The sequence below is a fragment of the Pedobacter frigoris genome, from assembly GCF_005116445.1.
Lineage (GTDB): Bacteria > Bacteroidota > Bacteroidia > Sphingobacteriales > Sphingobacteriaceae > Pedobacter > Pedobacter frigoris.
Genome location: NZ_SWBQ01000004.1, coordinates 230687 through 346029 on the forward strand (window position 1 = coordinate 230687; position 115343 = coordinate 346029).

Below are 115343 nucleotides of genomic sequence, written 5' to 3' on the forward strand. Positions count from 1 at the left end.
TGAATGGTACAACGGTAGAACATATTCGTGAAGCTGCGGCTGTTATGGGGCAGTACTGCGATATTCTTGGTTTGCGCTCTTTTCCGAAGCTGGTAAACCGCGACGAGGATTATAATGAAGATTTCTTCAATAAATTCATAAAATATTGCAACGTGCCCGTGGTGAGTTTGGAAAGTGCGGCCCGGCACCCATTACAAAGTCTGGCTGATCTGATCACCATCAGGGAAACCTGGAAAGGAGCTGCAAAACCTAAAGTTGTACTTGCCTGGGCTCCGCACATTAAGGCATTGCCACAGGCTGTTCCAAATTCATTTGCAGAGTGGATGAGTAAGGCGCAATCTTTAGGTATGCTTGATTTTACGATTTCGCAGCCCAAAGGTTATGAACTGAGCGAAGAATTTACTCCTGGAGCGCATATTACCCATGATCTGGATGAAGCTTTGACCGGAGCAGATTATATTTATGTAAAAAACTGGTCCAGCTATAAGGAATACGGCAAAGTATTGACTTATCCTGAAGGTTGGATGTTAAATAATGAGAAGCTGAAAATAACGAATGATGCGAAAGTAATGCATTGCCTCCCTGTACGCCGGGACCTGGAACTTTCTTCTGAAATATTAGACGGGCCAAATTCGCTTGTGATACATGAAGCCGGAAACAGGTTATGGGCAGCGCAAGCAGTGTTGAAACAGATGTTGGAGCAGCTATGAACAAACTTAGTGTCATCAAAATCGGCGGCAACGTCATAGATAACTCAGAAAAACTACATCAGTTTCTACTTGATTTTACTGCGCTTCCCGGTGATAAGATCCTAATTCATGGAGGTGGTAAGATCGCTACTGAGCTTGGGACTTCATTGGGAATAGAAGCTAAAATGGTGGATGGCAGACGTATCACAGATATTGAAACATTGCGGGTAGTAACCATGGTGTATGCGGGACTCATCAATAAAAATATGGTGGCTCAGTTGCAGAATAAAGGTTGCAATGCGATTGGTCTGACCGGTGCTGATGGAAACATCATCAAAGCAGCGAAGCGCCCTGTGAAAGAAATTGATTACGGATTTGTAGGCGACCTGAATGAGACTTCTGTGTCTTCAGAGATGATCAATAACCTTTTAAAAGCGGGATTAGTGCCTGTATTGTGTGCCATTACCCACGACGGGGACGGACAGCTTTTGAATACAAATGCGGATACGATTGCTTCTGCAGTAGCTGTGGCGATGTCTGATAGATATGATACTTCATTGATCTATTGCTTTGAAAAAAGAGGGGTGATGCGGGATATAGAGGATGACAATTCGCTGGTTGCGGAAATAAAAATGGCTGAGTTTGAAGGCTTAAAGAATGAGGGTGTTGTTTCCGGAGGAATGATCCCTAAATTGCACAATGCTTTTGAGGCTATAAAAAGTGGGGTAACAGCAGTATACATAGGAAAGGCAGATGAGCTGCCATTAATAGATCAACAGAATTTTGGAACGAGATTAATCAAATAAACATGAACCAGTTTAAAGGCAGTATTGCCATCTTAGGAAGCGGAAACATAGGTGTATCTTTAGCTAAAGGCCTGATTAAGGCTGACTACGCGCTACCCAGTCAGATCACACTTACCCGTCGTAATATATCGAACCTAAGTGTGCTGGCCGAACAAGGTTTTGTGATTAGTGCGGACAATTCTGCTGTTGTTGGAAATGCTGATATTGTTGTGTTAGCAGTGCTTCCTCAGCAATTGAACCAGTTGCTGGAACAAATACGCCCTTCAGTTGATGCAAAAAAACAAGTCTTCATTTCAGTTGCATCCGGTGTTAGCTGTGCCGACATCAGGAGTAAACTTGGAGAAGATGTGCAGGTAATCAGGGCTATGCCCAATACTGCAATTGCGATAGGGCAGTCTATGACTTGTGTAGCTACTGATCATGCTACAAAAGATAATGTTGAGGAAGTGATCAGGATGTTTGAGACGGTAGGATCTGTAGTAAAGATCAATGAAGACCTGATGACCTCTGCAACGGCGTTGTGCGCTTGTGGTATTGCCTTTTTCTTAAGGGCTATCAGGGCAGCTTCTCAGGGCGGGGTGGAAATTGGATTTCATGCGGATGAAGCGTTAAAAATGGCTGTTCAGACTGCAAAAGGAGCTGCGGATCTATTGCTGCAAATGCAATCGCACCCTGAACAGGAGATCGACAAGGTGACATCACCTAAAGGCTGTACCATTGCAGGACTAAATGAAATGGAACATAATGGCTTTAGTTCATCATTGATCAAAGGCATTAAACTTTCGGCAGTAAAAGCCGGGGCATTATATACAAAAGAATAATATTTATGATAGAACAACTGCAAAAGGATAGTTTAGAATTGTTAAAACAGTTGATCAGCATCCAGTCATTCAGCAAGGAGGAAGATAGGACCGCAAATGAAATTGAACAATTTTTGCAGCAAAGAAATATAAAAACACACCGTAAGCTTAATAACATCTGGGCTTATAACAAATATTTTGATGCAACTAAACCGACCTTGCTTTTAAATTCTCATCATGATACGGTAAAGCCAAATTCGGGATATACGCGCGATCCTTATGATGCTGCTGTGGAAGATAGTAAATTATATGGGTTGGGCAGCAATGATGCAGGAGGATGTCTCGTATCGATTATAGCAACCTTTTTGTACTTCTATGATCAGGAAGGATTGAGTTATAACATTTGTCTGGCTACTACAGCCGAGGAAGAAATTTCAGGAAATGACGGGTTGGAATGTGTGCTTCCGGACCTAGGCGACTTGGAATTTGCCATAGTAGGAGAGCCAACTCAAATGAACCTTGCAATTGCTGAGAGGGGTTTGCTGGTATTGGACTGTACTTCAACAGGAAAGGCAGGACATGCCGCAAGGGAAGAAGGGGATAATGCGATTTATAAGGCGCTTAAGGATATTGAGTGGTTCAGGAATTATCGCTTTTCAAAGGTTTCGGATGTTTTTGGCCCTTTAAAGATGACGGTTACTATAATCAATGCGGGTTCTCAGCATAATGTGGTGCCGGCTACCTGTACGTTTACGGTTGATGTACGCGTTACAGATGCTTACACAAATGAAGAGGTACTGAAAATCATTCGTACAAATGTAGATTGTGAAGTAAAACCCCGGTCGATCAGGTTGAAGCCTTCTTCTATCGACAAGGAACACCCGCTCGTACAGGCTGGAATCAAACTCGGCAGAACTACTTATGGATCTCCCACGACTTCCGATCAGGCTTTGCTGAGCATCCCTTCGGTAAAAGTAGGCCCGGGTGATTCTGCGAGGTCTCATATGGCAGATGAGTATGTGTTTGTAGATGAGATCGCTGAAGGTATAGAATTATACATCGCAATGCTAAAGCCGGTAATTAAGGGTAAATAGTTTGAAAATAATTATTTAACATTGGGAACTATTTCCGGGTTTAAAAATCTGAGGGGGAAATGGACCAGCGCATGGCAATACAGCAAATAGATAATGAAAAGTTATTACTGAAGCAAATCTCTGAAGGAGATGAGCAAGCTTTTGGTGTACTTTTCTACCACTACTTGCCCGTATTGAAGCAGTTTTCATTAAAATTTACGAAGTCTGAGCACGCTGCTGAAGAGATTATTCAGGATACTTTTTTGCGAATCTGGCTAAACCGTGAAAAGCTGGAAGGAATAGAAAATGCAAAGGCGTATTTGTATAAATATGCCTCAAATGAGTGCCTGAATTACCTTAGAAAGGAATTAAAAAAAACTAAGGCAATTGATCAACTCAAAGCAGATTATCCGGAGCAAAGTAATGTGACCATAGATACATTAAATCTGAATGAGATCAACATGCTTATTGGAAATGCTGTAGAACGCCTGACCGATCAGAGGAGGAAGATCTTTAAGATGAGCAGGACGGAGGGGATGACCATTCCTGATATTGCTGAAAGTCTGCAGTTATCTCCAAATACGGTAAAAAATGCTTTAGTGATTTCTTTGAAATCTGTTAGAGAACATCTGAATAAACACGGTATAGCACTCTCTGTACTGGCTTACATAGCCTTATTGAAATAAATCGTAAACATTTTTGAATGAGCGATAGTCCTAAATTGCTTTTGGGGTTTCTTAGTATTGAATCTTATGAAGAACAGAACTGTTTATTTATTACAACAATTTGAATTGCGGAAGCTTACCTCGGCCGAGACAGCTGAGCTTTTAGACCTGACGACAACTGACGAAGACGGTATAACAGCTGCTATTGTGGACATGATGGAAGCAGAGCTTACTGCTGAGGTCGTGGATCATCAGAAATGGGCTCCCGTGCTCAACAGGATTATTGCCGTAGATAAACCTCGCGCTAAGAAAATAAATAAGATGCTTCTGTTTCGCTGGACTGCCGCAGCTATTTTACTGGTTGCATTGTCTTTTGCATTACTTTTTAACCGCAGTGCTGAGCCGGAAAGAAAGCACCCTAGGTTTGCAAATGATGTAAAACCAGGCGGGGATAAGGCAATCCTTACATTGGCAGATGGATCTAACATCTCTCTTACAGATGCTAAGAATGGGGCGATCGCAGGTGGACAAGGCATTGAGATCGTAAAAACCAAGGACGGGCAGTTGATCTATAATGTTTCCGGGAATTCAAAAGTTGCTCCCGGAGCAGTGAATGTCATTACCACTCCGAGAGGTGGGCAGTATCAGCTTATTATGCCTGATGGAACTAAGGTTTGGCTGAATGCAGAAAGCGCCATTAAGTTCTCTCCTGCTATTGCCAGTGCAGATTTAAGAGAAGTTGAACTTAGCGGAGAAGCTTATTTTGAAGTAGCAAAGACACACCGGCCTTTTGTGGTAAAAACGAGCAGGCAGACGGTAAATGTTTTAGGAACCCATTTTAATATTAATAATTATAACGATGAACCTGCGGTTCAAACTACCTTGTTTGAAGGGTCCGTGCTTGTTACAGCCAGTAATAAAGCGGTTTCAGAACAGCAGTTAAAAAAAGTCTATTTAGTTCCCGGGCAGCAATCTGTCGTACGTAATCATGCGCTCACCGTAGTGCCTGCGAATATGGAGGAGGCGCTGGCCTGGAAAAATGGCAATTTTGTGTTTGCCAATGAGAGGATTGAAAGCATCATGCGGAAGGTTGCCAGATGGTATGATATAGAAGTGATATACCAGGGAAAAATTACCGAAAATGATTTTGTGGGAAGTATTTCACGGTTTAAGAAGGTTTCAGAGGTATTGAATCTGTTGGAACTTACTCAGGCTGTTCACTTTAAAGTTGAAGGAAGGAGGATTACTGTTATGCCATAATGATACCAGAACAGTAATCTAAAAAAAGCAAGTCCCGACGGCCATCGGGACTTGAATATAGTTTGGGTTACTAAAAATAATTTGCAGAAAACAATCTATTATAAAACCAAACCTAACAAATATAATGATATTTTATGATCTATTTGGGGCGGGGCTACGTGCTTGCAGTTCCAAACAAATATTGCGTATAATGAAGCTGACCTTTTTATTAATCACCACTTTATTGGTTCAGATCAGTGCCGCAAGCTTAGCCCAGAAAATTACTATTAACCAGCGAAATGTAGCTATGGATAAGGTTCTGGCAGAGTTGCGAAATCAGAGCGGGTACGACTTTTTGTACACGACTCAGACCCTTAAAGGCATAAAACCTGTTTCGATAACGCTACAGGGAGCTTCCTTGCAGGAGGCATTGGATGCCTGTTTCAAGAATCAGCCGATTACGTATGTGATACAACAGAATACGGTGGTGATACAGCGAAAAACAGAGTTTTTTAAGAACACGTTTGTCCCACCGATTGACGTAAAAGGAAAGGTGCTGGATGAAAACGGACTTCCTTTACTCGGCGCAACCATTCAGGTGAAAGGCGCAAGGACAACTGTACTGACTAACGGAGAAGGTATTTTTGAACTGAAAGGAATAGATGAAAAAGCCATACTGCTGATCTCTTTCGTCGGTTATAAACCAAAAGAGATTCAAGTGGGATCATCAACCAACTTAACGATCAGTCTTGAGCTAAATCCGGCTTTACTATCAGAGATTGCCGTTGTTTCTACAGGATATCAGAATATTCCTAAGGAACGCGCTGCAGGTTCAATAGACGTCATCAATGCAGATAAGGATCTCCAGGGCAAATTGCAGCTCAATATATTGGATAGAATAGAGGGCATGTCTGCCGGTTTAACCAGTTATAAAGTGGCAGGGAATACTCAAATCCGAATCCGTGGAATTTCTACAATCAGCGGAAACAGTAATCCTTTGTATGTAGTAGATGGAGCACCATTTGAGGGCGACATTCAATCCATTAACCCCTCTGATGTGGAAAATATTTCAATTCTCAAGGATGCTACAGCTGCCTCTATTTACGGTGCAAGATCTGCAAATGGAGTTATTGTGATCAACACACGTAAAGGCAAAAAAGGCCCGCTAAGAGTTAATTACAGTGCAACGGTGAAATTTACTCCACTGCCTGATCGCGGTTACACGAATAAAATGACCAGCGCGGAATTGGTTGATTTTCAGCGGGAGATGTTTAATTACAGATCAGGTTCATATTCGGCAATAGATCCGCGTAAGGCGATGAATGAGGTCTACAGGTTGTTTTATGAACAGCGTGAAGGTAATATTACAGAAGCTCAGCTTCAGACGGCACTTGATGTTTACAGAAATAGCGACAGGTACGACCAGGTACTCAAGGAATACATCCGTAAAACAGCGATGGACCAGCAACATAACCTGTCTTTTTCAGGCGGCTCTGATTTTTATAGTTACAACCTGAGTGGTAACTATCTGGGTTCAAATCCTTATGAGCGTGAGCAAACCAGAAACCGTATCGGATTTAACCTGAACAATACGTTTAATTTTACAAAGTGGATGAAGTTCGATGTGGGTGTGCTGGGCAGCAATGTAAAAGAAGATTACGACAATGGTGTGAGCGGTGTAGGAATGCTCAATACAGGTAAAGCATCTTATTTTATGTTGAGGGATGAAAGTGGTAATCCGATTAAATGGTTGAATTCAAAATCTCAGTTTGAAATTGACAGACTAAACGGCTTGCGTTTACTGGATGAGAACTACGCCCCGGTTAATGAGATGAATAAAAAGCACTATACTTTTAACAGTAACTACCTGAACCTTAATATTGGAGCCAATTTTAAAATCATAGATGGATTATCGTTAAACCTGCTTTTTCAGAAGGAAAGAACAGAAGAGTATAGAAAACAGTTCTCTAATAAAGATGCATATGCTGTAAAGACGCAAATCAACAACGCAACAATTGTAAAGTCAGATGGTAAAATTGAGCGTTTGATTCCAATTGGAGGACAATTGAATGAAACAAGAGGTGATCAGAATTCACATACTTTGCGTGCACAGTTTAACTACAACAAGCTTTTTGGTGAAAAACATAGAGTGGACATCATAGCCGGAACTGAACAACGAAAAATTGTCAGCTCGTCGACAGATGTTTACAAATATGGTTACGACGACTATAGTCTGAGCTATAAACCTATTAATGAGCTGGCCCTTTCGCAGGCAACTCTTGGTACAGAAGATTTATTTGGGCGTTTCCAATTGAGCAGAGCAGAAAGAGGATTCCTGTATGGAGAAAATAGGTATGTTTCATTTTATGGGAACGGATCCTATACTTTCGATCGCAAAATTACAGCAACCGCGAGTATCAGAATGGATCAGTCGAATCTTTTTGGAACAGACCCAAAATACCAGTATAAGCCGCTTTGGTCTGCCGGACTATTGTATGTGATCTCTGAAAATCAAAACGACTGGCTTGATCGCCTTGCTGTAAGAACTACTTACGGAATCAACGGAAATATTCCAAAGGATAGCGGTCCATATATGATTTCTATGGACAGTACAAGCCCTAATTATTACACAAATGAGGCCCAGTCGTCGGTTTATAGTCCGCCAAACTCAGGTTTAAGGTGGGAGAAAACGAAGGTGACCAATTTGGCTGTAGATTTTAGCGTGTTGAAAAGCAGGCTTACAGGTTCAATAGAATTCTACAATAAATCTACAACTGACTTGTTGGGGAGGCTGAACTCAGATCCTACTATAGGCTGGAGCGATATCATTGTGAACTATGGCAGCATGAGAAACCGTGGAGTAGACATTTCACTCAATAGTGTAAATATGGTGACCACAGATTTTAAATGGGGCACGACGGTCAATTTTAATTACAATAAAAACAAGCTAACCAGATTAGAAAATTCCGGAAATACTATTTTCTCTTATGTTGACAGAGGTCAGAACCGAGTTGGAGTACCAATGAATTCATTATATAGCATCAATTATAAAGGTTTGGATAATGCAGGACGCCCTATTGCACTGACTAAAGATGGCAGGGAAGTAAAAGGAACGGATCAGCTGGTGGTAGATGACCTAATTTATGGGGGAACTGCTACGCCACCTTATGCTGCATCAATGATGAATAACCTGAGCTATAAGAATTTTGACCTTTTCTTTATGTTCATTTACTATGGCGGTCATGTAATGCGTGATGTGTCGGCTCCGTACCTGACAAAATATGCTGAGCTGAACTATACCAGCAACATAGAAAGAAACGCGCTAAACTATTGGAAGAAGCCTGGAGACGAGCAGATAGATGGAATAGCTCCGGGATTTTACACGGCGGCAAGCAGTACCATTACTCAATTGTGGGAAGCGGCAGACAGACACATTCAAAAAGCGGATTACATCAAACTAAGAGACATTACTTTGGGATACAGCCTGGCTAATGATAAGCTCAGAAGAAACTATATCCAGAAACTGCGGTTCAGTTTCCAGGTTCAGAATGCATGGAGATGGTCGGCAAACAAACAGAACCTTGATCCGGAAGTATGGTCTGGTACGACACTGACACCTTCAAGAGGTGCTTTGTTACCCCTAACATACACCTTTGGTTTATCTGCTAACTTTTAATTTGAATTTTATGAAAAAGATATTCAGCCTTTTATTTATTGTTGGTGTGATGCTTTCAACCGGGTGTAAAAAATACCTGGACATCAAGCCAAAGGGATATACCATTCCTGAATTTTATGAAGATTACGCAAAATTACTCAACAATGCCTCCTTATACAGGGTATCGTCTGCTTATCCAAACTATCTGACAGATGATGTTCAGGCCGGAGAAGTGAAAGACCCGAATAAGGCGGCCGACTACCCGTTGTACGCCTTGTTTAAACGCAATATGTATGAGTTCAAAGGAGGAGCAATTTTTGAACCGGGTGAGTCTGACCGTTTTTATGAGCCGGCTTATGAGCACATTTATGTGTATAATACAGTGATCAATAACATCGAAAAAGTGCCGGATGGTTCTGCTGCAGATAAAAAACAATTAAAGGCAGAGGCACAGATCGGTAGGGCATTCGAGTACCTGACACTGGTAAATGCTTATGCGGAGCATTATGATCCTGCAACAGCAACGACAGCGCTGGGAGTTCCCCTGGTGTCAAGTGAAGATATCAACGTAAAGTATAAACGGAATACAATTGCCGAAGTATATGAGTTTATCAAAAAGGATCTTGATGAGGCTTTACCTAATTTGGGAAATACCGCAGCGCATAGTTTCAGGCCAACCAAAAGTGTCGGATATGCTTTTTTAAGTAAAATGTACCTCTATATGGGTAAGTATGATGAAGCACTAAAAAATGCAAATGAGGCTTTGAAATTAAACAATGCACTGATAGATTATAGCATTTATACCAACAAAAAAGGTACGTGGGGCAGGGTTTGTACGATTGCAGACCAGTCGGTGCTTTTCCCTGATGCAGATAAAAGCAAAGAAAGCGTTTGGACAAGGCTGACAGCATCGAGTTACGGACATGTCTTTGCTGAGGTGTATGCAAGTACAGATTTGCTGGATGTATATCGGAAAAGTATCCCAGCAGGGGCAACAGATCAGAGGTTAAAACTTTTCTTCTGTGACGGACAAGCTAATTTTGGCGCCGCCATGACTCTTTTCCCCGGTAGATTTTTATGGGCACCTTATATCGAATTTAATATGGGTTTTAGCACTCCGGAACTCTATCTGATTGCGGCAGAGTGTGAAGCAAGGGTTGGCAGCAAAGAATTGGCATTAGAACACATCGATAAATTGCGTAATATGCGTATTGTTGGAAATAAACCTTTGGTAGCATCAACAAATAATGAGGCATTGGAGCTGGTTCTTGATGAGCGCAGAAGAGAAATGCCATATATGGGAATCACGAGACTTGTGGACCTGAAGCGTTTGAATAAAGATAGCAGATTTGCCAAGACTATTACTCATAAAAATGGCACGCAGACATACACATTGGCGCCTAATGACAAACGTTATATTCTACCGTTGCCGCCGAAGGTGCTTGAATATAATCCATCAATACCTGTGTACGAGAGATAATGATTAACAAATTGAAAAAACAAATGAAAAATATATGCATAGTGATCCTTCTGCTTTTTGCCAATATGGTTAAAGGGCAGGAAGGAATTAAATTTAACCAGGTGAATGGCTGGGCTGCAATGGCTCAAAAAGCTTCTGCGGAGCAAAAACTCATCTTCATTGACTGTTATACTTCCTGGTGTGCGCCATGTAAATGGATGGATAAAAATGTATTTATTGAACCTTCCGTTGCTGATTTCTACAATAAAAACTTTATCAACGCAAAGATTGATATGGAAAAGGGAGCAGGAATCGAATTGCGCAAGAAATATAACGTACAATCATTTCCTACTTTCCTTTTTGTAAATGATAAAGGAGAGGTTATACATAGAACCGGTTCTAAAATGTCAGTCGCTGAATTTCTTGAAGAAGGAAAGATGGCTGCAGATCCTAAAAGAAACTTTGCTTTTCTCAACAAGAGATATGAGAGCGGACAAAAGGATTTACCATTTCTGCTGAATTATTACATGGCTTTGCAGAAATCTGACAGAGCAAAGGCTGATAAGGTAGGAAAAGACATTACTTCGTTAATTTCTGATGAAGAGCTGAGTTCGGCTTTTGGCTGGAAGGTAATCAATGCACTTGCACGTACTGAGAAAGATCGTGCAGGAGCGTACTTTATGGCGAATAAGTCAAAGTTTAACTCCCTGAGCACCCAGCAAGAAAGAGATCAGTTGACGGACCGTCTGATCACCAGCACCATGTATGGTTATATGAGCGCTAAAGACGAGTCTTCTTTTATGAAAGCGCTTGCTCATTTTAAGAATTCAGATCAGACAGATCGTAAGAAACAAGGGATGATGTTGGAAGCAGATTTTTACCTGGAACAAGGAAGGTTTGAAGAGTATAAAAATATCACCAATCTGGCTTTAAAGAGTTATTTAAAGGATGAGGCAGAGAAATTGAGCTTCCTGGCAAGAAGAGCGGATTATAAAGGTGCATCAAGTGCTGTTGCACTTAATCAGGCTTACCTGATGGCCAAAAGAGCCGTGCAGCTGGAACCAGAAGAATATTCTATTCAAAGCACTTTCGCAAAAGTGTGCTTGTCCTTAAAGAAGAAAGACGAAGCATTACAGGCTGCAAAAAAATCAAGGTCGCTCGCAGATGCTGAGACTTCAAAAATTCAGAAGCTTGCTCAGGATTTACTGGACAAAATCGAATTGTTGTAGAATAAAGAAGCCTGCTAAATGTAGTTTAGCAGGCTTCTTTAATTTTAAAGGTTATTCTTCAGCTTCAAATGCCCTTTCGTCCAGGTGTTTTTCCATATCTAAGCGGTTCACACCCTTAGCCCACCAGTCTGGTGCCAGTTTATCTTTAAGCATGTAATCAAAATATTCCATCATTCTTACAGCATAATCTTTACGGTTTGGTAACTTGGCAATGCCATGATTTTCTCCTCTGTAGGTGATCATGACGACAGGTTTGTTGAGCCTCCTCAAGCCGTTGTAATATTCGATGCCCTGCGTGTAATCAACAGCGCCATCTTTATCATTGTGCAGCAACAGCAGTGGTGTCTGCACTTTTTTAATGTGGTAGACCGGAGAGTTACGAGCGAAAGCATCCCAGTTGTCCCAGTATCCCGGAGTAAGTCTGCCCTGGCTGGATTCAAAAATTGCCTGATTTGTTCCTCCGCTGTTCCAATAAATCAGGCTGTACATACTGATCATATTGGTAAGAGGGGCTCCAGCGGCTGCGGCTTTAAAGATGTTGGTTTGTGTGATCAGGAAGGACGTCTGATAGCCACCCCATGAGTGACCATGAATCGCAACGCGCTTTTCATCAACTATTCCGGTAGCTATCGCAGCTTTTACAGCCGGAACTACACAGGCTACCGACGACATTCCCGGATCATTCAGTTTGTATTTAATATCCGGCATCAGTACAGCGTAACCGTTGCTGTTGTACATCGCCTTATTGAACCCGCCACCAGGGAATCCAGGCATTGTATAGGCATTTAGCTCATCAGTAAGACGCTCATATATGTACGTGATAGTTGGGTAGCTTTTTCCTTCCTGATAGTTTGCAGGAAGATACAATGCAGCTTGAAGAGAATCACCGTTTGCACTTACATAGTTAATTAATTTCACACCAGATGACCATGCGTATTTTTCCTGATCAGGAGTGTTGGTGGTGATCTGTTTTGCAGGTGAGATTGTGGTTGAGCTGGTAACGTAGACCTCCGGTGATTTTTGATTGTTTTGTTTCACATAGGCGAAAACCTTTGCATCTGAGGCTTTTGAGAAGCCTACATAGCTGTTGTCGTCTAAAAATAATGGTTTTAAATTGGTTTTCCCCGCTTCCAGAATTGCTATGCCGCTTTTTTTGTTTTCTGTATTGAATATTCCAAAATACTGATCCTTACTTAAATCTATTCCCTTTTCATCAGGATAGATCCTGTATTTATTCTGAACAGCAATTTTTTTAGATTTCCAGTTGTCACTAACAGCCGCGACATTCTTTCCGTCTGCACTTATTTTCCATAAGTCGTAATTGTCCCTTATGAAGATATATTTGGAGTCTGCAGACCATCCAAAATTAGGCGTAGCAGGCTTTGATACATTATGGTCATCCAGCTGATCAATAAAAGAAGATTTGATTTTTCCCGTCAGGTTGTATTGCTGTTGAGTGGCAAGGTTCATGCTATAGAATACACCGTCATTATAATAACTGGCCCAGGTTCCGGATGGAGATACATTTAGCCCGCCTCTTCCAGAGGAATAGTATTTTTCAAAAATACGCTTCTTCATTCCTGTTTTAAGATCAATAAGGTAGATGTCGGTATAGCTTTGTCCATCCAGATTGCTCATTAGCTCATAGCTGGAATTGTCATAACCGATGGCGTATAACTGTTTTGGAGCAACCATTACCGATCTCATGTTGCTGTCTGCCAACTGGCTGAATTTTTTATCTGCAATGCTATAAGAACTCAGGAAGCTATAATTTTTATCACGGATTTCCTGGGTTTGCTGAGCCGACTGCAAACGCTTGTCCTGCCAGTTCCAGATGATCATGTCTGGCTTTTCAATATCTGCTTTATTTACAGGAGTAGCGAGCTTTACATCGGTCTTGGTTTTGGCCACTGTATCTGCTTTGGCAGGGGTGCCCTTAGCTTTAGCGGGGTCTGTTTTTACCTTGGCAATACTATCGGTCTTTTTTTCCTCTTTTTTTTCAAGGCTGCTGATGCCAAAGAAAAGAGTAGACTGGTCATCTGACCAGAAAGGGTTGCTGTTTGAACTTACGCCCATATTTTTAGGAAAACCGGCCTGATCAATACCTGAGTAAGAGACTTTGTGCGGCTTGTTCTCTGCAAGCTTGTGAACGCCTATGACCGTAAAAACATCTTCCTTATACTTCTCATTTTTATTAGATTTTAAAAGCGCAAATGCATCACCTTTCTCATTCCAGTTGATTCCTTTGTAGCTGGCTTTGTCATTTTCAATGGCTGTTGTTAAGCCGGTTTTCATATCCCTGATGAAGATCCCGTTTCCATTTTGCCCATTCGCATCAATGATATAAGCCAGTTTTGTGCCTGCTTTATTGAATGAAAATTCAGAAACATTTCCAATGTTGTAGCTCGCTTTTGTGGCCAGGTGATAAAGCAGTATATCAGTGCCTTTGGGAGCATCTTTATCGCGGGAAGCATTTTCCGGTCCGGCAAACTGGATGACGATCCATTCCGGTGATTCTCCTGAAAAGCTGAAATTTCTTACTTTTTCAAAGGTGGTCTTTTCGTTTCCAGGCAGAGAAACCAGCATCAACTTATCATAAGTCGGCCGCATTGTTTTCCTCGCTGCTTTTGCTTCCGCATCTTTAGGCGAGACCTTAAACGCTGCAAACTTAGTGTCTTTTGTAAAACTCGCGCCGGTTGGGGTTGCCCCAATCGGATATTTAAAGCTGGTAGTATCCAATGTTTTACGGATAATCAACTGTAGGTCGCCCTCTGTAGGCCCGTCTGCCCAGGCCATCCACCGCCCGTTTGGCGACATAGAGTTTGTATTGCTCCTGATGTAATTCCATTTCGATAAATCTTTCCAGCTTAATGCCGGCTTTTGTTGTGCATGGAGACTTGCCGCAAATGGCAATAGCAACAACAACAGTGGTAACTTATACTTAATCATCTTGTTTGAATTAATTTTTGCTAAAATATCACATTGTCTTTAGAGTTTCACTGTATAACAAGAATATTATGCAACAACATTGCGTTTACCTGCCCTGGCTGTGTTTTGATCTTGTGTGCCCGATACTATTAGTAATTATTGTATTTTTGCTGAAATACTTTTACCTCATTTCATGAGGATTATACTTGAAATAAATGAAGATCTGGCAAAAAAACGTAAACGTAAATAAGGATATAGAGACTTTCACTGTTGGTAAAGACAGGGAACTGGATTTGCAGATGGCGGCTTTCGATGTACTGGGTTCGCTTGCCCATGTAGAGATGCTGGAAAGCATAGGACTACTTGAAGCATCGGAACTGAAAGACATTCAAAAGGAACTTAAGAATATTTATGCTGAAATAGAAGCAGGTGATTTTACTATTGAGGATACGGTAGAGGATGTGCATTCGCAGGTCGAATGGCTGCTGACCCAAAGAATTGGTGATGCCGGTAAAAAGATTCATAGCGGAAGATCACGTAATGACCAGGTCCTGGTTGATCTAAAACTGTTCTTCAGGAACTGTATAGAAGAAATTGTGGGCAATACCTCTGTTTTATTTGAACAGCTGATTGCATTGAGTAATACACACAAGGATAAATTGCTTCCGGGTTATACGCATCTTCAGATCGCTATGCCCTCATCTTTTGGCTTGTGGTTTGGCGCTTATGCAGAAAGCCTGGTCGACGATATGGAGATGATGCTGGCGGCATGGAAGGTCTGCAATAAAAACCCATTGGGCTCTGCAGCTGGATATGGCTCTTCATTTCCACTTAACAGAACTATGACTACTGAACTTTTAGGCTTTGAAAGATTAAACTACAATGTGGTGTATGCCCAAATGGGAAGGGGTAAGACGGAACGTATTTTGGCCCAGGCGATGTCTTCTGTAGCGGCGTCACTCGCTAAAATGGCAATGGATGTATGCTTGTTTATCAACCAGAATTTTGGCTTTATCAGCTTTCCGGATGAATTGACCACCGGTTCCAGCATTATGCCGCATAAAAAGAACCCGGATGTATTTGAGCTGATCCGCTCACGCTGTAACAAGATCCAGGCATTGCCTAATGAAATCGCAATGATGATCACTAACCTGCCTTCAGGTTATCATAGAGATTTGCAATTGCTGAAAGAAAACCTTTTTCCTGCGATAATTTCACTGAACGAATGTCTTGAAATGACAACCTTTATGCTGCAAAATATCAGTATCAAGGATAATATCCTGGCAGATAAAAAATACGCCTATCTTTTTAGCGTTGAAGTAGTAAATGAGCTTGCGCTAAAAGGAACCCCTTTCAGGGAGGCTTATAAAATTGTAGGTGATTCTATTGAAAAAGGAACATTTGAACCGGGTAAAGAAATACACCATACGCATGAAGGCAGTATCGGCAACCTCTGCAATGCCGAAATAGAAGGCATGATGAACGAAATACTCTCCCAGTTTAACTTTGAAAAATCGAAAAATGCCATCTTAAAATTGCTGGCCTAATCTCTTTATAGCAACAAAATGAATGTATCAGTATTAGCAAACACGCTTATCGGCTCGGAAATCATTAAAATAGGTAATGAAGTTAATGATATGAAGCGAAAGGGTGCACAGATTGCAAACCTGACTATCGGAGATTTTGATCCTTCAATTTTCCCAATCCCTGAAGCACTTAAAACAGAAATAGTTGAAGCATATCATCAAAACCAAACCAATTACCCTCCTGCTGACGGGATATTGGCTTTGAGAGAGACGATAGTTGATGTTTTAAAGGATAGGTATTCATTGGGTTACAGTATTTCAGATGTTTTGGTAGCTGGAGGTTCCCGTCCACTAATCTATGCTACTTACCTGGCTTTAATCGATCCTGGAGATAAGGTCGTTTATCCGGCTCCTTCCTGGAACAACAATCATTACTGCCATCTTTCTTCTGCCAAAGGTATTGCAGTGGAAACGACATTAGAAAACAACTTTATGCCTACGGCAGCACAATTGAGGCCTCATTTAAAGGGAGCAACGCTGCTTGCACTGTGTTCTCCGTTAAACCCGACAGGAACAATGTTTACCCAGGAGCAGCTTGTGGAAATATGTGACCTGGTCATCGAGGAAAATGAGTCGAGGGATGTAGACGAAAAGCCGTTATACATTCTTTACGATCAGATTTATTCCTTGCTGACATTCGGAAAAGAACATGTAAACCCTGTAAGCCTTCGCCCGGAATTGAAGGATTATGTGATCTATATAGATGGAATTTCAAAATGCCTGGCCTCAACAGGTGTGCGGGTGGGATGGGCTTTCGGACCTGAAGGCATTATTAATAAAATGAAAGCCTTGCTGGGACATATCGGAGCATGGGCGCCAAAGGCAGAGCAAGTTGCCGTAGCTAAATATTTTAAAAATTCTGAGCAGGTAGACCAGTTTCTGGATTCTTTTAAGACGCAGGTACGGTTAAGTCTTGATGAATTGTATAATGGCTTTCAGCGGCTTAGGAAAGAAGGGTTCCATGTTGATGCGGTAGTTCCCATGGGAGCGATCTACCTTACGCTTAAGATAGATTGTATTGGAAAAACCACACCAGCAGGCGATGTGCTTAAAAACAGTGCGGATGTAAATTTCTATTTAATCAAAGAAGCTCAAACCGCATTGGTGCCATTTTCGGCGTTCGGAAATAAAGAGTCGATGGCATGGTTCAGAGCTTCTGTAGGAGGCTGTTCACTACAAGATATTAAGGAAATGATGCCGAGGATCGCTGCGGCGCTAAGTAAACTATCATAAAAACGAAGGCGGGTCAATTTGATCCACCTTCGTTTTTATTACTTGAATTCTGAAGTTTTATGGAATTCAATATTAGGATAATCCCTCATTGTCATATTGATCATAAATTCATTGTCGGCCAAGTATACAGGATTCCCGTCCTTATCTTCGCCTATGTGCTGCTGCTTACGTTTTAAGAACTCTTCGAGTTTTTTCGGATCCTTAGACGTTACCCAGTTCGAGCGGGTATAGCTCAGCATCCTGAAATGGGCCTTCGCGCCATATTCATGCTCTAAACGGAATGCGATTACCTCGAACTGCAAATCGCCCACTGCACCGATCACTTTACGGTTTCCGGGCTGCATCACAAACAATTGTGCTACCCCTTCCTCTGTGAGTTGCTGCAGGCCTTTTTCCAGCTGTTTGGTTTTCAGCGGATCTCTGTTCTCTACCTCTTTAAATATCTCAGGAGAGAAGCTGGGAATGCCTTTAAACTGGAGTTTTTCTCCTTCAGTAAGTGTATCGCCAATTTTAAATGTTCCGCTATCATAAAGCCCTACAACATCTCCTGGCCAGGCCTCTTCTACAATGCTTTTCTCATTGGCCATAAAGTCCATCGGGTTCGAAAATTTGATTTTCTTATTGTTACGTGTATGGAAGTAGAATTTATTGCGTTCAAACTTCCCCGAACAGATCCTTAAAAACGCAATCCTGTCGCGGTGATTAGGGTCAAGGTTGGCATGGATTTTAAATACAAAGCCGGTAAAGTTTTTCTCTGTAGCCAGCACCTCACGCTCTTCCGCATCCCTGCTTTTCGGACTAGGAGCTATATTTACGAAGGTATCCAGCAGTTCTTTGATCCCGAAGTTATTAATCGCACTGCCGAAAAATACCGGCGCAAGCAATCCTTCCAAGTACATCTCTTTATCTACAGTTCCATACACACCTTCCACGAGTTCAAGGTCACTTTTTAAACCATTCAGTTCTTTTTCTTTTAAGAAGTTACTCAGGTTCTCATCATTTAGGTCATTGACTTCAATAACAGGATCACTGATCTTGGTTTTGTCTGCTTCGAATAGATTCAGGTGCTTGTTGTAGATGCTATAAACACCTTTAAAAGTATGTCCCTGACCGATTGGCCATGAAAGCGGACAAAGACTGATATTCAGCTTGGTCTCAATTTCATCAAGCAGATCAAATGCATCTTTACCCTCACGGTCCATTTTATTGATAAAAATGATTACCGGAGTGTTTCGCATGCGACAGACAGCCATCAGTTTCTCGGTTTGTTCTTCGACCCCTTTTACACAGTCTACGACAAGAATTACACTATCGACAGCAGAAAGGGTTCTGTAAGTGTCCTCGGCAAAGTCTTTGTGTCCGGGCGTATCTAATATATTAATGCGTTTTCCGCTATATTCAAATCCCATTACGGAAGTAGCGACAGAAATACCGCGTTGCTTTTCAATCTCCATAAAATCGGAGGTACTGCTCTGGTTGGCTTTGTTGCGCTTAACAGCACCAGCAGTATTGATGGCGCCACCAAACAGCAGGAATTTTTCCGTTAAGGTCGTCTTTCCGGCATCGGGGTGACTAATGATAGCAAATGTTTTTCGTTTCTCTATTTCCGGGTGAATCATAAACAATTAAGCCTGTGCTTGATAAAAGGCTGCAAAGATAAATAAAAAACCGGCGTTATAGCCGGTTTTCATTTATTGTGTCCAATTAAGTATTGAAGGATGGTGTGATTAACCCCTTCCCGATCTTGTAGGCCTTGAAGACGAACTCTCTCTCCCGCCTCCCTCGTTGCCTCTGCTTTCAGCGCCGCTGCTTCTGGAAGGCCTGCTTTGCTCTACACGCTGAGGCTGAGACTGCTGCTGTTGCACTGGTCTTTCCTGGCGTTGTGGTGCTTGTTGCCTTGGAGCCTCTTGTCTTACCTGGGGTTGCACTTGTCTCGGTTGTTCCTGTCTTGTCTCAGGTTGTGCCTGCCTTACTTCCGGCTGTAATTGTCTTTGCGGACGGCCATTGTTCTGCTGATCCACCGGACGGTTCTCACGCTGTGAAGGAACTGACTGATTCTGCTGCGGACGATCTCCTCTTGTCTCTCTTTCTCTTGAAGGAAGTGTGCCCTGAGTCCTGTCAGGTCTGCCATTGCTGTTGTTTCCTCTAAAATCACCGTTATTTGTTCCTTGATCTCCTCTTGAGGATCTATCTGAAGGATTTCTTACTGAACCTGAGTTGCCGCCGTCACGCTCAGGTCTTGCACTGGCATAACCCTCACCACGGACTACATTTCTTGGAGCAGCAGCTCTGTCATTATTTCCTCTGCTTGATCTCGGTGGAGAATAGATGTCCAGTTTATTTCCGCTGATTCCGCTTCTGCTGGGCCTGCTCACCCTGTTTACATCATAAACCTGTACCGCCTGTCTCGTATCACGTCTGATGTCGTCTACTCTAGGGCCGGTATAGTAATTACGTCTGTCTCTTGAATAAACATTGTTAATAATGGTTGTATTGTGAATAATGGTCACATTTCTACGTGAATAGTAACGCGGGAAACTATTGTAATAAATATTTCTCTGCGGAACAAATACCCACCAAAGATCTGGAATGTTAAAGTTGACATTGATATGCATACCAGGCCCCATAGGTGCCCAGCCATAGTAACCACCTCCGGTTCTCCAGCTTACCCATGCCGGTCCCCAAACAGTATCTGGAATCCATACCCATTGATTATACCTGTTGTACACCCATCTTCCATAGTGGAATGGTGCCCAACCCCAGTCGTAGTTCGATACCCATGTATTTCCATACTCTGTCATCGCCCAGCGGCCATTGGTATAATAAGGTCTAAAATCTCCCTGATCGGCATCCGGCCTCCATACGTATCCGTACTGAGGATCCTGAATCCATGTTCCGTAAGGGGATAACTCGTCATAAAATGACTGTAAGGAAATATCCTCGTCTTGTGCCATAACCTTTTGAGTGGTCCCGGTTAGAAGGAGCATGAGCCCCAGCACAATAGCCGGTAATTTGATCATGTGTTTCATTTTGTGTGTGTGTTTAATTTACCTAACGCTCTTTATATATCAATTTGAGTTCCAATTCCACTCAAAAGTTTAATGTGTCTAAGAAATATTACATTATGATTATAAGCTATAACGTAATTATATTGGTTTAAGTGCTGGAATGGCAGATGTATAATCTGTCTCAGCTTTAAACAATTTACAAATAATATATCAACATATTACCTGTTAATCAGGAATAAGATGCTGAAATGATAATAATTCCATAAGCGAGATACATTCTGATAAATTATTTCTTCTTTTGTACACAAATCAAAATTTATGGAAAAAGGCACTTTATTTCTCATTCCGGTTCCTCTAGCGGATAATGCATCTCAAAAATCTTTTACGGCATTTCTTGGTGATACCATCAATTCTTTGAGTACTTACATTGTAGAAAATGAGAAAACTGCCCGTAAATTTTTAAAAGAAGCAGGTATAAAAATCCCACAAAGCGAGTTGGTGATCCATGATTATGGTAAACATAAGCGCAATGATTCCATGGTTCCTTACTTTAAAGAACTGATGACTGGAAAAGATGTAGGACTGATGAGTGAAGCGGGATGTCCCGGGGTAGCGGATCCTGGTGCAGAGGTTGTTTTAGAAGCACATAAGCGCGGCATCAAGGTAGTACCCCTGGTAGGCCCCAGTTCGATTCTACTGGCACTGATGGCATCCGGATTTAATGGGCAGAGTTTTACATTTCATGGGTATTTGCCTATTGATAAAGTGGAGAGAGGGAAGAAGATTAAGGAATTGGAGCAACTGGCACAGACAAAGAAACAAACTCAGCTGTTTATTGAAACTCCTTTTAGAAATAACCATTTATTTGAAGACATCCTCAAAAATACAGCAGGTCAAACTTTGCTTTGTGTAGCCTGTAACCTGACGGGAGAAGAGGAATTTGTAAAAACGATGTCGATCGGACAATGGCGCCAGGAGAGAATAGACCTGCATAAAAAGCCAACGATCTTCCTGATGTATAGAAACTAACGGTACATATTTTTACCGTCAATAAACGAAAGTACATTGTCAGGAACAAAATATTGAACGTTTTTGCCCTCTTTTATGGCTTTGCGGATAAACGTTGATGAAATGTCCATTTGCGGAGTTTCAGTGATGATAACTGAAGGGTGATCTTTCCATTCGGACAGATCAATATGTGGTCTTGGGTATATATAGAGTTGATAATTCTTCAGCAGAATCTCATAATTCTTCCATTTTTTAAATGAAGAAAGATTATCAGCACCCATGATCAGCACAAATTCTTTACCGGGATACTTTTCCTGCAGATAGGTCAGCGTATCTATTGTATAAGAAGGTTGTGGTAGTCCAAATTCGATGTCGCTAACTTTAATGTGACCAGCATTTTCAGTAGCAAGTCTGGCCATTTCCAGCCTGTCGTACATATTACTGAGGCTATTCTTGTTCTTTAGCGGGTTGTGTGGTGACACAACCAGCCAAACCTCTTTTAATCCTGTAAAGCTGGCCATGTAATTTGCTATAATTAGATGACCGGTATGGATTGGATTAAAAGAACCAAAGAATAACCCTGTTTTCATATATGCGATGACTTAGCTCTCAATAAAATCTCCAACAAGTTTTTCTGCCTTTGCACATGCAGTATCAAGATCGAAATTTTTAAGGATCACATCAAATTTACTTGCGTAATTCAGTTCTTTTTCGGCCTTAATGAAACGCTCAGCAAGTTTCTCCTTACTATCTGTGCCACGGCCTGTCAAACGTTCTTTGAGCACTTCCAAAGATGGGGGCTGAACAAAAATTGCCAGGGCATGCTCTTCATATTTACGTTTCAAACGTAATCCGCCTTCAACGTCGATATCAAAAATCACGTGCTGGTCATTGTTCCAGATGCGCTCTATCTCAGATCTTAAAGTCCCGTAGAAAGTTCCGTTGTATACCTCTTCAAATTCAACGAATTCCTGATGGGCCACTTTATGTAGAAATGCCTCTTTAGAAATGAAGTAATAATCTTTTTCATTTTGCTCGTCGCCGCGCGATTCGCGGGTTGTAGCGGATATAGAAAAGCTAAGTGATGGGAATTTTTTAAGCAGGTGTTTTACGATGGTAGTTTTTCCTGCTCCGGAAGGTGCCGAAAATATGATGAGTTTACCTTGTTTCATTTGTATGTTCTTGTCGTTCAGCCCAGGGCTTACAAAACATTTAATAATTGTTCTTTAATTTTTTCAAGCTCTTCTTTCATGCCGACAACCAATTGTTGCATTTGCGCATCATTTGCTTTTGCTCCCATTGTATTGATCTCACGACCGATTTCCTGAGAAATGAAACCTAGCTTTTTGCCATTGGCATCTTTGTTTTTTAAGGTTTCGATGAAATAATCACAATGGCTCCTTAAACGGATTTTCTCTTCTGTAATGTCTAGTTTATCAATGTAATAAATCAGTTCCTGCTCTAAACGGTTTTGGTCTACATTTATCTTTCCGGCATTTTCTTCCAGAAACAACAGTAATCTATTCTTAATCAATGGAATCCTTAAAGGTTCTAAGATCTCTATTTCAGAAAAGAACTGAAGAATGTTTTTTATCCTCAACTCTAAGTCGGCTTTTAAAACTAGTCCTTCTGTAATTCTGAACTGGTTAAAGTTGTCCAGCGCCTTATTGAAAGTTTGATTTAGAATTTCCCAGTCTTTCTCATCAACATCTTCATCTGTGTAGCTGATGACATCAGGAAAATTAAGTACTGCCTGCAAAAGATTGTTAGAATTGGCACAGAGATTAATATTGATTTCCTCCAGTTGTTTGTAATACTTGCTTAAAAGAGCGGCATTGATGGTCGCCCCCTTTAAGTTTTCTTCACTGCGCTCAATATTGATGGAAACATTTACTTTACCACGTTCAATTTCTTTACTGCAGATGTTGCGCAATAATAATTCCTTGTCTGAAAAGGCACGGGGAAGTTTCAAATTAAGTTCCAGGAACTTACTGTTTAAAGATTTAATCTCTACCGCAAACTTTACATTTTCGTGATCAGCAGAGGCCAGGCCGAATCCTGTCATTGATTTTATCATGTGCAAAGATATAATTTATTGCCTTTTCAAACTCATTTAACTTTTTTTAACTTAGGTGAATGGCAAACATTGGTTAAGTTTACAAAAATATTCGGTAGATCATGAGGCCCAATTGTTTATATATATTCGTAATTGTACTGCTTTTTCTTTCTTCAGTCAGCGTTTCTTTTGGCCAGACCTATTTGATTGGCGGTGTAGTTAAAGAGAAAGATGCAAACCTGAGAATAGCTGAAGCACAAATTATTAACCAGAGGACGGGTCTTTCGGTAAGCAGCAGTAGCTTCGGACTTTTTCAAATCAAGGCAGCCATTGGGGATACACTTTTAATTATCAAAAGAGAATATTCTGATTTTACAGCAGCTGTTGCCTCAACAAAGGATATGATCATTTACCTGAGTAGGGATCGAAACCTTAAAGAGGTGAAGATTTATGGACAGTCTAAAAAGGCCGAGTTAGATGATATAAAGAGAGAATACAAAAATAAAGGCTCTTTTTACCAGGGAAAACCACCTTTTTTAGCATTTATTTTCAAGCCGCTGACAGCTGTTTACGAACTGTTTGGACGTACGCCAAGAAACGCAAGGAGATTCGGGCGTTATTATGAAAACGAAATGCAGCAAACATTGATCGATCGCTTTTTTAATGAAGATATCATTCAGCGCAATACTGATTTGAGAGAGAAGGACCTTGAAGGATTCATGTTGAATTACAGGCCTGAATATGAGAACGCAAAAAAATGGGCCGATTACGACGCCTTAAAATACATTAAGGATTCTTATAAAAAGTATACAGACACCTTGAGGAAAAAATAGAGGTTATTAGATGGAAAGCATTTCACAAGCTTTTTCTGCAGCAAGTTTTTCTGCATTCTTCTTGTTGTAGTCGCGGCCTATCCCACAGCTTTCACCTTCTATTACAGCTTGTATCGTAAAGAGTTTAGTGCTTTCACCCTCGCCATTTTGTACCATATCAAAAGAAATATCCTTACCGTGGCGCTGGCACCATTCAATCAATTTACTTTTAAAGTTGGTCTCAGTTAGCTCCAGCGTATGGATATCGATATAAGGCTTTACAATTCTTTTTAATAAGAAGTCTTTGGTGAAATTATACCCTTTGTCGAGGTATATAGCTCCAATAAGCGCTTCAAATGCATCACCAAGCATAGAATGGTGCTTAGTCTGTACGTTTACAGTTTTTTGATCGAATACGATCAGCTGATCAAATCCCATTTTTCGGGCCAGCTGATTCAAATTGGCCCTGTTTACAATTTTAGAACGCATTTCGGTTAAAAAACCTTCTTCCTTATAAGGATAGCTTTTGAACAGTAATTCGGCGATTACCGAGCCCAGGATCGCATCCCCAAGAAATTCTAAACGTTCATTGCTGCTCCGACTGCCATTTTTGAGGATTTTTGCTACAGACCTATGCCTGAACGCCATTTTGTATAAAACGGTATTTCCCGGCACAAAGCCTAAAATATTGTTCAACTTTTTTATAAAGTCTTTATCTGCTGACAGGTAAAGCTTATATAGGTCAAGTATTGACATTAATTGTAGCAAAAATTAAAGGGAAGCCGACATAGCCTCCGCAAAGCATTTTATTCTTCGTATTTTTTGAATATCACAGATGCATTATGACCACCAAAGCCAAAAGTATTGCTTAGTGCTGCACGGATATTGCGCTTTTCTGCCTTATTGAAAGTGAAGTTTAATTTCGGATCAAAGTCAGGATCATCAGTAAAATGATTAATTGTAGGAGGTACAATATCATTTTTAACAGCCAGGATAGATGCGATTGCCTCAATGGCGCCCGCAGCTCCCAATAGGTGACCTGTCATTGATTTTGTGGAACTAATATTCAGTTTGTAAGCATCTTCGCCGAAAAGATCAACGATGGCCTTACTTTCAGAAACATCACCAAGTGGGGTAGACGTACCATGAACATTGATGTAATCAATATCTGCAGTAGTTAATCCAGCATCATTAAGGGCATTCGTCATCACCATTCTGGCGCCTAATCCCTGGGGATGTGGAGCAGTAATGTGATTGGCATCTGCGCTCATTCCGCCGCCTACCAATTCGGCATAAATCTTGGCCCCACGCTTTTTGGCGTGCTCCAGTTCTTCCAGAATGATTGTCCCTGCGCCTTCTCCTGCTACAAAGCCATCACGGTCTTTGTCGAAAGGTCTGGATGCAGTTTTAGGATCATCATTACGGGTTGACAGTGCATGCATTGCGTTGAATCCACCAATGCCAGCTTCATTAATAATGGCTTCAGAACCGCCGCTGATGATCACATCGCACATATTCAGACGAATATAGTTGTATGCATCAATCATTGCATTAGTAGAAGAAGCACAAGCAGAAACTGTAGCAAAGTTTGGTCCCCGGAGTCCATATTTTATAGAAATATGCCCAGGAACAATGTCAATGATTACTTTTGGAATAAAGAACGGATTTATGCGTGGAGTTCCATCGCCTAAAAAGAAGCCCTTCATTTCATCCTGAAACGTTTTAAAACCGCCAATACCCGAACCCCAGATAACGCCTACACGGTTGGTGTCCATTTGAGAAAAATCAAATTGACCATCCTTTACGGCTTCATCTGTGGATACCAGGGCGTATTGAACAAATGGATCTAATTTGCGCGCCTCTTTTTTATCCAGAAAATCTTCCGGATTGAAATTTTTAAGCTCACATGCAAATTTGGTTTTGAATTTTGACGTATCAAAACCGGTAATAGGGCCGGCGCCGCTCACACCGTTCAACAAACCATTCCAGAACTCAGGAATGGTATTGCCGATAGGAGTGAGCGCACCTAACCCTGTAACTACTACTCTTTTTAATTCCATTTATACGGATTATACGGAGACCGTATTTTTACTTAACGTTTTTCTCTAAGTAAGCAATTGCTTGACCAACTGTACCAATGGTCTCAGCCTGATCATCAGGGATTGCTACATTGAATTCTTTTTCAAACTCCATAATAAGTTCTACTGTATCTAAAGAATCCGCACCCAAGTCGTTAGTGAAAGAAGCTTCCGGGGTAACTTCGCTTTCGTCCACACCTAATTTTTCAACGATAATAGCCTTAACTCTTGAAGCAATATCAGACATAATGATTATAATTTAATGGTTAAATAATTCAGTGCAAAGAAAAATAAATTCTGACACTTTTCAAATGTTTTTATTTCTCTACCAATTTTAATGTTTTTATTTGGAACATTAAAGTAAAATTAGTTTTATAATTTCGTATTCCCGTAAAATTATTCTGTTTTGAACAAAACTTACTTAAAACTATCATTAGACCTGGATTTTGTATTAATTGCCGTGACTGCATCTTTGAAGGATTACATGCTTTGTCATAAAATCAATACCAGCCTTAATTTTAATTTTGAGAAGATTGATGATCACGAAGTTTACTTTAATATTGATGAAGAACCACTTGCGTTTTCCAGGTATTATTTCTTTGTCGAACAGGGTGAAGTCGAATATTATATTCTCAGCAACAGGAATGCGGAAGGATTTTTAATTCCTGAAATGAATAAGGTTGATTTTTTCATGATCATTCACCAGTACATTGATAAAGAAGATCTCAATTTTATCCTAACCGGATTAAATAAACTATCTGATATACAGGTAGCTGCACAGATTGATCCTTATAAATTGAAATCAAATCAAAATTTGGTAATGTAAATTTTATATAGAAGGTGTATTAAATACACTATATTTGAATTTACAAGACTAGATAAATAACATTAATAATCCGATTGGCATCGGTTTTTTGTGTAAAAAAACTTTCATTTTGCCAATCAGTAATAAATTTAAGTAACTAATGAAACCATTTCATTCCAGAACAAAAATCGTGGCCACGTTAGGTCCTGCGTCCGCTAAACCTGAAGTTTTATATAGCATGTTCAATGCGGGATTAGACGTTTGCCGTCTGAATTTCTCACACGGTTCTCAGGCGGATCACCAGGAAGTATTGGATACCATCCGTGGTATCAATGAAAAATACAGCTACAACGTAGGTATACTCGCTGATTTACAAGGTCCTAAAATAAGGATCGGTATGGTTAAGGATGGTGGTATACAATTGGTTAACGGAGCCAGAACGGTTATCACCACTCAGAAATGTGTGGGTGATGAGGAGCGTATTTATATCACATATGATGCTTTTCCAAGAGATGTAAAACCAAATGAAATCATTCTTTTGGATGATGGTAAGCTGCAGATGCGTGTAATCGAAACCAATCTTGTAGATGAGGTGGTTTGCGAGGTAGTTCACGGAGGTATACTGACTTCAAGAAAAGGTGTCAACCTGCCAAATACTAAGGTTTCCATCCCATCACTAACTCCTGAAGATCGTGAAAACCTCGAATTCGTTCTAAAAAATGATGTAGAATGGATCGGATTGTCTTTCGTGCGTAATGCAGAAGATATCATTGAGCTAAAGGAGATCATTAAAGCAAGAGGAAAAACTGCGCGTGTAATTGCCAAAATAGAAAAACCAGAAGCGATCGCTAATATTGACGAAATCATTGCAGTATCAGATGGTATCATGGTGGCCCGTGGTGACCTGGGAGTGGAGATGCCAATGGAAGAAGTTCCTTTGCTACAAAAGATGATCGTTCAGAAATGCCGTGCCGCATCTAAACCTGTAATCGTTGCTACGCAGATGCTGGAAAGTATGATTACTACACCAAGACCAACGCGTGCAGAAGTAAATGACGTGGCGAACTCGGTACTTGACGGAGCTGATGCAGTAATGTTAAGTGGAGAAACATCAGTAGGGGAGTTTCCACTAATCGTTATCGAGACCATGCAAAAGATCATTCAAAATATCGAAACCAACAATTATCCATTCCATCCGGAGAAATTCCTTAAGCCAAAAGCTAGTACTTTCTTAAGTGATGCGGTTTGTGATTCAGCATGTTTCTTATCAAAACAAACCAATGCAGTCGGTATCGTTTCTATGACTTTGAGCGGATATACTGCGTTTGAAATTTCGAGTCACAGGCCGAAAGCACATACTTATATCTTCACCAGCAATAGAAGTTTGTTAAACAGTTTAAGTTTATTGTGGGGAGTTCAGGGCTTCTATTACGATAAGTTTGAAAGTACTGATGAGACCATTACGGACGTAAATGACTTGCTGAAATCAAAGAAACTGATTAAAAGTGGAGATGTGATCATCAATACCGCAGCCATTCCAATGGAACAAAAAGGTAAAACCAATATGTTAAAGATCACTGTTATCGATTAATATTCCTTAGCATTCGAAAATTTTTCTACTTTTGCAATCCGCAAAAAGGAGAGGTGTCCGAGTGGTTGAAGGAGCACGCCTGGAAAGTGTGTATACCTCAAAAGGGTATCGCGGGTTCGAATCCCGCCCTCTCCGCATAAACCAGTAAAGCCCGGCATTGCCGGGCTTTACTGGTTTATGCCCCTGGTATTTTGCGATATTTACCTAACTCCTAAGTAATTTATAAGGGGCTAAAAAGAGCGTTGTAAGGGTAAGGTACCTGTTTGCCTTAAAATTCCTTATATGAGTCTTCTATTCTTCTTTATTGATTGCATCCTGGTTTTGAAGGTCAGGAACTATATGATATACGTGAATGCTGCGGGCGATCTGGTAAGTACTACACTCTATTTAGGGGCTATACAGTATGATCCGGATGAAAAGCGTAATTTTAAAACCGCAAGTTTCGGATTTTATGGCGACTAATTCTGCCCGATCTTTGTTGTAAATAAATGATCATGAAAGTTCAGGAAAAAATAAACTATCATCGCATTGCTGAAGCAATAGATTATATCAGGCAGAACTTTAAACGGCAGCCTAATCTGGATGAGGTTGCAGAGAAAGTTCACTTAAGTCCGTTTCATTTTCAAAAGATGTTTACTAAATGGGCTGGTACAACACCTAAGAAATTTCTTCAGTATACCAGTATTGAGTATGCAAAAAGATTGTTAAAAGAGCAGCAGGCAACACTGTCTAAAGCGGCATACGAAACGGGTTTGTCCGGCACCAGCCGATTGCATGATCTGTTTGTGAATATAGAGGGAATGACACCTGCAGAATATAAAAATGGGGGAAAAGATCTGCTGATTAACTATAGTTTTGCGGAAAGTCCTTTTGGTAATCTGGTTATTGCAAGCACAACAAAGGGGGTGTGTCATATTGCTTTTGAAGAAGACGAAACTATCGCGCTAGATGCGTTAATTAGAAAATTCCCTAATGCCTCTTTTCATCGAAGATTGGATTTAATGCAGCAGAATGCGCTTTTTGTATTTCAAAATGACTGGGAGAAGTTGCCCGAAATAAAACTACACCTTAAGGGGACTGAGTTTCAGCTAAAAGTATGGGAAGCTCTTTTGAAAATCCCTATGGGTAAACTTAGTACTTATGGTGACATTGCGAAAAATATAGAAAAACCGAAGGCATCGCGGGCTGTTGGTACAGCGATAGGGAGTAACCCTGTGGCTTTTCTGATCCCATGTCATCGTGTGATACAATCTACAGGAGATCTTGGTGGGTATATGTGGGGCGTTACCCGAAAAACAGCTATTATAGGATGGGAAGGAGGAAAGTGTGAATCTTTTGCCTTATGATGGTACCGTAAATTATTATGGTCGTATTATGCCTGATGCGGCGGCTGATAGGTATCTGGAGATCCTGCTTACAGAGATTGAATGGAAGAATGATGAAGCTGTTATTTTCGGGAGGCACATTTTTACCAAACGGAAAGTAGCCTGGTATGGAGAGCTGGATTTTGAATACACTTACTCTAATCGTACTAAACGTGCATTACCCTGGACAAAAACGCTTCTTGAATTAAAGGATATTGCCGAAAAGGTAACGGGAGAGACTTATAATTCCTGTTTGCTTAATCTTTATCATAACGGAGATGAAGGAATGGCCTGGCATAGTGATGGGGAAAAGGACCTGAAAAAGAATGGTGCAATTGGCTCTATGAGTTTTGGTGCCGAACGCAAATTTATGTTTAAGCATAAAGAGAGTAAGGCAAAGGTTTCGACGGTGCTATCACATGGTAGCCTGCTTGTTATGAAAGACACTACTCAGACGCATTGGCTGCATAGATTGCCGCCTACTAAAACCGTATCTACGCCACGTGTGAATTTGACATTTAGAACGATTGTAAAATAAAAAGAGGCTAACCTTTTCGGCTAGCCTCTAATCAAAATGTTATTTGCTGATTTCGGTCGGAGCTACTGCTTTCCAGCTACCGAATGCTTTCTTAGCTAGAATTTTGGCCTGTCCGGTTGTAATGTTCCCTGCAATGGTCAGGTATGATTTCGAAGGAATAGACATTGCATCATAAAGCGTCTTTACATCATTCAAAGTCAAACCGGCCAGCGTTTCTTCTGTAAAGGTTTCCGGATAGAAGCGGTCTCTTGCTTTTACGCTATGTATCAGTTCAGTCTTGTATTTATCAAACAGCTCCTGTTCCATCATAGGTTCCTGTACAGAAACGGATAAAGCCTGCAAGGCCATCTCAAAATCTGATGTCACGGCATTGATGTTGCCTCCTTTTTCAGTAAAGCTAACCTGATTTGCTTGTGATGCAGCAGTGCTGTTTAGCATTGCAGTTAATATTTCTTTAGCGCCTGTTTTATTAATTTGATCTATAAGATCAGCCTCATAAGTAAAACTGGAGAAAACTTTTGCAGCCTCATTATTTTCGGCTACGACTACTGTAAGTCCATTTTTTAGTTTAAAGCTCACAGGATCTTTCATGTGTCCTGACTGCGCGTTTACAAATTGAGAATAAAGGATCGTTAATGTTAGTGTTAAAAGGATTTTGTTCATTTTTTATAGGTTTTAACTTTTATAACATTACCAAAATTACGCGCTACCTGAGCCTAATGGAATGAGGGATAGGCAGAAAGGCATAACTTCCCGACGAATAACGGAAATTTCCTGTTCATTTTGTTCATTTTTAAAATTATTCGTTATTATCTCTATTTTTAGTTACTTATCCTTAGCCCTCATGAAGTGTTTAGTTGTAGACGATGATATTCTTGCCAGAACAGTATTAAAGCAGATGATCAGCACGGATTCTTCTCTTACACTGATTGGAGAGTGCGATGATGCTATTCAGGCTTACAGGGAGATTATTGCCAGCCAGATAGATATATTGTTTCTGGATATTGAGATGCCGGGCATGACAGGAATAGAGTTGGTGAAGAGCCTGGAAGGAAAAAGGCCAATGATTATTTTTACAACTTCAACCGTTAATTATGCGGCCGAGGCATTCGACTTGAATGTTGTTGATTTTCTAATAAAACCGATTGTACCTGGGCGTTTTTTACAGTCAGTAGAGAAAGCGAGAGAAATATTGAAAACCAAAAACCTGTCTGTAAGTAATAGGGAAGATGAGTTTGTGTTCATCAGAGATTCCAATGTGGTGAGAAGAATTAAAGTCGGTGAAATCTTATATATGGAAGCGATGGGTGACTATGTTAAGATATATATTGAAGGACGTGTTTACAGTATCCATTCTTCCCTGAAATCGGTAGAGCAAAAGCTTTCACAAGCTGTTTTTTTGAGGGTGCATCGCTCGTTTATCATTAATGTAAGCAAGATAGATACATTAGAAGGCGGAACGCTGATCATCAACAAGATGCTTGTCCCTGTTTCAGATGCTTATCGTTCCGCCTTAAATAAGCGAATGCAAATTCTTTAAATCTTAATGTAAGAATGCAATAGCGCAGCAAGCGCACAACCGATTAGCGGCCCTGCTACCGGAATCCACGCATATCCCCAGTTGTTACCGCCTTTGCCAGCTATTGGCAATATGGCATGCATAATTCTTGGGCCAAGATCCCTTGCCGGATTAATGGCATATCCGGTGGTTCCTCCTAATGATAAGCCTATTACCCATACTAAAAAGGTTACAGGCAAAGCACCGATAGAGCCAAGACCGATGGGTGTTTTCTCTGTGCCCATCGCTGCATCAGTGAAATGGAAGATCACAAAGATCAGTACAAAAGTGCCAAGAATCTCGCTGAACAAGTTTGAGATTGTATTTGGCATGGCTGGAGCGGTACAAAAAGTAGCCTGTTTTGCTCCCTGATCTGCGGTTCCTTTATAAAAGTCTTTATAAAGAAGCCACACAAATAGTGAGCCTGCCATAGCGCCAATAAATTGCGCAGCAATGTATTCCGGAGCTAGTGCCCAACTGAATTTTCCGGCCAAAGCAAGCCCGATTGTAACGGCAGGGTTTAGGTGTGCCCCGCTATACGGTCCGGCGATGACAACGCCTACAAATACGGCAAAAGCCCAGGCTGTAGTAATTACTATCCATCCACCATTATTGCCTTTGGTTCCATTTAAAACTACGTTGGCAACGACCCCGTTGCCTAAAAGTATCATAAACATGGTGCCGAGTATTTCGGCTGAAAATGCTGACATCTTATTTTCTTTTATATTGTAAATAATTAATTTTCTGCATTAGCTTTGGCTGCTTTCACCGCTCTGTTCCAGCCTTTGATTCTGTCTTCGATATCATCTGCTTTCCCGGATTTGAAGCTGGTGTCTATCTTCCATTGTCCGCTGATGTCATCCATGTTGTTCCAGTATCCTACCGCCAATCCAGCGAGATATGCCGCACCTAAGGCGGTAACTTCTGTCACCTGCGGGCGTATTACAGTGGTATCCAGGATGTCGGCTTGAAACTGCATAAGCATGTCATTGGATGTTGCGCCTCCGTCTACACGTAATTCTTTGATGTTCAGTCCTGAGTCTGCTTCCATGGCTTTCAAGACTTCCATCGTTTGAAAAGCAATACTTTCTACGGCTGCCCTGGCCAGATGTGCCTTTGTTGTGCCTCTTGTAATGCCTGTAATAGTACCCCTTGCGTCCTGATTCCAGTGCGGAGCCCCTAAGCCGGCAAAAGCCGGTACCAGGTAAACCCCGCCTGTGTCTTGCACCTGCATTGCAAGTGCCTCCACTTCAGCAGAAGTATTGATGATACCCAGCCCATCTCTCAGCCATTGTACTACTGCGCCTCCAATAAAAATACTTCCTTCAAGCGCATATTGTACTTTGCCGTTTATTTTCCAGGCAATTGTGGTTACAAGGTTATTTTGTGATACAATTGGCTTATCGCCAATATTCATCAGCATGAAACATCCGGTACCGTAAGTGTTTTTCACCATTCCTTTTTCAGTACACATCTGTCCAAACAAGGCGGCCTGCTGATCACCGGCAATACCTGCTATCGGAATTTTTGCAGCAAAAACATTCCCTGTTGTTTCTCCATATACTTCACTTGATGATTTCACTTCAGGCAGTATATTTCTTGGGATGTCAAAAAGCCGGAGTAGCTCTTCGTCCCAATCCATAGTATGGATGTTGTAGATCATCGTTCTCGATGCATTGCTCACATCTGTCACGTGCACCCTTCCATCTGTCAATTTCCAGATTAACCACGAGTCTATAGTGCCAAATGCAAGATCTCCGGCAGCGGCTTGTTCTCTGGCTCCCGCCATATTGTCTAAAATCCATTTGATCTTTGTCGCAGAGAAGTAGGCATCCAGTACCAAGCCTGTTTTTTCCTGTATCTCCTTTGCTTTTCCCTGTGCTTTGAGTTCATCACAAAATCCCGAGGTGCGCCTGTCTTGCCATACTATTGCGTTGTATAAAGGTTCTCCTGTTTTCTTATCCCATATCACGGTGGTTTCACGCTGATTTGTTATACCAATAGCCGCGATGTCTGTTGGTGTTAGCCCACCTTTTACTATGGCTTCAGCAGCCACGCTTACCTGAGTAGACCATATTTCAGCAGCATTGTGTTCTACCCATCCTGGTTTCGGATAAATTTGTTCAAATTCTTTTTGCGCTATCGAAACAATACTACCTTCTTTATTAAATACAATCGCCCTTGAACTTGTTGTTCCCTGATCAAAGGATAAAATATATTCGCTCATACGTATGTTTGGAATAATGTGTAATTAAACGTAAGTATAAACAATCATTTTCGAAAGTAAAAGGAAACAATGTGAAATATTTAGCTACATAGCTAAAAATGTTTTGACGCTTCATAATTTAATAGATTGTATCAAATTCGATACAACATGCTGTTGCTTACTGTATGTGAAACAGATGGTCATTTTTCAATTTAAAGTGTTGGTTTGTAAGTCATAAATAAACTTTACTGGTGTTTTGGAAAGGTTTTTTAATGTGAGGGTTAATGTTTGGCACATTTCTTTCATCATCCGGTTAAAAACTATAACACATGAAAAAGATTATTATTCTGGCCTTAGGCCTTTTCGCAGCAGGTGCAGTAAATGCACAAAGTCCAATTAGATTGGGTGTTAAAGCAGGTGTAAATCTACCGAACATCATCAAGGATGATGGCAACAACGATTTTAAAACTAAAGTGAACACGGGATTTAATGCTGGTGTTACACTAGATATCAACTTGATTAAAGGATTAGCCTTTACTCCGGAACTTTTATACGCCACAAAAGGGTATAAAGCTGAAACGGCTTTTGGTGATTTTACCCAAACTACACATTTTATTGATATCCCAATTCTTGCAAGTATCAATCTTGGGGGAAGTGGATTGAACCTGGTAGCGGGTCCGCAAGTTTCATTTTTAGTATCAACAAAAAATAAGTTTGAGAACGGTTTTGGAACAGCAGAGCAGGAAATCATTGAGGATAAATCAGACAGATTCAAAAAAAGTCTTGTAGGCGGATTGATTGGATTTAGATATGACATCAATGACAAGTTTGATATACACGGTCGTTATGCACTTGATTTCCAAAAAAATAACGAAGACGGTACAAAGGAAACACCTGAATTTAAAAACCAGGTATTTTCTCTTGGGCTAGGTGTTAAATTCTAAAATAAAACCCTAAATTTTAATTGAGAAGCCGCCTGATCAGCGGCTTTTTTTGTGCTTTTGTATTTCATTTAAGACACTCTTCGCTTTGTATACAGACTTAATGTATGTTGCTGTTTATTTTTGCTGTGATTGTGTTCTAATTAATTGTTTTACAGTGCTTTGCACTCTTTATTTCCTCAGTTTCAGGGGTTGTTTTCAGATGTTTGGCATGGTTATTACACTGCATTCATCAAAAATAAAACAGAAATTATGAAAAAATTATTCATTATAGGACTAGGATTAACTGTAAGCAGTTTAGCCTTTCAAGCAAAAGCGCAGACATCACAAGCAGCAGCAAATGATAAGATGAAATTTGGTATTCGTGCAGGTGCTAACCTCATGAAAATGGGTAAATTCCAATTTGCAGATCAATACTATTCAACAGATTCTAAAGTGGGATTTCAGGCAGGTATATATGCTGATCTTCCAATGGGTGGCGGTTTTGCATTTCTTCCAGAAATCTCTTATGTTCAAAAAGGAGCAAAACTGGAAGCGACAGTAGCTGGTAATACAGGTACATTTGATGCTACAGTTTCTTACCTGGACATTCCGGTACTGATTGGATACAAAGCCACGCCGGAACTGACAGTTTTTGCAGGACCACAGGTTTCATTCCTGCTTGCTCAAAAATCGACCATTAAAGCAAATAATGATCCTCAGACAGAAACGACCAGCACCGAGAATTTCAGTAAATCCCTGGCAGGTGGTGCAATAGGTCTTGGATATAGCATTACGCCGAATATCAATATCAACGGAAGATATAGTATGGATTTTCAAAAAGCGCTGAAAGATAATGTAAATCAGGACAAGATTAAAAACAGTGGATTCGCACTGTCGCTTGGGTATACATTTTAATAAAAATAGGATTAGAGGAAACAAAAATATCTCTGGTTCGTTATTATGTCAAGAGTAAGTATTAAAGTAATCGTTTTTTAAAATAAAATCATCTGATTATGAAAAATCAACAAGACGTAAAGCATACCGGTAATGAGCAGGGAAAGTCTACTTCTGACCGTATGTATCATAATGCGAAACAAGATAAGAAACAACAAGGCATAACAAATGGAGGCGGTCAGAGATCTGATCAGACATCTAACAAAGACAATGAACGGAAGCGCGAAAGAAATTGATCCCTTATTGTATACATGAGGATAATATTCCTATTAATCCTGAAAGTGGCCCCAAAAGGGCCACTTTTTTAATGGCATTGCGAACCAGGTTCACCATATACAAAGCTTTTATCACAATTGAATTTCATTAACTTTGGATTTTAACCAACATATTTAGAATGACCATTAAACATTACTTAGCAGTTGCCCTGTTTTTTTATACGGTGATATTTACCGGAATCCATGTACAAGCACAGCAAAAAGAATATTTGCAAATATTAGAAGAACAGAACGAGTGGGTAGATTCAGTTTTCAATAGATTGAGCAGACGCCAGAAAATAGCTCAGATGTTTTTTGTCAGGGCGCATACCAATATGGGTAAGGCGTATGAAGATTCTATCGGAATGGTCATTAAAAAGGAAAGAATCGGAGGTCTTGTATTTTTTCAGGGAGGCCCCGGCAGGCAAGCTATTTTGACCAATACCTATCAATCTTTATCAAGGGTTCCTCTGCTTATTGCTTCTGATGGAGAATGGGGGCTGGGCATGCGTTTGGACAGTACCATTTCATATCCTTATCAGATGGCGCTTGGAGCCATTCAAAATAAAGAGTTGCTTTATAAAATGGGTTTGGAAGTCGCTAAAGATTATAAGCGTATCGGTATGCATATGAATCTCGCACCTGATGTTGACGTAAATAATAATGCACAGAATCCAGTAATTAACTTCAGGTCCTTCGGTGAGAATAAGTACAATGTGACCGAGAAGGCAGGGGCTTATATGAAGGGAATGCAGGATGGCGGACTGTTGGTTAGTCTTAAACATTTTCCCGGTCATGGGGATACGGATGTAGATTCTCATTATGACCTTCCTCAATTGAAGTTTACTAAAGCACGTCTTGATAGCCTGGAAATTTATCCCTTCAGGGAACTGATTAAGCAAGGCGCAGCCGGAGTGATGATCGCACACATGAACATACCTGCTCTGGATAATGCACCGAATATGCCTTCTACATTGTCTAAGCCAATTGTGACTGGGATCCTGAAAGAAGAGCTGGGATTTAAGGGCCTGATCATTTCAGACGCAATGGGAATGAAGGGCGTGGTCAAGTACTTCAAGGATGGAGAAGCAGATGTGATGGGCGTTATTGCCGGGAATGATATACTTGAACTTTCTGAGAATAGCGACAGGGCAATCAAATTGGTCCGCAGAGCTGTAAGACAGGACAGGATCAGCATGGAGAGAATAGATGAAAGTGTGAAAAAAATCCTCGCGGCAAAATATTGGACCGGTTTAAACCGTAAAGACACTGTTGATGAAAACAATGTACTTCAGGGAGTGACAAGGCCTGAAAGTCTGGCTTTGCTCCGGCAATTGGCTGATGCATCGATGACGATGTTGAGAGGTAAATCTGCTATCCAAAGCCTATCTATAGACAAGCGTACAGTAATCATCAGTATTGGTACTCCTAATGTAACTACATTTCAGCGAGAACTTGGCGCCTACTATAAAAATGCAATTTTCTATACATTGGACAAAAATGCAACGGCCAATGAAATTGCAAAGGTTTTACGGGAACTTAAGGCATTTGATCAGATCATCATCGGAATTCATGATACACGTACGCGTCCTGGTAATGGCATGGTTTTAAGCGCCGATCTGAAAATGTTTATTAAGGATATGTCATTGAGTAGTGCGGTATTTGCATTATTTGCAAACCCTTATAACCTGTCGGCATTGCCTGGACTGGAAAATAGCAAGGCCTTGCTGGTAGCTTATCAGAAGGAAGATTTTATGCAACAGGCAGCTGCAGCTGTGTTTAAGAACCAATTGATCCCTACAGGTAAACTGCCTGTTACTGTGAATGGGGTTTTTAAATACGGCGACGGTCAGTAAGCATTGTTCTCCGGCTTAATCGCCGCTACTGTCCAGCCTTTGAGGAAGTCCATTACTTTTTTTACACTATGGCCTTTGCCTTCTTCAAGATAGGCAGAATTTTGGATGTGGATGGCTTTGCCATTCCCATCCAGAATTACAAATACAGGAAAGCCAAAGCGTCCAGGGTAACCTAAGCTAGCCAAAACAGCGGCATTTTTATTTTCCTGACTGTAGTTTACCAATACTGTTTCGTAATTCGAGTTGAGATAAGTCTTTAGTTCCGGAGTTTCTTCTACCAGTTTATGAAATGCAATACACCAGCCGCACCAGTTGCCGCCAACCTGTAAAAACACATGCTTACCGGCCTTTTTTGCTTTAGCAACAGCAGCATCGATATCTGCACGGGCATTTGCCTGCGGATTGTAAAGGTTAACTGCCTGCTTTTTTTCCTGAGCAAATCCTGCTGTTGAGAGGAATATTGCTATAAATAATATGAGAATCCTTTTCATCTGTATATATTTAATTTTAATGGTGAATTTATAAATTACTTGTCAACTATCTATGCAATTTTTTAATATCCACACACATCATTCAGGGAAGAGCGAAAATGTACTGAGCATTCAAAGCTTTTCACTCACAGATTATTCGTTGGTATTGCCTCCGTATGACCCGATATCTGTGGGTCTCCATCCCTGGTATGCTGGTAAGGAGCGGTTTGATGTAGATTTTGAAAGACTGGGTGAGGCAGCGCAACGACCAAATGTAAAGATGATCGGCGAATGTGGCCTGGACAGGTTGAAGGGAGAACCGTTGCCGGATCAGATCCTAATGCTTGAAAAGCATATTGGTTTGGCTGAAAGCATAAAAAAACCTCTGATTTTGCATTGCGTAAGGGCTTTCCCGGAATTAATGGCTGTTAAGGATAAAATGAAAGTAACAGTTCCAATGGTGATACATGGGTTTAATAAGCATGAAAATCTTGGCAGAAAGCTATTGGAAAAGGGCTTTGTATTGTCTTTTGGGGCGGCTATTTTAAAAGCGGATTCAGGCGCTTCGAAATTGATTCAAAGTACTGACAACTTTTTCCTGGAGACTGATGATTCGGAAGTTACGATTGAAGAAATCTATGAAACAGCTGCCAATTTGAAAAAATGTTACGTGGAAGATCTTAAAGCACGTATTTTTGCCGACTGGAAAAAATTAACATATGTCTGACGTTACTTGGCTTTCTCGTTCTGCTTTACTGTTAGGCGATGATGGTATCGCAAAATTAAAAAGTAAGCATGTTTTGGTGATTGGATTGGGGGGAGTAGGTTCTTTTGCCGCCGAATTCATTTGTCGATCTGGGATAGGAGAGATGACCATTGTTGATGGTGACGTCGTTGATCCCAGTAATCGGAACAGGCAGTTGCCGGCACTGGCTACCAACCATGGAGTAGCTAAGTCATCTATTATGGAGGAGCGTTTGCTATCCATTAATCCCGATTTGAAACTACATGTAGTCAGCGCTTTTCTTACACCTGAGAAGTGCCGTGAATTGCTGGAGAATAAATATGATTATGTGATGGATTGCATTGATAGTGTGATGCCTAAGATCACTTTGTTAAATACGGCGCTTGAAAAAAACCTGCCAATCGTAAGCTCTATGGGTGCGGGGGGTAAAATGGATCCGACAAAGTTACAAGTGACGTATCTGCCGGATACCTATCAGTGTGTATTTGCAAGTTATATCCGTAAGCGCTTACGCAAAGCGCCAAATACAGAAAAGGTCAAAGCAGTATTCTCAACTGAAGAAACGAACAGGGATTCATTGATCCTGACTGACGGGAGTAATTTTAAGCGTTCGGCTTATGGGACCGTCTCTTATTTGCCGGCAGCTTTTGGTGGTGTCTGTGCTTCTGTCGTAATCCGTGATTTACTTGGGCATCCAATAGAAATGGCAGAGCGTCCATTACGGATCAGAAGGAAAGTTGTGGTAAAAAAGAAGAAATCCAAACCCTGATTTTTCAACGTTTTTAGCAATTGGCCTATTATTATTTTAACTTTAGCTAATGGCCATTAAACCACTCAAAATTCTGCAGGCATCTGCCGGATCAGGAAAAACATTTAGCCTTACTGCGCATTACCTGACACTATTATTGTCAGGCGAAACGAAATACAGGGAGATTCTTGCTGTAACTTTTACCAACAAAGCTACGGAGGAAATGAAGACCCGGATCATGGAGGTGTTAAAAGGTTTTGCTGAAGGCGACCCGTCTAAAAAGATCAATGATTATCGGGAAATTGTATTGAGATCACATCCAGATCTTGATCCCGAGCTGTTGAAAAGCAAATCGGATAGGATTTACAGAAAAATATTACATGATTACAGCCGCTTCTCCGTAAGCACTATAGATGGGTTTGTGCAAAAAGTAATCCGTGGCTTTGCTTTTGAACTGGGCCTGGATACAGGCTATGGCCTGGAGATGAACTACGATAAAGTAAAAAACGAACTCGCTGAACGTCTGGACAAAGCGCTCGATAAAAATCCTGTTTTGCTGCAATGGATTATAGATCTGGCGCTGGACAGGATTAATAACAACCTTAGCTGGAACTATAAGCGGGAGTTGATAGAATTGACTAATGAAATCTTTAAGGAACGTTACCAGCCCTTTGAAAACGCGATAAAAGGTTTGGGTGATGCCGCTGATCTGGATACACTTTTTAAAGACTATAATAAGGTTACCCGCCTGGGAATTGAGACCTTTGAAAATTCAATTACCTCGCTTGCAGCCGAAGCTATGGAGCTATTTCATGTGGAAGGTTTAACGGTAGACGATCTGAAGGGTAAGTCGCGTTCTCCCCTGATGGCGTTACCAAAAATTATTGAAGGTGACTTGAGCAAGGTAAGTAGTCTGGAAAAACTCGTAGATGAACCGGAACAATGGTTTCAGAAAGGAGCGGATACTTCGGCCTATTTTGAGTTGAACCCTATTATCTCCAGGTTAGTGACGACTTATAAGACAGGTTTGTCCGGTTACTTGTTAGCCATTGCTTTCAATAAGAACCTGTATTACCTACGGCTCATGCAGGAGATGGCTGTGTTGTTAAAAGAATATAGAAATGAAAGTCCGAACTTGCTGATCAGTGATGCGCAGACCTTACTTAAGGGAATTACCGATGATGCTGATGATAATCCTTCATTCATCTGGGAGAAAATGGGCAACAGGTTTCGTAATTTCCTGTTCGACGAGTTTCAGGATACCTCCTCGAACCAGTGGGGAAGTTTTAAATCATTATTGACTAACGCGCTTGCCTCTCCAGGGGGTAAGTTGACCGACCATTTGATCGTTGGTGATACCAAGCAGTCTATTTACAGGTGGCGTAATGGCGATTGGAATATCCTGCATCAGCAGGCAAAACAAGATGTAAAGATTCATAATGTAGTAGAAGAAAGTCTGGAGGAAAACTATCGCAGTACCAAAAATATCATTGAATTTAATAACAACCTCTTTAAAAAGCTGCCGCAGTTCATGCAGACTCATTTAAATGGGACCATCGCAGAGCAGAACCAGCCGGAAGTCCTAAACTGGTGGAATGACCGGCATTTTGACCGGATTGTAACAGATGTGTATGCGGAGGCTGAACAAAAGACCACGCCTTTTACATTAGAAGGCGGTACGATAAATTTAAATGTCTTTAAAAATGACCTGGAAGGGAATGCCCTGACAAAAGTTAGTTTCAGGACACTGGCCCTTGATAAAATTGTTGTTGAGTTGAAGAAAATGTTCGGTGTCAGAAATTACAAACCTAAAGACGTATGTGTATTGGTTCGTTCAAATTCTGAGGCAATTGCTGCGGTAGAAACTTTAATGCAAAATGGCATAGATGTGATTTCCGGTGAAGCTTTATTGCTGACTAACAATACCGCTGTAAAACTCATCACGAATACCTTACAGGCGATGGTGGGATTGGCTGAAAATACAGCCTTGTACAAAGCAAACTGCATAAGCCTATATGCTCAGCTCCGACAAAGAACAGTTAATCCAGCTGATTTTTTTTCTCTTAAGTTTAAAACACTGGACCAGTTATCCGATCTTTTGCCGTCGGATTTATGTGAACACTGGCAAAGCTGGATGCAGCAGCCACTTCCGGCATTGTTGGAGAAGATCATTACCGCTTATGCTTTAAATGAAGAACACAACAACTCACATCTGCCATACCTGCTTGCCCTGCGTGATCTGGCTGGAAGTTTTGCTTTGCATGGCGAAAAGGGCATTGCGGCTTTCCTGAACTATTGGGAAGAAGAAGGCTTAAGAAAAACACTGCCGTCTTCTGACAATACAGATGCTGTTCAGGTCATCACCATTCATAAATCAAAAGGCCTTGCATTTAAGGCTGTCATGGTTCCATTCTGCAATTGGGATATTAACGGGAAACCCAACGGGATTTTTTGGGTGCCTGCAGCTGATACGCCTTATCACCATTTGCACAGCATTCCACTAAAGTATAGTAAGGATCTTGGCAGTTCCAGTGTTGCGAAGCCCTATTTTGAAGAATTGCTATATAACAATATGGATGCGCTGAATATGTTGTACGTAGCAACTACGAGAGCAAAAGAGTATTTGTATATCAGTACTATGGGTAAGAAAACTGCTACAATCACGAATATCGGTGATCTGCTCTCAAAAGTTTTTGAAGGGCAGCTTTCTGAAGAAGGTAATTACAAGATTGATGATATGGTTCCGGTTCAGCTTGAAAAACAATCACCTCTGAATGAGATTGAACTGGATAATTACCCGGTTTCTAATCGTTTGAGTCAGGTGTTTGATGCAAGTTTAAAACGCAGGGAAATTGATCTGCTGACAGGAGAGAGTCCTGGAAGGACCGGTACAATTCTTCATGAGGTGCTGGCAATAGCCAATGATGAAAAACAGGCAGAAGAGGTTCTGCAAAACCTGATGCTGGAAGGGGTTTTCAAAGTAGCCGAACTACCTTTCTTAAAAACCCAGGCAGTCTCGGTGCTGCAGCATAAGGGGTTACAGGAGATACTGAAGAGAAGCGAACAAAGCCTGAATGAAAGAAGTATTATAGATGCTGAAGGAAAAACATACAGGCCTGATAAAGTACTTGTAAATGGAGATGAGGTTACTGTAATAGATTATAAATTCACACAACAGGAAAGCAATAGTCATATTGTACAGGTAGATCATTACAAAAGCCTGCTCCTTGCAATGGGCTATACGAAGGTAAATACTTATTTGTTTTATGCGTCCAGCGGACAGTTAAAATTAGTGTAATGATGAATGAGGAGCGAGAATTAAAACCATTTTTGAAAGAAGTTGCAGAAGATCTGGTCGCCAGATTAGGAGGAGACCTTCAGGATGCCGCAATTGTGTTCAATAATAAAAGGCCTGTTGCTTACCTGCAGCATTACCTGGCGCAGGAGATTGGAAAGCCATTTTGGAGTCCTTCTTTTTTTACTATCCAGGAATTTTTTGCATTGTCTTCCGAACGTAAGGTTGCGGACTCATTTACCCAATTCTTTATATTGCACCAGAAATACAATGAGATTGCCTTACAAGATGGAGAAGCGGCAATAGAGCCTGCTAAGTTTTACCCCATAGCAAGGGTGATATTGAGTGACTTTGCGCAGATTGACAATGATCTGGTAAATGCTGAAAAGATCTTTGAACAGCTGGAAGAATTTGCAACCGTAGATTACCAGTTTGACTATTTAAGTGAGGAGCAGCAGGAGTTTCTGAAAGGTTTCTGGAGTTCTTACTCTGAAGGTAAGCATAAAAAGCAGCAGGAGCAGTTTATAAAAATGTGGCAACGCATGCCGAAACTCTATAAGGCTTATCATCAGGGACTTAAAGAAAAGGGACTAACGACTATGGGGCAAATCTACCGTCAGCTTGCAGAAGGAAAGGCTGAATTACCTGAGTTTATAGCGCCTTTTCTGAAAAGTAAATTGGCGTTTGTTGGATTCAATGCATTAAGCAAAGCAGAAGCTGTAATATTTAAACGCTGGCAGGATCAGCAACACACGTTATTTTATTTTGATACTGATGCTTATTACCTGAAGGACAGCATTCAGGAAGCAGGTCTTTTTTTAAGAAGGAATTTTGAAACCACAGGATTGATCAATGTCTTAAACAACAACAGGGAATTGATCAGGGCAAATCAGAAAGTCATCAATGTTTATAAGACACAGGGACAGGTTGCCCAGGCAAAAATATTAAATACCGCATTACAAAAAGATTACCCATTACTTAAAGAAAGTGATCATGCCGGGAAGATTGCACTTATTCTTGCGGACGAAAGTTTGCTGATGCCTGTTTTGCAAACTATACCAACACATTATCAGATAGATGGGGTGCAGTTTCCGATCAATATCAATGTTACCATGGGGTATCCGCTGGTCGCCTCATCTATATTCGGATTAGCAGATTTATGGCTCAGTGTACAGGCTCAGCTCATTCAGGGTGAAAAAGAAACGGTGTACCATAGAGAAGTAGAAGCTTTTTTATCCCATCCGCTGACAGGTATCAATGAAAAGCTACGCAGTAAGATCCAGCAAAAGTTACTTGCCGAACAACTTGCAGAGGTCCCTCTGGCAAGGCTTCAAAGTCAGAAGGGCCTGTTGGCTATGTTTTTTACTAAAATCGAAAATGGAACAGCTGCAACAAATACCTTACAGAAGATATTTAAAAAGGTCTTTGAACAGCAATTGGCAGATAAGAGTCTGAGGCAAACTGAAGCTGATCTTTTTATAGCAGCAATTAAGGAGCTCAATCGCCTGCATGATGCCCTTGCTGATTACCTGCCGAAGCTGACAACCTCCAAAGAATTGTCTTTTGTATTGTCTCTGATCCAGAAGGCTGTACAAGGGATTTCTGTGCCGCTCACCGGAGAGCCCCTTCAGGGTATTCAGGTAATGGGTTTGCTGGAGAGCAGAAGTCTTGACTTTGAGCATATTTACATATTGGGCGTAAACGAAGGCCTTTTGCCGCAGACAAGTGTTTCTCCAAGTTTTATTCCTGACAGTATCCGCAGGGCATATGGTTTGCCTGTGCTGGAAAATCAGGATGCCATCTCTGCTTATATGTTTTATCGCCTGCTTCAGCGCGCTAAGCAGGTAAGTATGGTGTATAATGCGCAGGCAGACGATACCAATACCGGTGAGCCAACCCGGTTTCTGAAGCAGCTGGAGTATGAAAGTGGCTATACATTTAATTATCTGGAACATAAGCAAAGGATCAGTATTGAGAAAAAACAACCAATCGTAATTCCTAAGGATGAAAAGGTGATGGCGGTATTGAATAGATATTTAAATGGCGAGATTGGGCTTTCTGCCTCGGCATTGACGACCTACATCAATTGTCCATTACAGTTTTTTTACCGTTACATCGCTAAAATTGAGGAGCCCAAAGAGATCTCTGAAAACCTGGAAGCCAATTATATCGGATCCATGCTACATTTTGTGCTGGAAACCTTTTATCAGGATTTGAGAAGTACGGATATCAATATCACCAGGGAAAGGATTGCAGAATATCGTAAAAAAGTCCCGGAATTAGCCTTAAGGGCTTTTTCACAGGTGATGTTTGAAAATGAAAATTACCAGGTTCTGCACAACGGCATGCAAAAGGTCGTGCTGGCAATAGTTGAGGAGTACGCAAACCTCATATTGGATTATGATGAAAATGAAGCTCCTTTTGAAATTCTTTCATTGGAACAGAAAGATCAGGTGTCCTTCGGTTTTAAATTAAATGGAGCAGATAAAAAGATCATGCTTCATGGAATCATAGATCGCATAGACCGTAAGAATGGCGTCACAAGGATCGTTGACTATAAAACAGGTAGCGACATCTTGCGATATAGTAATCTCGAAGATGTTTTTGATACCAATGGGAATAAGCAAAACAAAGCATTAGTGCAAACGCTGTTTTATACCTATGTCTTTGAACAGGCAAACGGTCATCAGCTGGTTGAGCCTAACTTATATAGTATCCGGAATATGCGAAAGGAAGGCACCTTTTTTATAGAAGGAAGGGATAAGGTGAAGTTAAGCGGGGCTTACCTGGAGACCGTAAAAGACGAATTCGTCGGCTTTATGCAGGCAAAGCTTGCTGAACTATTTGACCAACAGGTACCTTTTGTCCGGAGTGAAAATGAAGCTGCCTTTGCCTTCTCTCCATATTTAACTTTGTGTGGATTGTAAATTGCCAAATTATTTTGGCCGTTTGCAGGGTTCCAAAGTGTAATTAAAACACTACTTTATAATTAAATTACAATAACTATATTTGCTCCCGTTAATATTTGAATATACAATGAGAGAGATTCAATTTAGAGAAGCTTTGCGTGAAGCTTTAAGCGAAGAAATGCGCAAGAATGAAAACGTCTTCTTAATGGGCGAGGAAGTTGCGCAGTACAATGGTGCTTATAAAGTTAGCCAGGGTATGCTTGATGAGTTTGGAGACAAACGTGTAATTGACACACCTATCGCTGAGCTTGGTTTTACAGGTATCGGTATTGGAGCTGCTATGAACGGATTGATTCCCGTTATAGAATTTATGACCTTCAACTTCTCTTTGGTTGCTATTGATCAGATCATTAACGGAGCAGCAAAAATGCTTTCAATGAGCGGCGGACAGTTTTCTGTGCCAATCGTATTCCGTGGGCCAACTGGTAATGCGGGTCAACTAGGTGCTCAGCACTCTCAGAATTTCGAGAACTGGTATGCCAACTGTCCTGGACTAAAAGTAGTAATTCCTTCTACACCCTACGAGGCCAAAGGTTTGCTTAAACAAGCAATCCTTGATCCGGATCCAGTGATCTTCATGGAATCTGAAGTAATGTATGGAGACAAAGGAGAAGTTCCGGAAGAAGAATATTATCTGCCTATTGGCAAAGCCAATGTGGTAAAAGAAGGTACTGATGTAACCATCGTTACTTTTGGTAAAATGCTTACCCGCGTGGTAAACCCTGCAGTAGAAGAATTAACCAAAGATGGTGTTAGTGTTGAAGTTATTGATTTACGTACAGTACGTCCTATCGATTATGCAACCATCATCGAGTCTGTTAAGAAAACAAACCGTCTGGTAGTGGTAGAAGAAGCATGGCCTTTGGCTTCAATTTCTTCTGAAATTGCGTTTAATGTTCAAAAGAATGCTTTTGACTACTTAGACGCCCCGGTATTGCGTATCACTTGCGCAGATGTACCACTTCCATACGCACCTACCCTGATCGCAGCAAGTTTGCCTAATGCAGAGAAAGTAATTAAAGCCGTAAAAGAAGTACTTTACGTAGCTAAATAAAGGAATAAAAAGACAATAAAATCATAATGAAAATATAATCCCGCTGGTTAATACCCTGCGGGATTTTTTATTTAATTTTGCCCGAATTGTACTTAAAATATCAATCAAATAGAGATTAAAATGAGTAATCACTCGACAATAATTGCTGCTGAACTGTCTGTAGCGGAAAAGCAGGTTATCGCTACTATTGAGCTATTGGATGAAGGGGCGACAGTTCCTTTTATTTCACGTTACCGGAAAGAAATGACCGGCAGTCTGGATGAAGTGCAAGTCGCGTCTATCCGCGATCGTTTCCAGCAGCTTAGAGAGCTGGATAAACGTAGAGAAGCTATTTTAAAAGCATTGGGCGCATTAGATAAACTGACTCCTGAACTGGAGGGACAAATCAATGCTGCAACAAATATTGCAACCATAGAGGATATTTATCTTCCATATAAACCCAAGCGGAAAACCAGGGCTTCAGAAGCCCGTAAAAAAGGTTTGGAGCCCTTAGCTCTTGCCTTACTCGAACAGTCTAAGCTTGACCCCGAAACTGAAGCAGATAAATTTTTAAATACAGAGCTGGGGGTGAATTCTACTGATGAAGCTTTGGCTGGTGCAAGGGATATCATTGCTGAGATTATAAATGAAAATGTTGAAGCAAGGACAGCTATGCGTAAATATTTTCAACAAAATGCCGCTTTTAAAGCTACTGTGGTAAAAGGTAAGGAAGAAGAAGGTATTAAGTATAAAGATTATTTCGAGTGGACTGAGCCATTAAAATCCAGCCCTTCTCACCGTGTGCTTGCCATTAGAAGAGGTGAAAATGAAGGTGTCCTGAAATTGGAAACCATGCCTGCCGAAGATGGAGCGATTGAGTTATTAGAAAAGCAGTTCGTTACTGCTAATAATAAAAGTTCCAGACAGGTAAAACTGGCTGTCCATGATAGTTATAGACGCTTACTCGGCCCCGCGATGGAGACTGAAATCAGGGGGCTCTCCAAGGAGAAGGCCGATGAAGAAGCGATTAGGGTATTTGCAGAAAATGCCAGGCAATTGCTGCTGGCGGCTCCAATGGGCGAAAAGAATGTACTGGCAATCGATCCGGGATTCCGAACGGGATGTAAGGTGGTTTGCCTGGACAGACAAGGTAAGTTACTGGAAAATACTGCTATCTATCCTCATAACGGGCAAAGAGGGATTGTAGAAGCGGCGGCGGTGCTTAAGCAGCTTTGTGACAAACATGCAATAGAGGCCATTGCAATTGGCAACGGAACAGCAGGACGTGAAACAGAAGTCTTTGTTAGAGGTCTGGGGCTGGATGGCGTATTAATTGTAATGGTTAATGAAAACGGTGCCTCCGTTTATTCAGCATCAGATGTAGCCAGAGAAGAGTTTCCTAACCATGATATTACAGTAAGAGGAGCAGTGTCTATTGGAAGAAGATTGATGGATCCATTGGCGGAACTGGTTAAGATTGATCCTAAATCTATCGGCGTCGGACAATATCAGCATGATGTGGACCAGAACAAACTTCAGCAATCATTGGATGATACTGTAATGAGTTGTGTAAATGCTGTAGGGGTGGAGCTGAATACAGCATCTAAACAGGTACTGGCTTACGTTTCTGGTCTTGGACCACAATTGGCACAGAATATTGTGAATTACCGCAATGAACATGGCGCTTTTAAAAATAGAGAAAGCCTGAAAAAAGTTCCCCGTTTGGGAGATAAGGCTTTTGAGCAGGCTGCCGGATTTTTAAGGATCAGAAATGCAGAACATGCGCTGGATACCAGTGCCGTGCATCCCGAGCGCTATGCTTTGGTCAATAAAATGGCGAGAGATCTGAACTGTAGTGTAGCTCAGCTGATGAAGGATGCAGAATTGAGAAAACAGATCAAGTTGCAGCAATACGTAAATGATGAGATTGGCTTGCCGACTCTAAATGACATCATGAATGAGCTTGCCAAGCCAGGAAGAGATCCGCGTGAGCAGTTTGAGGCATTCAGCTTTACAGACGGTGTAAATGAAATTGCTGATCTTAAGATTGGTATGAAGCTTCCGGGTATAGTAACCAACATTACCAATTTTGGGGCTTTTGTAGATATAGGCGTTCATCAGGACGGATTGGTACATACCAGTCAGTTGTCTGATAAGTTTGTAGCCAATGCAAATGAGGTGGTAAAGGTGCATCAGAAGGTAGAAGTTACTGTTGTCGAAGTTGATGTAGCAAGAAAGCGTATTTCCTTGTCTATGAAGGATGGATCGCAGAAGCCTAAACAAGATAATAAAAACAGGAATGACAAGCAGAATAAGTCATTCAGAGCTGTTGCTAAGCCTGATCAGCATCGAAAACCATCAAAACCTCAGTCAAATCAGAAAGGTGGACAAAAGGAAAAGCCACTGCCTGATGGGGATTTACAGATGAAATTGGAAGCATTGAAAAATATGTTTAAATAACAAAAGAGGGGCTCTAAAGGCTCCTCTTTTGTTTATATGCATTGTATCTCTGCTTGGTATGCGTTCGCATACATAACGCCTAACTGAAATACTTATTTAAGTCCTGGATAGCCGCACGAAGGACTGTGGTCCTAGCAATGCCCTACCAACCCCCTAGGAGGACTTGTGAAAAGGTTATGGGGATGCGCACGCATACCGAAGGCATGAAGAAAGGAGAATGAGGCTAAATGTCAGCTACTAAAGCTCAATCTGCCTTCTGATGCTCTCTTCAAGTGAAATCAGTGTTTCTGTTCTTTGAATGCCAGGTACAGCCTGAATCTCTTCATTCAATACATGTCTCAGGTGACTGGTATCTCTGCAAATGATCTTCGCAAACATGCTGTAGGCACCTGTCGTATAATGAAGCTCTACTACTTCTTTGATTTTACTCAATTGTGCTACTGCATCTTTATATTGTATTCCCTTTTCCAGATAAATACCAAGAAATGCGGTTACGTCATAACCTGCTTTTTGAGGATCGATGATAAGATGGGAACCTTTAATGATGCCCATTTCCTGCAATTTTTTCATGCGAACATGAATTGTTCCGCCTGAAACAATCAGATCTTTTGCGATTTCTGTATAGGGTTTCGTGGCATCCTGCATCAGTTGCTTTAAGATGTCAATATCAAGGTTATCAATTTCTAAATTTTGGCTTTCTTTTTTAAGCATGATTTTGATATTTGTTAACGATAATCAAATTTAATTATAAATATTATAAAAATAAAATTAAATGTTTAAAATATTTGCAACGTATCGAGGTTGTCATTACATTTGTATCAAGCAAGTAACAAAAAATATAGTTCTTTAACATTTGCTTATACTCTGTAGGGTGGTGAAATTGGCAGACGCACCTCCTTGTCTCGGTGGTGGAGAATATGGAAAACCCGTAAGGGCTAACTACTCCTTGAAGGTTCGACTCCTTCCCCTACAGCTATTATCGGTAAGTTAATCAACCTAAACCAAACTTACTGATAAAAAAGATAGTACTTTAAATAATGTTGGGTGGTGAAATTGGCAGACACACCTCCTTGTCTCGGTGGCGGGGATAAATGGATAAACGCAGTTTATGGGTTGACCACAAATTAATTTTTGAACTGTAGCTAACTACCCCTTGAAGGTTCGACTCCTTCCCCAACAGCCAGTTTTTTTATGAATAATAAGTTAGTTGAAAATGAGTGACCTTGGATGGGGCCACTCTTTTTTTTATTCCTTATTTTTTGCCTGCCTCATATTTTTCACTGAATTTTCTATCCAGTTGTTTATGCAGATTATCAAGGTTGATGTCACGGCCTTGAATAAAAGCTCGTTCTACTTTATTCGTTTTCATATCTAGTGCATCTCCGGCTGAAATAAAGAAAGTAGCATCCTTGCCAATTTCTAGGCTGCCGGTCGTCTTGTCAATGCCCAAAACTTTAGCAGTGTTTAATGTAATGGTCTGAAGCGCCTTCTCTTTGTCCAGTCCCCATGCAGCTACAGTTCCTGCCATAAAAGGAAGGTTTCTCTGCTGCCAGTAACCGTCTATGCTAACGACTACAGTAACGCCTGCATTTGCCAGTACACCTGCGTTTTTATAAGGCATGTTTACATCGTCATCTGTAGAATTGGGCAAGGCGTGAGGTTGCTTTACAATAACAGGGATGTTATTTTCCTTTAAAAAAGGAATGATTAAATAAGCCTCGTCGCCGCCAACAATAACCGGAGAAACTCCGTGCTTTTTTGCGAAGTTGACAGCTGCAATAATATCTTTTTGTGCATTGACCGTAATGAATAATTTTTGCTTTCCATCAAACAAATGGTTCATTGCAGCCAGTCTGGCGTTAACAACCGCAGGTTTCTCTATTTCTACATAAGCCTTTGCTTCTGTAAAAAGCTGTTCGAGCTCATTGATCTGAGCTTGTGTACGCTCCTGCAGTGCATCTGAAGAAAGAGGGTTCCTGCCGCCTGGTCCTCTGAGTTTAGGTGTTGCAGGCCAGTTTAAATGCTGTGCATCATCGGTTCTGATGGCTGCGTCTTCCCAATTCCATGCATCCAGCTGCACTACAGAAGAGCTGCCCGACATGGTTCCACCTTGTGGTGTAATCTGGGCCATCAAAACGCCGTTGCTTCTTAAGGTAGCAGGAACTTTTGAATCTGTATTATAAGCTATAATAGATCTGATATGAGTATTGATATTCCCAATTTCAGTAAAGTCTAAAGTAGCCTTTACCGATTCAAACTCTGTGAGGCCCAGATTGGTGATAGGAGCGATGAACCCGGGATAAATATGTTTGTTGTTGCCGTCAATCACTGTAGCATCAGTCAGGCTCAGGCGTACTAATGTCGCATCTCCAACGCCTATGATTTTTCCCTGATCAAAGATCAGGTATCCGTTTTCTATGATTTTACCATTGCCAAGGTGCAGTTTAGCGCCCATAATGGCGGTCTTTTTACTTTGAGGTTTTGCAGGTGAGATATTGGCTTGCGCAAAGCAGGCAAGGCCAAATGATGAAAGCAATAGTGTAAATATATATTTATTCATGTGTGTGTGCTCCTTCCGTTTCTGTGATCCCTTTAGAGTAGTCGCCAACAGTTTCACAGTGGTATAGTTTAGGTGTTTCTGCTTGTGGTCGTTGTGTTTTTCCGCCTTTGTTTTTACTGTCTAACATCTTTTTAATCAATCGTGCACGTTCTGTATTTTGTGCCTGTCTAACCTGTGCATCACGGTTGATGTCCCAATAAGGTATGCCGTCAACAAAAGTTTGCTCCGCTTTGGCATAGATAGAGAGAGGGTGGTCTGACCATACTACCACATCAGCGTCCTTTCCTGGTTTAAGGCTGCCGACTTTATCATCTATGTGCAGCATTTTGGCAGGGTTAAGGGTCACAAATTTCAAAGCATCTTCTTCCGGTACACCACCATATAAGACGGCTTTTCCGGCTTCCTGATTTAATCTGCGTGCCATCTCCGCGTCATCGGAGTTAAATGCCGTGGTGATTCCGATATTGTGCATGATCTTTCCGTTATATGGAATGGCTTCAGCTACTTCTATTTTATATGCCCACCAGTCGGAGAAGGTTGAAGCATTGATGCCCCTTGCCTTCATTTTGTCGGCTACTTTATAGCCCTCTAAGATATGCGTGAAAGTATTGATCTTAAATCCGAGGCTGTCCGCAACATGCATTAGCATATTAATTTCAGATTGTACATATGAATGGCAGGTAATGAACCTTTTATTCTCCAGGATTTCAACAATGGCATCCAGCTCCAGGTCACGGCGCACCATATTTCCTTTTTTAGAAAGGGCGGCCTTATATTCTTTTGCTCGTGTAAATTCATCAATGAAAGCTTGTTCTACACCCATTCTGGTTACAGGAAATCTTGCTCCTGTACCAAAATTACTTTGCTTTACGTTCTCTCCCAATGCAAATTTGATAAAGGTATCGCCACCCGCTAATTTCATTTCTTCAGGCAATTTTCCCCAGCGTAATTTGATCATCTGTGCCTGTCCGCCTACAGGATTGGCAGATCCATGAAGGATTTGCGAAGTGGTTACGCCACCAGCCAGTTGCCTGTAGATATTTACATCTTCAGAGTTGATGATATCGGCGATACGTACCTCTGCGGAAGAAGACTGTGCGCCTTCATTGATCCCGCCGGTTCCTGCAATGTGGGAATGTTCGTCTATCAATCCGGCAGTAATGTGTTTGCCGGTCGCATCAATTGTCTTTGCATTTCCAGCATTCAGATTTTTACCTACAGCCTTAATCTTTCCATTCTCCAGCAGTACATCGGCATTTTGTAAAATGCCATCTTTTTCGTTGGTCCATACGGTACCGTTCTTCAGCAAAACAGTTTCTTGTTTTAGCATTGAGGCATTGCCAAAAGCAGTGAAAGGATAAATTAATGAGCCTTTTACAGGACTTTCCTTTATCGCATCTGCTTTTTTAGCCAGTACCTTATTTACGCTGTCCTTTTGTTCTTTGGTGTTGTTTTTATTTGCGATGAAGCGTTTGCCCTGTACCCAGTTCTCTTCAATAATGGTGTTTTTTTTGAACAGACTGTCGGATGTAATGATAAAATTGGCAAGTTTTCCTTTCTCCAATGTTCCTACTTTATCGGAGATCCCTAGCATGGCTGCTGGAATTTCTGTCACCGATAAGAAAGCCTGTTTTTCAGAAAGGCCGTTGTCGATTGCAATCCGAATGTTAGTCCAGAAGTCTTTTGGGCTATCAAGTCCAAATGTGGTAAGTGCAAATCTGATCCCAGCTTTTTCCAGTGCAGCAGCATTGCTGGGCGACATTTCCCATGCTTTCATTTGTGCAAGGGTTACATTTCTTGCTTCTACGCTATCTTCTACATCATAGGCCTTTACAAAGTTTAATGGGATGATCAGGCTTGCTCCGGTTGCCTTAACGGCTTCTACTCTCTGGTATTCATCGCCATTTGATTTGATGATATACTGTTTGCCAAACTCTTTTCCTATTTTATCAACTCTCAGGATGTTTAACCAGCCGTCTGCTTCAAAGATTTGCGGCAGGCTTTGCTGTTTGTTAAATTCTTCCAGTGAAATATTATACTCCTCTTTTTGTTTACCATACCATTGTGCGTCGTAATAAGTCTGGCGCAGCAATGCGATCGAGCCCATCAACGAGGTTGGGTAATCATTTTGAGAAGTCCCTTTATTAAAAGAGTAGTTGGCGGCGGATAGGGGGTTTAACATGGTGTTGTTTTCACGTTCATCGCTCAATGTTACGGCTGTTGACGTTCCCCTTGCTATACCATCACGATTGATGGCATTTACACTTCCAAAACCTGCTTTTCTTAAGTCGTCTGCACGCTTACTGTCGGCTGTAAATAGTGTATTGGACATGGTTTCTGGTCTTATGGCTTCATTCCAGCCATATGCCCCCTTTTTAGTCGATGTAAATATCGACTGTCTGGCTCCCGCAATTGCACGCGTTGCTTCCGGCAATCCATAAGAAGTGAAAGGGTCAATAAGTGAAGGGTAAATGAACTTCCCTTTTAAGTCTACAGTTACATAGCCTTTGGGGATGGTAATTCCGCTCTCTATTGCCTGAATTGTCTGACCTTTAACAAGCAATGTGCCTTTTACAGCCGGCTGATTGGCGTTCATTATGATATTGGCATTGGTAAAGGCAAATTGTCCTTGTCGAATGTCATATGAGCCATTGACCGGATAAGTCTGTTGCGCGAATGACAACATCGCCGAAAAAAACAGCAATAAGCTGAGTAATATTTTCTTCATAATTTTAAGTAAGTCTCTAATTTATTAAAAAGTCAGTATTATTTATTGATATATTTAATCCATAACTCAACCGGGGATCAACCTCCGCTCTTACTTTATGAAAAAGATAGTCTTAGTTCTGTTTTTTTTGCGTATTTATAGCAGGTTTCGCTTTTGCACAAGGGATTTCTACCCAGCAAGGTATTCAAAAAATTACAGAAGCCATAAATTCGAGAAATGATAGTCTGTCAATCGAAAAGCTCTATATCCAAACTGATAAATCTAATTATGCCGCCGGAGATACTTTGTGGTTCAAGGCATACCTGCTTAAAGCATCTCTTTTAAATTATTCAGATCGTAGCGGGTTATTATACATAGAGATCAGAAGTGATAGTACGGATTATTTACAGCGAATTATGGTTCCGGTTTTCAATGGGATATCCTATGGATCTCTTGTGTTGAACGAAGATCTTCCGAGGGGCAACTATACTTTGAGGGGATATACCAGCTGGATGTTGAATTTTGGAGAAAACTACCAGTTTGAAAAAGAGCTGTATGTAAGCAATGGACCGGATACAGAATGGCTGATAGGATATCATGCTAAAGTTAAACAAGAATCAGGGAAGGATAATGTTCGCTTGAACTTAAGGATAAATGAGTTTGATAAAGCTCCCGTAGGCTTAAGAGAAATGCAGGTAAGTATTACCAATGGAAAGAAAACTTGGTTCAAAAGCAAAACAGAAACTTCTTTAGAAGGTAATCTTGAACTTAGTTTTGATATACCCGATAAAATTCCGCCGAAAGAATTGGCCCTGACCATCCAGGATCTGCGCAAGAGCCAGGGGCTAAGAAGTGTAAAGGTTCCCCTGACACTTAACAGGCCGCAATATATAGACCTGCAGTTTATGCCCGAAGGCGGAGTTCTGGTTGCCAACCGATCATCGAAAATTGCTTTCAAAGCTTTAAATGAAGATGGATATGGTGTAAATGTCAGGGGCAAGATATACAACAGTAAGCAGGAAGAAGTAGGGGTTTTTGCTTCGTCACATAAAGGGATGGGGGCTTTCAACTTGAATCCTAAGGCAGGTGAAACCTATTCTGCAAAACTTGAGTTTGCGGATGGCAGCTATAAAACTTACCCCTTTCCGATGGTTATGCCAAGTGGTATCGCATTGAGTGTCGACAATCTTTTTGACCGCGATTCCTGTGAGCTCACTTTAAGCCCGTCTGAAGACCTGAAAGTAGGAGGAAAGGAATATTATATTATGGGATTATCCGGAAGTATGGTTTGCTGGGCTGCGACAATCAATTTTAAAAAGGGACAAATAAAGACCCGGTTGAACAAAGCTATTTTTCCTGATGGAATTGTGCGTTTCGTACTTGCCGATCAAAATATAAAGCCGTTGGCTGAACGGATGGTTTATAACCATGTGAATGGTAACCTGAACATTGATGTTCAAGCTGACAAATCAGCGTATGTACAGAGGGACAGTATCTCGCTAAAAATTAAAGCGACGGACAAGAATGGCAATCCTGCCTCGGGAAGTTTTTCGATCGCTATAACCGATGACGCACAGGTTAAAAAAGACAGTATCGCTGATGACAATATCCTAAGCCGGATGTTTTTATCTTCAGTGCTGAAAGGACATGTTGAAGATCCAGGGTATTATTACAACGGGGCGATAAATGAAGAAAAGTGGAGAAATATGGAATACTTGCTGCTTACACAAGGCTGGGTGGGGTACGATTGGCAAGAAACTTTAAAGCCGATAAAACCGATGATCTATGCGTCGGAACAGGAATTTCTTGTAAAAGGGAAGGTGACAAATGCCTTCAATAAGCCGGTGGCTAAATCAGGCATAACACTGCTGTCTAAAAAGCCTTTGCTTATCATGGATACATTGACGAATGATAAAGGGGACTTTGAGTTCAAAGGGCTTTTTCCTGTTGATACTGCGGCATTCTTCATCAGCGCAAGAAATAAAAATGGCAAGAAATTCAATGTTGGGATTGACATGTATGAATTCAAACCCCCGGCGTTTCCTTCGGTCGCCAGCAGGACTAAACCCTGGTTTGTTAATATAGATACGTTGAGCTATGCCGCCCTAAATCAGCAGCTTTCTTTACAAAAAACCTACCGTACCGTTACTGGTAAAAATATGCTTAAGGAAGTTAAAATCATAGCAAAGAAACTGGTAAAAGGTTCAAAAAATCTGAATGGACCTGGAGGAGCCGATTTGATTATAGATGAAGCGGACATATTGAAGGCGGGTAAGGTGACATTAGGAGATCTCTTAACTAAAAGGGTGAAGGGTTTTCATCAAACAATAAGCCGTTTCGGACAACCTGTTTATAAAGTCAACGGGGAGGCTGTATACCTCATCATGGACGGAATGGATACAAAATTCTTTTTAACCGAAGGCACAGCTTACGGTGAATATTTAAAGCAGTTGTTTGAGTATTATGATGCAGATGAAATTAAAGGCATAGAGGTCATGATCAAAGGGAAAAATATCATGAGTTATGGCTCAAGATTTTTAAATCCGATGGCAGAAAAGCCATGGGATTTCGTGTTTATTGAAGTGACCACCAGGGCAGGGAATGGACCTCTCTTAAAAAAGGCTATTGGAAATTATGTATACAAGCCAATTCCGTTTACCATTCCAAGAAAGTTTTATGCACCGAGATACTTGCCTGAAACTATTGCCGATATGTCTGATATCCGTGCTACTGTGCATTGGGAGCCTGATGTAGTTACTGATAAAGATGGCAATGCTACGGTTAAATTCTTTGCCGCCGATAATCCTGGCAATTATACTTTTGTAATTGAAGGGGCTGATTTACAAGGTTCTTTAGGGTCGAAAACGAACAAGATCGTTATAAAGAAAAGATAGGTGTTTTCTATTGCCAGATCTATTCAATAGCTTATTTTTGAGCAAATTTTAGCTCTTATCATGAAAAAAATAATACTTGTCATTTTTTTTAATGTTTTTACAGTAAGCATTATTATCGGACAAGATATTCCTGTACAACAGGATATTAAAAACATTGCTGGGATTTTGAATGCGGAAAGTGACAGCTTGTCGATTGAACAACTTTATATCCACACCGACAAATCTAATTATGCTGCGGGTGATACACTATGGTTTAAGGCCTATCTACTCAAAGCTTCGGTTTTGAGTTATGCAGACAGGAGCGGCCTATTATACATAGAAATCCGTAGCGATAGTAGTAATTATCTTCAACGCATTATGGTTCCTGTATTCAAAGGGATATCTTATGGATCTCTTGTCTTGAACGAAGACCTTCCCAAGGGCAATTATACTTTGAGGGGATACACCAGCTGGATGTTGAATTTTGGAGAAAACTATCAGTTTAAAAAAGAGCTGTATGTCAGCAATGGGCCGGATACGGAATGGCTGATAGGATATCATGCTGAAGTTAAACAAGAATCAGGTAAGGACAATGTTCACTTGAACTTAAGAATTAACGAGTTTGATAAAGCTCCCGTGGGTTTAAGGGAAATGCAGGTTAGTATTACCAATGGAAAGAAAACCTGGTTCAAAAGTAAAACAGAAACTTCACTGGAAGGCAACCTTGACCTTAATTTTGATATCCCCGACAAGATTTTGCCGAAGGAATTAGCCCTGACTATCCAGGACTTACGTAAAAGCCAGGGGCCACGAAGTGTCAAGGTTCCCCTGACACTTAACAGGCCGGAATATATAGACCTTCAGTTTATGCCGGAAGGAGGAGTATTAGTTGCCAATCAATCTTCAAAAATTGCTTTTAAAGCTTTAAATGAAGATGGACGTGGTGTGAACGTCAGGGGCAAAATCTATAACAGTAAGCAGGAGGAGGTAGCGGTTTTTATTTCCTCACATAAAGGCATGGGAGCTTTCAATTTAAGACCCAGTGCAAATGAAGTGTATTCGGCAAAACTCGAACTTCCGGACGGTAGTTACAAAACGTATCTTTTCCCTCCTGTTGTGCAAAGCGGCATCTCATTCAGCATCAATAATTTTTTTGACCGTGACTCCTGCGAGTTGATCCTAAGTCCCTCTGAGGATTTGAAAGTTGGCGGAAAGGAATATTATATCATGGGATTATCTGGAAGTATGGTTTTCTGGGCGGCCTCTGTTAATTTTAAAAGTGGAGAGATAAAGGTCCGGTTGAGCAAAACCATTTTTCCCGACGGAATTGTGCGCTTTGTGTTTATAGATCATCATATTAAGCCGTTGGCTGAACGGATGATTTATAACCATGTGAATGGTAACCTTCATATCAGTGTTGAAACTGATAAACCAATGTATGCACAGAGGGACAGTATTTCGCTAAAGATTAAGGTGGTGGACAAGAATGGCACTCCTGTTTCCGGAAGTTTTTCGCTTGCCATAACCGACGACGGACAGGTTAAAAAAGACAGTATCGTTGATGATAACATTCTAAGTCGGATGCTTTTATCTTCAGCTTTGAAAGGATATGTTGAAGATCCAGGGTATTATTACAACGGAGCGATAAATGAAGAAAAGTGGAGAAACATGGAATATTTGTTACTTACACAAGGCTGGGTAGGATACGACTGGCAGGAAGCATTGAAGCCGCTAAAGCCGATGACATACATGTCAGAACAGGAATTTCTTGTAAAAGGGAAGGTCACAAACGCTTTTAATAAGCCCGTTGCTAAGTCAAGCATTACATTGCTGTCTAAAAAGCCCTTGATGATCTTGGATACATTGACGAATGACAAAGGCGACTTTGAGTTTAAAGGAATTTTTCCTGTCGATACGGCTTCCTTTTTTATCAGTGCAAGAAATAAAAATGGCAAGAAATTCAATATTGGTATTGATATGTATGAGTTTAAGCCCCCTGTGTTTCCTTCAGTCATGAACCGGGCTAAACCGTGGTTTGTGAATATAGATACATTGAGTTATGCCGCTCTCAATCGGCAGCTTTCTTTACAAAAGACATACCGTACGGTTACGGGTAAGAATATGCTTAAAGAAGTTAAAATCACCGCAAAGAAACTGGTGAAAAACTCAAAAAACCTCAATGGACCGGGCGGGGCAGATCTGATTATAGATGAAGAAGAAATACTGAAAGCAGGCAAGGTAACGTTAGGAGATCTTTTATCGAAAAAATTAAAGGGCTTTCACCAATCGATAGATATGGAGGCGAAACCTATTTACAGAGTTCAGAGTGAAGCGGTATACCTCATCATTGATGGCATGGATACAAAATTTTTTATACCGGAAGCAACTACGTATGGTGAATATTTAAAGCAGTTGTTCGAGTATTATGATGCGGATGAAGTAAAAGGCATAGAAGTTATGATCAAGGGAAAATACATGATGACCTATGGCTCACATCTTCTTGATTTGTCTAAAGAAAGGGCTTGGGATTATGTCTATATCGAGGTTACGACTAGAAGTGGCAGAGGACCTCTTTCGAAAAAACCAGTTGGGAATTATGTGTATAAGCCAATCCCGTTTACCATCCCCAAAAAGTTCTATGCACCTAAATACCTTCCCGGAAGTATTGCTGATATGTCAGATATCCGTTCTACTGTGCATTGGGAGCCTAATGTCTTTACTGACAAAGATGGAACAGCAACGGTTAAATTGTTTGCTGCCGATAATCCTGGTAGTTACACCTGTGTAATTGAAGGGGCTGATTTACGCGGTGCACTGGGGTTCAGAATGGATAAAATCATTATAAAAAAACAATCTATACCAGTCAAATAACTACCAGCTGCTTCCTGCGCCACCACCTCCTGATGAACCTCCGCTACTGCTGGATGAACTGGAGCTTGAAGACGAACTACTGCTGCTGCTGGAAGAAGATGAAGAAGACGAACTGCTGCTCGGTGTAGAGATCTGTGGAATTACATATTCTTTATATTCTTCATGCCTGCAATTTGCGCAGATGTAGTATGTGCGCCCAAGTCCTTCACTCAACGTTGTTGCCCTGGATATGGTCTTGTTTCTTGAAAAAGCTACAGTAATGAAATGACATTTTGGGCATTCTGTCGCTTTAGATTTTAAATCCGGGTAGTTCAATATCAATTGCTGATCACAGGTCTTGCAAACCCATACATCGTAGTCTACAGAGCTGATCTCTTCTTCTTTAGCCTGACCGATTGAGAGGCTTTTATTGTCCTTGTCCTCATCCAGTAGTACCATTGGAGTGTGGCAGTGTTCACAATCGATTCCTGTATACCTTAATTCCTCTAGCCGGGCTTCATGATTTTTCCATAATGACTTTAAAAGAGGATAAGGGAAAAATCTGGTCATCCACTGTAAAGGAGAAAAAGCATTTCGCCATCCAAGGTATTGTTCATGCCTGGTTTTATTTTTCAAAGTATTCGAAAGATACCCTTTAAGCAGGAAGAAATAAAGGTGGATACAAACCAGTAAAAATAAATAAAGTGCCAGCAGCCACCAGAGATTGTACCATAGGCCCGGATATTTCAGGTTAAAATACGCCGTCAGACCAACTGGTATGATAAACAATAAAAGAATCACCAATACTCTTGAAAGAGTGATTTTAGTAACACTTCTTCCTGTAGCTACAACAAAGGCAAAATAAATTGCAATAATTATAAGAGAAAGCCAATTGACCACAGGATAGCTTCTATTTTTTTCCGCGGATGCTAGTCCCTGAATCGCTTCTGGATTATAATTCTCTGAAGGAAGGTCTATTACATTCGGCGCAACGGCTGAGTCAGCTACCGCGGCTGAGTCATGTACTATTGCAGTTGCCGAATCGGCGGCCGGCATTGTTGCATTAGGAGCTGATGTTGCGAAAGTTTGGTCTGTTCCTCCTTTCAAATGTGCGATTACTGCATCAACTCCATGCTTTACAGCATTATTGTAGTCATTTTCCCTGGCATAGGGAATCATGTGTTCTTGCTGGATTTTGTAACAAGTTACATCAGGCAGTATGCCCTCAAGACCATAGCCGGTTTCAAATTCTATTCTCTTCTGGTCTTCGACTATCAAAATCAGGAGTCCATTATTGGTTTCCTTGCTGCCTATTTTCCAGGTGTTAAAAAGTTCATGGGCAATCTCCTTTGGTACCAGATCCCCTATGCTTTTTACGAAGACTACGTCAATATGTGCAAGTCCGGATTGGTCTAGCGGACTCAGTTTGCCATTCAGTTCCGAGACTGTCTCCTCAGTAAGGACTTTGTCTGGATTGCTAACATAGCTTTCATTGAGGGTTTTTGGATTAGGGATATTTTGGAACAACTGGTCACGAGTAGGAGACTGTTTGCAGGTAATCAAAAATAGTGGAAACAGACAAAAAAGGAGAAGCGATGCTTTTTTCATAGATAGATGCAAGTTAGCTATTTTGAAAGACTTAGGTGGTGCAATACTTTTCTGTATAGTTCATCTGGCAGAAAAGGTTTTACCACGATGTTATCAATACCAGATTGCTTTACCCGTTCCTCTATCTCGTTAGGTAAATTGGCTGTCAGGGCAATAATTGGTAGGGTCACTCCATTTTCCCTCATTTTTGAAGAGGCCTGGTACCCATCCATAACCGGCATGTGCAAGTCCATTAATACGAGATTGTGTTTATCAACATCCAGCATATTTAATGCTTCAAGACCATTGATGGCTACATCTACATCCGCTCCCCAGCGTTTCAGGAAGTTTTGCGCAACCAGTACATTCATTTCATTGTCCTCGACAAGCAATATGCTGACCCCTGCAAATGGTTTGTCTGATTCATTTGGGCTGTTATTGTCCTTAATTTGTTGTTCGGTTGTTTTAATGCTCTTTTCGAAGGTCTGGATAAAATAGAATGTAGAACCCTTTCCCTCCTTGCTGTTGAGGTGGAGTGAAGAGTGTTGCAATTCCAGGAGTTTTTTACAAATAGCCAGGCCAAGTCCGGTTCCTCCAAAACCTCTTGAAGTGGATGAATCAGCTTGTGTAAACCGCTCAAAGATCAGTTTTTGTTTCTCCATGGAGATCCCGATCCCGGTGTCTTTTATCTGGGTCTTTAAGGTGATTTTGGTTTCAGTTTGATCCTTGACGCTAATGTTTACTTCTACATAACCTTCCTTAGTAAACTTTATCGCATTATGTACCAGGTTGGTAATGATCTGTGAGGTTCGCGTGGGGTCGCCCAAAAGCTTGTTTTTGAGTGAGGGATCAATTTTTAGGTTTAATTCAATGTTTTTATCATGCGCAGCACTTTGAAGCCCACTTACGATATTTCTCGCAATGGAAGCTATATCCATTTCTATATGCTCAAAAGTTATTTTTCCGGCTTCTATCTTATTGTAATCAAGGATATCGTTTACAATCGCTAAAAGATTGTTGGCTGAAAAAAGCATCACATCAAGCTCCTTTCGCTGATCTTCTCTGGGATTGTTCTTTAACAGCAGGTGGCTCATACCGATAACCGCATTTAAAGGAGTTCTGATTTCATGGCTCATGGTACTCAAAAATTCGCTTTTTGCAATAAGTCCCAACTCCGCTTCATGTCTGGCCTTTTTTAACACGAATGAAACACGGTGAGACAATACCAAAGATTGTAGAAAAAAGAAACTTACATAACAAGCAAAACTTAGCAGCTGCAGCTGGGGGATAACAGACCAGTAATGAAATAACGTTATGGTAAAAATAAACATAAGTGCAATTGTGCTTGCCAATGCATAAACGGCTCCAGGCCTATTTTTTTTATATGCTTTTATGTAGACATAGGGAACATATAAAATGCAAAATATAGTAACGATTAAAAAAGGGTTGACCAGTTGTGTAAAGTACAAAGGAGGAAGAACAAGAGAAGTTAAGCCAAATGTAAAACATATCAGACTTACTATCGTGACAATTTTATGGTGTACATCTTCTGGGTAAAGATAGCGCGTGTACAGGCCAAAAAGACCAATGCCCATAAATAAGCTCAGGTATTCAAGCCTTGCGGTAATGTACCAGCTTGTGTTCGGAATGATGGTATGAAGCACATAGTTATCTACGCCCATAATCCTATAGCTATAGACAATTGAATATAATGCAAATAATAGTGTTGCCTTATCCCTGTTTCCCAATAAATAAAGCCCCAGGAAGAAGAGTCCACCCATAAATAAGCATCCTGTTAGCAGAAGGTCAATGGCTTCAGTACGTCGTCTTTCCAGTCCGATTTTAGTCTTTTCACCAATAATCAATGGCTTTTTTACTCCGGCTTTGCTATGAGCAAAGTTGGCGACGTGAAGCACAAAATTTAAGGTGTCTTTTCCTGTATCCAGATTTAAAAATTTAATCTCCCAGTGTGGTATAAATCCCTCTGCTGTAGTTGTTACTTTTCCGTCTGAGAGTGCCATCTTTCCATTGATGTACAGTGCATATGCAGAATAAAGATCCGGCATTTCGAGGCGAAGAGGCGGGGCATCCTTACTCAGCAAGATCTGAAGTTTGTAGGTTGCATAGCCATAAGAGGGATAGGTTTTTCCTTTTAGTGTAGGCTCTGTCCAGAGGAAGGGGAAATTAACCAGTTCAGCATTTCCAGTTGCTGTGTCCATTGGATTGATCAGCTGGTCCCAGTAAAATTCCCATTGCCCATTAAGTTCAATATTACTGGTAAATGATTGCCCGCGAAGATCTATAACCCCTGTTTTTGCTATAGGGGGTTGGTTTTTATTTGCAAATCCGTACTGTACAAAGCAAAAAAGCAGCAACAGTACACTATATAAGTACCTTTTGATGCTCATGGTATATTATTAAAATGCTTGGTAAACAACAATGTAAGGTTAATAATGTTTAATTTTTAGTGCTAAGATAATGGAATTTTGAGAAGTTAATATTACCCAGACTAGATGTTGCTTGCTTAAATGTGAAAAAACTTAATTCGGATTAACTATTGATAGCGTCATGTCCCGGAATTGCTCCCCGAATCAGGCCGACTTACCAGCTTCGGGACTGGTCAAGGCCTGCTTCGGGTCTGCTTCGCAAAAGGGTACCAGTTTTCCGAAGGAATCCTCTATCAGTTACGAATCAGTCTACTACCAGTCGAGTAGTTGTCTTCTTACTGTTTGTTAAAAGCTGTTAAAGGCACTAAACTGAGGCACGGAATAAATTAGTCATTCCTTTGTAAGCAATACGCATCTTAGTTGCATTTGCGGGATCCTGACTTATATTTGCAACTAAGATGCATTATGATATGAAAAAAGATGTGGTTATTATAGGGGGAAGTTATGCCGGACTTTCTGCGGCGATGGCGCTGGGTAGGGCGATCAGGACGGTAGTAGTTATTGACAGCGGGAAACCCTGCAATTCACAGACTCCTCATTCTCATAATTTTTTAACCCGCGATGGAAGCGAGCCGGCCGAAATTGCAGCATTAGGCAAAGCGCAGGTGATGAAATATCCTACGGTGCGATTTGTAAATGGGAATGCTACGACCGTGACTGGAGAAGATCTCAATTTTCAAGTCAGCCTGGAAGACGGGCAGGTGTTCTTCAGCAAAAAGGTATTATTTGCAACAGGTCTTAAAGATCTGATGCCTGATATAACTGGCTTTTCAGCATGCTGGGGAATTTCTGTAATTCACTGCCCTTATTGTCATGGATACGAATATAAAGGTCAGAATACGGGTGTTTTGATGAACGGAGCCGGTGCATTTGAACTCGCACGCATGATTAAAAACTGGACGGATGGTTTGAGTGTTTTTACGAATGGACCGGCTACTCTGGAAATAGATCAGCTGCAGAAGTTGTCAGAAATGAATGTTCAGGTAGAGGAGCGTGAAATAGAAAGATTTGATCACCAAAATGGTATATTAAAGAATATTGTATTTAAAGATGGTTTGAGCACCCAGGTTGATGCACTTTATGCAAGACCTCCATTCGAGCAGCATTGCAGTATTCCAAATGATTTGGGTTGCAAGATGACCGGGACTGGACATATTGAAGTAGATGAATTGCAAAAAAGTAGTATTCCCGGAATTTATGTAGCCGGAGACATTGCGACTATGATGCGTTCAGTTGCTTCCGCTGTTTACACGGGCAACAAGGCCGGGGCAATGATAGTCCACGAATTGGTCGCACAGGGACAATAATGCTTTATTTAACCCTGCTCCATATCTCGTAAATTTTATCGCCCTTGCTGCTGAGTCCGCTATGGTGCCAATCGCCGTTTTCAAGTTTACCGTCAAAGCTCAATGATGCGCCAACGCGTGTGTTGTCTCTGGAGAAAAACTCAATATTCTCGGTGTACTTGCCATCTTTGAAGGTATAGGAACCACCGCCTGTACCTGAAAATTGCTTTTTAGCAGGATCGATGGCTACCCATTGAAATTTTGTTCCGGTTAGCAGTTTATAAGTCTGACGTGTGCCTGTTTGATGTATTGGTGATATTTTTCCATCCTGCATACGTCCTGTTATGCGCCATACACCGGCTAACGGTGCTGTTCCATTATCTACACGGTCAAATTCTACATTTCCTTCCTCCACTTGTAAAGAAAGCTGGTCTGCAGAAATAGAAAAGGGTATGCTGAGCATAGTGCCGATCTTGGTGGAATCGTTACTGTTGAATAAGGATTCGGCTTTCAGCGTTTTATCATTGATGGTATACTTTCCCCCTTCACTCGTAAGAAACTTGTTGCCCTCATGTACCGTATGAAAATAGAAACCATCCTGAAAGAACAGGTGGTGAGATTTATTTCCTTCGGATAAATGCCATGCACCTGAAATGGATTGTGCGTGTAAACTGAAGATTGTGGCAATTACAATGACTACTGTCGGGATGATTAGTTTGATAACTTTCATGATTGGTTGTTTAAATGCATATCATACGAGATAGATTAAAGATATAAAAAAGCAATATCTTTATCATCTTATTGATTGATTATGAACAAATCAAATAGAAGAAAGTTTATCGGAACTGCCACAGCGCTAGGTATTAGCACCGCTGCAGCAGCGATGCCCTCATTTAATATGGAAAAGAAATATCCGCTCGCGCACCATGTGTTTTTCTGGCTTAAAAATCCCGGGTCAAAGGAAGATCGCAACAAATTAGTTGCAGGGATCAAAACGCTCAAAAAAATTGAAACGGTTCATGGACTACATGTAGGTGTTGTGGCAGAAACGGAAAAACGGGATGTCATAGACATGAGCTGGAGTGTGTCTGAACTGATATTCTTCACTGACCTCGCCGGACAGGTAACTTATCAGACACATCCCCTGCATCTTGAGTTTATAAAGAATTGCAGTCATCTCTGGAGTAAAGTTGTGGTTTATGATGCTGTGGAAGTTTAGTTTATAATGATTCTAAAAATCATTTACTGTTTTCCTTTTTTACTAAAGAGAAAGTAAATAGCTAAGTTTGAAAGAAAAAAGTTTATGGATCAGATTTTAAAAAGTGCGCATTCAGGTTGGCGTTACCTGGTTTTAATTTTATTGGTAATCGCTCTAATTCAGGCAATTTCTGGCTGGCTTGGAAAGAAACCATATACAGGGGGTAATAGAAAGATCAACCTGTTTACGCTGATCTTTACACACATTCAGGTACTGATGGGCCTGGTGCTGTATTTCATCAGTCCGGTGGTGAAAGGCCTGGGATACTGGAAAATGGAGCACATCAGTATGATGATTCTTGCTGCGATATTGGTGACGATTGGTAATGCAAAATCCAAAAGGGGAGCCGATGATGTTATTAAACATAAAACAATTGCACTATATTTTGGTTTAGCCCTTCTAGTGATTGTAGCGGCAATCATTCGAATGGTAATGGCTGATCCTTCAAGGTCATTCTTTGGCATTTCATAAAATTCACAAAATTAATTTTGCTTTGTAAGATTTATTTATATTTTTGTGACATATGATTAACAATATACATACTTGGCAATGGCGTAGTACTTCTGAAAAGAGTCTAGTCGCAGTCTTGTGTACCTTATAGTTTATCAACCTAAACCAAACCACATTGAAGCCCGACGTAGACCACACGTTGGGCTTTTTGTTGTTTAAGGTTGTTGTGTCTGCGTTACTTCATCCTGAATTTATTTCAGGATGACGTCGGGGTGAGCAAGGCATTAGCATAGTAAAAAGATCAAATAGAAAAGATTAAAATATATACAAATGAAATATATCATTAACACAACTCACAAAAAGAGACTTGCGGATACGACCACTCCGGTAAGTATTTATTTGCGGTTGAGAGACGTGTTTCCAAATACAATTTTGCTGGAAAGTTCTGATTATCATAGCAGGGAAAATTCAGTAAGTTATGTATGTGCAGAGCCGATTGCAGGAATTGCCCTGCAAAATGGCGTCCTCTCGACTTATTATCCCGATGGAAAGAAGGAAGAGAAAACAGATTTTGTACTTACAGATGAGATAGAAGCATTTAAGGCATCCTTTCAGCCAACCGAGGTTGAGGATAAACGCTACATTTCAAATGGTTTGTTTGGCTATTTTACTTGGAATGCTGTTCAGCATTTTGAAGATATTGTGTTCTCATCAACGGCTCCTAAAGATGAAGAGATTCCTTTGATGCAATACCATATCTATAGATATATCATCGCGATAGATCACTTTAGAAATGAGGTTGCATTGTTTAAGAATACCTTTAACGGCGATGAGACAGAGGATCTGGAGAAATTAGAGTACATCATTCAGAATAAAAATTTCCCGGAATATAGTTTTAGCTCAACGGGTGAAGAAGAATCTAACCTCACAAACGAGGAGTTCATGGAAATGGTAGTTAAGCTCAAGAAGCACATCTTAAGGGGAGATGTATTTCAGATCGTACCTTCAAGAGCCTACAAACAAACTTTTCTGGGTGATGAATTCAATGTATACCGCTGTTTAAGGTCTATCAACCCATCTCCTTACCTGTTTTATTTTGATTATGGAAGCTTCAAGCTTTTTGGGTCTTCTCCTGAAGCTCAGATTACCATAAAAAACAAAGAGGCCAGTATTTTTCCAATTGCGGGTACATTTAAACGGACTGGAAATGATGAGGATGATGCAGAACAGGCCCGCAAGCTGGAGCAGGATCCTAAAGAAAGCGCAGAGCATGTGATGCTGGTAGATCTGGCACGGAATGACCTAAGCAGACATTGCAACCAGGTTCAGGTAAAGTCGTTTAAGGAAGTTCAATATTACTCACACCTGATCCACCTCGTGTCTAAAGTGAGTGGCAAGCTTCAGGAGGGTGTTTCCGCCTTTAAAATTGTAGCGGATACTTATCCGGCTGGGACTTTAAGCGGAGCACCTAAGTACCGGGCAATGCAGCTGATAGACGAAAATGAAGGACTTGGCAGGAATTTTTATGCGGGAGCATTGGGTTATATGGGCTTTAATGATGAGTTCAACCACTGTATCATGATCCGTACTTTTATGAGTAAGAATAATGCCTTGCATTATAGGGCAGGAGCGGGTATAGTGGCCGATTCTGTTCCGGAAAATGAAATGAATGAGGTAAATAATAAAATTGCAGCATTGCGCAGGGCAATTGAAATGGCGACACAGATTTAACATGAATAACGAAAATAAGATGGAAAAGAAAGTTTTGGTTATAGACAATTACGATTCGTTTACCTATAACCTGGTACATCTGGTGAATGAATTGGGCAGAGATGTTGAAGTGTGGCGTAATGATAAGTTTGAACTGGCTGATGTAGATCAGTTTGATCAGATTTTACTTTCGCCAGGCCCAGGAATACCCGAAGAAGCTGGTTTATTGCTCGAGGTCATAAAAACCTATGCTTCAACTAAAAGTATATTTGGTGTATGCCTTGGGCAACAGGCTATAGCAGAGGCATTCGGTGGTAAGTTGCTGAATCTGGGCAGACCAATGCATGGCATTGCTACACCTATAAATGTGCTGGATAAGGAAGAACTTTTATTTAAAGATTGTCCGGATGTAATCAATGTGGGCCGCTACCATTCCTGGGTTGTGGATAATGAAGGTTTGCCGAAATGCTTTACTGTTACCGCAACAGATGCTTCGGATGAGATCATGGCGTTAAGGCATAAGGAACTGGACGTGCGGGGTGTTCAGTTTCACCCGGAGAGTGTGCTGACCGATTATGGGAAACAAATGATGAAAAACTGGTTGGGGCGTTAAATATGAATATTTTAGATAAAATTGTACTTCGTAAAAAAGAAGAGGTTGCGTTAGCTAAACAGGCTGTTTCCGTAAAAGAGCTGGAAGCCGGTCTGCATTTTAATAGAAATCCTTATTCCTTTAAGGAATTTTTGCTGGATGAGCAGTGCACCGGTATTATCGCTGAATTTAAAAGACGCTCTCCGTCAAAAGGGATCATTAATGATCAGGTTTCGGTAGAAGACGTTACAACGGCTTATGCGGCGGCAGGGGCCTCGGCCTTGTCTGTGCTGACTGATACAGACTTCTTTGGAGGTCATACGCGGGACTTGCTTAAGGCTCGTGCTGCCAATCAAATCCCTGTGCTGAGAAAGGATTTCATGATTGATGAGTATCAGATTATTGAAGCAAAGGCGCTTGGGGCAGATATTATTTTGCTGATTGCCGCCATACTGACACCTGCAGAGATTAAGCACCTTGCTGCGATATCAAAAAGCTTAGGGCTGAATGTGCTTTTAGAAGTGCACAACCAGGAAGAACTGGAGCGAAGCATTTGTAATGACCTAGATGCCATTGGCGTAAATAACCGAAATCTGGCTGATTTTACGGTCAATATTCAGACCTCTTTTGATCTTGTAGATCAAATCCCTTCGGAATTTATGAAGATATCTGAAAGTGCAATCAGTGATACCGAAACCATTAAGCAATTGAAACAGGTTGGATTCAATGGTTTTCTCATTGGAGAAAATTTTATGAAGACTGCAAATCCAGGACAGGCGATCAGCGCTTTTGTCAGTGAATTGAAGTCGGTATAACTTTTGTATCTTTGTACTTTACATGGGAAAACAGAAATATTACGATACGGCGCTTAAGCAGGAACGTGCAGTACTTGTTGGTGTAATCAGACCCGGAGAAAGGCCTGAAGAAACCAGAGAGTATCTGGATGAACTGGCTTTTTTAGTAGATACTGCTGGCGGACTGGTAGAGCATGAGTTTACACAAAAGATGCTTAAACCAGATCGTGCAACGTTTGTGGGTACAGGAAAGCTGGAAGAAATACAGGCTTATGTGAAGTCTGAAGAAATAGATATGGTGGTGTTTGACGATGAGTTGTCACCATCTCAGTTGAGAAATATTGAACGGGAACTTCAGGTAAAAATCCTTGACCGGAGCAATCTGATCCTTGATATTTTTGCCGGGAGGGCACAGACAGCTCAGGCAAAAACGCAAGTTGAGCTGGCGCAGTTGCAATATTTGCTGCCTCGTCTTACACGTTTATGGACTCACCTTGAGCGCCAGAAAGGTGGTATTGGAATGAGAGGTCCGGGAGAGACCCAGATAGAGAGTGACAGGAGGATGATCCTTGAAAAGATCGCTTTGCTGAAAAGCAGGTTAAAACTGATCGATAAGCAAAACGAAACACAACGTAAGAACCGAGCCCAACTTATCCGCGTTGCGCTTGTGGGCTATACCAACGTTGGTAAATCGACGATCATGAACATGCTGTCTAAATCTGAGGTATTTGCGGAGAATAAACTGTTTGCTACACTGGATACCACGGTTAGAAAAGTAGTGATTGAAAATCTGCCATTTTTACTTTCAGATACCGTTGGGTTTATCAGAAAGCTACCACATCATTTGGTAGAGTGCTTTAAATCGACATTGGATGAAGTTCGTGAGGCAGATGTTTTGATTCATGTTGTGGATGTCTCACATCAGAATTTTGAAGATCAGATCAATGTGGTTAATGAAACACTAAAGGATTTGGGAGCAAGAGATAAAGAAACCATTATGGTGTTCAATAAAATTGATGCTTATGTAGTTCCCGAACCGGATCATGAGGACGAAGAGCCTGTGCAGCTTACACTGGAAGACTTTAAGCGCAGCTGGATGGCAAGTAATAACGCGCCGGCAATATTTATATCAGCCCTGCATAAAGAGAATTTAGAAGAATTTAAACAATTATTGTATGATAAGGTCGTGGCGCTGCATACTGAGCGTTACCCTTACGATAAATTGTTATATTAATAGAAGAACATATGGAAAGTAAACGTCAGCAGAAATTTGCAGGAGTAATACAGGAAGAGTTAGCAGCGATTTTTCAACGTGAGGGTTCTGCCTACCTTCCGAACACATTGGTTACCATTACCAAGGTCCGTGTTTCTCCAGACCTTGCAGTAGCCAAAGTATATCTTAGCTTTTTAAATACCAATAATACATCGCTGTCTGTTGCGGAGGTAAACTCTCATACCAGTGAAATTCGGTATAAGTTGGGTGCCCGTATCCGCCATCAGGCAAGGGTAGTACCTACGTTGACTTTCTTTTTGGACGATACCAATGAGTATGTAGAGCATATGGATAAGATTTTTGATAAAATATCAAAAGAGCGTAAGGATACGGACGAAGACACATAATTTTTGTAAATTAGTATATGAGAAAAATTCTTCTGGTATTATTTCTTTTATACGGATTTGCAGTTCAGGCCCAGCCCAAACTTAAAGGTAGTCTCGAAAGTTTTGTCGCTAATAACAGGGTTTATCCTCAGTATTCTCTTCAAAATTGTATTCAGGGTACGGTAACCATCAGCTTTAAGTTGAATAAAACAGGAGAGGTTTACTATTCTAAAATCAGCAAAGGCGTAGGAACAGATCTGGATGATGAAGCTCTCAGACTGATCAGGATGAGCAGCGGAAAATGGATTATGCCAGCCGGGCATGATACTACTGTTTCAATCATTGCCCCTATCAGATTTAGCATAGCTTCTGAAGATTGCGGAAACAGGAGCCGGGAGCAGATCGCACAGGCTATACAAGCTTACAGATCCAATGAAGGCCTGACTAATGCCGTACTCAATTTCTACAAAAATAAAGAGCAGGGGAAGCCTTTTACCAAAGATGAAGCAGTAAAAATCAAAGCGTTAAAGGCTACCCTTGGATATGATAATGAATACTTCAATCAGCGCATTGCTGCAGGCATGAAAAAATTAAAGCAGAAAGACAAACAAGGTGCTTGTGAGGACTTTATGTTTGTAAAACATATGGGCTCTGATCTTGCAGATGAAGCTTTAGCTAAATATTGTAATTAAACAATAATGCATATTGCCTGAGGTATGATCTGGGCCTCTACCTGATTCACCTTACCGATATATTCACCATCTACCTGAAAATGAGCTTTATGCTTGGTCTTTATTTTCAGGCTTGTGGTCTGAAATAGCTCGATGTTTTTTGGGTTAAGGGCCATATTTGTGAACCTTAGTTTGAGGATTTCCATTACAGAATATTCCTTCACCAGTACAATTTCAAAAACATCGTCATCCAGTTTGCCTTCAGGATTGATCTTAACACCCGTTCCATACATCGTAGCATTGGCGATAACCACCATTGCTGCTTCAGAACTGATGGTCTTTCCTTTGATGTTAAACTCAACATGCATCTTTCTATGGTTCCAAAGGGCACTCCATGCCGCTTTGGTGTAGCCCCACATGCCTCTGTGTTGCAGAGAGCTGAATTTCTTCACGATATAGGCATTGAAACCTATATCGGAAAGATGGATGCAGAGTTCCTTATTTACGGTAACTGCATGGATTTTTTTAGGACTTCCGGTTATAGCAATATTAAGGGCTTCATTAGCATCGGTAGGAATGCCCAACTCTTTGGCCATACCATTGGCCGATCCGGCGGGAATAATCGCAATTGGGGTATTAGTGCCTATCAAGCATTCAGCGACAAGTTTCAATGTGCCATCACCACCGACAGCCACAACGCGGTCAGCCTTTGCATCATCTATAACTTGTTTTATCTTTTCTAAAGAGCAGCTTTTAGTAAGCATATAAATTTCAGCAACATGATTTAAAGACTCAAAATGTTTAACAATGAGCTCCTTAAAATCAATCCCTCCATTCCCTGAACCTGGGTTTACTATAAATAATAATTTCATCTTCGAGGCCTGCTCTTCCATATATTTGTTTAATACCAAACAACTTTTGTGTAACTCTGTTTTAATTACTAATGAACAAATCTGTAAGCGTAAAAATATATCATGGCTATGGGCATACACATAACTTAGTTGTATATGGTCACGTTTTCCGGTTTAAAGCCAAAACAAGACAGAAGTTTAGCAACAACCTTATCGTAAACATTGTACATCTTTTAAAGTTGTTCATTTTAAAACCATATCCTTATGTGAAGGTAAGGCTTACATTTAAAGGACAAGAAGTATACCAGAAGACGGAATATGATGGCTTCTTTAAATTTGAATGGGCTGCGGCTGAGAACGTGAATGCCGGCTGGCATGGTGTTAAGGTAGAGGCACTGGACGATATGGGGAAGGTGTTGTCCGTTGGACAGGGGCAAATATTCGTTCCGCACATCACGCAGTTTGCCTTTATCTCTGATATAGACGATACAATCATGGTTTCTCATTCGGCTACTATAGGCCGGAGGTTAAGAGAACTGTTCATTAAAAACCCGCGCACGAGGAAGACCTTTAAAGATGCCTACACACACTATAATTTATTGGCATTGTCACATACAGAAACAGATCAGCCCAATCCTTTTTTTTATGTGTCTAGCAGTGAATGGAATTTGTATGATTATCTCGTAGAGACTTTCAGGTATAATAAATTACCTGAAGGTGCTTTTTTGTTGAACCAGATCAAGCGCTGGAAGGATTTAATTAAAACCGGTAGGACAGGTCATGAGGGTAAGTTGATGCGGGTAATGCGGATATTGGATGCTTTTCCTAATCAGAAGTTTGTGTTTTTTGGAGACAATTCGCAAAAAGATCCTGCTATATATACTGCGATCGCAGAAAAATACCCTAAAAATATAGAGGCTGTATACATCAGAAATGTGAGAAAGGAAATGGAGGAGACGGCCAATGAATTCCTGGTTAGAATAAAGGCCAAGAACATACATACCTGCCTTTTTAACACAAGTTCTGAAGCCATAACACACTCTAAGCAAATAGGTTTGATTGGTGATTTAGAAACTTAAGAAGAGAACAACATTGTTTATAATTGTAAATGGTTTTTAGATTACCCGAAGATGAAATTGTTTTTCCAAATCCGCAACTTGCTGATCCGGACGGACTTCTTGCTGTTGGCGGGGGGTTAGAGATGGAACGGCTGCTTCTGGCTTATGAAAACGGTATTTTTCCATGGTTTAGTGAGGGTGATTCAGTTTGCTGGTATGCTCCTCATGAACGTTGTGTGATCTTTCCTGAGAAGATTAGGATTAGCAAAAGCATGAGAAAGCTATTGAGTGATGATTTGCTGGATGTGACATTTAACAAAGCCTTCGCAAGGGTTATCGTTAACTGCGCAAAAGTCGAACGAAAAGACCAGCCCGGTACCTGGATCACCGATCAGATGCAGGACGCATATATTCATCTGTTTGAAAAAGGTTATGCCGGTAGTGTTGAAGTGTGGCAGGAAGGTGATCTGGTTGGTGGCTTATATGGTGTGCTGATGGGAGATGTTTTTTGCGGAGAAAGCATGTTTAGTCTCGTAAGTAACGCCTCGAAAGTCGCGTTGATAGCACTTTGTAAGACAGAAAAATATAAATTGATAGACTGCCAGCTCCCAAACGACCATTTGATGAGCATGGGGGCAGAGATGATCAGCATGGCTGAGTATCAGGATTTCCTAGATGTTTAATTGAGAATTTCCTGGATGTCCTCTTTGCTCAGGGACTTGAAGAAGCTCTCTTCTGTTGTTATGAGTGAACTTGCCAGCCTTTTTTTACGGTTTTGAAGCGCCAGAATTTTTTCTTCTACCGTATCTTTTGCGATGAACTTGTAGATAAATACTTTCTTCTCCTGTCCGATTCTATGAGTACGGTCGATGGCCTGTTGTTCTACCGCAGGATTCCACCATGGGTCGAGGATAAATACATAATCTGCCTGAGTCAGGTTTAATCCGACTCCTCCGGCTTTAATCGATATTAAGAAAACCTTCAGTTCCGTGTTTTGCTGAAATTCGGCTACGATTTCACCACGGTTTTTTGTGCCGCCATCCAGGTATGCATAGGGAATGTCTTCCTTTTCAAAGTGAGATTTGAAAATATTCAGGTGTTTTACGAACTGTGAAAATATAAGAACTTTATGTCCGCCCTTTAGTACATTGTCCAGTGTATGAACGACATTTTCAAATTTTCCTGAGTCAGAAGTATAGCTTTCATCAATCATTGCAGGATGATTGGCAAGTTGCCGCAATGCGGTCAAACCCTGCAAAAGCTGGACTTGTTTTTTAGCATAAGTACCATCATCCATGCTGCTCAAAAGATCATTTCGATATGCAGATTTGGTTTTTTCGTAATATGCCGCCTGATCCTCACTCATGTTGCAATAGAATATCTGTTCAGTTTTAGACGGTAGTTCGGCCGCAACCTGCTCCTTTGTCCGGCGCAATACAAAAGGCTTAATGATGGCTTGAAGCTTACGTGCTTTGTCTTCGTCTTTTCTTTTCTCTATAGCCTGCACATATTCTTCATTAAAAAATGACTGTGTACCCAGCAGGCCAGGGTTAAGGAAGGTCAACTGGGTCCATAAGTCGCTCACAGAATTTTCTACCGGAGTACCGCTTAGTATCAGTTTGTGTTTAGATTTGAGGGCCTTGACTGCTTTAAATGATTTAGACGAAGGGTTTTTTATATTTTGACTTTCATCAAGTATGATGTAGCTGAAATAATAGTTCTTGAGCAATTCAATGTCGACCCGGGTAATTCCATAGGTCGTAATGACGATATCGTATTTTGCAAATAAGCTGATATCCTTGTCTCTGGACGTGCCGGTATGGGCATGGATCCTAAGTTTTGGGGTGAATTTCTTTGCTTCGTTTAACCAATTGTAGATAAGAGACGTCGGCATCACGATGAGCGATGTAGTGTGCGTATTATTTTGTTCAGCTTCTTCCTTGATCTTTTGGAGCATCGCCAATGTTTGTATGGTTTTACCCAAACCCATATCATCGGCCAGACAACCACCAAAATTATAGTCGCGCAGGAAGCTAAACCAATTATAACCTGCCTTCTGGTAACTTCTCAGGTCGCCTTTAAAGTTTACAGGCATTTGTACATCGGCTATATTTTCAAAATCGTTCAGCTTTTCCAATTTACGGTTGAGGGTCACATTGGCTATGCCGTCTTCCGCCAGTTCGTTAATTAAACCGATGTGGTGCTTTTTCAACCGCAGCGATTTTCCTCCATCCGAAAGACTAAAGAGACTTCCGTATTGGGTAAACCATTTCTCCGGAATGATGGCTATTGACCCGTCAGGAAGTGTAAATTCTCTTCTTTTATGAAGAATGTGTTGTTTTAATGCGATGAATGGTATTGGATGAATGCCAAAATACACGATGGCATTGATGTCGAACCAGTCATTGTCTTCTTTAACTTCAAAATCGATCTTATTGGCTGCAAACAAAAACCTTTTGGTTCCCGTATGCTGTTCTACTTCATAGCCAGCCGTTGTCAGCGTATCTATATGCTCATTTACCCAGTTGATAATTGCGTAGGATTGTTCTTCTCCCTCATTTTCGGAGACCTCCAGGTTGTGAAAAAGCACACTTGTTTTCTTCAATCCCATTTTAACCAGGAGATCGAATTTTTGCTTTTCAAACTCCGTATTCCTTTTAATGCGGGTAAAAGTATAATTGTCCTGCTCCTTTTTCAGGCGAACAGTTACATTCTTTTCGCTTCCCATTGCAAAAGCGTAGGCGCCATATTTGAAATACAATTGCAATTGAGAGGTGCCATTTTCAACATAAATTACCTTTATTACCGGTGCCGGTTCATGTTTCTCTGTTTTAATCTCAAAGCCTTCAGCATATACATGATACTTTTCAATGAGGGGGGCAACAAATTTCTCAAAATAAGTTGCCTCTGTAGCCTTCGGGATCGTGATGTAGCGTTTATTGAGAAATGGCAGTAACTTTTTGCCTTCAATATCCTGCTCAAAGAAATACACCATATCATTCAATAGCAACCAGGCGGGTTGATTACTAACCACCTGAGCATCCTTAAACATGAATTCTATGCGCAGACCCTGGTATTTTATGGTTGGGAAATACCTTGTTTCCAGTTCATTTCGGCGAAAATGGAATAAAACTGTCGCGGGTTCGGTCGCAATCTCGATAGTTCGCTCTGCAGGCCATCCGTCCTTATCCATCAGATAGAGGGCGCCATGGCTCTTCAGTACTTCCAATACCTCGGAGAGTTTCTTCTCAATTTTGGGCCTTACATTTTCATGAAATTTTTCATTGAAGAACTTGCTGAAAAACTCTGCGGGTCTGATTGCTTTTTTATGGTATTTCTTGATGATGTAGTCCTGTTCCGTTTCATCTAGAATTTTGATGAGTTTAAGGTCTGTTTCATTAAGATGACTGGAAAATTCCTTAGCCGTGTGAGAAAATAAGCGCTGATAAGTCAAAGAAAAATCTCCCTGAGGATTTAACTGAACGATATGTGGCTCAATCAGGTAACCAAAGTAGGCGTGTTTGCATAGTGAGTATACAATTTTACAGGGTTTGGCAGCATCTACACGTAACATTGGCTAAAAGTTAAAACAACCGGACTATAAGCATTTAAAAATCTTTAAACATACGTCAATTTGTGTGGCTTTCAAAAGCATTCTTCAATTATGACCAAATTTTTATGGCGTGTTTGTCGAAAAAAAAAGGTGATTGGTCGTGTATGATGTGATTCTGGTATAAAAGGGGGAAAATCTCTGCAACGTTTTTAAAATGACTGCGTCTTAATATCAAACACAAACAAAATATAAAAACCTTAAAAAACAACAATATGAAGACTTTAACAAAAACATTATTAAGTGCAATGCTGATGCTATTTGTACTTGCCACGACAGCGATGACTACATTGGCATCGACTTTTAGTTTTAATAAAATCACGATTACCGGTAAGGTAAAGATAGAACTGGTTCAGGCTGACAGAGAGAAGATTGAGGTTTATGGAGATTATTCTTCCAGAAACACTTCAATCAAAAGACAGGGATATACGCTTATTATAAAATCTTCTGAATATGAGCCGGTGACGATACGGATTTCAGTGGCTGACCTTCAGAGAATTGATGCTTCAGGAGACGTGACCGTAGAAACCATTGGTAAGTTTAATTTAAAATACCTTCAGATCTTTTTAAAAGATAATGCAAAGGCGAACGTGAAGGCGACGACAGAGAGCATGTATACTTTTATTAAAGGCCATTCAGATTTGAAGTTGAGCGGTGCAACTTTAGACCATACATTGGTTAGGGATTCCATTTCAAAATTGACGATCGAGCATTTTGTAGCTGTAAAAACAACAAATAATAGCATTGACGAAGCAATGGCTTTTAGTCTCAATGCGAAATAAATATAGGAAAAGTGAGGGAGATGAGCAGCAACGGAAGACCCGTTGCTGCTTTTGTTTTATAGAAGCTTTCCAGGGTGTCAGAGTCACTTTCTCTTCTTCCTCCTGTTTTCTTTTCCTCACCAAAAGTGGGACTATTTGAATCTGGCAGGTTTCTTGACGTGAATATTACTGGGATTCGGTTTAAGTTCCGTTATTTTGCACATACTTTCAGATCATAGCACCTGTACCTAACATGGACATCTTTAATGCAGGTTTGCTTACTAACATTATTATCAGTTGTTTATGGGTGGAGGTGTGTGTATGTTGAAAATTAATTGGTGAGTTGTACTATTAATTGTTGTAAACTTATAATGTATTTTTTAACACAGGGATCTGTTCTTTAATTATTCGATACATGGAAGAGGAATATTATTTTGATTTTAGTGATGATGCGCAGCGTTCAGTAGAACGTTACGAAGAGATGATACGCAATCAGGATCAGTACTTTTTTGATGCCCAGGCCTTCGAAAACATTATTGATTATTATATAGAGAAGAGCGATCCGGTAAAGGCCCTGCAGGTGATAGAATATGCCCTCAACCAGCACCCTTATGCTGCAGTGTTTCTGGTAAAGCAGGCTCAGTTATTCTTTGTTACCGATCAGGTAGAGCGTGCTTTTTTGTCATTGCAAAAAGCAGAGATGCTGGAAGCTTCAGAAGCTGAAATCTACATCCTGAGAGGGAACATCTACAACAGTTTGGAACGCTATTCTGAGGCGTTGGATAATTTCCAGAAAGCATTAGAGTTCGCGGAAACTACAGATGAAATCCTGCTTCAGATAGCGTATGTATATCAGAATATGCTGGATTATGAAAGTGCGATTGTGTATATCAAGCAGAGTTTGGAACAAAATATGGAGAACAAGGACGGGCTATACGAACTCGCATTCTGTTATGACATCCTTGATAAGCAGGAAGAAAGCATCAAGTTTTATCAGGAATATATAGATAATGATCCATATTCTTACGCCGCATGGTATAACCTGGCCAATTCATACCATAAACTCGATCTCTTTGAAAAGGCGATAGATGCCTATGATTATGCGATTCTGATCAAAGACAATTTTGCATCTGCCTATTACAATAAGGGAAATGCATTGGTGCAGCTGGATCGTTTTGCAGAAGCCATCGAAGTTTATAAGCAAACATTTGAATACGAAAAGCCCAATGCGGATACCTATTGTGCCATAGGAGAATGTTATGAGAAGCTGGAAAGTATGGATGAGGCGCGTTCATATTATAAAAAGTCCGTTAAAATGGATAGTAAAATGGCTGATGCCTGGTTTGGTATAGGCGTTACTTTGAATTTTGAGGAGCGTTATTTTGAGTCCCTTCATTTCTATAAGAAAGCCATTGAACTCGATGGTGAAAACCCTGATTTCTGGTTTGCCATGGCTGACGCCTATTATAAACTCGGGCAAATAGAACAATCGGTAGAGGCATATTATAAGGTGCTGGAATATAATCCGGTAGACGTTGAAGCCTGGCTGGATTTTTCTACCGTACTTTACGAACAAGGTAAGTTGGTGGAGGCCTCTGAAACGATAGCTGATGCAATAAAGAACAATCCGGATGCTGCCGAGCTTTACTATCGTATGGTTGCCTATCTTTTTGCCCTTGGTGAGAAAAGTGATGCACTGCTATATCTGGAAACTGCTCTTGCTACAGATCCGGATAAACACTATATTTTATTCGAATATTTACCTCAGTTACAGGAAAACGGTTCGATACTTGAAGTTATAAACCGTTATATAAAATAAAAAAACAGACAGTTTTTATTAGCGATTGCTGATGAAAACTGTCTGTTTTTTTTTCACCTTTGTGTCCAATATGAATTACCCACTGAATAATATACCAGAACGACCTGTAAAACCACGCGATAAGGGGATTACAATGGTTATGGATAAAGGATTAAGCTTAAGACAAACAGAAGATTTTATAGATGTTGCAGGAGTACATAGTGATATTGTAAAATTGGGATGGGCAACTTCCTTTGTTACCCCTAATCTGAAAGAGAAACTGGCTATTTACAAATCTGCAGGAATTCCAACCTATTTCGGAGGTACGCTATTTGAAGCATTTATAATACGTAATCAATTTGATGACTATTGCCGCGTGTTGGATCAGTTCAATATGGAGTATGTAGAGGTTTCAGATGGTTCTATTACAATAGAACATGATTTGAAATGTGAATTCATTCAAAAGCTGTCAAAACAGGTTACCGTGATTTCGGAAGTTGGTTCTAAAGATGCGGCTAAAATATTTGCTCCATATAAGTGGATCAAATTGATGAATGCTGAAATTGAAGCGGGATCCTGGAAAGTTATTGCTGAAGCGAGAGAAGGCGGTAATGTAGGTATTTACAGGGGTTCTGGAGAAGTTAGAGAAGGCTTGGTAGATGAGATCCTGACTCAAATTCCAGAAGAAACAATCATATGGGAAGCACCTCAAAAGGAACAGCAGGTGTGGTTTATTAAATTGTTGGGTTCAAATGTGAATCTTGGAAATATTGCTCCTGCTGAGGTTATTCCTTTGGAAACCATACGTTTGGGCTTAAGAGGGGATACTTTCGATCACTTCCTGGATCTGGCAAAGCTATAGCAATTGATACACCGGTTGTTTAATCTTATATCATGAGAAAATTTGGTTTAATCGGGTTTCCGCTGTCGCATTCTTTTTCAAAAAAGTTTTTTACCGGGAAATTTCAAAACGAAAGTATTACAGACTGCGAGTATGATCTTTTTCCTATAGAAGATGTCAATTCTTTGCCTGAATTGATTGCTCAGCATGAGGAATTGGAGGGACTTAATGTGACCATTCCTCATAAACTGAGGGTACTTCAATTTCTTGACGAGATCGATGAAGCTGCGGCTGACATAGGTGCGGTAAATTGCATTTCAATAAATCGTACTCAAGGAAAGCCGCATTTGAAAGGATTCAATACAGATGCTTATGGCTTTGAATCGTCATTATTGCCTATGCTCGATGTACATCACACAAAGGCATTAGTTTTTGGTAATGGTGGTGCTGCGAAGGCAGTAAAGTACGTGCTAAACAAATTGAATATTCCCTATCTTATTGTGAGCAGAAATCCGGATCAGGATGGACTGAATTATGAGGGCGTGACACCGGAGCTTTTGAAGGACTATACTGTTTTAATAAATACAACTCCATTGGGCATGTCTCCAAACGCTGATACATTTCCAGAGATTCCTTACGATGCATTATCCGACAAGCATTTGGCTTATGATCTTGTTTATAATCCGGAGGAAACTAGTTTTTTAAAGAAATCAAAGAATAGGGGCGCTAAAATTAAGAATGGTATAGATATGCTTTATCTTCAGGCCGAGCGTTCATGGTACATTTGGAATACACAATGAAAAGGCAATTACTTTTCATTCTTGCAGCTTTCTGCTTATTTCTTACGGCCTGCAGCGGTAATAATTATTCTCCAAAGCCAAGAGGTTATTATAACATTGAGCTTCCAAAAAAAGAATATAGAACTTTTGATAAGGGCTGCGCTTTCTCTTTTGATTACCCCGTTTATGCAGAAATGATCGCTGATCAAAGCAGGGATACCAGGCCATGCTGGTACAATCTTTCTTTTCCGCAATTTAATGGAAGGCTGCACCTGACTTATTATGATGTTGTATCCAAAAGAGAATACGAAGGCTTAGTTGAAGATGCGAGGACATTTGCATTCAAACATACTGTGAAGGCAAATGCGATTGATCAGAAGCAAATTAATTATCCAGACAAGAAAGTATACGGTATTTACTATACTATTGAAGGAAACACGGCGTCATCAGTCCAGTTTTTCCTGACTGACAGTGTTAAGTATTACTTTAGAGGAGCATTATATTTTAATGAAAGACCACAGTATGATTCCATACAACCTGTAGTTGCTTTTATTAAAAAGGATATTGACAGAATGATTAGTACATTTAAATGGAAAAACTAGTACTATTATAAAGCAAATATTGAGATGATAAGCATTCAGAAATTTACTTTTAACCCCGTGAGGGAAAATACTTATGTGTTATTTGATGAAACGAAAGAATGTGTCATCATTGATCCGGGTATGTATGATGGTGAAGAACAGAATATAATTTCTGGTTTCATCATGGAGAATAAGCTTAAGCCAACACTCTTGCTGAACACACACTGTCACTATGATCATGTATTTGGAAATAAATTTGTGTATGACAACTGGGGTTTGAAGCCACAATTTCACAAAGGAGAATTATTTGTACTGCAATCTATACCAGGCTATGTGCCTCAAATGGGACTGAGGTATGAATTGTCTCCAGAGCCTGAAGTGTTTCTTGGTGAAACAGGTTCAGTTAAATTTGGAAATAGTACGCTGGAACTGATTTTCGCTCCAGGTCATTCTCCGGCTCATTTGTGTTTTTATGCCAGGGAGGATAATTTTTTAATAGGCGGAGATGTTTTGTTTTACAATAGCATTGGTCGTACTGATCTGCCAGGTGGTAACCATGCCCAGCTCATCAATAATATAAAAAATAACCTGTTTACATTACCCGACGACTGCGCGGTTTATCCCGGACATGGGCCCGCTACAACAATAGGTTTTGAAAAACAGCATAATCCGTTTTTACAATAGGGAGTTTAATAAGGAAAATTGAATACAGCACTCTACATAGCCAAAAGGTATCTTTTTGCAAAGAAATCTACCAATGCGATCAACATCATTTCTGCCATTTCGGTAGTGGGTGTGTTTGTAGGCAGTGCGGCATTGATTATCATATTGTCCGTTTTTAATGGATTTGAAGATGTGGTACTGAAAATGTTCAATACCATTACACCTCAGGTTGTTATTGCTCCTGCACAGGGAAAAACATTTGATCCAAATACAGCATATTTTAAGACTTTAAAAGCGAATAACGGCATTTATTCTTATACAGAAGTATTGTCGGAAAATGCCCTGCTGCGTTACAATGATAAACAGTCTGTGGGCCTTATCAAAGGCGTCAGTGAAGATTATTTAAAAAATAAGAGTCTCGACAGCATTACTATTGATGGAAGTTTCGTATTGGAAAATAAGTATGGCAGCAATGCGGTTATAGGTTCAGCCATACAGACCTACCTCATGGTCAATACTACTGATCCATTCAACCAGTTGCAGATCTTCTCGCCTAAGCGGGGAGGTAATGTCAATTCTGTTAATCCTGCAGATGATTTTACCATTCTTTCTATTCCTGTATCAGGTGTTTTTGAGGTACAGCAAGACTTTGATAACATTGCCATTGTCCCCTTGAAATTTGCGAGAACATTGTTGGATGAGCCGGAAAAGATATCTTCTATTGAAATTAATCTTAAGCCTGGTATTGATGTCGATAAATTTAAAGAAGAAATTGGGCAGGATTTAGGGAGTAAATTTGAAGTAAAGGATCGAATACAGCAAAATAAGGTGCTTTATAATATATTGGGAAGCGAAAAATGGGCAGTATATATTATCCTCACATTTGTTTTAATTATAGCTATCTTTAATATTATAGGGTCACTAACTATGTTAGTTATAGATAAAGTCAAAGACATTGCTGTTTTGAGTAGTCTTGGAGCGGGTAAAAAGTTAATAAAGAGAATATTCTTATTTGAAGGAATGATGATCACCATGACAGGATGTATATTTGGTCTGTTAGTCGGATTTATTTTTTGTCTGTTGCAGCAAAAATTCGGACTGATTAAAATGTCTCAGGATGATCTGGTAATTACAAATGCCTACCCTGTTGGCTTTAAATGGAAAGATTTTGTTCTTGTGTTTTTAACGGTAAGCATATTCTCTTTTGTGGCATCAGCTTTGTCATCTAATTTAAGCGTAAAAAAGATTAATAATTTAAATCAAGATCTTTAACCATATGAATCTACATACTAAATACATTGTTCTATTTTTAGCACTTGCAGCAGTTGTTACAGCTTGTAATCAGAAATCTGAACAAGAACTAAAGAATACTACAAGAGTTATCAAAGGATTGTATAGTTATGGCCCAGAGATCAAATCTTTTACCGATTGTGAAGAGGGGAGAGAGTATTGGGTGGCCGATAGTGCCAAGACCTTAGAACTTGCTTATAGTAATTTTAACTTTGAAAAACCATATGAACCGGTTTACATAGAAGTCGAATGCCATTTGATTAAATCGGACAGCCTCATCGTTTCTGCAGATTTTGATTCTACGATGGTGGTCACCAAGCTGCTTAAAATAACCAAAGAGATACCTGACGGCCCTTGTAACTAGTTAAGGGTCAAATAAAGACTTCTATCAAGGGGCTTTATAATACCTTTTTCCTGTGCCATTTTAAACATTACATCTATTGCCTTTCTGCCCTCCGTTCCCAGATTCACAGAGTATTGATTTACATAGAGGTCTATATGTTTGTACATGACTTCTTCGCTCATTTCCTGTGCATGAGCCTTGATGAATGAAACACCTGACTTCGGATTGGCAAATGCATATTCTACAGATTTCCTGATCAATCTGTTTACCTTTTCCTGCACTTCCTTATCCAGTTTTCTATTGATCACTATGCCGCCTAATGGGATTGCACAACCGGTAAGTTCTTCCCAGTAATTGCCAAGATCTATAATTTTTGTCAGGCCTTTTTCTGCGTAAGTAAAACGGTTCTCGTGAATGATCAATCCTGCATCAATCTTATCGATTAATAATGAGGGTTCTATATCAGAGAAAACCATTTCCTGTTTATTCGCCAAATGGGGAAAAGCGATCCCAAGAAGAAAATTTGCGGTGGTGTATTTTCCCGGAATTCCAATTTTTAAGTCAGCATTAAGGTTTTCCGGTGTCAGATCTTTGCGCTTGCTGATCAACATTGGGCCTACTCCAAATCCTAAGGCACTTCCTGCATCTAACAAAGCATATTTATCATACACATAAGCGAAGGCATGAAAGCTTAATTTGGTGACGTCGAGCTCGCTGCGAAAAGCCTTTTGATTTAAGGTTTCAACATCATCAAAAGATACCTCGAAATCTAATCCTTCGGTGTCGATTTTATGATGTATGAGTGCATCAAAAATAAAAGTATCGTTGGGGCAAGGTGAAAATCCTAAGCTAAGTTTCATGAAGCTAAGGTAACTACAACCTGAACACGTTTAGTTATGTATTTGTCAAAAATCCGATTGCCCAATCGTTCAGGTTTTTTATGGCAAGGCCTATGTTCCAGTTGGCTTTGTTGCGGGGTTCAACATAATTGGAAATACTTCGGATCTGGAGGCAGGGTATTGATGTTTGTTCACAGCAGTATAAAACAGCCGCACCTTCCATGCTTTCAGTTTTCGGATTAAGCCTGTTGGTAATCGCTTTAATGCTTTCTTCGCTTCCACTGACGCGATTTACAGTAATCCCATCGACCTTTTTTAACTGCGTGATGTGGTCATTCAGCAGATTGTTGTAAGCAGTGTATTTCGATTTTCCAAATCCCAGCTCGTCAATGCTGATAAAGAGATCTTTGTCTTCCGCACCAAGTTCTGCAAATTCATCAGTAGTGATATTAACCACTGTACCCAGGGGCAAAGATTTGTCGAAACTTCCTGCAATCCCGAGATTTAAAACAAGGTTATATTTTGGAGATAAATGTCTGCCGAGGGCAAATGCCGTAGCCGTCATTCCGGCTCCCGTAATTAAAATGTCAAATTCCGGAGAATGTATGAATTCCTTTTCATGTAAATTGAAAGTCGCGATTAAAATGGCGATTTCAGGGATGGTCGCGGCAACTATAAGGGGCTTCATAGATCACTAAGTTAGCTATTTTCTGCGTATATTTGGGGCGATATAACAAACTTTATAACCTTATATAAATGATATATATAACAAGAAAAGCATCATTTAACGCAGCGCATAAACTTTCCAGACCTGACTGGACTGCCGAAGAAAACGAAGCAGTTTATGGGAAATGTGCCAATCCAAACTGGCATGGACATAACTACCAGTTATATGTTACCGTTAAAGGTGAGGTGAATCCGGAAACGGGATTTTTGGTTGATCTGAAGTGGTTGAAAGACATTATAAATGTTTCAGTAGTAGATAAAATCGACCATAAGAATTTAAATCTTGATGTTGATTTCATGAAAGATAAATTGGCGTCTACCGAGAATCTGGCCATAGCAATCTGGGAGCAATTGTATTCATTGATTGCTGAATCAGGCGCACAATTACATAGCATTAAAATTTACGAGACCGAAAATAATTTTGTTGAGTATTTAGGTTAACAGCGCACAGATATGAACAATCATAACCATTTCGACGAAGAAGCAGACGGTTACATCAAAATAGACCGTTACAATGAAAGTAAAATAGCTTCAGTCGCTCATCATTATAAAGATATTTTAGGGCAGCTTGGAGAAGATCCTGAGAGAGAAGGATTGGTGAAAACTCCGGAACGTGTAGCTAAAGCTTTGCAGTATTTAACCCACGGATATGACCTGAATCCGGCAGAAATACTGCGGAGTGCGATGTTTAAGGAAGATTATAGCCAGATGGTCGTGGTAAAAGACATAGAGGTTTTCTCTATGTGCGAGCATCATATGCTTCCTTTTTTTGGTAAAGCACATATTGCTTACATCCCTAACGGGCATATTGTTGGATTGAGCAAAATACCGCGTATTGTTGATGCCTTTGCCCGCAGATTGCAGGTGCAGGAGCGTCTGACCAATGAGATCAGGGATTGTATCCAGGAAACATTACAACCGGCAGGTGTTGCAGTTGTTATAGAGTGTAAACACCTATGCATGGCTATGCGGGGCATACAGAAACAAAATTCTGTGACTACCACATCTGCTTTTACCGGAGAATTTGCAAAAGACAAAACAAGGGCAGAGTTTTTGAGACTAATTACAGCCAATTTACACTAATCAAACCAAACAATAAATCATTTATGAAAGCATACGTATTTCCAGGTCAAGGGGCTCAATTCTCTGGAATGGGCAAAGAGTTATATGAAAATGAACTAGCTAAAGCACTTTTTGAAAAAGCCAATAAGATCATCGGTTTTCGCATCAGCGATATCATGTTCTCCGGTAGCGATGAAGAGCTTAAACAGACAAAAGTAACTCAGCCCGCCATATTTCTTCACTCTGTTATACTGGCAAAGACTCTGGGTGCCGATTTTCAGCCGGATATGGTGGCAGGACATTCACTTGGTGAATTTTCTGCTTTGGTTGCTGCCAACGCATTGTCTTTTGAAGACGGGCTGAAACTGGTAATCACACGTGCTAATGCGATGCAAAAGGCCTGTGAGTTGCAACCATCAACAATGGCTGCGATTCTTGGGTTGGCCAATGAAGTAGTAGAGGATATTTGCAGTGGTATTGACGAGGTTGTAGTAGCAGCCAATTATAACTGTCCAGGTCAAATTGTAATCTCAGGAAGTATCGAAGGCGTTGATATTGCTTGCCAGCAACTGACAGCAGCGGGTGCAAAGCGTGCATTAAAGCTAAATGTAGGCGGTGCTTTTCATTCTCCGCTGATGGAGCCTGCACGTTTGGAGTTACAGGAAGCGATTGAAAATGTATCCATTATGCCTCCTGTTTGTCCTATTTATCAGAATGTTGATCCTGTGGCGAATACTGATCCTCAAAAGATAAAAGAAAATTTAATTACCCAATTAACAGGGGCAGTTAAATGGACACAGACTGTTGAGCAAATGATTGCCGATGGAGCAGACCAGTTTGTTGAAGTTGGCCCGGGAAATGTACTACAAGGCTTAGTGAAAAAAGTAAGCAGAGAAGTACAGACAAGCTCAGCTACAACGACTGTATAATACATCGGTTACATAAAATAGTTTAGCGTGAGCATAGGAGGTAAAATAAGATTTCTTTTATTGATATTGGGCGCTTGCTGTATAGTGACAGCATTGTCACTTAAGCATTCAATCACAAAAAAGGAATTACTTAACCACGAAGCGCGTAAGCTTCAAAAAAGTCTCAATGCAAATGAAAGACTAGTACATGATTTTTTAGCCAGTTCAAAACAGATTGAACTGGCTAAAAAATTTCACCTTAATGAAGAGTACGGCCTGAACTTCATTAAAAATTACTGTTCAAAAGGTATTAATATCCTCACATACAGGGATGGACAGCTTAAATTCTGGAGCTCCATTAAGACCATCCCTCCGGATCCGGAGTCCCTTAAGGAGGGCTCCTCATTCTCGAAAATAGTTAACGGGTATTATGAAATCATCAAAAAAACTTCAGGTGATTATACCATTGTTTTTCTGATTGCGGTTAAAGACCAGTACAGCATTGACAATCAATATCTCGACAGTGGCATATCCAATACATTGATAGATGCAAATTCATTGTCGCTGGCGACATTTACAGATAAGGAAGTTTTTGGCATCAGTAATCTTGAAGGCACATTGTTATTTGAAGTGAAGCTGCGACCCGGATATTCTACCAGTATCTATGCAACTGTCGAAGTATGGCTTTGGGTGATTGGCCTTTTTAGTTTTTGTCTCTTCTTCAATTCCGTTTGTGCCTGGCTTGCAAAGAAAGGACACCTGGTGCTCGCAACTGTTCTTATCTCCGTTTTTTTTGTTGCTATAAGGATTGCAGATCTCGAATATGGTTGGTTCAACCAGCAATTTAACCTGCTGATATTTAGTCCTAAAATATATGCGGAGAGTTTTTTAATGCCCTCGCTGGGTGACTTCCTGCTAAATGTAGTTGCAGTCACCTGGATCGTACTTTTTGTATATACTTACAACGACAAGTATAAATTACCATTGTGGCTGACTAAAAGTAAGGCTGTTGGCTATATTTTACACTTTCTGTTGCTGGTTGTTTTTGGTGCAATTGCATTCTTATTTGACCGTGTCTTTCTCGGTCTGATCATTAACTCCAAGATCAATTTTGACATCACCAATATTGTTAATCTGGGCTGGATCAGCTGGGTCAGTATCATTATTCTTTGCCTGGTTTGGTTCAACATCTATATTGTAGCCAATATTTTTATGCAGCAGACACTGCAGTTAAATGTAACCAATCGAGAAAGGTCTATTTTATTTTTATGTACGTTCTGCGCCTACTTTCTGTTGAGGTTAGAAGATGGGTTCAGCATATTTTTTATAACCTATGCGCTGTTCATTTTCATCATGGCCTGGAATTTCTATGTCCGGGAGAATAGATTCTCAATAGGCATATTTGCTTCTTTATTCTTTTGCCTTGCCTTTATTTCTTCTATTAAGTACTTAAGGTTTATAGATGAAAAAGAAAAGATCAATAGGCAGAGTATTGCGCAGAAACTAGTTTCTACCGATGACTTTACTGTCATCAGCGTCATCGAAAACCTGGAAACTGGGATAGCTTCCAACAGTTTTGTGCAAAACTACTTTAAGCAGCCAGCTTTAAACAGTGCTGCTGAACTTCAGAAGAACATTGATAAAAAATACCTGGGCAAATACCTGCCGCGTTTTGAATATAACATTTTTGAATACAATAGTTTAGACTCCTCAATTACCGGGACTGAAAATGTGCCTTTAAGCTATTTTAAAGGCCTGGTACAATCAGGCTCAGTAAAGGCTCCTGAATCAAATTATTTCTACAGGTTGAATGATACCTTTGGTTATCAGAACTATTTCGGTATCATTCCTATTTTTGAGAATGGCAGGATTCTCGGGACATTGGTTATCGAATTGAAATCGCAGCCTTACAATTACAAAGGCCTGCTCCCTGAGATACTGGTCGACCGTACCATCAAAAATGATGACGACTACAGCAATTATTCCATCGCTTTTTATAAAGACGGAAGCCTTGAAAATCAATCAGGAAAATATACCTACAGATTGTCTATTAGTGATTTTGTAAAGGAGCATCCGCAAACTCATTTCTTTGAAGATAACCAGAACTACACCCATCTTGTTTATGCCGCGGGATCATCAAAAGTTATTGTCGTCAGCAAGGAAAATGTTTCTTATGTCATCAGACTGGCTACTTTATCTTTCTTTTTCCTTGTATTTATATTATTCTCCATTACGCTGTACACCTTGATATGGTTATTGAAAAACCTGGATGAAAGCTGGGGTGGCTGGTTTAACATCAACCGTTCGTTGATGATCAATGCCAATAAGATCCTGTACAAGACCAGAATACAGTTCTCTATTGTTCTTTCGGTGGTGGCGACTTTGTTGATTGTCGGGTGGACAACCTATTTTTACATTCGCGACGGTTACCGCAAGCAACAGCAGGATTTTATTAAAGAAAAGCTTCGTAAGGTGCAGCAATCTTACGAGAAACAGATTTTTATTTCAGGAGTGCCGGCTCAGACGAACGAGACAATTAATGATTTTGAGCAGTTTGCAGACATCAATGCCTCTTACCTGAACTTATTTGATCAATATGGTAAGTTGTTGTTTACTTCTCTTCCAAAGATGTACGATCTTGGTCTAATGGCACGAAGGATGGATTCGGAAGCATACATCAATCTAAATCAGCTTCAGAAATCTGAATATATCAATCCGAAAGAAGAGATCGGAACATTTATCTACTCGGCGGCATACGCCCCGATCAGAAATTCACAAAATCAGACAGTAGCCTATATCGGTATTCCATATTATGCCAATGAGAGTGATTATCAGAGTAAAATAGGTGTGTTTATCAATACACTGATCAATATTTATGCGCTGGTGTTTGTAGCCATAGGAATCCTGGCGGTGTTCCTGGCCAATCAGATTACCAGTCCGCTTACTTTTATCCAGGACAGTATTAAAAAGACCAAATGGGGGCAAAAGAATCAACCTATTGTATGGTCCAGACATGACGAGATAGGCTCTTTAATCAAAGAATACAACAAGATGATCGGAGCACTGGAAGAAAGCGCAGTAAAACTGGCCAGATCAGAAAGGGAAAGTGCATGGAGGGAAATGGCTAAACAGGTGGCCCATGAGATCAAAAACCCATTAACACCATTGAAGCTCGGCGTACAATTGCTGGAGAAATCCTGGAAGGAGAAAGATCCCAACTTTGAAAAGAAATTCGAACGTTTCAATAAGTCCTTTATCGAACAGATAGATAGTCTTTCAACAATTGCTTCTGAGTTTTCTAATTTTGCCAAGATGCCGGATACCAAATTGGAAAAACTGGAGCTTTTGCCGATCATAGAACAGGCAAAGGATATTTTTACCAACACAGAAGATGTAGAGATCTCAGTGATCAATAATACACGTGCTCATATTCATGTACTGGGAGATAAGGACCAGTTACTACGAACTTTCAATAACTTGTTTAAAAATGCCATAGAAGCTGCTGATGCCAATAAAAAGTGCATCATTAAGATCGCTCTTGTAAATGACTATAATAAAGTTTACATCGAAGTAATGGACAATGGAAGAGGTATTGATGCTTCTTTACAGGATAAAATATTTGTACCGAATTTTACCACCAAATCTTCCGGAACCGGACTGGGACTGGCATTTGTTAAGCAGGCTGTAGAAAATGCCGGGGGAAATATAGATTTTAAATCTGTAGCAGATATAGGGACGACGTTCTATCTCAGTTTCCCTTTATCTTAATTCGATAGAAGAGCGGCCCATGGTATAGCCGTCGGCATACAATATAATGGAATAGGTGCCTTTAATAAAGCTATTTGGGTTAATCCAGTCCATTGTATATGAAGTGTTATCATCATTGTAAGATATCGATGTCGAATAGCTGAATTGCATCTCCTGTCCATCTGCCTCAAACATATTATTCTCGTTAGCGATCAGGTTACCCGCCGGGTCAAACACACGCAGATAAATCTTGTGGTAGTCTTTTTTGGCAAGCTGATTGGGTACAATATCAAATGATACGCTTAGCTTTTTTGCGGTAGAGGCTTTGGTTACTTCAATGTTCTTCCCGCTGCTTTTTACCCTGTAGGCAGTAACATGTACATTCGAGGCCTTTAATGATGCACTGGTTTTTACTTTAGCATCCAGTTCCAGATTTCTTCTTTCTAGCTCCTGGGCTCTTCTTGAAGCAGAACTTTCTGATGCTTTTAGGCTATCCATTTCAGATTTTAACAGAGAATTTTCTCTTTCAAGCCGCTGTATGCCATCGTTATATGTTTTTACAAAAGCCCTTAGCTCTTTAACCTGCCCTTGTGCTTTTTCAAGTTCTACTTGTGTCAGGAGACCCTTTTGCAGGGAAAGCTTTAATTCCGCGATCTTTAACCTGGCCATCTCCTGTTCTTTAATCAGTTTTTCGCTTAAAGAAATGTTCAGGGTATTTACTTTGTCGAGCTCAACTTCGATTTTCTCAACCTCGAGTTTTAAACGGTCTTTTTCTGTATTTACGCTGGTAAGCCTCTGACTATCACGGTCATCTTTGATGTATAGATACGCGTTTGTCCCCAGTAATGCAACAATCACCACAATAAGGAAATAGATTTTATTGCGGTCCCCCTTGTTCACTATATCTTTATGGTCTGACATTAATTTTAATTCTACTTAAGATTTAGTAAAGGGGGCGAACATAAATAAAAATCCAGCAAATGGTAAAAAAAACATTCATTTTGTATGAGACTATCAAAAAATTCGTTTACTTGCTTAAGTCAGCCGCTGAACTGTGTTCTGAAAACAACAAATGAAACAATTTTTTTACAACTCTACATTACAAATGATGCTTAAACTTACTCTTTATGCGCTTTTATCTATTCTTATATTACCAATCCCCCTAGCGGCTCAGAACACATCAAAAATTGCTCCAAAAAGAGAGTTTAGAGGAGTTTGGGTAGCTACGGTCTCTAATATAGACTGGCCTTCCAAGCCGGGACTAAGTGTAGATAAGCAAAAGCAAGAGCTTATCGGACTGTTGGAGCAACATAAAGCCAATGGTATGAATGCCATTGTATTGCAGGTCAGGCCTGCTGCCGATGCATTTTATACTAAATCCAGAGAACCCTGGAGCCAGTGGCTGATGGGTAAGCAAGGGATTGCTCCGAGCCCGGGATACGACCCATTGGCTTTTGCGATTAAGGAAGCACATTTCAGAGGAATGGAGTTACATGCCTGGTTCAATCCATATCGCGCTACCATGAGCCCTAATGCACTCATTCATGAAGATCACATGACCAGGAAGCGTCCTGATTTATTCTTCACTTATGCGGGTAAAAAGCAATTTGATCCGGGGATACCGGAAGTAAGGGAATACATCGTGCAGGTAATTCTTGACGTGGTAAAAGGCTATGATATCGATGGAATTCATTTCGACGATTATTTTTATCCATATCCGGTTGCGGGGCAAAGAATCAATGATGGAGCTACATTTAATAAGTATCCCAATGGCTTTACCAATGTCAACGATTGGAGAAGAAATAACGTTGACCTCCTGATTAAGCAACTTGACGATAGCATCCATCACTATAAAAAGCATGTTAAATTTGGTATTAGTCCTTTCGGAATCTGGAGAAACAGCAATGAAGATCCAGAGGGATCAGCCACTAACGGTTTATCTAACTACGCCGAGCTTTTTGCTGATTCAAGGAAATGGGTGAAAGAGGGTTGGGTAGATTATATTAATCCGCAGATTTACTTCAGCTTTACCCGTAAAGCAGCACCATTTGGTACGTTGGTCGATTGGTGGAGCAATAACACTTATGGCAGACATTTGTACATCGGACAGGCGGCTTATTTAATGAATCAGAAAATGGAAGCTGCCTGGCGCGAGCCTGATCAGATTCCGAATCAGGTTAGGTACATCAGAAACAACAACAGGGTTCAGGGAAGTGTTTACTTTAGCTCAAAGTCTTTCTCTACGGTAGCAAGGGCGACAGGAGACTCCCTGCGCAACGATCTTTATAAATACCCTGCATTGCCGCCGCAGATGCCATGGCTTGATGATGTTGTGCCTAATAAGCCCCAACAGCTTACCGCTGATGCGATGAATGATGGTGTTCACCTGAAATGGATGAAACCTTTAAAAGCAGAAGATGATGAGACTGCTTCAGGCTACGTGATTTATCGTTTTGAAGAAGGCGAGCCAATAGATGTTTTAAATGCCAAGAATATTCTGAAGATCAGCTTTGAAGATTTTACCTCTTATATCGATACCGGTATAGAGAAAGGGAAAAGATATAATTACCTGGTTACAGCTTTGGACAGACTAAAAAATGAAAGTGAGCCTAGTGGGCCGGTAGGGATCCTGGCCATTCAGAGCGCAGTGCCTCAGTAGATTGTCGTTGTTGCAGGTCGTCGTTCATTGTAAGCTGTCGTCATTGTAAACTACCGCTATTCTATTGTAAACTGTCGTCATCTCGAACATCGAAAGAGATCTCTTGAATCGAATCTAAACAAGAGATCTCTCGGTTCCTCGAGATGACGGCAAGAATACTGGGATTATTTCTGAGGCATCAATACCAATCGAATATAATTCTCATCCGTTAAATATTTCTGTGCTGCTGCTTTTGTACTTTCTACAGAAACCGCATCTAGGGTCTTTTTATAATTCAGGATCTGATCAAAAGATTCCCCGTTTTTTAGACGGCTGCTGATGTAACCTAACCAGAAACCATTGTTGCGAAGGCTAAGTTCTACCTGACGTTGTTCTTCAGATTTAAACTTACTGATGTCATCAGCCGTAGCACCGCTTGTCCTGATCTTGCTGACTTCATCTAAAGAAGCCGCAACCAGTTTTTCTACATTGGCTGTCGCGCAGCTGAATGATATATTGAAATAATAATGAGCATCAGGATATTTCTGCACACTTAAGCTTACCCTTGGACTATATACGCCACTTTCTTTCTCACGCAGACGCTCCAGGATTTTAATCTCAAGAGCAGCTTTTAATGCTTCAAGCTGTGTATTATTTAGTTCGTTGAAGTCATAATCCCCATGAATGTAAAGTTCTACAGAAGCTTTATCTTCCAGGCCTTTGTAAACGGTTTTGCTGATCTTTCCTTTTGGAGACCTTACACCATTGTCTGCATAATTCTGTTTTTTGTTTAATGCCGGCAGGCTGGCGATGTAGGTTTCAATAAGTGGTTTGATGGTATTAATGTCGAAATTACCAACGATCACAAAGGTTTGTTCACTCGCATCAGCAAAGCGATCTTTATAGAAAGCAAAAGCCTCATTTAAAGAAACCTTGCTTAGATCTTCAAGCGTCATTGGCATAGCGCGTTTATGATAAGAAGACAATACCGCCTGTACGGTATCTGAAAAAACACTGGTAGGGTTGGCATTTTTATTTGCCAGTACTACTTTATAATCATCAATGTTTTTGTTGAATATTTCTGCGTCTTTGCGAGGATCCGTTGCATAGGCATAAACCATCTGGAATGCTGTTTCCAAATCTTTAGGAGAAGCACTGCCACTAAATCCCTGGTAAAGGTCATCTATATATGCACCACCTCTTCCGGTATTGCCGGCAAGTAATTTATCCAATTGAGTCGGATTAAACGCGCCTACGCCACTTTCAGGGATTAGGCTGACCATTTGCACAGACTGAAAATTCTGATCTGTTGCCAATGAAGTTCCGCCTTTTGAAAATGAACTGAAGATGATCTGGTCATTTTTAAAGTCAGTCGGCTTCAATAAGACCTTAATGCCGTTACTCAGGGTAAGTTCTGTTACACCAATTGCATCAGGTTTAGTCTCATTCACGATCTTTCCTGCTACTGGTTTCTTTTCCAATAGCGGTTTATTTACTGAATTGTCCACATAAGCAGCAACGCCACTTCCCGCGTTTTTAACAGCGGCGAGCATCTGAGCTTCTGTAGGTAGTGCAGCTTTATCCTTTTCAGGAGCTTGTATTATAATAATCTGGTTGTCTTTGGTGATCAAGGTTTTGACAAGCGCATTTACTTCTGCAAGCGTAATGCTTCCTACGGCTTTCTGCGTTTCCCCATACACGAAGTCAATTGAAGGAATAGGACTGCTGGTCAGGAAATTATTGAGGTACTGTTGTACAAAAGAAGAAGATGGTGTTTTGTCCTTTTCTTTAAATTGTTTTTCTGAACCCGCAATGATGTTTTTCTTGGCAACATCTAACTCCGACTGTACAAAGCCATACTTGCTCATTCTTTCATTTTCAGCAAGAGCCGCAGAGAATGCCTGCTCCAGAGTAGCTGCGGATTTAGCCGCAACGGTAGTTTGCAGTGCATTGATACCTGAGACCAAACCACCCTGGTAAGGTCCATAGTTAGTTTGAGCAAAGATGAACGGGGCGGTGCCTTTTTGCAGAATTTCCTGCAACCTCGCACCAAGCATGCTGTTGATCATACTGTACATCAGTTTCTTTTTGTAATCAGCCGTAGTTTTTGAAACGCTGCCTCGTTGCTTGTACATGATCTGAGCAACATTATACGCCTGTTCCGGATCTGTAATGATCTTAATCAGCGGCTCTTTATTATCAGGCAAATCATATTTCAAGCGAGGCTTAGGATTTGCCGGATTGGTCAGTTCTGAGAAGTTAGCTTTAATTAATTGCTCAACTTCATTAACATCAAAATCACCCACAGCGATTATGGCCTGGAGATTCGGCCTGTACCAATCTTTGTAAAAATTCCTGATTTTATCATGAGTGAAGGTTTGCAGGATATCGATCTTGCCAATAGGAATACGATTTTCATAGCGGGATCCCTTTAACAACAAAGGAAGCAATTGTTTGCTCATGCGTTCCTGAGCATTTTTACCTCTCTGACGGTCTTCTTCTATAATAACTCCACGTTCTTTATCTATTTCTTCTCCGTCCATGATTACCTTTCCGGCCCAGTTGGCCAGTATCTTAAAGCCATTTTTGAATACCATAGCACTATCCGTCGGAATAGGCAGCTGGTATACCGTCTGGTCAAATCCAGTATAGGCATTCAGGTCGGCACCAAAGCGCACACCAGCCTTTTGCAGGTAATTGATCATGTCATTCTTCGGAAAGTCTTTAGTCCCGTTAAAAGCCATGTGTTCCGTAAAGTGGGCAAGGCCCTGCTGGTTATCCTCTTCCATTAAAGAGCCTATTCTTGTGGCAAGATATAGTTCAGCCCTGTTTTTAGGCTCAGTATTCTTTCTGATGTAATAAGTCAGGCCATTTGGGAGTTTCCCAATTTTCACGTTTGGATCATTCGGGATCAGTGTGCCTGCTGTTTTACTGGTTGCTTGTACAGGCTTTTTTGCTGCGACAGGCTTCTTTTGGGCGTAAGAGGGAGCATTAACGACCATTAATGCCGTCATCCCAAATACAAGGATTTTGTTTCTGTTGTTCATAGATAAAGTTAGTTAGAGGTAAAACTAGTCAACGTGTTACTAGCTGCGGTAATTTTTTAACATTATTTAACTTTTTCATTAAGTAAGACCATTCAATTACCCGCTTAAAATTAGACTTTTATAATTATTTTTTTCTTGTACATCACCCAGAGGATGACCAGCCAGAACAGTACAAAACAGATGGCCCAGATCAATGAAGCATTGATGGAAGAGAAGTGAGCCGAAATCCCGGAATAGAGCCAGGATTGCAGGTCTGTTTTACTGCCATCCTGCTGAGTTATACTAAATAATCTGAGCGTGCGTGGAATGAGTCCGGATAGAAAAAATACCGTAATCGCATTTACGCCGTAAACTACAAATGGCTTTGTAAAGCGGTTGTATTGCTGTATGTCGATGATCCAATAGCAAAGTGCCAGAACTACCGTGGCCAATCCACCAGTATACAGTACAAACGAACTTGTCCACAATGCCTTGTTGATCGGAAATTTTAAATCCCACAACAGGCCTAAAATAATGGCCAGACATCCGGCAGAGAACAGCCATACGACTTTCGTAGCCGCATCAATATCCTTTCGTTTCAGATAAACACCCACTAATACCCCAAACAGACCAGTAGCTATAGCTGGAAGCGTACTCAATATACCTTCAGGATCCCATGTTTTTGAAGATTTCCACAGATGAGCTTCGGTTAATACACTGCGGTCAAGCCAGGCACCCAGATTGGTTTCCTTCTCAAGATTAGGATAGCCTACGCCCGGGACAGGTACGAAAGTCATGAATATCCAATATACAGCCAGCAGTATCAACAATATTCTGAAGATGTTCTTTTCGCTGTTCTTAAGGAATATGACTGAAGAAATCAGAAAGACAACTGCGATTCTCTGCAATACCCCGGGGATTCGTACGTTTTGAAAAGCTTCAAGGGGTTCCGTAAACACCTTTGGATAGAGAGATAGAAATAAACCAAGGCCAAAAAGAATAAAGGCCCGTTTGAGGGCTTTTAAAATAGTTTTTGAATGTGTAGAGGGATCACTTTTTTTACCACCCATTGCATAAGCGATAGAAACCCCAACAATAAAGAGAAAAAAGGGGAAAATTAAATCAGTAGGCGTGCAGCCATTCCATTCGGCATGCTCCAACGGAGCGTAAATGTTACCCCAGTCTCCCGGGTTGTTGACCAATATCATTGCGGCTACTGTGATTCCTCTGAAGAAATCTAAGGAAAGTAACCTTGAGGGAGGATTTGAGGATATTTCAGTCATGAACTATAAAAATTAATTTAGATATGATCGCTACCACCTGAGCGATAGCGATCATAAATATAATTAAAATTTATAGCGAACGAAGGCTTCCATTGCTTCGTAATCCGCCAATCCTAAATTGTCATAGGACTGAGCAGTTTCTCTGTTTCTGTCTTCCGCTCTTTTCCAGAACTCTCTTGCGTCATCACCAGGGAACACAGCTCTGTCTTTTTGCGACTGGTGTTTGAAAATTGCAAATTTCTTTCTTTCCACTTCTTGTGGGCTCAAAGGAACAGCCATTTCAATCTCATGAGTTTCAAACTCCTGCCAAGCACCTCTGTACATCCACAACCAGCAATCTTTAACCCATTCTTCTGTTTTTGATAAGCGTCTTAATGCTTCCAGAATGATGTTAAAGCATACGATGTGGGTTCCGTGCGGGTCTTCAAAATCGCCCGCTGCAAATACCTGGTGAGGTTTTACTTTCTGAAGTAATTCCATGGTAAGCACAACGTCTGCATCAGTAACAGGATTTTTCTGGCTTTTGCCACTTTCGTAGAAAGGAAGTGCCATGAAATGAATATGATCATCTTCCAGACCACAATAACGCGCGCCTGCAATCGCTTCACCTTTTCTGATCAAACCTTTTACAGCCTGAATTTCAGGAGTATCAACCTGGTTAGGTTGCTTCTGATCTATGAAAGTACGCATGCTTTGATAAAGCTTTCTAAGCTCATCCTGATTTTGACCCATTTTCTCAGAGAAATCGATGCCAAATTCTACAAAACGAAGTGCATCATCATCCCAAACGGCGGTATTTCCGGAGGTTTGGTAGGCTACGTGTACATCATGTTTTTGATCAACAAGACGGATGAAAGTACCGCCCATTGAGATTACATCATCATCAGGATGCGGAGAGAAGATAATAGAGCGTTTTTTAGCAGGCTCTGCTCTTTCCGGTCTTTCCGAATCATCAGCATTAGGTTTGCCACCCGGCCAGCCGGTGATGGTATGCTGTAGTTTATTAAAGATGTCAATATTTATGTTGTAAACAGGACCTTTTTCAATAGCCAGCTGAGCCATACCATTGTTGTTAAAGTCGTCTTCAGTAAGCTTCAAAACAGGTTTACCTAAGTAATTTGCCAACCAGATTACCGCTTTTCTTGTCAGTTTTTCATCCCATATGCAGTCTTTAACCAACCATGGTGTATCAAAGCGGGTCAGTTGTGAAGCTGCATCCTGATCCAATATGAATTCTACGTTGTCCGACAATTGCAGGTATGTCGCAGGTACTTCACCTGAGATTTCCCCTTCAACAGCCTTTTTAATGATCGAAGCTTTTTTCCTGTTCCACGCCATCAATATGATCTCACGGGCTTTGAAAATAGTTCCGATACCCATTGTGATTGCTTTTGTCGGCACAAAAGACTTACCACCGAAATCCCTTGCAGCATCGCGTCTGGTCAGGTCATCCAATGTCACTAAACGTGTACCTGAATTAGGAGCAGAACCCGGCTCATTGAATCCAATGTGACCAGTACGTCCGATACCCAGGATCTGGATATCAAGTCCGCCTAAATCGCCGATCTTTTTTTCATAAGCAAGGCAAAAAGCAGGAATATCTTCTAAGGCTAGTGTGCCATCTGGAATATTTACATTGTTTTTGTCAATGTCGATGTGGTCGAATAAGTGCTCATTCATGAACGATACATAACTCTGAGCAGCATTCGGCTGCATTGGATAATATTCATCCAGGTTAAAGGTGATTACGTTTTTAAAACTCAATCCCTCTTCTTTATGCATTCTTACCAATTCTGCATACACTGCAATAGGTGTAGCTCCAGTAGCTAAACCCAAAACAGCCTGAGTATTGTTCTTTTGTTTCTCTTTAATGAGATTCCCAATACGTTTTGCAACGCTAAGCGACGCGGCTTTAGGGTTTTCAAAGACAGAAACGGGTAATTTTTCAAAACGCGTTTCTTCCAGAAGATTTAATCTTGCCATTTTTTGTTCTTAAAGTTTGTACGGAGCAGTAAATATAGCCAACCTGTCGAGTATATCAAACTTTTTACGGGATACTTGGGCCTATATTTTCGGCTTTTTTTTGATGCTGAATTGTGCAAACGATTGAATAGGGGCATGAGGTCATATTATGGTTTGGGGTGTTCTTCTAAATATTTTGAAATAATTGGGGCGACTTAAGTCAATTACTGCAGTTCGACTAAATAACAATCTGTATATGCTCCTTAGTATTTCAATCTTGTTTTTAACTTGCTTAAATATTGCTTTAATTTTGGAGTTTTCCTGCGGAAGCAAGACAATAGCAAGAGAGGAGCAAGAGAAAAGCAAGACAAAAGCAGGAGAGAATTAGAGCTGAACTCTACCAAACGGGCTATTTATGCGTTGCCTAATCAGACAAATTTGGGTAGAATAGCTATCTTGCGATTGTATAAATGCAATGAAATGATGAATTCGAACTGGAGCCGGATCTTTGAGATTGTCAATAAGCCTGAACGTTTGATCATTGGTCTGATGTCGGGGACCTCTATGGATGGCCTGGATATCGCGTTATGCCTGATCAAAGGGCATGGAGTGGATACATCAGTGAAGGTGCTGAATTTCAAAACGGTTGGTTATACTGCTGAATTTAAGGCTGAGATTAAGTCTGTTTTTTCCAAAAGAGATACGGACCTGCAAATGGTCTGTCTGATGAATGAGAAAATAGGAATTGTTCATGCCGGCATGATACTGGAAGCCATCAAATCCTGGGGAATGAATTCACTGGATATCGATGTTGTGGCCAGCCATGGACAAACAATCTTTCATGCACCCAAATCACTTCATGGTTTATCGGAATATCCAAATGCAACCCTGCAGATTGGCGATGGTGACCACATTGCTGTAAAGACAGGCATCGTGACGATCAGTGATTTTCGTCAAAAGCACATTGCAGCAGGAGGAGAAGGGGCTCCGTTGGCGGTTTATGGCGATTATCTGGTGTTCTCCAAAAAAGGAGAAGACAGGGTGATGCTGAACATCGGCGGAATTGCAAATTTCACTTATTTACCTGGCGATCATGATGCGGCTAAGGTGTTTTCAACAGATGTAGGTCCTGGTAATACCTTGATGGATCAGTTTGTGCAGCAGAATTATGAGGGTTTATATTTCGATGAAAACGCGACAATAGCCAGTTCAGGTGTAGCCAATGGAAACCTGCTAAAAGAATTGATGAATGCTCCGTTTTTAAGCGCTGATTTTCCTAAAACTACGGGGCCGGAATTGTTTAATTTATCCTATTTGGAAAACGCAATGAAGAATTCAGGAACTTCAGATTTGAAAAAGGAAGATGTTGTGGCTACGTTATGCAGTTTTACTGCGAGGGTAATTGCTGATGCGATCATTGCGTGCTTTGGCGACAAGATGCCCCGCGTTTATATGAGTGGTGGCGGCATGCATAATCCTTTGCTGGTAAAACAGCTAAAGTTAATCCTTCCCGAAGCGGAATTTTATACTACGGACCATTTAGAAATTAATCCCGATGCCAAAGAAGCCGTTCTTTTTGCGCTGCTGGCCAATGAAACCCTGGTAGGTGAACCCATTGATTTTGGTAAAAGAAAGGGTGTTCCCTCTGTCTTTATGGGCAAAATAAGTCTGCCAGCTTAAAGGATCTGAAGACTTTTGATGTGATATGGCTCTAATGAAGGGTCATCAGCCGGAAGTTCCGTCACCAGATATTGTATATTTTCAAGAGGGGCTACCTTAAGTCTTAATGAAATGTCCAGCTTTTCTGAAATGCAAAGAATTGCAGTTCTCTTGGAACAATGCAGCATTGTTTTTTTTAACTGGTTAATTTCCCAATCCGTATCGGTTAACCCGTCAGTCGGATGTAATGCGCTGGTTCCCAGTAAGCACAAATCCGGACTTATTTCTGAAAGCTGATTGATGACGTGCCCGCCGTAAGTAACCTGTGAGTTTTTAGAAAACAATCCGCCAATTAAAATAACTTCTATTTTGGCATATTTTGCCAGTTCAATGGCTACGAAAGGGCTGATGGTGAAAAAGGTGGCCTGAAGGTTTTCAGGAAGTTGTTTTGCCAGTTCTATAATGGTTGTCCCGCCACCGGTGAGTACCACCATTCCATCCTTGATCAGCGAGATGGCTTTTCGGGCGATGCCGATTTTAGCGTCCTTGGCATATACCGCACTATCATCAAAAGAAGACTGGTAAGATTTTGAAAGGGCGCCGCCATGGACTTTGAAAAGCTGATTGCTGTCCGACAGTTCCTGCAGGTCTCGTCTGATCGTGTCTTCGGAGACATTGAGGAGCTGAACCAAATCAGAAGTGAGCACCCTGTTGTGCAGGTTGATCTGGCGCATCACAAAATCATGTCTTTCCCTTTTTAGCATCGATTTATTTTCGGCTAAAGTAAATAAAAAATGAATAAAAAAGCAATGCGGTTTTGTGCGGGTTTGTGCAACAATAATTTGTGTAACAAGAATGAAATAGTACTTTATTTTGCAATTAAATGAAAAACATTTATGATATTTACTAATACTTGGTTTTTTTGCGACTATTTGCGTGTTTGTGTGGTTGCCGGGAAATTGAGAGATACTAACTTAATCATTAACCAAATTAGCTTTTATGAAAAGAAAAATACTCATGCTATTCTTGAGTACGTTTTTGCTGGTTGCTCAGGCAATTGCCCAGCAAATTACGGTTACAGGCAAGGTGACATCAGCCGACGATAAGTTAACTATGCCTGGTGTATCTGTCAGGATTAAAGGAGGAGCCGCCGCAGTTCAGACCAACGCAGACGGCGCATATTCAATCAGAGCGGCAAAAGGCGATGTACTGGTGTTTTCTTATGTCGGTTTTGAAGTTCAGGAAATTACTGTGGCAGATGCTGCTGTGATTGATGTAGCATTGAAAACAGACTCAAAATCTTTGAACGAGGTTGTCGTAACTGCCTTGGGGATCGAAAGAAACAAAAAAACGCTTACTTATTCTGTGCAAACAGTAAAAGGCAATGACCTGAGGGATGCCAATCAGTCCAACATCATCAATGGTTTGCAGGGACAGATCGCGGGCGCGCAGATCACCTCTTCAGGTGGTTCTCCGGGTTTGCCTTCAGAAATTATCTTGAGGGGGGTGTCTTCTTTAACCGGCGATAATCAGCCTTTGATGATCGTAGATGGAATTCGGGTAAGTAATGCTTCCTCGGATGGGACGATCAACAGGCTTGCAGATTTTAATCCCGAAGACATAGAAGATATCAGTGTGCTGAAAGGAGCTGCGGCGTCTGCACTTTATGGTATTGATGCGGCATCAGGAGCTTTGATCATCACCACAAAAAAAGGTAAGGCAGGAAGTATGCAGATCAATGGTTCTTACAAAGGGTTTTTAGAAACCTTAGGTAAAGTGCCTGAGCAACAGTCTTTGTTTACTACAGGTCTGGGAGGTGTTTATGATGAGACTTCTACTTCTTCATGGGGCAGAAGGTTCAGGTCGGACGAGCTGATCTACAACAATATTGAAAGATTCTTTGGTACTGGGTTTATCAATGATGTGAACCTGAATGTGAATGGGGGATCGGAAAGATACAACTATTACATGTCCGGCAATTACCGTGACGGGTCTTCAATTATTCCGAATACAAATTCAGATAAATTGTCTTTCCTGATTAAGGGTAGTGCGAAATTGGCGAAGAACCTGGAATTGGGCGCTTCGGCAAATTATATCAATAACAACATTCAGGAAGGTATTGTTGGAGGTACTTCCGGAGGATATGCGAACAATATCTACCTGTACCCGAGAAGGTTTGATATCAACAGGTATGAGCAGCCGAATGGGGAGCCTTTTTATGAATATTACGACAATACCGGTGCAGATGAAACTGTGATCATGTCGCCGATGTGGGGTGTGATGAAAAATCCGAGAATAACCGGGACGCAGCGTGTTGTGATAAATGGTAATCTGAATTATAAAGTGAATGACTGGATTAACCTGTCTTACCGAATAGGGCAGGATTTTTACAATCAGGAGTTTTCAAATATTACGGTGGAGGGCACGCCAAGTTATATGAATGGCAGACTGCGCGAAACGAAAGGCAATTATAAATACAGCACCAATATTTTCAACAGTACGTTTGACAGGCAGCTGATCAAGGATTTGAGGGCAACTTTGATTTTAGGGGCTTCCTCAGAGTACTACGAAGCAAAAACGAACTCTTTTACAGGAGAAAACTTTATTGTTCCGGGTATTTACAGTGTGAATAACATTGAGCGAAATAACCTGACGGTTACCGAAGGTTTTCCGAGAAGGAGAAGGTATGCTGTATATGGCGATTTTAAGCTGGACTATAAGAGCATAGTGAGTGTTGGCGTAACAGGCAGAAATGACTGGACATCTACACTGGCCAGAGCGAACCGCTCATTTTATTCTCCATCTTTTTCAGGCAGTTTCTCATTCTCTGAACTGTTTGAAAACAGGAGTTCATGGTTTGGTAAGTTGAGGGCCAGTTATGCAAAAGTAGGTAAGGATGCGCCGATTTACAGGACAAATACCAATTTGCTGCAAAATCAGGGTGTAGGAGGTGGTTACCAGAATGATCCTACAGGAGGTAACCTGGATTTGGTTGCGGAGACTACAAAAGAAACTGAATTTGGCCTGGAGTTGAGGTTGTTTAAAAATCGTTTGACAGTGGAGAGTGCTTATTACATTAAAGAAAGCCATGATCAGATCATTACAGCGAGGGTTCCCCTGACAACAGGATTTGTGATCAAGGCCTTCAATGCGGGTAGTTTGAGAAACAGGGGTTTTGAGCTGTCATTGAGCGGCAGTCCTGTTAAGACCTCAGATTTTGACTGGAATGTAACTTTAAATGCCTGGAAAAATACCTCGAAAATGCTGAAGTTCCCCGGACAGATAGAGGTTTTCCCTTATACATTTGGACAGCCTTATACGGCAGCAATAGCAGGGTCGATGATCAATATGCCTGTATTGGGAATTATCGGCACCGATTATAAAAAGAATGCGGATGGTTATACGATCGTAGATGATACCGGTTATCCAGTAATCAATTCGGAAAATTCACAGTTATACCTGGGCAACAGGGAACCGAAATTCAACATCGGGTTCCTGAATAAATTCAAATACAAAGACATCTCGCTTTCTTTCCTTTGGGATTTCCGTTTTGGAGGAGATGTGTATAATGCAACGCGCCTGGGTATGATATCGAGAGGTATTGCAAAAGACATAGGTGAATATAGAGACCAGATGATGGTGTTTAATGGGGTAGTACAGCAACCCGATGGTTCGTTCGTGAAAAACACGAAGGAAGTAGCTGCCGATTACGCATTCTTTACAAACAGGTATACTCCGGTGGGGTCTAACTTTATAGAAACTGTAAACTGGGCAAGAGTGCGGTACATTACACTTGGCTATACTGTGCCGAAGAGCCTTTCGCAAAAACTTAGGGTGTCCAGGTTAAGTATAGAGCTGTCTGCACAGAATCCGTTTTTAATCACCAATTATTCCGGTGGTGACCCGGAAGTGAACAGTGCAGGTCCGAATGCCGGTGGCGGCGGGGGTAGCACGATGGGGGTGGATTATGGTAACATTCCTATTTCCAAAACGTATTCATTAGGTCTTTCAGTAGGTTTTTAATCAGTAAGAGATGAAAAATATTATAAAAACAATTCCGGTGCTGCTTCTGGTTGTAGCCACTTCATGCAGCAAGCTGGACATTAATGTCAACCCGGTTAATCCGGTTACGGCCCCCACAAGTTTAAGGTTGCCGGCAATTTTGGGAAATATGGCTTATCATAATTACTCCCATGCACGTTTTTCAGCATACCACGCTTTTTATATCACAAATCGTTTGAATACGAGTAAGATAGAAGCATTGTGGAATTATAACGACGTTACCCGTTTGGGTGCCTGGAGATGGCATTATTTTGATGTGGGCAGCAACTGCAAAGGGATGATAGAGACCGCGCAGATTGAAGGTTCTTACAATTATATGGGTGTTGGTAAGATCATGCTGGCCTATTCTTACCTGACGGCTACAGATTCTTTTGGCGATATGCCTTTCAAGGAAGCTTACAGCGGCAGTTTTAACCCTGTGTATGACACTCAGCAGGCAGTGTATGAGGGAATTGCTCAGTTGCTGGAAGATGGATTAGCTGACTTGGCTAAGGCCGGCCCTTCTGATAAAAGAATGGACGCGACGTCAGACCTGATCTTTCAGGGTGACGTTTCAAAATGGGCAGCTTTTGCTAAGGCTGTAAAGGCCAGGATGTATTTGCATACAGCAAATTTTGACAATGGATATGACAGGACACTGAATACTGTAAATGATGCCTTAAATACATTTAGTGATGCGATTTTTTATTATCCAAAGGGTGCGACGAGGGAATGGGAAATGAATTTGTGGGGACCTAAAGTTGCGAGTCCGGAATGGAATTTTGCAGATATAAGAAATAGCCTGGTAGAATCTATGCATACGGACTTTCTGATGAATTATCTGACCGTAAATGAAAATGGACTGGTGCATGACCCAAGGTTATATAAACTGACTACTCCGGGAGCAAATAATAAATATTTGTCGGCCAGAGCATCTGAAGGAACCTCTACGGCCGGATTGCCAACCGGAACTACAATGGCTGATTTTGCCAACCTGTACAATGGATTCTGGACAGCAAATGATTCACCATTGCCTTTCATACTAAAAGAGGAGCTGTATTTTATTAAAGCTGAAGTTGCCTTTAAAAAAGAAGATAAACCAACCGCTCATGAAGCTTATAAGGCAGGGATTGAAGCGAACTTAAGAAGACTAGGAGTATCTGAACAAGACATTACAGCTTATATGGGCAGTTCAAAAGTTATCTCAAGTGCAGGCAATTTGAAAATCAGTGACATTATGATGCAAAAGTATGTTGCCTTGTACCTGCAGCCTGAGACCTGGGTAGATATGAGAAGATATGGCTATAGCGCTACTGCTTATCCGGGTATTTATTATCCTAAGAATGCATTGGCGGAATGGCAGGGTAAATGGATACAACGTTTGCCTTATGATAAACAAACGGAATACATCTACAATCCCAGAGAGATAGAAAGATTAGGTGCGGGAGCGAGAAGCTGGACATTTACTCCTGTTTGGTGGGCAGAGCAATCACAATTAAAAAACTAACGGTATGAAATTATATAAGATATTTTTAGTCGCGGTGCTGGCCATGTTTGTGCTTGCCTGCAAGAAAGAGAGTCCTATTGAGGATATTGTTGGCAGCAGCAATGACGACCATAGGGCATCTCTGCGGGTTACCTTAAATAACAGGACTCCTGCTTTGGGAGATTCCATTGTAATAACCGCTTCAACCTGGCATGTGAGTGATCAGATTGCTAAAGTTGAATTTATCAGGACTGCGGTAGAAAAATATGCAGTTAACCTGGAACTGAACAATACTTCCCTTAATAGCTGGATAGATGATAAGACACCTGCTTTTCTGATAGTGGATTCACTGCATAAAGAAGAAGTATGGCGTACGGTCGACAAGAGTGACCTGAACCGGTATTTTGAGACACTTTCAGATTCTTACGTGATCCGTGAAGCCTATAAAGAGTTTAAGCAAGCGGATGCTAAGGATGCTGCTTTGATCAATGCAATCAGTGAAGAGGGATTTAAATCCCTTAAGGACCTTTTGTCGAGGAGTATCAATGTTCTGGATTACAAAGCATTGTTTCCAGCTGCTCCTGCAGGAGATATCAGCGGAGCGTCGTTGACGGCTGCAGGTAAGGAGAATCTGAATAAGAACCTGACCAAGCAGCTTTTGATTAGCAATGCGCTAAAGACTGCTACAAAAAAAGGAGATCTGATTGTGACGCTGAAAGTAAAAGTTACTGCTCAGAAATCTGCTGTAAACGAGGTAATTAATGTTTTTCAGACTAAGTATTAAGCATTATGAAAAAAAGATATTTATTGTATTTCTTCTCGCTGTTCCTGTCTCTGGCAGGCTGTAAAGACGATGAGATTACCAGGATTGAACCTACCGGTGATTTTAACGTGCACTTTGATTTTCCTCAGGGAGAAATTACTGCGCCAACTAAACTGATCCTGGTAAACAGGTCGAGGTTTTCGGAGAAGTTTTTATGGAAATTTCCAAATGGGAAGACGCTCAGTAAACAAGGGCTTTCGGAAGGCGCTACCAGTGAAAAGGTTGTGCCGGATACACTTGTTTACGCCATTCCGGGAAATTACAAGGTCACGCTTGTGGCATGGCAGGGGGGCAGAGTGGATTCCATCACTAGAGAGATCAATGTGGTTAAGATGAAGCCAAGGATTGTTGTTCCTGAGAATATACTGGTATTGGGTGAATTTGAATTTAAAGGACTGGCATTTAAATTTCCTGATAAGAACCTTACGTTCTCCTGGGATTTTGGTGAGCCTGGGTTGACTTCCACACTACAAAATCCGAAGGTTATCTTCAAAACCGAAGGTATACATACGGTGAAGCTAACTATAAATGACGGAGAAGAAACGCTGGTGACAACAGTGCAGGTAAACGTAAAAGGAGAGCTGGCGAAGATACTGTACTTTACTGATGTGGTGACCAATAAGATCTATAAATATGCCCTAACCACCAATGAGGCCACGAGAAAGGTAGAGCCATTGAGTATAACTACGGGTGTGAATCCATTTGGTTTGAGTGTATATAATGGAAGGCTTTACGTAAACGAGCCGGGCAACATCATCAAATTTCCTAGTGGTGCTTTACCGGAAACGGTAGCCTGGCAAAATGGCGACGGGCAGATTTATTCTGTAGATCTGGAAGGAAAGGATAAAGTGGTATTGACTCAAAACACCGGACTTTTCACAGGAGCGGGTACAGGTTACCAGATTGATCCGTTTAACCATGCGATAGATCAGGCTGGAATGATGTATTTCGTGATTAGAAATAACGGTATCAGGACGGTGTCTACAACTGCCAAGCAGGTGCAATATCCGGGAGCATTTATAACCCCTGCGCCGGCGGATAATGGTGGAACCAGCGTGAGTACCTGGGTAGACGGAGCGATCAGGATTGTAAAAAATGAAATATGGATGTCTAAGGCCTCGAGTGCCGGTAAAGCCATCTTTGTTTATAGGAAAGACAAGACCTTTTCTAAGAAAATAGATATTAACAGTGCAGTTAAGAGCTTCGTGGTAGATACAGTGGGCAACAAGATCTATTTCACGAGTAATTTTGGGACTAAGGGATTGTTTAAGTGTAATTTGGATGGTACCAATGTTCAGCTGATCGATGATCTGGCAAATTTCTCTAACCAGGGAGGTGCTAATGAGCAGACCTTTGTAACGGGAATGGCGCTGGATATCAGGCCGGGCGATGCCAATGGCGGCTATTTGTACATTGGATTCAGGCATAATGATACCATTAAGGAGAATGTCGCTCCTGCTAATCCTAATGCTTCGACGGTAAATGCAGCGGAGAAGGATAAGTCGGGCATTTACAGGTATGAGCTGAACGGCAGTAATGCGAAGACTTTCCTGATAAAAGGTTATGCTCCATATGGTTTAGCAATAGACAACACATTAAGGTAATTACATATGAAAAAGATACTATATTCACTGACTTTATGTCTTTTGATCCTGCAGGCATGCAAGAAGGACATTGCTGAAGTTCCGGATAACTACAATACGGGTAATACTGTGGTCAGGCAAAAGCCTGCAACCCCTTATGTGTCCAATACTGATTTTAAAATAGTAGCCTACTATGCGGAATCAAGAGAGCCGGATTCTATAGAACTCAGGAAGTATAAGATGATTACGCATTTGCATTATGCATTTGCCTACCCTAACGCAGATGGTACAATAAAAGCTATTGCGAAACCGGCGAATTTTCAGAAAATGAAACAAATGGCGAAGGACAATGGAGTGAAATTCGCCGTCTCTATTGCCGGCGTTTCAGCAGCTGAAAAGGAAATCTATGAGAACCTGGTCAGGGATCCTTCCCTGAGAAAGAAGTTTATCGCGAATATTGTGAGTTTTGCGGTTAATAATGATCTGGATGGAATAGATATCGACTGGGAATACCCTACGGCAGACCGGGGGAATCAGATAACCTACGAGGCATTTATGAAGGATCTCTCTGCGGAACTGCATGCCTGGCATAAATATTTGAGTGCTGCGGTAACTGCGGGAGTATACGCAGGAGGAATAAGAGATGGCATTACGCTGGGGGCTGTGGAGGCAATGGATTTTATCAATCTGATGGCCTATGATGGTGCCAATTATAAAGGCAATCCGAATCATTCATCCCTGATATTGGCTCAGGATGTGTTGAACTACTGGATCACCCAAAAAGGAATTCCTAAGGCGAAAGCAGTATTGGGTATGCCAGCTTATGGTAAGAACTCGGCGAATACTGCAATTACTTTTAGAGATCTGCTGAGACAGGGCGCTGACCCTAACCTGGAGTCTTTCACTGTTTCAGGATCTGTATACTATTACAATGGAGTTCCATTGGCAAAAGAAAAGGCTTTGTTGGCTAAATCGTCTGCTAACGGCATGTTGATGTGGGAGTTTTATCAGGATTCAAACGGGGCGAATTCATTACTAAAGGCTGTAAATGACGCCTTAGTCCGAGCCTATTGATAATTGCATTTTTTATTCAGACCCCGGTTGGCAGCGGCCGGGGTTTTTGTTGTAAAAATGCATACATAGCTCTGATAAATTTTCCTATTTTTGCCTCAAAGTATTTATTTATGGCAAGTTTTACACTTACTCCTGAAACCTGGAAAAAGGTTAAGATCAAATTTTTAAGAAAATATCGTGATTTGGCTCAAGTAAATCTTTCTTTTACTCCTGGTCAGGAGGATCAGCTGGTTCAGCAATTGATGGATTTGGTGAAACGGGATAGGGATTATGTTGAATTTACAATAAAAAAGGCACTTGCTGACCCTGAGGGGAATAGATTATAGTTTTTTTGTGTATTTTTATATCTAAACGGATTCGTGCATGATGAAAAAATACAAACTCGCCGCCGCATTTGCGCTTATCGCTTTTGCTTCTTTAACATGGTCCTTCAAGGAAGACTTGTTTTTGGTATCGAAGAACCTTGATATTTTTGCTTCTTTATATAAGGAGATCAACATCAATTATGTTGATGAAACCAATCCTTCAGATTTAATGCGTACCGGCATAGATGCTATGCTTGACGGGCTTGATCCTTACACGGAGTATGTTCCAGAATCGGAGATTGAGGATTATAAACTAAAGTATGTGAGTACACAATATGGAGGTATTGGTGCCAGTACGCTGTTTATAGAAGGGAAGTTGTTTGTTAATGAAGTGAGTCAGGGCTACCCGGCAGATAAAGAAGGAGTGAAGCCGGGGGACCAGATTGTAAAGATCAATACAAATGAGGTTAAAGGCAAGGACCGTAATCAAATCAGTCAGCTTTTACGCGGTCCGAAGGGATCGTCTGTTGACCTGCTGGTCATCAGAGATGGGGCTGTCATCAGTAAGAAGCTAACCAGGGAAGAGATTAAGCAGCCTAACGTGTCTTATTCAGGCATGACGGACAATAACATTGCTTACATCCGTCTGGATAAGTTTCTTGAAAATTCCGCTCAGGAGGTAAGAGAAGCTGCGGTTGCTTTGAATAAGCAGCAACCTAAGGGTATGATTCTTGATTTGAGGTATAACGGCGGTGGTATTTTGCAGGAGGCAGTAAAGATTGTAAACCTGTTTATCAATAAAGACATCACCGTGGTGACTCAGAAAGGGAGAAACCCTCAGAAAACCGTTACTTATAAAACCTATAGCGACCCGTTATTACCACAGATGCCCCTGGTTGTTTTGGTAGGAGGTTCATCTGCTTCAGCTTCTGAAATCGTAGCAGGAGCCTTACAGGATTTGGATAGAGCAATTGTAGTTGGGCAGCGGAGTTATGGTAAAGGTCTGGTACAACAGACATTTAATTTGCCTTACAATAGTCTTGTTAAGGTTACAGTAGCGAAATACTTTACTCCATCAGGGAGATGTATCCAGGCATTGGATTATGCCCATAGGGATGCGAATGGGAAGACGCTTAAGTTTGCAGATTCTGTGGCTAATAAATTCAATACAAAGGCAGGCAGAAATGTCTATGACGGCAATGGTGTGTATCCGGATGTGGTGGTGGCCAACTCAAAACCAAGCCCTGTTACGATATCTATCGTGAGCAAGAATTTGTTCTTTGACTACGCCAATGATTTTAAAAAGAAAAATAAAACTATAGCGCCAGCTGAGAGCTTTCAGTTGAGTGACGCCGATTATAATCAGTTTGTGTCTTCGCTGGCCGGAAAGGATTATTCTTATACCTCACGTACAGAAAGATTGTTGTCGGATCTTCGAACAGAAGCTGAAAAAGAGAATAAACTGGCAGCTGTTAAAGCTGATCTGGATGATTTGAAGACTAAGATGCTTGGAGCTAAGAGAACAGATTTGCTAACCTATAAGCATGAAATTAAGAAAGTATTGGAGACTCAGATCGTAAGCCGTTATTATTACGATAAAGGTAGAGTTATACAAGCATTTCAGTATGATAAAGAATTGGCGGCTGCTAAATCTTTGTTGGTTAATTCTACTAAAATGCTTGCTATTTTGAAAGGTGAGGGTGAGTATAAAATTATAGGCAACCCCACCAAAACAGTTACTGCCGCTGCGGTTGAAAATTAAGCTTTATTCTGCGTGATGAAGTTTGACAACCAAGCCGTCCATGGCCGGGTTTAATTGCAGTTGGCAGGCCAGCCTTGAATTTGGTAACAAATCCGGCAGGGTGTCAAGCATAGCATACTCATCATCGGTCATTTCATTGAGTTTTTCTTCGCCTTCGAGTACATCTACACAGCAGGTCGCGCAAAGTGCCATTCCTCCACAAGTAGCAAGTATATCATACTCACAAGCTTTAAGGTATTCCATTAGGCTGAGTCCCATGTCTACAGGAGCTTCAAGAGTTGTACGGCTGCCGTCCGAATTTTGGACGTGTAGGGTAATGTTATTTTCTTCCATGTTTAAAATTCTGATACACCGTTTACAGTAGTGT

Annotated in this window: 93 protein-coding genes and 3 tRNA genes (2 of these 96 running past the window's edge); 66 read left to right on the top strand and 30 right to left on the bottom strand. The window is 40.8% G+C overall.

Features of this window, described 5'->3' with window-relative positions; all coding sequences use genetic code 11:
* The 9 genes from FA047_RS14840 to FA047_RS14880 all read left to right on the top strand — a co-directional run.
* Window positions 1-710, top strand: partial view of a Rossmann-fold NAD(P)-binding domain-containing protein gene (locus tag FA047_RS14840; protein WP_136836862.1) — the 3' portion only. The gene continues 253 nt to the left of window position 1, outside the view; only the last 710 of its 963 coding nucleotides appear in the window; its start codon lies off the left edge, out of view; its stop codon occupies window positions 708-710.
* Window positions 707-1495, top strand: a complete 789-nt coding sequence (gene argB, locus FA047_RS14845; protein ID WP_136836863.1) for an acetylglutamate kinase — start codon at window positions 707-709, stop codon at window positions 1493-1495. Before FA047_RS14840 ends, argB begins: the two co-directional genes overlap by 4 nt.
* 2 nt (window positions 1496-1497) lie before the next feature.
* Window positions 1498-2316, top strand: coding sequence for a pyrroline-5-carboxylate reductase (proC, locus tag FA047_RS14850; RefSeq protein WP_136836864.1), 819 nt, complete (start codon window positions 1498-1500; stop codon window positions 2314-2316).
* 5 nt (window positions 2317-2321) lie between these two features.
* Complete coding sequence (locus tag FA047_RS14855) at window positions 2322-3389, top strand: M20 family metallo-hydrolase (protein ID WP_136836865.1); 1068 nt, start codon at window positions 2322-2324, stop codon at window positions 3387-3389.
* A 71-nt stretch (window positions 3390-3460) separates the two neighbouring features.
* Window positions 3461-4054, top strand: a complete 594-nt coding sequence (locus tag FA047_RS14860; protein WP_169304418.1) for an RNA polymerase sigma-70 factor — start codon at window positions 3461-3463, stop codon at window positions 4052-4054.
* A 66-nt stretch (window positions 4055-4120) separates the two neighbouring features.
* Window positions 4121-5293, top strand: a complete 1173-nt coding sequence (locus FA047_RS14865) for a FecR family protein (protein ID WP_136836867.1) — start codon at window positions 4121-4123, stop codon at window positions 5291-5293.
* A 190-nt stretch (window positions 5294-5483) separates the two neighbouring features.
* A complete protein-coding gene (locus FA047_RS14870) occupies window positions 5484-8948 on the top strand; it encodes a SusC/RagA family TonB-linked outer membrane protein (RefSeq protein ID WP_169304419.1) in 3465 nt (1154 codons plus the stop codon).
* A 10-nt stretch (window positions 8949-8958) separates the two neighbouring features.
* Window positions 8959-10407 (top strand): RagB/SusD family nutrient uptake outer membrane protein, encoded by a 1449-nt coding sequence (locus FA047_RS14875; RefSeq protein ID WP_136836869.1) that lies wholly within the window; start codon window positions 8959-8961, stop codon window positions 10405-10407.
* 23 nt (window positions 10408-10430) lie between these two features.
* Window positions 10431-11615 (top strand): thioredoxin family protein, encoded by a 1185-nt coding sequence (locus FA047_RS14880; RefSeq protein WP_169304420.1) that lies wholly within the window; start codon window positions 10431-10433, stop codon window positions 11613-11615.
* A gap of 51 nt (window positions 11616-11666) precedes the next feature.
* Here FA047_RS14880 and FA047_RS14885 read toward each other — a convergent pair whose 3' ends face one another.
* Entirely contained in the window at window positions 11667-14564 is a 2898-nt protein-coding gene (locus FA047_RS14885; RefSeq protein ID WP_136836871.1) for a prolyl oligopeptidase family serine peptidase, read from the bottom strand.
* Window positions 14565-14758: 194 nt separating this feature from the next.
* On the opposite strand from FA047_RS14885, the gene argH reads away from it, so the two are divergent.
* Together argH and FA047_RS14895 are read left to right on the top strand one after the other, a co-directional pair.
* The gene (gene argH / locus FA047_RS14890) at window positions 14759-16090 is read left to right on the top strand and encodes an argininosuccinate lyase (protein ID WP_136836872.1); all 1332 of its coding nucleotides are present in this window, start codon (window positions 14759-14761) and stop codon (window positions 16088-16090) included.
* An 18-nt stretch (window positions 16091-16108) separates the two neighbouring features.
* The gene (locus FA047_RS14895) at window positions 16109-17362 is read left to right on the top strand and encodes a pyridoxal phosphate-dependent aminotransferase (RefSeq protein ID WP_136836873.1); all 1254 of its coding nucleotides are present in this window, start codon (window positions 16109-16111) and stop codon (window positions 17360-17362) included.
* A 38-nt stretch (window positions 17363-17400) separates the two neighbouring features.
* Here FA047_RS14895 and FA047_RS14900 read toward each other — a convergent pair whose 3' ends face one another.
* Window positions 17401-18981 (bottom strand): peptide chain release factor 3, encoded by a 1581-nt coding sequence (locus FA047_RS14900; RefSeq protein ID WP_136836874.1) that lies wholly within the window; start codon window positions 18979-18981, stop codon window positions 17401-17403.
* Window positions 18982-19089: 108 nt separating this feature from the next.
* Complete coding sequence (locus tag FA047_RS14905) at window positions 19090-20391, bottom strand: DUF6600 domain-containing protein (RefSeq protein ID WP_136836875.1); 1302 nt, start codon at window positions 20389-20391, stop codon at window positions 19090-19092.
* Between the two features lie 297 nt (window positions 20392-20688).
* Between FA047_RS14905 and FA047_RS14910 the strand changes: the two genes are divergently transcribed.
* Window positions 20689-21399, top strand: a complete 711-nt coding sequence (locus FA047_RS14910) for an SAM-dependent methyltransferase (RefSeq protein ID WP_136836876.1) — start codon at window positions 20689-20691, stop codon at window positions 21397-21399.
* Here the strand turns inward: FA047_RS14910 and nadD are convergent.
* From nadD to FA047_RS14925, 3 genes are read right to left on the bottom strand one after another with little or no spacing between them, the layout of a single operon-like run.
* The gene (nadD, locus tag FA047_RS14915; protein WP_136836877.1) at window positions 21396-21968 is read right to left on the bottom strand and encodes a nicotinate (nicotinamide) nucleotide adenylyltransferase; all 573 of its coding nucleotides are present in this window, start codon (window positions 21966-21968) and stop codon (window positions 21396-21398) included. The two genes, FA047_RS14910 and nadD, sit on opposite strands and share 4 nt — an antisense overlap.
* 12 nt (window positions 21969-21980) lie before the next feature.
* On the bottom strand, window positions 21981-22550 hold the full coding sequence (gene gmk / locus FA047_RS14920; protein ID WP_136836878.1) for a guanylate kinase: 570 nt from the start codon (window positions 22548-22550) through the stop codon (window positions 21981-21983).
* 29 nt (window positions 22551-22579) lie between these two features.
* Window positions 22580-23443: a YicC/YloC family endoribonuclease gene (locus FA047_RS14925; protein ID WP_136837113.1), complete on the bottom strand. Its 864-nt coding sequence runs from the start codon at window positions 23441-23443 to the stop codon at window positions 22580-22582.
* 113 nt (window positions 23444-23556) lie between these two features.
* On the opposite strand from FA047_RS14925, the gene FA047_RS14930 reads away from it, so the two are divergent.
* Window positions 23557-24267 (top strand): hypothetical protein, encoded by a 711-nt coding sequence (locus FA047_RS14930; protein ID WP_136836879.1) that lies wholly within the window; start codon window positions 23557-23559, stop codon window positions 24265-24267.
* Window positions 24268-24273: 6 nt separating this feature from the next.
* Here the strand turns inward: FA047_RS14930 and rnc are convergent, their stop codons facing one another.
* Genes rnc through FA047_RS14945 form a run of 3 tightly spaced genes read right to left on the bottom strand, consistent with a single transcriptional unit; the run spans window position 24274 to window position 26571 of the window.
* Window positions 24274-25002 (bottom strand): ribonuclease III, encoded by a 729-nt coding sequence (gene rnc, locus FA047_RS14935; protein ID WP_205943321.1) that lies wholly within the window; start codon window positions 25000-25002, stop codon window positions 24274-24276.
* 50 nt (window positions 25003-25052) lie between these two features.
* On the bottom strand, window positions 25053-26306 hold the full coding sequence (gene fabF, locus FA047_RS14940) for a beta-ketoacyl-ACP synthase II (protein ID WP_136836880.1): 1254 nt from the start codon (window positions 26304-26306) through the stop codon (window positions 25053-25055).
* Between the two features lie 28 nt (window positions 26307-26334).
* The gene (locus FA047_RS14945) at window positions 26335-26571 is read right to left on the bottom strand and encodes an acyl carrier protein (protein ID WP_008508386.1); all 237 of its coding nucleotides are present in this window, start codon (window positions 26569-26571) and stop codon (window positions 26335-26337) included.
* A gap of 159 nt (window positions 26572-26730) precedes the next feature.
* On the opposite strand from FA047_RS14945, the gene FA047_RS14950 reads away from it, so the two are divergent.
* The 6 genes from FA047_RS14950 to FA047_RS14975 all read left to right on the top strand — a co-directional run bounded on the left by FA047_RS14950 (window position 26731) and on the right by FA047_RS14975 (window position 30622).
* The gene (locus FA047_RS14950; RefSeq protein WP_136836881.1) at window positions 26731-27150 is read left to right on the top strand and encodes an IPExxxVDY family protein; all 420 of its coding nucleotides are present in this window, start codon (window positions 26731-26733) and stop codon (window positions 27148-27150) included.
* Window positions 27151-27289: 139 nt separating this feature from the next.
* Window positions 27290-28720: a pyruvate kinase gene (pyk, locus tag FA047_RS14955; RefSeq protein WP_136836882.1), complete on the top strand. Its 1431-nt coding sequence runs from the start codon at window positions 27290-27292 to the stop codon at window positions 28718-28720.
* Window positions 28721-28767: 47 nt separating this feature from the next.
* A tRNA-Ser gene (locus FA047_RS14960) sits at window positions 28768-28855 on the top strand.
* A 147-nt stretch (window positions 28856-29002) separates the two neighbouring features.
* Window positions 29003-29182, top strand: coding sequence for a hypothetical protein (locus FA047_RS14965; protein ID WP_136836883.1), 180 nt, complete (start codon window positions 29003-29005; stop codon window positions 29180-29182).
* Between the two features lie 32 nt (window positions 29183-29214).
* Window positions 29215-30066: a methylated-DNA--[protein]-cysteine S-methyltransferase gene (locus tag FA047_RS14970; RefSeq protein ID WP_136836884.1), complete on the top strand. Its 852-nt coding sequence runs from the start codon at window positions 29215-29217 to the stop codon at window positions 30064-30066.
* Window positions 30047-30622 (top strand): alpha-ketoglutarate-dependent dioxygenase AlkB family protein, encoded by a 576-nt coding sequence (locus tag FA047_RS14975; protein ID WP_225872748.1) that lies wholly within the window; start codon window positions 30047-30049, stop codon window positions 30620-30622. The genes FA047_RS14970 and FA047_RS14975 overlap by 20 nt, the downstream gene beginning before the upstream one ends.
* A gap of 39 nt (window positions 30623-30661) precedes the next feature.
* Here FA047_RS14975 and FA047_RS14980 read toward each other — a convergent pair whose 3' ends face one another.
* Complete coding sequence (locus FA047_RS14980) at window positions 30662-31285, bottom strand: peptidase M16 family protein (protein WP_136836886.1); 624 nt, start codon at window positions 31283-31285, stop codon at window positions 30662-30664.
* A gap of 181 nt (window positions 31286-31466) precedes the next feature.
* On the opposite strand from FA047_RS14980, the gene FA047_RS14985 reads away from it, so the two are divergent.
* Complete coding sequence (locus FA047_RS14985; protein ID WP_136836887.1) at window positions 31467-32162, top strand: LytR/AlgR family response regulator transcription factor; 696 nt, start codon at window positions 31467-31469, stop codon at window positions 32160-32162.
* Here FA047_RS14985 and FA047_RS14990 read toward each other — a convergent pair.
* On the bottom strand, window positions 32159-32890 hold the full coding sequence (locus FA047_RS14990; RefSeq protein WP_136836888.1) for an MIP/aquaporin family protein: 732 nt from the start codon (window positions 32888-32890) through the stop codon (window positions 32159-32161). The genes FA047_RS14985 and FA047_RS14990 overlap by 4 nt on opposite strands.
* A 26-nt stretch (window positions 32891-32916) precedes the next feature.
* Window positions 32917-34407, bottom strand: coding sequence for a glycerol kinase GlpK (gene glpK / locus FA047_RS14995; RefSeq protein WP_136836889.1), 1491 nt, complete (start codon window positions 34405-34407; stop codon window positions 32917-32919).
* A 308-nt stretch (window positions 34408-34715) separates the two neighbouring features.
* Here glpK and FA047_RS15000 point away from each other — a divergent pair, with 308 nt between their 5' ends.
* The 4 genes from FA047_RS15000 to FA047_RS15010 all read left to right on the top strand — a co-directional run bounded on the left by FA047_RS15000 (window position 34716) and on the right by FA047_RS15010 (window position 38373).
* On the top strand, window positions 34716-35330 hold the full coding sequence (locus FA047_RS15000) for a porin family protein (RefSeq protein ID WP_136836890.1): 615 nt from the start codon (window positions 34716-34718) through the stop codon (window positions 35328-35330).
* 249 nt (window positions 35331-35579) lie between these two features.
* The gene (locus tag FA047_RS15005; protein ID WP_136836891.1) at window positions 35580-36224 is read left to right on the top strand and encodes a porin family protein; all 645 of its coding nucleotides are present in this window, start codon (window positions 35580-35582) and stop codon (window positions 36222-36224) included.
* A gap of 98 nt (window positions 36225-36322) precedes the next feature.
* A complete protein-coding gene (locus tag FA047_RS20540; protein WP_169304421.1) occupies window positions 36323-36499 on the top strand; it encodes a hypothetical protein in 177 nt (58 codons plus the stop codon).
* Window positions 36500-36657: 158 nt separating this feature from the next.
* Entirely contained in the window at window positions 36658-38373 is a 1716-nt protein-coding gene (locus FA047_RS15010) for a glycoside hydrolase family 3 protein (RefSeq protein WP_136836892.1), read from the top strand.
* Here the strand turns inward: FA047_RS15010 and FA047_RS15015 are convergent.
* Window positions 38367-38864 carry a thioredoxin family protein gene (locus FA047_RS15015; protein WP_136836893.1) on the bottom strand — a complete coding sequence of 166 codons (498 nt, stop codon included), beginning with the start codon at window positions 38862-38864 and terminating at the stop codon, window positions 38367-38369. The genes FA047_RS15010 and FA047_RS15015 overlap by 7 nt on opposite strands.
* 52 nt (window positions 38865-38916) lie before the next feature.
* On the opposite strand from FA047_RS15015, the gene FA047_RS15020 reads away from it, so the two are divergent.
* The 6 genes from FA047_RS15020 (at window position 38917) to FA047_RS15045 (ending at window position 50093) form a co-directional block, all read left to right on the top strand.
* Window positions 38917-39570, top strand: coding sequence for a TatD family hydrolase (locus tag FA047_RS15020; RefSeq protein WP_136836894.1), 654 nt, complete (start codon window positions 38917-38919; stop codon window positions 39568-39570).
* Complete coding sequence (locus FA047_RS15025; protein WP_136836895.1) at window positions 39563-40357, top strand: tRNA threonylcarbamoyladenosine dehydratase; 795 nt, start codon at window positions 39563-39565, stop codon at window positions 40355-40357. The genes FA047_RS15020 and FA047_RS15025 overlap by 8 nt, the downstream gene beginning before the upstream one ends.
* A 49-nt stretch (window positions 40358-40406) precedes the next feature.
* Window positions 40407-43634 (top strand): UvrD-helicase domain-containing protein, encoded by a 3228-nt coding sequence (locus FA047_RS15030; RefSeq protein WP_136836896.1) that lies wholly within the window; start codon window positions 40407-40409, stop codon window positions 43632-43634.
* Window positions 43634-46558: a PD-(D/E)XK nuclease family protein gene (locus tag FA047_RS15035; RefSeq protein WP_225872749.1), complete on the top strand. Its 2925-nt coding sequence runs from the start codon at window positions 43634-43636 to the stop codon at window positions 46556-46558. Before FA047_RS15030 ends, FA047_RS15035 begins: the two co-directional genes overlap by 1 nt.
* 109 nt (window positions 46559-46667) lie before the next feature.
* Window positions 46668-47654, top strand: coding sequence for a pyruvate dehydrogenase complex E1 component subunit beta (locus tag FA047_RS15040; RefSeq protein WP_136836897.1), 987 nt, complete (start codon window positions 46668-46670; stop codon window positions 47652-47654).
* 120 nt (window positions 47655-47774) lie between these two features.
* Window positions 47775-50093, top strand: a complete 2319-nt coding sequence (locus FA047_RS15045) for a Tex family protein (RefSeq protein WP_136836898.1) — start codon at window positions 47775-47777, stop codon at window positions 50091-50093.
* A 237-nt stretch (window positions 50094-50330) separates the two neighbouring features.
* Here the strand turns inward: FA047_RS15045 and FA047_RS15050 are convergent, their stop codons facing one another.
* Window positions 50331-50804: an Lrp/AsnC ligand binding domain-containing protein gene (locus FA047_RS15050; protein WP_136836899.1), complete on the bottom strand. Its 474-nt coding sequence runs from the start codon at window positions 50802-50804 to the stop codon at window positions 50331-50333.
* Between the two features lie 154 nt (window positions 50805-50958).
* Between FA047_RS15050 and FA047_RS20545 the strand changes: the two genes are divergently transcribed.
* Both FA047_RS20545 and FA047_RS20550 read left to right on the top strand, forming a co-directional pair.
* Window positions 50959-51066, top strand: a tRNA-Asp gene (locus FA047_RS20545).
* A gap of 65 nt (window positions 51067-51131) precedes the next feature.
* Window positions 51132-51276 (top strand) — tRNA-Asp (locus FA047_RS20550).
* 69 nt (window positions 51277-51345) lie between these two features.
* Here FA047_RS20550 and FA047_RS15055 read toward each other — a convergent pair.
* Both FA047_RS15055 and FA047_RS15060 read right to left on the bottom strand, forming a co-directional pair.
* Window positions 51346-52653, bottom strand: a complete 1308-nt coding sequence (locus FA047_RS15055; protein WP_136836900.1) for an amidohydrolase family protein — start codon at window positions 52651-52653, stop codon at window positions 51346-51348.
* The gene (locus tag FA047_RS15060; protein ID WP_136836901.1) at window positions 52646-55381 is read right to left on the bottom strand and encodes an amidohydrolase family protein; all 2736 of its coding nucleotides are present in this window, start codon (window positions 55379-55381) and stop codon (window positions 52646-52648) included. The genes FA047_RS15055 and FA047_RS15060 overlap by 8 nt, the downstream gene beginning before the upstream one ends.
* 395 nt (window positions 55382-55776) lie before the next feature.
* Here FA047_RS15060 and FA047_RS15065 point away from each other — a divergent pair, with 395 nt between their 5' ends.
* Together FA047_RS15065 and FA047_RS15070 are read left to right on the top strand one after the other, a co-directional pair.
* Window positions 55777-58254: a carboxypeptidase-like regulatory domain-containing protein gene (locus tag FA047_RS15065; protein ID WP_136836902.1), complete on the top strand. Its 2478-nt coding sequence runs from the start codon at window positions 55777-55779 to the stop codon at window positions 58252-58254.
* A 60-nt stretch (window positions 58255-58314) separates the two neighbouring features.
* Window positions 58315-61104, top strand: coding sequence for a carboxypeptidase-like regulatory domain-containing protein (locus FA047_RS15070; RefSeq protein ID WP_136836903.1), 2790 nt, complete (start codon window positions 58315-58317; stop codon window positions 61102-61104).
* Here the strand turns inward: FA047_RS15070 and FA047_RS15075 are convergent, their stop codons facing one another.
* Together FA047_RS15075 and FA047_RS15080 are read right to left on the bottom strand one after the other, a co-directional pair.
* Complete coding sequence (locus tag FA047_RS15075; RefSeq protein WP_136836904.1) at window positions 61105-62691, bottom strand: TPM domain-containing protein; 1587 nt, start codon at window positions 62689-62691, stop codon at window positions 61105-61107.
* A gap of 17 nt (window positions 62692-62708) precedes the next feature.
* Entirely contained in the window at window positions 62709-65078 is a 2370-nt protein-coding gene (locus FA047_RS15080) for an ATP-binding protein (protein WP_136836905.1), read from the bottom strand.
* Window positions 65079-65527: 449 nt separating this feature from the next.
* Between FA047_RS15080 and FA047_RS15085 the strand changes: the two genes are divergently transcribed.
* Entirely contained in the window at window positions 65528-66424 is an 897-nt protein-coding gene (locus tag FA047_RS15085; RefSeq protein ID WP_136836906.1) for an NAD(P)/FAD-dependent oxidoreductase, read from the top strand.
* A gap of 4 nt (window positions 66425-66428) precedes the next feature.
* Here FA047_RS15085 and FA047_RS15090 read toward each other — a convergent pair whose 3' ends face one another.
* Entirely contained in the window at window positions 66429-67133 is a 705-nt protein-coding gene (locus FA047_RS15090; RefSeq protein WP_136836907.1) for a membrane or secreted protein, read from the bottom strand.
* Between the two features lie 81 nt (window positions 67134-67214).
* Between FA047_RS15090 and FA047_RS15095 the strand changes: the two genes are divergently transcribed.
* The 8 genes from FA047_RS15095 (at window position 67215) to FA047_RS15130 (ending at window position 73498) form a co-directional block, all read left to right on the top strand.
* Entirely contained in the window at window positions 67215-67622 is a 408-nt protein-coding gene (locus FA047_RS15095) for a Dabb family protein (RefSeq protein ID WP_136836908.1), read from the top strand.
* Between the two features lie 84 nt (window positions 67623-67706).
* Entirely contained in the window at window positions 67707-68132 is a 426-nt protein-coding gene (locus tag FA047_RS15100; RefSeq protein WP_136836909.1) for a cytochrome B, read from the top strand.
* 309 nt (window positions 68133-68441) lie between these two features.
* Window positions 68442-69842 (top strand): anthranilate synthase component I family protein, encoded by a 1401-nt coding sequence (locus FA047_RS15105; RefSeq protein WP_136836910.1) that lies wholly within the window; start codon window positions 68442-68444, stop codon window positions 69840-69842.
* Between the two features lie 19 nt (window positions 69843-69861).
* The gene (locus FA047_RS15110; protein WP_136836911.1) at window positions 69862-70434 is read left to right on the top strand and encodes an anthranilate synthase component II; all 573 of its coding nucleotides are present in this window, start codon (window positions 69862-69864) and stop codon (window positions 70432-70434) included.
* A gap of 2 nt (window positions 70435-70436) precedes the next feature.
* Window positions 70437-71228, top strand: a complete 792-nt coding sequence (gene trpC, locus FA047_RS15115; protein WP_136836912.1) for an indole-3-glycerol phosphate synthase TrpC — start codon at window positions 70437-70439, stop codon at window positions 71226-71228.
* A gap of 22 nt (window positions 71229-71250) precedes the next feature.
* On the top strand, window positions 71251-72441 hold the full coding sequence (hflX, locus tag FA047_RS15120) for a GTPase HflX (protein WP_136836913.1): 1191 nt from the start codon (window positions 71251-71253) through the stop codon (window positions 72439-72441).
* Window positions 72442-72452: 11 nt separating this feature from the next.
* Window positions 72453-72827, top strand: coding sequence for a 30S ribosome-binding factor RbfA (gene rbfA, locus FA047_RS15125; protein WP_136836914.1), 375 nt, complete (start codon window positions 72453-72455; stop codon window positions 72825-72827).
* 17 nt (window positions 72828-72844) lie between these two features.
* Window positions 72845-73498, top strand: coding sequence for an energy transducer TonB (locus FA047_RS15130; protein WP_136836915.1), 654 nt, complete (start codon window positions 72845-72847; stop codon window positions 73496-73498).
* Here the strand turns inward: FA047_RS15130 and FA047_RS15135 are convergent.
* Window positions 73495-74370, bottom strand: a complete 876-nt coding sequence (locus FA047_RS15135; RefSeq protein WP_136836916.1) for a diacylglycerol/lipid kinase family protein — start codon at window positions 74368-74370, stop codon at window positions 73495-73497. The genes FA047_RS15130 and FA047_RS15135 overlap by 4 nt on opposite strands.
* Before the next feature lie 50 nt (window positions 74371-74420).
* Here FA047_RS15135 and FA047_RS15140 point away from each other — a divergent pair, with 50 nt between their 5' ends.
* Entirely contained in the window at window positions 74421-75407 is a 987-nt protein-coding gene (locus FA047_RS15140; protein WP_136836917.1) for an App1 family protein, read from the top strand.
* A gap of 29 nt (window positions 75408-75436) precedes the next feature.
* Window positions 75437-76069, top strand: coding sequence for a leucyl/phenylalanyl-tRNA--protein transferase (gene aat / locus FA047_RS15145; RefSeq protein WP_136836918.1), 633 nt, complete (start codon window positions 75437-75439; stop codon window positions 76067-76069).
* On the opposite strand, the gene FA047_RS15150 is transcribed toward aat, so the two are convergent.
* Entirely contained in the window at window positions 76066-78960 is a 2895-nt protein-coding gene (locus tag FA047_RS15150) for a DEAD/DEAH box helicase (RefSeq protein WP_136836919.1), read from the bottom strand. The two genes, aat and FA047_RS15150, sit on opposite strands and share 4 nt — an antisense overlap.
* A gap of 251 nt (window positions 78961-79211) precedes the next feature.
* On the opposite strand from FA047_RS15150, the gene FA047_RS15155 reads away from it, so the two are divergent.
* The 8 genes from FA047_RS15155 (at window position 79212) to FA047_RS15190 (ending at window position 86073) form a co-directional block, all read left to right on the top strand.
* Window positions 79212-79778, top strand: a complete 567-nt coding sequence (locus FA047_RS15155; protein ID WP_136836920.1) for a GIN domain-containing protein — start codon at window positions 79212-79214, stop codon at window positions 79776-79778.
* Between the two features lie 394 nt (window positions 79779-80172).
* The gene (locus FA047_RS15160; protein WP_136836921.1) at window positions 80173-81576 is read left to right on the top strand and encodes a tetratricopeptide repeat protein; all 1404 of its coding nucleotides are present in this window, start codon (window positions 80173-80175) and stop codon (window positions 81574-81576) included.
* A 70-nt stretch (window positions 81577-81646) separates the two neighbouring features.
* On the top strand, window positions 81647-82417 hold the full coding sequence (locus FA047_RS15165) for a phosphosulfolactate synthase (RefSeq protein WP_136836922.1): 771 nt from the start codon (window positions 81647-81649) through the stop codon (window positions 82415-82417).
* A 32-nt stretch (window positions 82418-82449) separates the two neighbouring features.
* Window positions 82450-83196: a shikimate dehydrogenase family protein gene (locus FA047_RS15170; protein ID WP_136836923.1), complete on the top strand. Its 747-nt coding sequence runs from the start codon at window positions 82450-82452 to the stop codon at window positions 83194-83196.
* Complete coding sequence (gene gldD / locus FA047_RS15175) at window positions 83193-83777, top strand: gliding motility lipoprotein GldD (protein ID WP_136836924.1); 585 nt, start codon at window positions 83193-83195, stop codon at window positions 83775-83777. The genes FA047_RS15170 and gldD overlap by 4 nt, the downstream gene beginning before the upstream one ends.
* A gap of 24 nt (window positions 83778-83801) precedes the next feature.
* A complete protein-coding gene (locus FA047_RS15180; protein ID WP_136836925.1) occupies window positions 83802-84440 on the top strand; it encodes an MBL fold metallo-hydrolase in 639 nt (212 codons plus the stop codon).
* Window positions 84441-84458: 18 nt separating this feature from the next.
* Window positions 84459-85691, top strand: a complete 1233-nt coding sequence (locus FA047_RS15185; protein WP_136836926.1) for an ABC transporter permease — start codon at window positions 84459-84461, stop codon at window positions 85689-85691.
* A gap of 4 nt (window positions 85692-85695) precedes the next feature.
* Window positions 85696-86073: a hypothetical protein gene (locus FA047_RS15190; RefSeq protein WP_136836927.1), complete on the top strand. Its 378-nt coding sequence runs from the start codon at window positions 85696-85698 to the stop codon at window positions 86071-86073.
* Here FA047_RS15190 and FA047_RS15195 read toward each other — a convergent pair.
* Entirely contained in the window at window positions 86070-86912 is an 843-nt protein-coding gene (locus tag FA047_RS15195; protein ID WP_136836928.1) for a menaquinone biosynthesis family protein, read from the bottom strand. The genes FA047_RS15190 and FA047_RS15195 overlap by 4 nt on opposite strands.
* Window positions 86913-86946: 34 nt before the next feature.
* Window positions 86947-87579, bottom strand: a complete 633-nt coding sequence (gene mqnB / locus FA047_RS15200) for a futalosine hydrolase (RefSeq protein WP_136836929.1) — start codon at window positions 87577-87579, stop codon at window positions 86947-86949.
* Between the two features lie 68 nt (window positions 87580-87647).
* Between mqnB and FA047_RS15205 the strand changes: the two genes are divergently transcribed.
* From FA047_RS15205 to FA047_RS15220, 4 genes are read left to right on the top strand one after another with little or no spacing between them, the layout of a single operon-like run.
* Window positions 87648-88058, top strand: coding sequence for a 6-pyruvoyl trahydropterin synthase family protein (locus FA047_RS15205; protein WP_136836930.1), 411 nt, complete (start codon window positions 87648-87650; stop codon window positions 88056-88058).
* A 12-nt stretch (window positions 88059-88070) separates the two neighbouring features.
* Entirely contained in the window at window positions 88071-88700 is a 630-nt protein-coding gene (folE, locus tag FA047_RS15210; RefSeq protein ID WP_136836931.1) for a GTP cyclohydrolase I FolE, read from the top strand.
* Between the two features lie 23 nt (window positions 88701-88723).
* On the top strand, window positions 88724-89608 hold the full coding sequence (fabD, locus tag FA047_RS15215; protein ID WP_136836932.1) for an ACP S-malonyltransferase: 885 nt from the start codon (window positions 88724-88726) through the stop codon (window positions 89606-89608).
* 27 nt (window positions 89609-89635) lie between these two features.
* Window positions 89636-93355, top strand: a complete 3720-nt coding sequence (locus FA047_RS15220; protein ID WP_225872750.1) for a sensor histidine kinase — start codon at window positions 89636-89638, stop codon at window positions 93353-93355.
* Here the strand turns inward: FA047_RS15220 and FA047_RS15225 are convergent.
* Window positions 93347-94255: a hypothetical protein gene (locus tag FA047_RS15225; RefSeq protein WP_136836933.1), complete on the bottom strand. Its 909-nt coding sequence runs from the start codon at window positions 94253-94255 to the stop codon at window positions 93347-93349. The genes FA047_RS15220 and FA047_RS15225 overlap by 9 nt on opposite strands.
* Window positions 94256-94442: 187 nt before the next feature.
* Between FA047_RS15225 and FA047_RS15230 the strand changes: the two genes are divergently transcribed.
* Entirely contained in the window at window positions 94443-95993 is a 1551-nt protein-coding gene (locus FA047_RS15230) for a glycoside hydrolase family 10 protein (protein ID WP_136837117.1), read from the top strand.
* A gap of 164 nt (window positions 95994-96157) precedes the next feature.
* Here the strand turns inward: FA047_RS15230 and FA047_RS15235 are convergent, their stop codons facing one another.
* From FA047_RS15235 to nagB, 3 genes are all read right to left on the bottom strand, one after another.
* Window positions 96158-99019, bottom strand: coding sequence for a M16 family metallopeptidase (locus FA047_RS15235; RefSeq protein WP_136836934.1), 2862 nt, complete (start codon window positions 99017-99019; stop codon window positions 96158-96160).
* Between the two features lie 110 nt (window positions 99020-99129).
* Window positions 99130-100281, bottom strand: coding sequence for an acyltransferase family protein (locus FA047_RS15240; RefSeq protein WP_136836935.1), 1152 nt, complete (start codon window positions 100279-100281; stop codon window positions 99130-99132).
* 63 nt (window positions 100282-100344) lie between these two features.
* Window positions 100345-102264: a glucosamine-6-phosphate deaminase gene (nagB, locus tag FA047_RS15245; protein WP_136836936.1), complete on the bottom strand. Its 1920-nt coding sequence runs from the start codon at window positions 102262-102264 to the stop codon at window positions 100345-100347.
* Window positions 102265-102726: 462 nt separating this feature from the next.
* On the opposite strand from nagB, the gene FA047_RS15250 reads away from it, so the two are divergent.
* Window positions 102727-103923: an anhydro-N-acetylmuramic acid kinase gene (locus FA047_RS15250; RefSeq protein ID WP_136837118.1), complete on the top strand. Its 1197-nt coding sequence runs from the start codon at window positions 102727-102729 to the stop codon at window positions 103921-103923.
* On the opposite strand, the gene FA047_RS15255 is transcribed toward FA047_RS15250, so the two are convergent.
* Entirely contained in the window at window positions 103920-104666 is a 747-nt protein-coding gene (locus FA047_RS15255; protein WP_136836937.1) for a DeoR/GlpR family DNA-binding transcription regulator, read from the bottom strand. The two genes, FA047_RS15250 and FA047_RS15255, sit on opposite strands and share 4 nt — an antisense overlap.
* A 235-nt stretch (window positions 104667-104901) precedes the next feature.
* Between FA047_RS15255 and FA047_RS15260 the strand changes: the two genes are divergently transcribed.
* From FA047_RS15260 to FA047_RS15290, 7 genes are all read left to right on the top strand, one after another.
* Complete coding sequence (locus FA047_RS15260) at window positions 104902-107925, top strand: SusC/RagA family TonB-linked outer membrane protein (protein WP_136836938.1); 3024 nt, start codon at window positions 104902-104904, stop codon at window positions 107923-107925.
* A 10-nt stretch (window positions 107926-107935) separates the two neighbouring features.
* Window positions 107936-109450, top strand: coding sequence for a SusD/RagB family nutrient-binding outer membrane lipoprotein (locus tag FA047_RS15265; RefSeq protein ID WP_136836939.1), 1515 nt, complete (start codon window positions 107936-107938; stop codon window positions 109448-109450).
* Window positions 109451-109454: 4 nt separating this feature from the next.
* Entirely contained in the window at window positions 109455-110213 is a 759-nt protein-coding gene (locus tag FA047_RS15270; protein ID WP_136836940.1) for a hypothetical protein, read from the top strand.
* A 5-nt stretch (window positions 110214-110218) separates the two neighbouring features.
* Entirely contained in the window at window positions 110219-111856 is a 1638-nt protein-coding gene (locus FA047_RS15275; RefSeq protein WP_136836941.1) for a PKD domain-containing protein, read from the top strand.
* A gap of 6 nt (window positions 111857-111862) precedes the next feature.
* Window positions 111863-112909: a glycosyl hydrolase family 18 protein gene (locus tag FA047_RS15280; RefSeq protein WP_136836942.1), complete on the top strand. Its 1047-nt coding sequence runs from the start codon at window positions 111863-111865 to the stop codon at window positions 112907-112909.
* A gap of 110 nt (window positions 112910-113019) precedes the next feature.
* Window positions 113020-113235: a hypothetical protein gene (locus tag FA047_RS15285; RefSeq protein WP_136836943.1), complete on the top strand. Its 216-nt coding sequence runs from the start codon at window positions 113020-113022 to the stop codon at window positions 113233-113235.
* A gap of 37 nt (window positions 113236-113272) precedes the next feature.
* Entirely contained in the window at window positions 113273-114976 is a 1704-nt protein-coding gene (locus FA047_RS15290) for a S41 family peptidase (protein WP_225872751.1), read from the top strand.
* A 3-nt stretch (window positions 114977-114979) separates the two neighbouring features.
* On the opposite strand, the gene FA047_RS15295 is transcribed toward FA047_RS15290, so the two are convergent.
* Both FA047_RS15295 and FA047_RS15300 read right to left on the bottom strand, forming a co-directional pair.
* The gene (locus tag FA047_RS15295; RefSeq protein WP_136836944.1) at window positions 114980-115309 is read right to left on the bottom strand and encodes a 2Fe-2S iron-sulfur cluster-binding protein; all 330 of its coding nucleotides are present in this window, start codon (window positions 115307-115309) and stop codon (window positions 114980-114982) included.
* Window positions 115310-115311: 2 nt separating this feature from the next.
* A protein-coding gene (locus FA047_RS15300) for an NAD(P)/FAD-dependent oxidoreductase (protein WP_136836945.1) crosses the window boundary here: on the bottom strand, window positions 115312-115343 show its 3' portion. Its footprint extends 979 nt past the window's final position; only the last 32 of its 1011 coding nucleotides appear in the window; the start codon falls outside the window, past its right edge; its stop codon occupies window positions 115312-115314.

Coding starts and splice junctions, on each gene's coding strand:
- FA047_RS14930 (WP_136836879.1), top strand. CDS start 23,557: ATGAGGCCCAATTGTTTATATATATTCGTAATTGTACTGCTTTTTCTT.
- glpK (WP_136836889.1), bottom strand. CDS start 34,407: ATGAGCGAATATATTTTATCCTTTGATCAGGGAACAACAAGTTCAAGG.
- fabD (WP_136836932.1), top strand. CDS start 88,724: ATGAAAGCATACGTATTTCCAGGTCAAGGGGCTCAATTCTCTGGAATG.
- fabF (WP_136836880.1), bottom strand. CDS start 26,306: ATGGAATTAAAAAGAGTAGTAGTTACAGGGTTAGGTGCGCTCACTCCT.
- FA047_RS15265 (WP_136836939.1), top strand. CDS start 107,936: ATGAAAAATATTATAAAAACAATTCCGGTGCTGCTTCTGGTTGTAGCC.
- FA047_RS15225 (WP_136836933.1), bottom strand. CDS start 94,255: ATGTCAGACCATAAAGATATAGTGAACAAGGGGGACCGCAATAAAATC.
- FA047_RS15150 (WP_136836919.1), bottom strand. CDS start 78,960: ATGTTACGTGTAGATGCTGCCAAACCCTGTAAAATTGTATACTCACTA.
- FA047_RS15285 (WP_136836943.1), top strand. CDS start 113,020: ATGGCAAGTTTTACACTTACTCCTGAAACCTGGAAAAAGGTTAAGATC.
- FA047_RS14965 (WP_136836883.1), top strand. CDS start 29,003: ATGAGTCTTCTATTCTTCTTTATTGATTGCATCCTGGTTTTGAAGGTC.
- FA047_RS15105 (WP_136836910.1), top strand. CDS start 68,442: ATGAAATATATCATTAACACAACTCACAAAAAGAGACTTGCGGATACG.
- nadD (WP_136836877.1), bottom strand. CDS start 21,968: ATGAAAACAGGGTTATTCTTTGGTTCTTTTAATCCAATCCATACCGGT.
- FA047_RS15270 (WP_136836940.1), top strand. CDS start 109,455: ATGAAATTATATAAGATATTTTTAGTCGCGGTGCTGGCCATGTTTGTG.
- FA047_RS15030 (WP_136836896.1), top strand. CDS start 40,407: ATGGCCATTAAACCACTCAAAATTCTGCAGGCATCTGCCGGATCAGGA.
- FA047_RS15000 (WP_136836890.1), top strand. CDS start 34,716: ATGAAAAAGATTATTATTCTGGCCTTAGGCCTTTTCGCAGCAGGTGCA.
- FA047_RS15235 (WP_136836934.1), bottom strand. CDS start 99,019: ATGAACAACAGAAACAAAATCCTTGTATTTGGGATGACGGCATTAATG.
- FA047_RS15080 (WP_136836905.1), bottom strand. CDS start 65,078: ATGAGCATCAAAAGGTACTTATATAGTGTACTGTTGCTGCTTTTTTGC.
- FA047_RS15050 (WP_136836899.1), bottom strand. CDS start 50,804: ATGCTTAAAAAAGAAAGCCAAAATTTAGAAATTGATAACCTTGATATT.
- FA047_RS14865 (WP_136836867.1), top strand. CDS start 4,121: ATGAAGAACAGAACTGTTTATTTATTACAACAATTTGAATTGCGGAAG.
- folE (WP_136836931.1), top strand. CDS start 88,071: ATGAACAATCATAACCATTTCGACGAAGAAGCAGACGGTTACATCAAA.
- FA047_RS15205 (WP_136836930.1), top strand. CDS start 87,648: ATGATATATATAACAAGAAAAGCATCATTTAACGCAGCGCATAAACTT.
- FA047_RS15065 (WP_136836902.1), top strand. CDS start 55,777: ATGGTTCCGGTTTTCAATGGGATATCCTATGGATCTCTTGTGTTGAAC.
- FA047_RS14875 (WP_136836869.1), top strand. CDS start 8,959: ATGAAAAAGATATTCAGCCTTTTATTTATTGTTGGTGTGATGCTTTCA.
- FA047_RS15040 (WP_136836897.1), top strand. CDS start 46,668: ATGAGAGAGATTCAATTTAGAGAAGCTTTGCGTGAAGCTTTAAGCGAA.
- FA047_RS15025 (WP_136836895.1), top strand. CDS start 39,563: ATGTCTGACGTTACTTGGCTTTCTCGTTCTGCTTTACTGTTAGGCGAT.
- gldD (WP_136836924.1), top strand. CDS start 83,193: ATGAAAAGGCAATTACTTTTCATTCTTGCAGCTTTCTGCTTATTTCTT.
- FA047_RS15190 (WP_136836927.1), top strand. CDS start 85,696: ATGAATCTACATACTAAATACATTGTTCTATTTTTAGCACTTGCAGCA.
- FA047_RS14870 (WP_169304419.1), top strand. CDS start 5,484: ATGAAGCTGACCTTTTTATTAATCACCACTTTATTGGTTCAGATCAGT.
- FA047_RS15015 (WP_136836893.1), bottom strand. CDS start 38,864: ATGAAAAGGATTCTCATATTATTTATAGCAATATTCCTCTCAACAGCA.
- FA047_RS14900 (WP_136836874.1), bottom strand. CDS start 18,981: ATGATTCACCCGGAAATAGAGAAACGAAAAACATTTGCTATCATTAGT.
- FA047_RS15075 (WP_136836904.1), bottom strand. CDS start 62,691: ATGAAAAAAGCATCGCTTCTCCTTTTTTGTCTGTTTCCACTATTTTTG.
- FA047_RS15230 (WP_136837117.1), top strand. CDS start 94,443: ATGCTTAAACTTACTCTTTATGCGCTTTTATCTATTCTTATATTACCA.
- FA047_RS15260 (WP_136836938.1), top strand. CDS start 104,902: ATGAAAAGAAAAATACTCATGCTATTCTTGAGTACGTTTTTGCTGGTT.
- FA047_RS15295 (WP_136836944.1), bottom strand. CDS start 115,309: ATGGAAGAAAATAACATTACCCTACACGTCCAAAATTCGGACGGCAGC.
- FA047_RS15135 (WP_136836916.1), bottom strand. CDS start 74,370: ATGGAAGAGCAGGCCTCGAAGATGAAATTATTATTTATAGTAAACCCA.
- FA047_RS15035 (WP_225872749.1), top strand. CDS start 43,634: ATGATGAATGAGGAGCGAGAATTAAAACCATTTTTGAAAGAAGTTGCA.
- FA047_RS15100 (WP_136836909.1), top strand. CDS start 67,707: ATGGATCAGATTTTAAAAAGTGCGCATTCAGGTTGGCGTTACCTGGTT.
- FA047_RS15160 (WP_136836921.1), top strand. CDS start 80,173: ATGGAAGAGGAATATTATTTTGATTTTAGTGATGATGCGCAGCGTTCA.
- FA047_RS15170 (WP_136836923.1), top strand. CDS start 82,450: ATGAGAAAATTTGGTTTAATCGGGTTTCCGCTGTCGCATTCTTTTTCA.
- FA047_RS15130 (WP_136836915.1), top strand. CDS start 72,845: ATGAGAAAAATTCTTCTGGTATTATTTCTTTTATACGGATTTGCAGTT.
- FA047_RS14985 (WP_136836887.1), top strand. CDS start 31,467: ATGAAGTGTTTAGTTGTAGACGATGATATTCTTGCCAGAACAGTATTA.
- FA047_RS14855 (WP_136836865.1), top strand. CDS start 2,322: ATGATAGAACAACTGCAAAAGGATAGTTTAGAATTGTTAAAACAGTTG.
- FA047_RS14980 (WP_136836886.1), bottom strand. CDS start 31,285: ATGAACAAAATCCTTTTAACACTAACATTAACGATCCTTTATTCTCAA.
- FA047_RS14990 (WP_136836888.1), bottom strand. CDS start 32,890: ATGTCAGCATTTTCAGCCGAAATACTCGGCACCATGTTTATGATACTT.
- trpC (WP_136836912.1), top strand. CDS start 70,437: ATGAATATTTTAGATAAAATTGTACTTCGTAAAAAAGAAGAGGTTGCG.
- FA047_RS15010 (WP_136836892.1), top strand. CDS start 36,658: ATGACCATTAAACATTACTTAGCAGTTGCCCTGTTTTTTTATACGGTG.
- nagB (WP_136836936.1), bottom strand. CDS start 102,264: ATGGCAAGATTAAATCTTCTGGAAGAAACGCGTTTTGAAAAATTACCC.
- FA047_RS14860 (WP_169304418.1), top strand. CDS start 3,461: ATGGCAATACAGCAAATAGATAATGAAAAGTTATTACTGAAGCAAATC.
- FA047_RS15085 (WP_136836906.1), top strand. CDS start 65,528: ATGAAAAAAGATGTGGTTATTATAGGGGGAAGTTATGCCGGACTTTCT.
- FA047_RS15060 (WP_136836901.1), bottom strand. CDS start 55,381: ATGAAGAAAATATTACTCAGCTTATTGCTGTTTTTTTCGGCGATGTTG.
- rnc (WP_205943321.1), bottom strand. CDS start 25,002: ATGTCAATACTTGACCTATATAAGCTTTACCTGTCAGCAGATAAAGAC.
- FA047_RS15280 (WP_136836942.1), top strand. CDS start 111,863: ATGAAAAAGATACTATATTCACTGACTTTATGTCTTTTGATCCTGCAG.
- FA047_RS14885 (WP_136836871.1), bottom strand. CDS start 14,564: ATGATTAAGTATAAGTTACCACTGTTGTTGTTGCTATTGCCATTTGCG.
- FA047_RS15095 (WP_136836908.1), top strand. CDS start 67,215: ATGAACAAATCAAATAGAAGAAAGTTTATCGGAACTGCCACAGCGCTA.
- FA047_RS15180 (WP_136836925.1), top strand. CDS start 83,802: ATGATAAGCATTCAGAAATTTACTTTTAACCCCGTGAGGGAAAATACT.
- proC (WP_136836864.1), top strand. CDS start 1,498: ATGAACCAGTTTAAAGGCAGTATTGCCATCTTAGGAAGCGGAAACATA.
- FA047_RS15165 (WP_136836922.1), top strand. CDS start 81,647: ATGAATTACCCACTGAATAATATACCAGAACGACCTGTAAAACCACGC.
- pyk (WP_136836882.1), top strand. CDS start 27,290: ATGAAACCATTTCATTCCAGAACAAAAATCGTGGCCACGTTAGGTCCT.
- FA047_RS14880 (WP_169304420.1), top strand. CDS start 10,431: ATGAAAAATATATGCATAGTGATCCTTCTGCTTTTTGCCAATATGGTT.
- FA047_RS15110 (WP_136836911.1), top strand. CDS start 69,862: ATGGAAAAGAAAGTTTTGGTTATAGACAATTACGATTCGTTTACCTAT.
- argH (WP_136836872.1), top strand. CDS start 14,759: ATGAAGATCTGGCAAAAAAACGTAAACGTAAATAAGGATATAGAGACT.
- aat (WP_136836918.1), top strand. CDS start 75,437: ATGGTTTTTAGATTACCCGAAGATGAAATTGTTTTTCCAAATCCGCAA.
- FA047_RS14970 (WP_136836884.1), top strand. CDS start 29,215: ATGAAAGTTCAGGAAAAAATAAACTATCATCGCATTGCTGAAGCAATA.
- FA047_RS15070 (WP_136836903.1), top strand. CDS start 58,315: ATGAAAAAAATAATACTTGTCATTTTTTTTAATGTTTTTACAGTAAGC.
- gmk (WP_136836878.1), bottom strand. CDS start 22,550: ATGAAACAAGGTAAACTCATCATATTTTCGGCACCTTCCGGAGCAGGA.
- FA047_RS15240 (WP_136836935.1), bottom strand. CDS start 100,281: ATGACTGAAATATCCTCAAATCCTCCCTCAAGGTTACTTTCCTTAGAT.
- FA047_RS15195 (WP_136836928.1), bottom strand. CDS start 86,912: ATGAAACTTAGCTTAGGATTTTCACCTTGCCCCAACGATACTTTTATT.
- FA047_RS15055 (WP_136836900.1), bottom strand. CDS start 52,653: ATGAATAAATATATATTTACACTATTGCTTTCATCATTTGGCCTTGCC.
- FA047_RS14895 (WP_136836873.1), top strand. CDS start 16,109: ATGAATGTATCAGTATTAGCAAACACGCTTATCGGCTCGGAAATCATT.
- FA047_RS15290 (WP_225872751.1), top strand. CDS start 113,273: ATGATGAAAAAATACAAACTCGCCGCCGCATTTGCGCTTATCGCTTTT.
- FA047_RS15090 (WP_136836907.1), bottom strand. CDS start 67,133: ATGAAAGTTATCAAACTAATCATCCCGACAGTAGTCATTGTAATTGCC.
- hflX (WP_136836913.1), top strand. CDS start 71,251: ATGGGAAAACAGAAATATTACGATACGGCGCTTAAGCAGGAACGTGCA.
- FA047_RS20540 (WP_169304421.1), top strand. CDS start 36,323: ATGAAAAATCAACAAGACGTAAAGCATACCGGTAATGAGCAGGGAAAG.
- FA047_RS15020 (WP_136836894.1), top strand. CDS start 38,917: ATGCAATTTTTTAATATCCACACACATCATTCAGGGAAGAGCGAAAAT.
- FA047_RS15255 (WP_136836937.1), bottom strand. CDS start 104,666: ATGCTAAAAAGGGAAAGACATGATTTTGTGATGCGCCAGATCAACCTG.
- FA047_RS15155 (WP_136836920.1), top strand. CDS start 79,212: ATGAAGACTTTAACAAAAACATTATTAAGTGCAATGCTGATGCTATTT.
- FA047_RS14905 (WP_136836875.1), bottom strand. CDS start 20,391: ATGAAACACATGATCAAATTACCGGCTATTGTGCTGGGGCTCATGCTC.
- FA047_RS15045 (WP_136836898.1), top strand. CDS start 47,775: ATGAGTAATCACTCGACAATAATTGCTGCTGAACTGTCTGTAGCGGAA.
- FA047_RS14945 (WP_008508386.1), bottom strand. CDS start 26,571: ATGTCTGATATTGCTTCAAGAGTTAAGGCTATTATCGTTGAAAAATTA.
- FA047_RS14910 (WP_136836876.1), top strand. CDS start 20,689: ATGGAAAAAGGCACTTTATTTCTCATTCCGGTTCCTCTAGCGGATAAT.
- rbfA (WP_136836914.1), top strand. CDS start 72,453: ATGGAAAGTAAACGTCAGCAGAAATTTGCAGGAGTAATACAGGAAGAG.
- FA047_RS15250 (WP_136837118.1), top strand. CDS start 102,727: ATGAATTCGAACTGGAGCCGGATCTTTGAGATTGTCAATAAGCCTGAA.
- FA047_RS15275 (WP_136836941.1), top strand. CDS start 110,219: ATGAAAAAAAGATATTTATTGTATTTCTTCTCGCTGTTCCTGTCTCTG.
- FA047_RS15005 (WP_136836891.1), top strand. CDS start 35,580: ATGAAAAAATTATTCATTATAGGACTAGGATTAACTGTAAGCAGTTTA.
- FA047_RS14925 (WP_136837113.1), bottom strand. CDS start 23,443: ATGACAGGATTCGGCCTGGCCTCTGCTGATCACGAAAATGTAAAGTTT.
- FA047_RS15140 (WP_136836917.1), top strand. CDS start 74,421: ATGAACAAATCTGTAAGCGTAAAAATATATCATGGCTATGGGCATACA.
- mqnB (WP_136836929.1), bottom strand. CDS start 87,579: ATGAAGCCCCTTATAGTTGCCGCGACCATCCCTGAAATCGCCATTTTA.
- argB (WP_136836863.1), top strand. CDS start 707: ATGAACAAACTTAGTGTCATCAAAATCGGCGGCAACGTCATAGATAAC.